Annotated in this window: 102 protein-coding genes; 57 read left to right on the top strand and 45 right to left on the bottom strand. The window is 44.0% G+C overall.

Going from position 1 to position 115,343, the window contains the following annotated elements; all coding sequences use genetic code 11:
- Positions 1-208: 208 nt before the first annotated feature.
- Positions 209-460 (top strand): VF530 family protein, encoded by a 252-nt coding sequence (locus B3O12_RS07060; protein WP_286748245.1) that lies wholly within the window; start codon positions 209-211, stop codon positions 458-460.
- 23 nt (positions 461-483) lie between these two features.
- Here the strand turns inward: B3O12_RS07060 and B3O12_RS07065 are convergent, their stop codons facing one another.
- On the bottom strand, positions 484-1,176 hold the full coding sequence (locus tag B3O12_RS07065; protein ID WP_286755783.1) for a DUF2490 domain-containing protein: 693 nt from the start codon (positions 1,174-1,176) through the stop codon (positions 484-486).
- A 253-nt stretch (positions 1,177-1,429) separates the two neighbouring features.
- On the opposite strand from B3O12_RS07065, the gene B3O12_RS07070 reads away from it, so the two are divergent.
- Both B3O12_RS07070 and B3O12_RS07075 read left to right on the top strand, forming a co-directional pair.
- A complete protein-coding gene (locus tag B3O12_RS07070; RefSeq protein ID WP_189629727.1) occupies positions 1,430-2,125 on the top strand; it encodes a nitroreductase family protein in 696 nt (231 codons plus the stop codon).
- Complete coding sequence (locus B3O12_RS07075; RefSeq protein ID WP_286755784.1) at positions 2,118-3,413, top strand: D-alanyl-D-alanine carboxypeptidase; 1,296 nt, start codon at positions 2,118-2,120, stop codon at positions 3,411-3,413. Before B3O12_RS07070 ends, B3O12_RS07075 begins: the two co-directional genes overlap by 8 nt.
- A 65-nt stretch (positions 3,414-3,478) precedes the next feature.
- On the opposite strand, the gene B3O12_RS07080 is transcribed toward B3O12_RS07075, so the two are convergent.
- Positions 3,479-4,432 (bottom strand): DUF6268 family outer membrane beta-barrel protein, encoded by a 954-nt coding sequence (locus tag B3O12_RS07080; protein ID WP_286755785.1) that lies wholly within the window; start codon positions 4,430-4,432, stop codon positions 3,479-3,481.
- Between the two features lie 146 nt (positions 4,433-4,578).
- Here B3O12_RS07080 and B3O12_RS07085 point away from each other — a divergent pair, with 146 nt between their 5' ends.
- The 4 genes from B3O12_RS07085 (at position 4,579) to B3O12_RS07100 (ending at position 14,045) form a co-directional block, all read left to right on the top strand.
- Positions 4,579-7,680 (top strand): WD40/YVTN/BNR-like repeat-containing protein, encoded by a 3,102-nt coding sequence (locus B3O12_RS07085; RefSeq protein ID WP_286755786.1) that lies wholly within the window; start codon positions 4,579-4,581, stop codon positions 7,678-7,680.
- Between the two features lie 10 nt (positions 7,681-7,690).
- Positions 7,691-9,178 (top strand): S10 family peptidase, encoded by a 1,488-nt coding sequence (locus tag B3O12_RS07090; RefSeq protein ID WP_370299061.1) that lies wholly within the window; start codon positions 7,691-7,693, stop codon positions 9,176-9,178.
- A 445-nt stretch (positions 9,179-9,623) separates the two neighbouring features.
- Positions 9,624-11,927 carry a hypothetical protein gene (locus B3O12_RS07095; RefSeq protein ID WP_286755787.1) on the top strand — a complete coding sequence of 768 codons (2,304 nt, stop codon included), beginning with the start codon at positions 9,624-9,626 and terminating at the stop codon, positions 11,925-11,927.
- A gap of 375 nt (positions 11,928-12,302) precedes the next feature.
- On the top strand, positions 12,303-14,045 hold the full coding sequence (locus B3O12_RS07100; protein ID WP_286755788.1) for an amidohydrolase family protein: 1,743 nt from the start codon (positions 12,303-12,305) through the stop codon (positions 14,043-14,045).
- Between the two features lie 73 nt (positions 14,046-14,118).
- On the opposite strand, the gene B3O12_RS07105 is transcribed toward B3O12_RS07100, so the two are convergent.
- The 10 genes from B3O12_RS07105 to B3O12_RS07150 all read right to left on the bottom strand — a co-directional run bounded on the left by B3O12_RS07105 (position 14,119) and on the right by B3O12_RS07150 (position 22,996).
- Positions 14,119-14,481, bottom strand: coding sequence for an STAS/SEC14 domain-containing protein (locus B3O12_RS07105; RefSeq protein WP_189629721.1), 363 nt, complete (start codon positions 14,479-14,481; stop codon positions 14,119-14,121).
- Positions 14,482-14,738: 257 nt separating this feature from the next.
- Positions 14,739-15,647: a citrulline utilization hydrolase CtlX gene (gene ctlX, locus B3O12_RS07110; RefSeq protein WP_286755789.1), complete on the bottom strand. Its 909-nt coding sequence runs from the start codon at positions 15,645-15,647 to the stop codon at positions 14,739-14,741.
- Between the two features lie 7 nt (positions 15,648-15,654).
- Positions 15,655-16,443 carry a transporter gene (locus B3O12_RS07115; protein ID WP_286755790.1) on the bottom strand — a complete coding sequence of 263 codons (789 nt, stop codon included), beginning with the start codon at positions 16,441-16,443 and terminating at the stop codon, positions 15,655-15,657.
- A gap of 19 nt (positions 16,444-16,462) precedes the next feature.
- Complete coding sequence (locus B3O12_RS07120; RefSeq protein WP_286755791.1) at positions 16,463-16,915, bottom strand: thioredoxin family protein; 453 nt, start codon at positions 16,913-16,915, stop codon at positions 16,463-16,465.
- Complete coding sequence (locus B3O12_RS07125; RefSeq protein ID WP_286755792.1) at positions 16,908-19,256, bottom strand: TonB-dependent receptor; 2,349 nt, start codon at positions 19,254-19,256, stop codon at positions 16,908-16,910. The genes B3O12_RS07120 and B3O12_RS07125 overlap by 8 nt, the downstream gene beginning before the upstream one ends.
- A gap of 134 nt (positions 19,257-19,390) precedes the next feature.
- A complete protein-coding gene (gene hisIE, locus B3O12_RS07130; protein WP_286755793.1) occupies positions 19,391-20,008 on the bottom strand; it encodes a bifunctional phosphoribosyl-AMP cyclohydrolase/phosphoribosyl-ATP diphosphatase HisIE in 618 nt (205 codons plus the stop codon).
- Positions 20,005-20,766, bottom strand: a complete 762-nt coding sequence (gene hisF / locus B3O12_RS07135; RefSeq protein WP_189629717.1) for an imidazole glycerol phosphate synthase subunit HisF — start codon at positions 20,764-20,766, stop codon at positions 20,005-20,007. The genes hisIE and hisF overlap by 4 nt, the downstream gene beginning before the upstream one ends.
- A gap of 53 nt (positions 20,767-20,819) precedes the next feature.
- Entirely contained in the window at positions 20,820-21,539 is a 720-nt protein-coding gene (gene hisA, locus B3O12_RS07140; RefSeq protein WP_286755794.1) for a 1-(5-phosphoribosyl)-5-[(5-phosphoribosylamino)methylideneamino]imidazole-4-carboxamide isomerase, read from the bottom strand.
- A 120-nt stretch (positions 21,540-21,659) separates the two neighbouring features.
- The gene (gene hisH / locus B3O12_RS07145; protein ID WP_286755795.1) at positions 21,660-22,241 is read right to left on the bottom strand and encodes an imidazole glycerol phosphate synthase subunit HisH; all 582 of its coding nucleotides are present in this window, start codon (positions 22,239-22,241) and stop codon (positions 21,660-21,662) included.
- Positions 22,242-22,261: 20 nt separating this feature from the next.
- The gene (locus tag B3O12_RS07150) at positions 22,262-22,996 is read right to left on the bottom strand and encodes a phenylalanine 4-monooxygenase (RefSeq protein ID WP_189629714.1); all 735 of its coding nucleotides are present in this window, start codon (positions 22,994-22,996) and stop codon (positions 22,262-22,264) included.
- A gap of 295 nt (positions 22,997-23,291) precedes the next feature.
- Between B3O12_RS07150 and B3O12_RS07155 the strand changes: the two genes are divergently transcribed.
- Together B3O12_RS07155 and B3O12_RS07160 are read left to right on the top strand one after the other, a co-directional pair.
- Positions 23,292-23,867: a hypothetical protein gene (locus tag B3O12_RS07155; RefSeq protein WP_286755796.1), complete on the top strand. Its 576-nt coding sequence runs from the start codon at positions 23,292-23,294 to the stop codon at positions 23,865-23,867.
- Between the two features lie 58 nt (positions 23,868-23,925).
- A complete protein-coding gene (locus B3O12_RS07160) occupies positions 23,926-24,819 on the top strand; it encodes a DNA-3-methyladenine glycosylase family protein (RefSeq protein WP_286755797.1) in 894 nt (297 codons plus the stop codon).
- Positions 24,820-24,841: 22 nt separating this feature from the next.
- On the opposite strand, the gene B3O12_RS07165 is transcribed toward B3O12_RS07160, so the two are convergent.
- Both B3O12_RS07165 and B3O12_RS07170 read right to left on the bottom strand, forming a co-directional pair.
- Positions 24,842-27,442 carry an ABC transporter permease gene (locus B3O12_RS07165; RefSeq protein WP_286755798.1) on the bottom strand — a complete coding sequence of 867 codons (2,601 nt, stop codon included), beginning with the start codon at positions 27,440-27,442 and terminating at the stop codon, positions 24,842-24,844.
- Entirely contained in the window at positions 27,439-27,783 is a 345-nt protein-coding gene (locus tag B3O12_RS07170) for a PadR family transcriptional regulator (RefSeq protein ID WP_189629710.1), read from the bottom strand. Before B3O12_RS07170 ends, B3O12_RS07165 begins: the two co-directional genes overlap by 4 nt.
- A gap of 158 nt (positions 27,784-27,941) precedes the next feature.
- Between B3O12_RS07170 and B3O12_RS07175 the strand changes: the two genes are divergently transcribed.
- From B3O12_RS07175 to B3O12_RS07185, 3 genes are all read left to right on the top strand, one after another.
- Positions 27,942-29,318, top strand: a complete 1,377-nt coding sequence (locus B3O12_RS07175; protein WP_286755799.1) for an aldehyde dehydrogenase — start codon at positions 27,942-27,944, stop codon at positions 29,316-29,318.
- Between the two features lie 10 nt (positions 29,319-29,328).
- The gene (locus tag B3O12_RS07180; RefSeq protein ID WP_286755800.1) at positions 29,329-30,369 is read left to right on the top strand and encodes an MBL fold metallo-hydrolase; all 1,041 of its coding nucleotides are present in this window, start codon (positions 29,329-29,331) and stop codon (positions 30,367-30,369) included.
- A 224-nt stretch (positions 30,370-30,593) separates the two neighbouring features.
- On the top strand, positions 30,594-31,298 hold the full coding sequence (locus tag B3O12_RS07185; protein ID WP_286755801.1) for a carboxypeptidase-like regulatory domain-containing protein: 705 nt from the start codon (positions 30,594-30,596) through the stop codon (positions 31,296-31,298).
- 75 nt (positions 31,299-31,373) lie between these two features.
- Here B3O12_RS07185 and B3O12_RS07190 read toward each other — a convergent pair whose 3' ends face one another.
- A complete protein-coding gene (locus B3O12_RS07190) occupies positions 31,374-32,744 on the bottom strand; it encodes a M28 family peptidase (RefSeq protein WP_189629706.1) in 1,371 nt (456 codons plus the stop codon).
- Between the two features lie 442 nt (positions 32,745-33,186).
- On the opposite strand from B3O12_RS07190, the gene B3O12_RS07195 reads away from it, so the two are divergent.
- Entirely contained in the window at positions 33,187-33,771 is a 585-nt protein-coding gene (locus tag B3O12_RS07195) for a hypothetical protein (protein ID WP_286748376.1), read from the top strand.
- Here the strand turns inward: B3O12_RS07195 and B3O12_RS07200 are convergent.
- The 8 genes from B3O12_RS07200 to B3O12_RS07235 all read right to left on the bottom strand — a co-directional run bounded on the left by B3O12_RS07200 (position 33,758) and on the right by B3O12_RS07235 (position 42,836).
- Entirely contained in the window at positions 33,758-34,630 is an 873-nt protein-coding gene (locus B3O12_RS07200) for a nucleoside phosphorylase (protein WP_286755802.1), read from the bottom strand. The genes B3O12_RS07195 and B3O12_RS07200 overlap by 14 nt on opposite strands.
- Entirely contained in the window at positions 34,627-35,595 is a 969-nt protein-coding gene (locus tag B3O12_RS07205; protein WP_286755803.1) for a rhodanese-related sulfurtransferase, read from the bottom strand. The genes B3O12_RS07200 and B3O12_RS07205 overlap by 4 nt, the downstream gene beginning before the upstream one ends.
- A 91-nt stretch (positions 35,596-35,686) precedes the next feature.
- Positions 35,687-36,319 (bottom strand): acetyltransferase, encoded by a 633-nt coding sequence (locus B3O12_RS07210; protein ID WP_189629702.1) that lies wholly within the window; start codon positions 36,317-36,319, stop codon positions 35,687-35,689.
- Positions 36,320-36,410: 91 nt separating this feature from the next.
- Entirely contained in the window at positions 36,411-37,685 is a 1,275-nt protein-coding gene (locus B3O12_RS07215) for a DUF2851 family protein (protein ID WP_286755804.1), read from the bottom strand.
- A gap of 24 nt (positions 37,686-37,709) precedes the next feature.
- Positions 37,710-38,525, bottom strand: coding sequence for an orotidine-5'-phosphate decarboxylase (pyrF, locus tag B3O12_RS07220; protein WP_286755805.1), 816 nt, complete (start codon positions 38,523-38,525; stop codon positions 37,710-37,712).
- The gene (locus B3O12_RS07225) at positions 38,525-39,163 is read right to left on the bottom strand and encodes a LolA family protein (RefSeq protein ID WP_189629699.1); all 639 of its coding nucleotides are present in this window, start codon (positions 39,161-39,163) and stop codon (positions 38,525-38,527) included. Before B3O12_RS07225 ends, pyrF begins: the two co-directional genes overlap by 1 nt.
- 21 nt (positions 39,164-39,184) lie before the next feature.
- Positions 39,185-41,722, bottom strand: coding sequence for an FtsK/SpoIIIE family DNA translocase (locus tag B3O12_RS07230; protein ID WP_286755806.1), 2,538 nt, complete (start codon positions 41,720-41,722; stop codon positions 39,185-39,187).
- A gap of 61 nt (positions 41,723-41,783) precedes the next feature.
- Positions 41,784-42,836 carry a quinone-dependent dihydroorotate dehydrogenase gene (locus B3O12_RS07235; protein WP_286748369.1) on the bottom strand — a complete coding sequence of 351 codons (1,053 nt, stop codon included), beginning with the start codon at positions 42,834-42,836 and terminating at the stop codon, positions 41,784-41,786.
- A gap of 132 nt (positions 42,837-42,968) precedes the next feature.
- On the opposite strand from B3O12_RS07235, the gene B3O12_RS07240 reads away from it, so the two are divergent.
- From B3O12_RS07240 to B3O12_RS07255, 4 genes are all read left to right on the top strand, one after another.
- Positions 42,969-43,823 carry a universal stress protein gene (locus tag B3O12_RS07240; protein ID WP_286755807.1) on the top strand — a complete coding sequence of 285 codons (855 nt, stop codon included), beginning with the start codon at positions 42,969-42,971 and terminating at the stop codon, positions 43,821-43,823.
- A complete protein-coding gene (locus B3O12_RS07245) occupies positions 43,823-44,704 on the top strand; it encodes a mechanosensitive ion channel family protein (RefSeq protein WP_189629695.1) in 882 nt (293 codons plus the stop codon). Before B3O12_RS07240 ends, B3O12_RS07245 begins: the two co-directional genes overlap by 1 nt.
- Positions 44,634-45,749, top strand: a complete 1,116-nt coding sequence (gene corA / locus B3O12_RS07250) for a magnesium/cobalt transporter CorA (RefSeq protein ID WP_286755808.1) — start codon at positions 44,634-44,636, stop codon at positions 45,747-45,749. Before B3O12_RS07245 ends, corA begins: the two co-directional genes overlap by 71 nt.
- A 98-nt stretch (positions 45,750-45,847) precedes the next feature.
- The gene (locus B3O12_RS07255) at positions 45,848-46,354 is read left to right on the top strand and encodes a hypothetical protein (RefSeq protein ID WP_286755809.1); all 507 of its coding nucleotides are present in this window, start codon (positions 45,848-45,850) and stop codon (positions 46,352-46,354) included.
- Positions 46,355-46,550: 196 nt separating this feature from the next.
- Here the strand turns inward: B3O12_RS07255 and xerD are convergent, their stop codons facing one another.
- Complete coding sequence (gene xerD, locus B3O12_RS07260; RefSeq protein ID WP_189629692.1) at positions 46,551-47,450, bottom strand: site-specific tyrosine recombinase XerD; 900 nt, start codon at positions 47,448-47,450, stop codon at positions 46,551-46,553.
- Between the two features lie 129 nt (positions 47,451-47,579).
- Here xerD and aroQ point away from each other — a divergent pair, with 129 nt between their 5' ends.
- From aroQ to ppgK, 6 genes are all read left to right on the top strand, one after another.
- The gene (gene aroQ, locus B3O12_RS07265; protein WP_189629691.1) at positions 47,580-47,999 is read left to right on the top strand and encodes a type II 3-dehydroquinate dehydratase; all 420 of its coding nucleotides are present in this window, start codon (positions 47,580-47,582) and stop codon (positions 47,997-47,999) included.
- 87 nt (positions 48,000-48,086) lie between these two features.
- Positions 48,087-48,659: a MarC family protein gene (locus B3O12_RS07270; RefSeq protein WP_189630058.1), complete on the top strand. Its 573-nt coding sequence runs from the start codon at positions 48,087-48,089 to the stop codon at positions 48,657-48,659.
- Positions 48,656-49,114: a ribonuclease HI gene (rnhA, locus tag B3O12_RS07275; protein ID WP_189629690.1), complete on the top strand. Its 459-nt coding sequence runs from the start codon at positions 48,656-48,658 to the stop codon at positions 49,112-49,114. The genes B3O12_RS07270 and rnhA overlap by 4 nt, the downstream gene beginning before the upstream one ends.
- Before the next feature lie 154 nt (positions 49,115-49,268).
- On the top strand, positions 49,269-49,985 hold the full coding sequence (locus B3O12_RS07280; RefSeq protein WP_286755810.1) for a tRNA1(Val) (adenine(37)-N6)-methyltransferase: 717 nt from the start codon (positions 49,269-49,271) through the stop codon (positions 49,983-49,985).
- Complete coding sequence (locus B3O12_RS07285) at positions 49,982-50,473, top strand: VOC family protein (RefSeq protein WP_286755811.1); 492 nt, start codon at positions 49,982-49,984, stop codon at positions 50,471-50,473. Before B3O12_RS07280 ends, B3O12_RS07285 begins: the two co-directional genes overlap by 4 nt.
- Before the next feature lie 61 nt (positions 50,474-50,534).
- Complete coding sequence (gene ppgK / locus B3O12_RS07290; RefSeq protein ID WP_189629687.1) at positions 50,535-51,281, top strand: polyphosphate--glucose phosphotransferase; 747 nt, start codon at positions 50,535-50,537, stop codon at positions 51,279-51,281.
- A 4-nt stretch (positions 51,282-51,285) separates the two neighbouring features.
- On the opposite strand, the gene B3O12_RS07295 is transcribed toward ppgK, so the two are convergent.
- Positions 51,286-51,951: a hypothetical protein gene (locus B3O12_RS07295; RefSeq protein WP_189629686.1), complete on the bottom strand. Its 666-nt coding sequence runs from the start codon at positions 51,949-51,951 to the stop codon at positions 51,286-51,288.
- A gap of 93 nt (positions 51,952-52,044) precedes the next feature.
- Here B3O12_RS07295 and B3O12_RS07300 point away from each other — a divergent pair, with 93 nt between their 5' ends.
- Positions 52,045-54,384 carry a penicillin-binding protein 1A gene (locus B3O12_RS07300; RefSeq protein WP_286755812.1) on the top strand — a complete coding sequence of 780 codons (2,340 nt, stop codon included), beginning with the start codon at positions 52,045-52,047 and terminating at the stop codon, positions 54,382-54,384.
- Positions 54,385-54,427: 43 nt separating this feature from the next.
- Here B3O12_RS07300 and B3O12_RS07305 read toward each other — a convergent pair whose 3' ends face one another.
- Positions 54,428-55,771, bottom strand: a complete 1,344-nt coding sequence (locus B3O12_RS07305; protein ID WP_189629684.1) for a saccharopine dehydrogenase family protein — start codon at positions 55,769-55,771, stop codon at positions 54,428-54,430.
- Between the two features lie 277 nt (positions 55,772-56,048).
- On the opposite strand from B3O12_RS07305, the gene cdd reads away from it, so the two are divergent.
- Together cdd and B3O12_RS07315 are read left to right on the top strand one after the other, a co-directional pair.
- Positions 56,049-56,540: a cytidine deaminase gene (gene cdd, locus B3O12_RS07310; protein ID WP_286755813.1), complete on the top strand. Its 492-nt coding sequence runs from the start codon at positions 56,049-56,051 to the stop codon at positions 56,538-56,540.
- Entirely contained in the window at positions 56,540-57,193 is a 654-nt protein-coding gene (locus tag B3O12_RS07315) for an alpha/beta hydrolase (protein WP_189629682.1), read from the top strand. The genes cdd and B3O12_RS07315 overlap by 1 nt, the downstream gene beginning before the upstream one ends.
- Here B3O12_RS07315 and B3O12_RS07320 read toward each other — a convergent pair.
- The 3 genes from B3O12_RS07320 to B3O12_RS07330 form a co-directional block, all read right to left on the bottom strand.
- Complete coding sequence (locus B3O12_RS07320) at positions 57,181-58,179, bottom strand: beta galactosidase jelly roll domain-containing protein (RefSeq protein ID WP_286748358.1); 999 nt, start codon at positions 58,177-58,179, stop codon at positions 57,181-57,183. The two genes, B3O12_RS07315 and B3O12_RS07320, sit on opposite strands and share 13 nt — an antisense overlap.
- Before the next feature lie 392 nt (positions 58,180-58,571).
- Positions 58,572-59,261: a response regulator transcription factor gene (locus B3O12_RS07325; RefSeq protein ID WP_189629680.1), complete on the bottom strand. Its 690-nt coding sequence runs from the start codon at positions 59,259-59,261 to the stop codon at positions 58,572-58,574.
- Positions 59,262-59,282: 21 nt separating this feature from the next.
- A complete protein-coding gene (locus B3O12_RS07330; protein ID WP_286755814.1) occupies positions 59,283-60,839 on the bottom strand; it encodes a sensor histidine kinase in 1,557 nt (518 codons plus the stop codon).
- Positions 60,840-60,972: 133 nt separating this feature from the next.
- On the opposite strand from B3O12_RS07330, the gene rpsF reads away from it, so the two are divergent.
- From rpsF to B3O12_RS07350, 4 genes are all read left to right on the top strand, one after another.
- On the top strand, positions 60,973-61,335 hold the full coding sequence (gene rpsF / locus B3O12_RS07335; protein ID WP_189629678.1) for a 30S ribosomal protein S6: 363 nt from the start codon (positions 60,973-60,975) through the stop codon (positions 61,333-61,335).
- On the top strand, positions 61,332-61,583 hold the full coding sequence (rpsR, locus tag B3O12_RS07340; protein ID WP_189629677.1) for a 30S ribosomal protein S18: 252 nt from the start codon (positions 61,332-61,334) through the stop codon (positions 61,581-61,583). The genes rpsF and rpsR overlap by 4 nt, the downstream gene beginning before the upstream one ends.
- Positions 61,584-61,605: 22 nt before the next feature.
- Entirely contained in the window at positions 61,606-62,049 is a 444-nt protein-coding gene (rplI, locus tag B3O12_RS07345; RefSeq protein ID WP_189629676.1) for a 50S ribosomal protein L9, read from the top strand.
- Positions 62,050-62,287: 238 nt separating this feature from the next.
- Complete coding sequence (locus tag B3O12_RS07350) at positions 62,288-62,869, top strand: HD domain-containing protein (RefSeq protein ID WP_286755815.1); 582 nt, start codon at positions 62,288-62,290, stop codon at positions 62,867-62,869.
- Positions 62,870-62,872: 3 nt separating this feature from the next.
- Here B3O12_RS07350 and B3O12_RS07355 read toward each other — a convergent pair whose 3' ends face one another.
- From B3O12_RS07355 to B3O12_RS07370, 4 genes are read right to left on the bottom strand one after another with little or no spacing between them, the layout of a single operon-like run.
- Positions 62,873-63,799: a glycosyltransferase family 2 protein gene (locus B3O12_RS07355; protein ID WP_286755816.1), complete on the bottom strand. Its 927-nt coding sequence runs from the start codon at positions 63,797-63,799 to the stop codon at positions 62,873-62,875.
- On the bottom strand, positions 63,796-65,052 hold the full coding sequence (locus tag B3O12_RS07360; protein ID WP_189629673.1) for a hypothetical protein: 1,257 nt from the start codon (positions 65,050-65,052) through the stop codon (positions 63,796-63,798). Before B3O12_RS07360 ends, B3O12_RS07355 begins: the two co-directional genes overlap by 4 nt.
- Before the next feature lie 16 nt (positions 65,053-65,068).
- Entirely contained in the window at positions 65,069-65,992 is a 924-nt protein-coding gene (locus B3O12_RS07365; protein ID WP_286755817.1) for a GNAT family N-acetyltransferase, read from the bottom strand.
- The gene (locus B3O12_RS07370) at positions 65,989-66,378 is read right to left on the bottom strand and encodes a sugar 3,4-ketoisomerase (protein ID WP_286755818.1); all 390 of its coding nucleotides are present in this window, start codon (positions 66,376-66,378) and stop codon (positions 65,989-65,991) included. The genes B3O12_RS07365 and B3O12_RS07370 overlap by 4 nt, the downstream gene beginning before the upstream one ends.
- A 116-nt stretch (positions 66,379-66,494) precedes the next feature.
- Here B3O12_RS07370 and B3O12_RS07375 point away from each other — a divergent pair, with 116 nt between their 5' ends.
- Genes B3O12_RS07375 through B3O12_RS07385 form a run of 3 tightly spaced genes read left to right on the top strand, consistent with a single transcriptional unit; the run spans position 66,495 to position 68,558 of the window.
- Complete coding sequence (locus tag B3O12_RS07375; RefSeq protein ID WP_229838581.1) at positions 66,495-67,418, top strand: hypothetical protein; 924 nt, start codon at positions 66,495-66,497, stop codon at positions 67,416-67,418.
- A gap of 1 nt (position 67,419) precedes the next feature.
- On the top strand, positions 67,420-68,031 hold the full coding sequence (locus B3O12_RS07380) for an IMPACT family protein (RefSeq protein WP_286743605.1): 612 nt from the start codon (positions 67,420-67,422) through the stop codon (positions 68,029-68,031).
- Positions 68,028-68,558 (top strand): GNAT family N-acetyltransferase, encoded by a 531-nt coding sequence (locus B3O12_RS07385; protein WP_286755820.1) that lies wholly within the window; start codon positions 68,028-68,030, stop codon positions 68,556-68,558. The genes B3O12_RS07380 and B3O12_RS07385 overlap by 4 nt, the downstream gene beginning before the upstream one ends.
- Before the next feature lie 4 nt (positions 68,559-68,562).
- On the opposite strand, the gene B3O12_RS07390 is transcribed toward B3O12_RS07385, so the two are convergent.
- Complete coding sequence (locus B3O12_RS07390) at positions 68,563-70,932, bottom strand: ABC transporter permease (protein ID WP_286755821.1); 2,370 nt, start codon at positions 70,930-70,932, stop codon at positions 68,563-68,565.
- Positions 70,933-70,994: 62 nt separating this feature from the next.
- Positions 70,995-71,960 carry a DUF4097 family beta strand repeat-containing protein gene (locus B3O12_RS07395; RefSeq protein ID WP_189629667.1) on the bottom strand — a complete coding sequence of 322 codons (966 nt, stop codon included), beginning with the start codon at positions 71,958-71,960 and terminating at the stop codon, positions 70,995-70,997.
- 44 nt (positions 71,961-72,004) lie between these two features.
- Here B3O12_RS07395 and B3O12_RS07400 point away from each other — a divergent pair, with 44 nt between their 5' ends.
- A complete protein-coding gene (locus B3O12_RS07400; RefSeq protein WP_286755822.1) occupies positions 72,005-72,535 on the top strand; it encodes a DinB family protein in 531 nt (176 codons plus the stop codon).
- Between the two features lies 1 nt (position 72,536).
- Here B3O12_RS07400 and B3O12_RS07405 read toward each other — a convergent pair whose 3' ends face one another.
- From B3O12_RS07405 to B3O12_RS07415, 3 genes are read right to left on the bottom strand one after another with little or no spacing between them, the layout of a single operon-like run.
- A complete protein-coding gene (locus B3O12_RS07405) occupies positions 72,537-73,121 on the bottom strand; it encodes a 3'-5' exonuclease (protein ID WP_189629665.1) in 585 nt (194 codons plus the stop codon).
- Positions 73,122-73,133: 12 nt separating this feature from the next.
- Entirely contained in the window at positions 73,134-74,588 is a 1,455-nt protein-coding gene (gene nhaC / locus B3O12_RS07410; protein WP_286743593.1) for a Na+/H+ antiporter NhaC, read from the bottom strand.
- Between the two features lie 39 nt (positions 74,589-74,627).
- Positions 74,628-75,746 carry an NAD(P)/FAD-dependent oxidoreductase gene (locus B3O12_RS07415; RefSeq protein ID WP_286755823.1) on the bottom strand — a complete coding sequence of 373 codons (1,119 nt, stop codon included), beginning with the start codon at positions 75,744-75,746 and terminating at the stop codon, positions 74,628-74,630.
- A gap of 19 nt (positions 75,747-75,765) precedes the next feature.
- Here B3O12_RS07415 and B3O12_RS07420 point away from each other — a divergent pair, with 19 nt between their 5' ends.
- The 11 genes from B3O12_RS07420 to B3O12_RS07470 all read left to right on the top strand — a co-directional run bounded on the left by B3O12_RS07420 (position 75,766) and on the right by B3O12_RS07470 (position 91,515).
- Complete coding sequence (locus B3O12_RS07420; RefSeq protein ID WP_229838580.1) at positions 75,766-76,305, top strand: DUF4442 domain-containing protein; 540 nt, start codon at positions 75,766-75,768, stop codon at positions 76,303-76,305.
- Between the two features lie 70 nt (positions 76,306-76,375).
- Positions 76,376-77,542, top strand: coding sequence for a DUF2911 domain-containing protein (locus B3O12_RS07425; protein ID WP_189629662.1), 1,167 nt, complete (start codon positions 76,376-76,378; stop codon positions 77,540-77,542).
- A gap of 209 nt (positions 77,543-77,751) precedes the next feature.
- Positions 77,752-78,387, top strand: a complete 636-nt coding sequence (locus B3O12_RS07430; RefSeq protein WP_189629661.1) for a hypothetical protein — start codon at positions 77,752-77,754, stop codon at positions 78,385-78,387.
- A gap of 297 nt (positions 78,388-78,684) precedes the next feature.
- Complete coding sequence (locus B3O12_RS07435; protein ID WP_286755824.1) at positions 78,685-80,628, top strand: alpha-1,4-glucan--maltose-1-phosphate maltosyltransferase; 1,944 nt, start codon at positions 78,685-78,687, stop codon at positions 80,626-80,628.
- Positions 80,629-80,631: 3 nt separating this feature from the next.
- Positions 80,632-82,263, top strand: coding sequence for a hypothetical protein (locus B3O12_RS07440; protein ID WP_286755825.1), 1,632 nt, complete (start codon positions 80,632-80,634; stop codon positions 82,261-82,263).
- Positions 82,260-84,206 (top strand): 1,4-alpha-glucan branching protein GlgB, encoded by a 1,947-nt coding sequence (gene glgB, locus B3O12_RS07445; RefSeq protein ID WP_286755826.1) that lies wholly within the window; start codon positions 82,260-82,262, stop codon positions 84,204-84,206. Before B3O12_RS07440 ends, glgB begins: the two co-directional genes overlap by 4 nt.
- 9 nt (positions 84,207-84,215) lie before the next feature.
- The gene (locus B3O12_RS07450) at positions 84,216-86,636 is read left to right on the top strand and encodes a DUF3536 domain-containing protein (protein ID WP_286755828.1); all 2,421 of its coding nucleotides are present in this window, start codon (positions 84,216-84,218) and stop codon (positions 86,634-86,636) included.
- Positions 86,637-87,172: 536 nt separating this feature from the next.
- Positions 87,173-87,499, top strand: a complete 327-nt coding sequence (locus B3O12_RS07455; protein WP_286755830.1) for a helix-turn-helix domain-containing protein — start codon at positions 87,173-87,175, stop codon at positions 87,497-87,499.
- A gap of 3 nt (positions 87,500-87,502) precedes the next feature.
- Complete coding sequence (locus B3O12_RS07460) at positions 87,503-88,420, top strand: DNA-methyltransferase (RefSeq protein WP_286755831.1); 918 nt, start codon at positions 87,503-87,505, stop codon at positions 88,418-88,420.
- Positions 88,421-88,433: 13 nt separating this feature from the next.
- Positions 88,434-91,199: an N-6 DNA methylase gene (locus tag B3O12_RS07465; RefSeq protein WP_286755832.1), complete on the top strand. Its 2,766-nt coding sequence runs from the start codon at positions 88,434-88,436 to the stop codon at positions 91,197-91,199.
- 10 nt (positions 91,200-91,209) lie between these two features.
- Positions 91,210-91,515: a hypothetical protein gene (locus tag B3O12_RS07470; RefSeq protein ID WP_286755833.1), complete on the top strand. Its 306-nt coding sequence runs from the start codon at positions 91,210-91,212 to the stop codon at positions 91,513-91,515.
- 329 nt (positions 91,516-91,844) lie between these two features.
- On the opposite strand, the gene B3O12_RS07475 is transcribed toward B3O12_RS07470, so the two are convergent.
- Positions 91,845-92,153 (bottom strand): isoamylase early set domain-containing protein, encoded by a 309-nt coding sequence (locus tag B3O12_RS07475; protein ID WP_189629656.1) that lies wholly within the window; start codon positions 92,151-92,153, stop codon positions 91,845-91,847.
- A 238-nt stretch (positions 92,154-92,391) separates the two neighbouring features.
- Here B3O12_RS07475 and B3O12_RS07480 point away from each other — a divergent pair, with 238 nt between their 5' ends.
- The 3 genes from B3O12_RS07480 (at position 92,392) to priA (ending at position 98,022) form a co-directional block, all read left to right on the top strand.
- Positions 92,392-93,363, top strand: coding sequence for a GSCFA domain-containing protein (locus tag B3O12_RS07480; protein ID WP_286755834.1), 972 nt, complete (start codon positions 92,392-92,394; stop codon positions 93,361-93,363).
- On the top strand, positions 93,363-95,402 hold the full coding sequence (locus B3O12_RS07485; RefSeq protein WP_286755835.1) for a thioredoxin domain-containing protein: 2,040 nt from the start codon (positions 93,363-93,365) through the stop codon (positions 95,400-95,402). The genes B3O12_RS07480 and B3O12_RS07485 overlap by 1 nt, the downstream gene beginning before the upstream one ends.
- Positions 95,403-95,505: 103 nt before the next feature.
- A complete protein-coding gene (gene priA / locus B3O12_RS07490) occupies positions 95,506-98,022 on the top strand; it encodes a replication restart helicase PriA (RefSeq protein WP_286755836.1) in 2,517 nt (838 codons plus the stop codon).
- A 2-nt stretch (positions 98,023-98,024) separates the two neighbouring features.
- On the opposite strand, the gene B3O12_RS07495 is transcribed toward priA, so the two are convergent.
- Positions 98,025-99,419, bottom strand: a complete 1,395-nt coding sequence (locus B3O12_RS07495) for a cation:proton antiporter (RefSeq protein WP_189629652.1) — start codon at positions 99,417-99,419, stop codon at positions 98,025-98,027.
- Positions 99,420-99,912: 493 nt separating this feature from the next.
- Here B3O12_RS07495 and folE point away from each other — a divergent pair, with 493 nt between their 5' ends.
- The 3 genes from folE (at position 99,913) to dcd (ending at position 102,744) form a co-directional block, all read left to right on the top strand.
- Entirely contained in the window at positions 99,913-100,605 is a 693-nt protein-coding gene (folE, locus tag B3O12_RS07500; protein ID WP_189629651.1) for a GTP cyclohydrolase I FolE, read from the top strand.
- The gene (gene cysS, locus B3O12_RS07505; protein WP_286755837.1) at positions 100,602-102,113 is read left to right on the top strand and encodes a cysteine--tRNA ligase; all 1,512 of its coding nucleotides are present in this window, start codon (positions 100,602-100,604) and stop codon (positions 102,111-102,113) included. The genes folE and cysS overlap by 4 nt, the downstream gene beginning before the upstream one ends.
- A gap of 106 nt (positions 102,114-102,219) precedes the next feature.
- Positions 102,220-102,744, top strand: coding sequence for a dCTP deaminase (gene dcd, locus B3O12_RS07510; protein WP_286755838.1), 525 nt, complete (start codon positions 102,220-102,222; stop codon positions 102,742-102,744).
- A 138-nt stretch (positions 102,745-102,882) separates the two neighbouring features.
- On the opposite strand, the gene B3O12_RS07515 is transcribed toward dcd, so the two are convergent.
- Positions 102,883-105,996, bottom strand: a complete 3,114-nt coding sequence (locus B3O12_RS07515; protein WP_286755839.1) for a VPS10 domain-containing protein — start codon at positions 105,994-105,996, stop codon at positions 102,883-102,885.
- Between the two features lie 357 nt (positions 105,997-106,353).
- Between B3O12_RS07515 and B3O12_RS07520 the strand changes: the two genes are divergently transcribed.
- The 6 genes from B3O12_RS07520 to B3O12_RS07545 all read left to right on the top strand — a co-directional run bounded on the left by B3O12_RS07520 (position 106,354) and on the right by B3O12_RS07545 (position 110,535).
- Positions 106,354-107,808: a PAS domain-containing sensor histidine kinase gene (locus B3O12_RS07520; RefSeq protein WP_286755840.1), complete on the top strand. Its 1,455-nt coding sequence runs from the start codon at positions 106,354-106,356 to the stop codon at positions 107,806-107,808.
- A gap of 72 nt (positions 107,809-107,880) precedes the next feature.
- Entirely contained in the window at positions 107,881-108,126 is a 246-nt protein-coding gene (gene yidD / locus B3O12_RS07525; RefSeq protein WP_189629646.1) for a membrane protein insertion efficiency factor YidD, read from the top strand.
- A gap of 49 nt (positions 108,127-108,175) precedes the next feature.
- Positions 108,176-108,646 (top strand): SRPBCC family protein, encoded by a 471-nt coding sequence (locus B3O12_RS07530; protein WP_189629645.1) that lies wholly within the window; start codon positions 108,176-108,178, stop codon positions 108,644-108,646.
- A gap of 245 nt (positions 108,647-108,891) precedes the next feature.
- Positions 108,892-109,344 (top strand): GNAT family N-acetyltransferase, encoded by a 453-nt coding sequence (locus B3O12_RS07535; protein ID WP_286747286.1) that lies wholly within the window; start codon positions 108,892-108,894, stop codon positions 109,342-109,344.
- A 95-nt stretch (positions 109,345-109,439) separates the two neighbouring features.
- On the top strand, positions 109,440-109,922 hold the full coding sequence (locus B3O12_RS07540) for a VOC family protein (protein WP_229838579.1): 483 nt from the start codon (positions 109,440-109,442) through the stop codon (positions 109,920-109,922).
- Between the two features lie 4 nt (positions 109,923-109,926).
- Positions 109,927-110,535: an MCP four helix bundle domain-containing protein gene (locus tag B3O12_RS07545; protein WP_286755841.1), complete on the top strand. Its 609-nt coding sequence runs from the start codon at positions 109,927-109,929 to the stop codon at positions 110,533-110,535.
- A 33-nt stretch (positions 110,536-110,568) separates the two neighbouring features.
- On the opposite strand, the gene surE is transcribed toward B3O12_RS07545, so the two are convergent.
- The 4 genes from surE to dnaG all read right to left on the bottom strand — a co-directional run bounded on the left by surE (position 110,569) and on the right by dnaG (position 115,313).
- A complete protein-coding gene (gene surE / locus B3O12_RS07550) occupies positions 110,569-111,345 on the bottom strand; it encodes a 5'/3'-nucleotidase SurE (protein ID WP_286755842.1) in 777 nt (258 codons plus the stop codon).
- Between the two features lie 140 nt (positions 111,346-111,485).
- On the bottom strand, positions 111,486-112,139 hold the full coding sequence (locus tag B3O12_RS07555) for a hypothetical protein (RefSeq protein ID WP_286755843.1): 654 nt from the start codon (positions 112,137-112,139) through the stop codon (positions 111,486-111,488).
- Between the two features lie 62 nt (positions 112,140-112,201).
- Positions 112,202-113,350 (bottom strand): 3,4-dihydroxy-2-butanone-4-phosphate synthase, encoded by a 1,149-nt coding sequence (ribB, locus tag B3O12_RS07560; RefSeq protein WP_286747279.1) that lies wholly within the window; start codon positions 113,348-113,350, stop codon positions 112,202-112,204.
- A 49-nt stretch (positions 113,351-113,399) separates the two neighbouring features.
- Positions 113,400-115,313 carry a DNA primase gene (dnaG, locus tag B3O12_RS07565; protein WP_286755844.1) on the bottom strand — a complete coding sequence of 638 codons (1,914 nt, stop codon included), beginning with the start codon at positions 115,311-115,313 and terminating at the stop codon, positions 113,400-113,402.
- Positions 115,314-115,343: the final 30 nt, after the last annotated feature.

Raw genomic sequence — 115,343 nt, forward strand, 5'->3', positions numbered from 1 at the left:
CACAGCGTCTTTTAACAGCCATTTGTGAAGACACAAATGGAGGCAAGGTTCAGAAATATACTTCTTGCGACTTAAGTAAGTAACCCTATTATTATTTTAAAAAGCATGCAACTCGGCCACCTTTAACGATGAGCAGCCTACAGCAAAAAAGCAAATGCCTTCGCCCAGAACTTCACTACCACTTCACGCAATTCCTTACCTTTGCTTTATGGCAATTGAATATACCCGGAACGAGAAAATTGGGAGCCAGCCCAATAACCCTTTACATGGCGTAAAGTTGGCTCATATACTTGAGCATTTGGTAGCCGACATGGGTTGGGAACGCATGGCCGAGCAGGTCAACATTAATTGCTTTAAAAGCAATCCTAGCATTAATTCCAGCCTTAAGTTTTTGCGAAAAACTCCCTGGGCACGAGAAAAAGTAGAGCGCCTATACCTTAAACAAACAGGGGCGCTCTAAGTATATTTTCAGTAATAGACGCTTTACCAGTTATGATGAAGGCTGATTTGCGCCTGGCCTTTATCCCAGTTATTGGTGGTTTGTTTCATCCATCCCAATTGCATACGCAGTTTGTCATTCAAACCATACCCCATTCCCACATACGTGCGGTTTCGATCGAAGTATTGTACGCTTCTTCCATCGCCAATACCTCTTTGGCCATTAATAAATAACTCATTGTACAGGGCTATATATGTTGTGCCCTTCTTCAGCTCCGTAGCATTGAGCGGAATATTCACAAAAATATTGTACCGGTATCGGGTTCGAAAATTCTGATCGGCTACCCAACGTTGCTCGTATCTAAACCGATGTGTGAGGAGTACTCTGCTGCCCAGGCGGTGAGGAAGCAAAGCCTCCTGATAAATGCGGCTTTCATTGAAAGTATTCGTACCATCTCCAAACTCTCCGGTGGTGATGTGGCCATACCCCAAAGTAAGCAATACGTTCGATTTTTCGGGAGTATAGGTGATACCGGTGCGTAGCAACAACTGCTCAAGGTCGCTTCCGGCATTCCAAAAACGGAACTGATAATCGCCCTGAATACCAAAAGGGCCGTCACCAAACTTCTTGTTAAAGAAGTACATGTACCAGGCGCCCAATTGGTCTCCCGGTACGTTTTGAGCTTTTAACGATGAAAAAGTAAGCAGAACTAGCAGGAAAATTATAACTCTCTTCATTCTTTAAATTTTACAGTGGCCAAAAGTAGCCCACCCTTTTTGAACATTGATGTTGTTTGGGGCCGAAAATAACGGAATTGTGCTATTGCGCACAGCCTTGTTATGCCAATGCCAGTATCCTTATTCAAATTCAGCACAAAAACGTAAGTATCCCACCCCACCTACCACAGTTTTGGCATTAGATTTCAAAAGAAAACGAAATACGCCAAAAGCAATTTTTCCCTAACTTCGAAATTCTAAGAAACGACTATCTATGGAAAAACAGCCAGCGGTTAAAGTAATTGAAGGATATGAGCACATTGAGTACAGCCATGTACACTATGAGCCCGAAGAAATGATTCAGAGAAGTCGCAACTTCTTTGAGTGGATGGATACAAGAAGGTCTGTTCGCGAATTTTCGGATCGGCCGGTGCCCAAAGAAGTTATCGAAAATATTATTAAATCGGCTTCAACAGCCCCTTCAGGCGCACACAAACAACCCTGGACTTTCTGTGTGGTAAGCAATCCGGAACTCAAAAAGCAAATCCGGGAAGCTGCTGAAAAGGAAGAATACGAAAGCTATACCAACCGAATGAGCGATGAGTGGCTCCAAGACCTGAAACCTATGGGAACGGATTGGAGAAAGCCTTTTCTAGAGATAGCTCCATACCTAATCATAGTTTTCAAACGACCATTTGAATACAATGATGATGGGTCTAAACATCAGAATTATTATGTCAACGAATCGGTTGGTCTGGCCGCAGGAATGCTCATAACGGCCATTCACGATGCGGGTTTGGTTACTCTCACCCATACACCAAGTCCCATGAATTTTCTGCAAAAAATCCTGAACCGTCCGGACAATGAAAGACCTTATTTGCTCCTTCCTGTAGGCTATGAAGCCAATGAGGTTTATGTGCCCAACATTAAGAGAAAAAGCCTGGACGAAATGGCCGTGTTCTATGAATAGCAGAATACTCTGCCTGGTTTTGTTACTCTTGTTGGCCTGCCAGAGCATCTGGGGCCAACGGTATTCCAAGCGCAAAATCCGAAAAGACCTGCAAGAATTACCGGGGTTCGAAAACGCCTACATAGGCTTTACATTGGTTGACCCCGAACGATCTAAACCAATTTTTGAGCAGAATGCTCACAAGCACATGACTCCGGCATCTACAAGCAAACTCTTTACGGTGTTTGGAGCCATGCAGCACTTGCCCGACACATTACCGGCTTTGGAATACATAATAAAGGGAGATTCCTTGATTTTTTGGAGCACAGGTTATCCGCTAACCCTTCATCCGGATCATCCCGATTCTACCGTCATACAATTCTTAAAAGCCTCTGACAAACGGCTTTACTACTGGGTTCGGCCTACCAAAGATTCGCGCTTTGGACCGGGTTGGGGCTGGGACGACTATCCTTACTATTACGGAGCTGAGAAGTCTGTATTTCCATTGTATGGCAATAGCGTGAGGTTTATTCTCAACAATCAAAACAAAACCTATAGTCTACAGCCTTACCATCAGGGCTTTAGAGTAACCACCGACTCGCTCAATGCACGGAGAAACAGAGTGGTACGAGATGAATGGTGGAATGAGTTTACGATTGATTTTTCTGATTCGGATGAGCCCGACACTCTTCTTAGGTCTTTCCATTATAATCATGCTCTTTTTACCGATTTACTGGCCAAAGAAGTAGGCCAACCCATTGAACACATTGCCTTAAATAAGCGTCCACAGTACTACCAAACCCTGCCCGGAGTTCCTGCAGACAGTCTTTATAAGTGGACTCTCCAACCTTCTGACAACCTCTTTGCCGAACAGCTTCTGCTAATGATTAGCGGACAAATGAGCGATACTCTAAACACAGAAAAGGGCATTGAGGCAGCAGTGAATAGCTGGAAACAACAAACCAACAATCCGGAAGATTTAGTATGGGTAGATGGTTCGGGGCTTTCGCGCTACAATATGTTTAAACCCTCAGAATTCATTGCCCTGCTGAGTTTATTCCGTGAACAGCGCATCTTACCTTTAATGGCTCAGGGAGGCACTTCAGGAACCCTTCAAAGCCGCTACGGCCCTTACGTGTATGCCAAAACCGGAACCCTGCGACATAATCATTGCCTCGCTGGCTACATTCGCACTGACAAAGGCAAGCTGCTTTACTTTGCACTTATGGTTAACCACTTTACGGCCCCCACCGGCACCATTCGCAGCTCCATGGGAACCATGCTGGAAAAGATAAAAAGCGGCTACTAAAATTAGTTTTAAGCTAAGGTATTTCACATGAATTAATACGCCAGGCCAGGGCCGTACCAATGCCCTTACCTGGCTTTTATGCCACTCCAAAGCTTTTGTGGAGGCACAAGAAACAGGGAAAACTTCAGCTGAGTGCTGTCATCTACCTTAAACTCCTCCACTGCATTGCGCAATCGCTCTCCGGGTTCGGCCACAAAAAAGCTCAGGTTGCTCAGATAGCTTACTTCACCGGCCAGCCAAAGCCAATCGTAGAGCTGCTTCTCAAGCATTAGCCCACCATATATATCGGCTCTTTGCAGCGTAAATTGACCCGACCCGTCTTGCAAAGCGTCTGTTACATTATATCGCCAGTTGTCAAAAGCCAATTTTGCTATAATGTGCGTCTTATTATCTGGGTGGAACCTTAGCTGTGCATTGCCCGGCAGATTGAGTTCAAGCAACCACTTATCCCTCAACTGCCTGTGATACAATAGCGTAGGATATACATTCCAAATACCCAGTGCATAATTAACCACTCCTCCATAGCCCCAGCGAACCCGTTCGTTAGGTTTCCGGGTAAGCATACCCGATATATAGTGTCTACCGGCAAATCGGTTCAAGCTGAATTCGTTGCTGGCCAATTCAGACACTCCAATAAGAATAAGCTGTTTACTGTTTTCCAGCGTTCGTTGATAAAGCAAGTTTATGCCCGTATTGAAGAGTTTGCCCTCATCGAGCTTTTCGTAGAGCGGTTCGTTGGTGCCCGAAAGAGACAAAGTCTGATAGGCCAACTCTGTATGCTTAAGCTGTACACCAAAAAGTGTTTTCTCTCTAAGCACCAGCGGAATGCCAAAGCGATACTGCCAAAGCCTATCGGTTTGGATTCTTGTGGTAAGCCCATCGGGGCCCATGGCACTGTAGTTACCAATAGAAGATACGGTAACCTCCGACACTCTTGGCCTGTAAGTCATCAGTTTCTGCCCAAAAGCAACAAAGCATACACATTTAAGCACCGCTATTAGCAGAATGTACTTCCGCATAGGTTTGTTTGTTAGTAGTTTTTAGCAAGCAAGACTTCAAATAAACGAAATTCCTGCTTAGCGCAGATTAGCTACCACTCTTAAAAAAATGAACTTTGGCAGAAGCGATAATTTTTATCTTGAGGCCTCATTCAACAAAAAACCAAATGAAAAAAACGCTTCTGCTTTTATTCAGCCTATTTTTTACTCTAACCGCCTCACTGCAGGCTCAAATCACTTCTCAAACCTTATCCGGCCTACACATTAGAAACATTGGCCCCGCCACCATGAGTGGTCGTGTGGTAGACCTGGCCGTATATGAAGAAGACCCCTATACCTTCTACATTGCCACAGCTACCGGAGGGGTATGGAAAACCACCAACAACGGAGTAACCATGGAGCCGGTTTTCGAAAACGAAAACACCCACTCCGTTGGAGCCATTGCCCTGCATCAAAAACACCCCAACATAGTATGGGTAGGTACCGGTGAAAGAGCCAACAGACAAAGCTCTTCCTGGGGAGACGGGATTTACAAATCGAGCAATGGAGGAAAGACATGGCAACACATGGGCCTCAAAGACTCTCACCACATTGGCCGAATTGCCTTGCACCCTTCCGACACCAACGTGGCCTATGTGGCTGCAATGGGCCACCTTTGGGGCCCCAACAATATGCGTGGTCTTTATAAAACCACTGATGGTGGAAAAACATGGAACCGAATTATTTATGTGAATGACGACACCGGAGTAGTTGACGTAGCGTTGGACCCGCAGAACCCTGAAATAGTTTATGCCGCCACCTACCAACGTAGAAGAACACCTTTTGGCTTTGATGGCGGGGGACCGGGTTCAGGGCTTCACAAATCTACCGATGGAGGTAAAACCTGGAAAGAACTAAGAAACGGACTACCCGAGGGCGACTATGGAAGAATTGGAATTTCCATCTTCCGTAAAGACCCTAACATTGTCTATGTCTCCGTAGAACAAGGCTATCAATACAATGCCTCCACGGCCTATAATGAAAGAAGAGCAGGCGTTTACAGATCGAAAGACAAAGGCGAGAGCTGGGAGTTTATGAGTGATTGGAACCCTCGTCCAATGTATGCCAGCCAGCCACTGGTTGACCCTAGTGATGCTTCACGCATATACATGATGAACCAGTACAGCTATTCAAGCGATTCTGGCAGAACCTTCCGTCCGGCCCGGCAGTCCCTGCATGGAGATGATCGCATTTTTTGGGTGAACCCAAAAGATTCGCGCCATGTAATGAAAGGCGATGATGGAGGAATTGGCATCTCCTACGACCGTGGCGAAACCTGGCTATTTATTAACAACCTTCCCGTATCTCAATACTATAGAGTTGCAGTAGACATGGCCACTCCTTACAACGTGTATGGCGGCTTGCAAGACAACGGAAGCTGGGTAGGCCCTTCTGAAACCTACCGAAGTGCGGGTATTCTCAACGAAGACTGGAAAAAACTAGGAGGCGGAGACGGCTTTTTGAACCTTCCCCACCTTACCGACCCTGACATTGTTTATACCGAATCGCAGTATCTGGGCTTATCCAGACTTAACATGAAAAACGGTCAGCGACAAAGCATTCGTCCGGGAGACCCCAGAGGACACATAAGTGCCAGACGAAACTGGGATGCTTGGGGGCCCGGTATTCCCGAGCCCGAACTCGGCAACGCCATGGCTCCAGCCAACTGGGACGGCCCGTTCTTCCTGAGTTACCACGACCCCAACACAATATATGCTGGGACCGACCAGCTTTGGAAAAGCACTGACGGAGGAGCTACCTGGAAAAGCCTGGGTAACCTCACCACCCGTGTCAACCGCAGAGAGCTCACCATTATGGGACAAAGAGCGGATACCTCTACCCATTCACTCGATGACGGTATACCCTACTATCCTACCCTGACCGCAATTGCCGAAGACCGGTTTGTTGCCGGGCACCTGTATGCCGGTACTGACGATGGATTACTACAGGTTTCTACAGACGATGGTAACACCTGGACAATTGTAAGCGATAAACTTCCCGGTTTGCCAAAAGACTCATGGATCAACACCATTGAAGTATCTTCGCACCATGCCGGTACAGCCTATGTGGCCATTAACAACTACAGAAACAACGACTTCAACAACTACATCTATAAAACCAGTAATGGTGGAAAGACCTGGGAGTCTGTTGCAGGCGACCTTCCGGCCAACCGGGTGGCCCGGGTACTGCGCGAAGATCCTAAAAACCCTGATTTATTATACCTGGGCACTGAACTTGGCTTATTTGTTAGTTTTAATGGAGGCAAGAATTGGGTGGAGCTTAAAAACAATATGCCTACCCTCCCCTTCAACGATCTGGTAATTCACCCCAGAGATAACGACCTGATTTTGGCCTCGCATGGCAGAGGGGTTTGGATTCTCGATAACCTCTCGGCTTTGCAGGAAATTGGCTCTCAATGGCATCAAAAAATGGCACTCTTTAGCATTGCCGATGCAGAGATGGTTAACCGAAACATTGGTGGAGCACATACAGGTGACATGTATTATCGTGGAGAAAATCCGCGCTACGGAGCAGCCATTGACTATTACTTGCGCGACTCTGTTGATGCCGGAAAGCTCAAACTCACCATTCATGATATGGCCGGCAACGAACTGGCCGAAGTAAACACCTCCGGCAAAGCAGGAATTCACCGGACCTACTGGAATTTCCGTGGACCAGACTTCAAAGCCATGAACTCCGATCCAAACAGTAACCGAAGGGGTCGAGGATTCGGCCTTGGCGGACCGGAGGTAATTCCCGGGCTTTACAAAGCAAGATTATCTTATGACGGTAAGGTAATAGAGCAAACCTTTAGGGTTAAAAACGACCCTCGACTAGACGTGAGCATCAATGTGCAAAAGGAATGGCATGCCTCATTGCTCAAAATAGGAAAACTATACGAAGCCGTGATTGATGGTATGCTACCGGCCCAACAAATGGGCTGGCACCTGAACAAACTGGATAGAGAAAAGGTAAGCTACAATGAAGACGCTGCAAAAGCCATTCACCAGCTCAACGACCGTTATGGTGAACTGCTCAGCAGGGTGCGCTCACTCTATTATGAGTCGAGTGGATGGATTGGCCCCTGGACAGGCGACCAGAAGGCGCAATTTGATTACTACTACTCAATGCTGCCAAAACTGGCCAATGAAACCCAGCAAATCATTAAAAACACTATTCCTCAATTGAACAGAGGCTTAAAACGAGAATTCAGATACACCTTAGATTAATTTCAACACTATGAGAACAATGAAACTATGGACAATAGCTCTTTTGGTACTCTTTAGCCTTGGTCTGAGTGCCCAGGAGTTCGAAAGACATATCCCAATAGAATCGGCCGTTAAAAGCCTGCATGCGGTAACCATTAAAGGTAAAAAAGTTCAGTATGAAGCTACTGCCGGCACACAACCCGTGTGGAACGATGCCGGTAAACCGGTGGCCACCCTCTTCTATACTTATTATGAACGAACAGATGTAACGGACAAAGACCGTAGGCCTCTGGTCATCAGCTTCAATGGTGGACCAGGTTCGGCCTCTGTGTGGATGCACCTGGCCTACACCGGACCTAAAATTCTCAAGATTGATGACGAAGGCTACCCGATTCAACCCTATGGTGTGAAAGACAACCCCCACTCCATTCTGGATGTGGCTGACATTGTGTTTGTAAACCCTGTGAATACGGGCTATTCTCGAATCGTGGACCCGGAAGCCGACAGACGTCAGTTTTTCGGAGTAAATCAAGACATCAGCTACCTGGCTGAGTGGATCAATACCTTTGTGAGCAGAACCAACCGATGGAACTCTCCAAAATACCTGATTGGCGAAAGCTATGGAACCACACGGGTGTCCGGCCTGGCATATCGCCTGCAAAGCAGCCACTGGATGTACCTGAACGGGGTTATATTAGTATCGCCTACCGAATTGGGTATCGACCGTAGTGGCCCTGTAGAAATGGCCAACAGACTTCCGTACTATACCGCTGCAGCCTGGTATCACAAACAGCTACCTTCTGACTTGCAGAGCAAAGACCTGCTGGAAGTACTGGAAATGTCGGAGCAATACACGCAAAACGAATTACTTCCGGTAATTGCCAAAGGTGCCTGGGCCAGTGACAGCGAAAAGAACGAAGCCATTCGCATGTTCGCCCGATACTCCGGTCTCGATGAAGAAGTGGTAAGACAACATAACCTGGATGTACCGGAGAATTTCTTCTGGAAAGATTTGCTCAGGCACGAAGGATTCACTGTAGGACGACTGGATTCCCGATATAAGGGTATCGACCGAATGGACGCAGGGACAAGTCCTGACTTCAATTCGGAGCTCACCAGTTGGTTACACTCTTTTACCCCGGCCATTAACTACTATTTCCCTAATGTGCTCAATTACAAAACCGATATTAAATACAACATGTTCGGTCCGGTAAGCCCTTGGGATAGAAGCGGAGACAATACGGGTGAGAACCTGCGGCAGGCCATGGCCATGAACCCCTACCTGCATGTAATGACCCAGTCGGGCTATTACGATGGAGCTACTACATATTACAATGCCAAATACAACATGTGGCACTTAGACCCAAGTGGTAAATTGAAAGACCGCCTTAGCTTTAAGGGTTACCGAAGTGGACACATGATGTACCTTAGAGCGGAAGATCTGGAGAAAGCCAATGAAGATATTCGTGAGTTTATTCGCAAGAGCATACCTCCTGCCGGTACTCCGGCCAAGTATTAGGAAGCCTTGATTGGGGGTGGTAGAGCTTAGGCTTTCTAAACCATAACTGGGGGCTTAAAGCCTGAAGTCTTCTAGCTCCAATCGCAAAAACTCATAGATAACGAACCTAAAAGAGGGTATTTAAAAAGCTAAGCAAGCATCACCCTGAACGCGCCTACCTGTCTCGGTAGACAAGTTCAGATGATCAGTTTGAAGTTTTTGAAATACCCTCTTTTTTATTTGTAGGTTGAACTTAAGTACCACCAATAACCGACAACTGGTAATTGACAGGTGCAATATTTTACAAGGTTATTTTATTTTAACACCCACCTATTTACTCTCAAAATACAATTCAAGCTCAATTTGGCGAGAATTTGACCCCTGACGGCTGAATATTCACCCATCATTTTCTCTTATTAAAAAACTTATCTCAACACATTAGTGGCTCAATAAACTAACAAACAAAATGAGCACACTAGAAAAAACAGAAGTTCACAAGGCTGAACTAACTGATTACCAAAACACAATTGCCACAGCAGCCGGTAAAATTGCTGAAGCCCTAGTTAAAAAGTACAGCAAAGAAGCGGCAGAAAAGGCATCGATTGAAATATTAGGAATAATGACCGGTGGAATTGCAACCATGGTTGTTGGAGGTTTTTTTGACTATTTCTTCCCTCCTCAAGAGCAAAATGCGATAGACTATACAAAGATTGAAGACATCATGAGGGAAGTAGTCAACGAGCAGGATCTAAAAAACATAACAACTAACATTTATGCAACCTGGACAGAAAACATTAAAGACAACTACCAGACTGCGTTACCAATTCCAAACCCTCAAGTCAATGGAGATGACCAATGGACCGAGCCCGTCTGTCAGAACCTCATTCAAATTCTAAACGAATCACTAAATTCTCTCATTGGAGATAAAGGAGCTTCAGAGCATAACTTGACCAGGCTAGCTCAAGACCATTCCATTGCTGGTATTCCGGTTTACATATTTGGAGTCAACCTAGCTTTAGCTATTCTTCAAGATAAAGCTATGATCTACAAAATGAACAAAATCCCTGATCAGTACTTTCAGTATGAAAACCTCACCAGAACAGGGGAACATCCTGGAACTATTGCCACAACAGCCGAAACCTATGCAAAACAGCTAGACCAGAATTGGCAGAAATCAATAGAAAAAAGAATATCCACACAATACATAGGCTGGACATGTGAAGATCACTACATGCTGAACTATGTAAATATGACTGCCAAAGATGGTGACACAGTCATATTAACCCAGCGTAGTGATTACAACCCCAACAATGGATTTTTTGTAAATGCACACCAAAGTGAGTGTTACCTAGGTGCCTTCGCAAACGATTTTATTCATCATTACTATCACCCTAAAACCATCAATGCTTACTGTGAAACAATGGGTTATCCTGACGCTATTATTGATAAATGGCTAAGTTTAAAAACTTCACCAATGGGTACTCAATCCATTAATAGTTTTTCGGATAATACAGATCTTTTTAAGCCGAACAGGAAAGATTATTTCATTTTAGATGCTGATTCCGGAGTCACAAGCATTGGCAGAAATGATCGTCTTTACTCGGTCAATCGTGTTTTTTATCTAAGTTTCTCAGATGATGGAAACCTTCAAATTATAAGAAGGGCTGATCAAACCGTGTTTTGGTCAACCGATATTAAGGAAAACACTGCGAGCTCCCTCAATTTTGATACGGATGGCCAATTGCAAGTTGTAGATGACCAAGGAAATAGCCTTTGGTCGGCACCTACCAAAGGTGAAAATTATGCAATACTTAGCAATGAGGGCTTTTTGCAAGTTAGGAGCAAAGGTGTATTTGCTCCCTTTGGAGGAAATAGCATTCAATGGGTTTCTGACATGGGTATGTTGCCGGCCTTCATCCAACCAAAAGAACAGGTGGCGGTATCCACATATAAATGTTTAGATGTTAATCTAAATGTTAGTTGCATTGTATACCGGCAAGCCGGTAATGATTTCCCACTGAACCTATTTGTAACTTCCTCACTTGACGGGCTCAGTTGGTACCGAGAACCACATATGTTCCCGAATAGAATGACCACCGACAGCCCACCGGCAGCAATAGGTTATAATAACGCTATTCAGACTGTCTTTAAAGGCAATGGTAATAGTAACCTTTATCTAAACTCAAGCAACCCAGAGCTAGATCAATTTGGTGGGCTTGTAACCTATACATCAGACGCGACCACAGATAAAACGCCCTCATTGTATACAGGTGATGGATCTTTTGATGTGATATATAAAGGGTCGGGAGGTACTACATCTATCTGGCAATTGGAAACAACAATCCCCGAGGCTTCTGGAACCATTACCAATCTACTACCCGAAGCCACAGACACAACACCATGCGTGATTAAATTCAATGGCATTAAAACGATAATTTACAAAAGCATTGGTCAAACCTCCGGGACTGTTATGTGTAAACTTGGAGGGGCTGCACCCCAGGCAGTCCCTAACTGCCAAACTTCAAGTACCCCGGCAGCTGTTGTCTTCAAGAACAAACTATATATAGTATTTCAAGGTAGTGGCAAATCAGAACAGGGCCTATTCGTTACAAGTTTTGATGGCACGAGTTGGTCTCCAAGCCCAACCCAAATAAAGGAAAGGTTGGTTAAGACAGATGCTCCACCCTCAGCCATTGTAATGAATAACCATTTATTGGTTTACTACAAAGGATCCAAAGAAGCACAGTTATATTGTGTTGTACTTGACTAAGACCTAAACCAGGTTTCTTAGAAGTGATCTATTGAAGCAAAACTTCATTCACTAATGAACCTTAATAAAGATTAAAAACGGTTCATTACTGGCTATAACTTGTAACAGGAGTCGCTTTACAATAAACTGACTCCTGTTCTTTTTATCAAAAAAAGCATTAACCATATACTTAGTGGTGAGGTAGCTCTGCATTACAAGACCGGCTTAATTTTACCACCTAGCCATTCACTCCTCTACACCTATTAAGCATTCACCCACCTTGCTTGATAAAGTTATCAAATGGACTTGTGCGTAAATTCTACGATTCAACAGTTTCCTAACCCATTGAACGACAGTTGTTTTTTTGTAATTTCCATTTCCTAACGCACATACCTTATGCCTTCAGCCAAAAAAGAAATCATCAATTGTCATACGCATATTTTCACCCGCGACCATGTGCCTCCCTTTTTAGCCAAATCATTTGTGTTTTGGCCTTTCTATTATCTTATCAATCTACGATGGATCACTTCGGGCATTAAGAAATGGCTTCGCTTCAGCGGTCGGCAGAAATATGCCCCCAACTCGCTTTACAACCGCGTAAAAGACTTTATTCAAGCCATCAACAACCACATACTCTCGGGTATTCTTCTCAAAGTGTTGGCCTTTTGGCTATCTATTAATGCCTTCTTTGTTCTGGTTTCCTGGCTTTCGTCCATAAGCCCGGCAAGTAGCGGGTTCTTAGCGCAAATCGAAAAGCTTCAGGCACGTTTAACCGAATGGTTTGTGGTATTAAAGCACCCCTCTGTGGTCTGGCAAATCAGTCTGGTAGTAATCGTTGTTTTTTTAATTCCTAATTCGCGCAAGATCATTTTTACACTGCTTAAGCTCATTTGGAGGTTCCTTCGGTTTATTCCCGGCAAACGCACTTTCGAATTATTAGAAAGATACTTGTTGCTAGGCCGGTTTGCCTTGTATAAAACGCAGAGCGGAGTGTTTACACGTCTAAAAAATCAATATCCTTCAGGAACCCGATTTGTAGTACTACCCATGGATATGAAATACATGGAAGCTGGAAAATTGCCCGCTCAAGGCGATTTTAAACAACAAATGGCTGAGCTGGTAAAGTTGAAGAAAAGCAGTTCGGGGCAGTGGCTCGAGCCCTTTGTGTTCATAGACCCAAGAAGAATAAGAGAGGAAGGCGACTCATTCTTTAGCTATACCGTAGACAATGGAAAAGTAAACCTGAACGATTGTGCTATTAAAGAATACATAGAAACTCAAGGGTTCAGCGGATTTAAAATTTACCCTGCCTTGGGCTACTATCCTTTCGATGAAGACTTGTTGCCCTTATGGAAATATGCAGCCGACCGTGGGATTCCTATAATGACCCACGCTATAGCAGGCACAATTTTCTACAGAGGTAAAAAGAAAAAAGAATGGAATGAGCATCCGGTTTTTCAGGAGTCTGATGGCAAAGGAAATATGAGACCGCTGAGCCTTCCTGAAAAAAAGAACTACGATTTCAGTATCAATTTCACCCATCCGCTCAACTATCTGTGCCTGCTCAGCGAACCTCTGTTGAGAACATTGGTAGCCAAATCGACCAAACCTGTCCTTAAAGAGCTTTTTGGATATGTAGATGAGCAGACCCCATTGGCTCACCACCTTTCTCACCTAAAGGTATGCCTGGCTCACTTTGGAGGTGAAGAGGAATGGGTAAAGTATTTGGAATCGGACCGGTATTCTTTTTCGCAACAGTTAATTAAGGACAGAAGTAGGGGTATTGATTTTCGTCTCAACCAAAACTCAAGCATCAATTGGAACATCCTTTCGCAGGTATGGCGGTTTGTAGACTGGTATTCCATTATGTGCAGCCTTATGGTGCAATACCCCAATGTATATGCCGACATTAGCTATATACTGAGTAAGCCCAGAATACTTCCTCTTCTTAAGGAGACCATTAACCCTGATATAAATCCACAGTTGAGCCAACGGGTATTATTTGGCACTGATTTTTACGTGGTGCGTAATCACTTTTCTGAAAAAGATTTGCTGGCGCAGTTAAGAGGGGGATTAACGGAGCTTGAATTCGACCGAATAGCGCGGGAAAATCCGGTGCATTATTTAAAAAAGTACTGAAGGCCTAAACTAAAGAAAAAGGGCAAAATAAGGACAAAAAAAAGAGGCTGCCCTACCCGACAGCCTCAAATTTTCACTCAGCTAACCACTCCATAGCCGTTTCATGATCTACGAACAAACGCATATCTCTATGGCCTGCACTTAGATTATGATTCTCCCACTGTTTGTATCCTTTTACATCTTCCCTAACCACAACTGCACGTTTGTAAAAAGATGACACTCCAAGCTGAGCAAGCTCTTGAGAAAGTTCACTCATATCGACTTCATCAGCCTTGAGGCTCGCCTCACGCAAATCAGTTATCACTCTATTCAACCCATTCTGATTTGCAATCTTCCCTACTTGTTCAAAGTACCTCTTGGCGATTTCTTTGGTCAGGTCTCCTTCAATTTTGCCGGAGACCAGCTTTAAACTATCAACCACTTCAACCTTAATCATCTCAAAGACCCTTCTCTCAAAAGCAGGTGCAAAATTAGTAAGAAAGACATCATAATCAAACCTTACCTCTTAAATATCAGATAGTTAACAATAATTTTATGCACCACGTTTTCCGGGAAAATATTCTATAGGAAAAAAGGTATTCCCCCTTCTTAATCAATGGCCATATGGGCCCGGGGGCAAATAAGATAGACCTGCCCCGAGACCAATTCATACCATTACAGCCTGGTTTCTTTGTTTGTACTGTACGCTCTCCTTTACAGTACGCGGCACATCATACAGCGCACACTACCACCACCAAACTTTTCTATTGTAGGAATCTGTACGGTTTGAATTTTAGAATGTGCCGACAGGCACTGTATTTGAGACTCTGTGAGGCTGTCATAGGCCGTTTGCGACATTACCAAAACGGACTCTCCCTGCTGGTTTTCAACCTCCAGCATGTTACCGGCAAATCCGTACATCTGATCCATGGTAATTTCAACCACCTCATGACCGGTTGTTTTAAGCGTTTGCAAGACATCAAAACGCTGGTCTTCTCTAATAGACTCTGCGCAAATAACGGCATACTTACTGGCTATGCACATAACCACATTGGTGTGGTATACTGGAACTCCCTCCTTATTAAAAGACTCAAAAAGGACAGGCTCATAACCGTTGAGCTCACAGAGCTTATTGAGAACGTCTTTATGCGTTCGCGAAGAAAGGCAAGCATAGGCCAGGTCGTTTTCATAATCTATGACCACGCTTCCCGTACTTTCCAAAAACTTATCTTCGGCCTCATATTTCGAAATGTCTATTACCTCCTTCACAGGTACTCCTGCCTCAGCTAACTCATCGAGCAAATCCATTCGTCTTTCCCATCGCCTGTTTTCTGCTAACATGGGATATAGAATTACACGACCATCGTGAAAGGAAACCCAGTTGTTCGGAAACACCGCATTTGGCTTTTTTGGCTCATCGGTATCGTCAATCACCACCACATCGATACCCGCAGCTCTTAGGGTTGCCACCGCACCATTAAATTCTTCTACGGCCTGACGTTGAATTGCATATTGTTGCTCTGCTCCTTCTGTTTGTTGAAATGAATTTGTTTCTGCGGTAGATGGATCGTAACCAAAATGTGCCGGTCGAACCATCATTATCTTAGCAGCCGCTTGCTTCATATATTTTCTATTTTAAAAATCGTTTACTCAAACCAAAGCCCAACAACAAGTTGGAAGCACTGTCTGAAAGCCCAGTACCGCCATAAACATCTATCTGCAAACTGGAGCTGAGCAAATAAGTAAGGCCGGCATCCATGGCATGTTCGCTTTGTCCGACCTTTGGAAATCCTCCATAAGATTCAATAAACACTCCCAATTTATCATTGAGCCCATAGGCAAACATGAGGGTGTAAAAGGTATTTCTGTTTTCAAAACCATTGTTGTGGGTCATTCCCAGGTTGGCCGAAAGAGCCAGCGACTCAGCCAGAGGGGCATCTACTGCCAGCCGTATATCGGTAAGAAGGCCACTTTGGGTTTCTTCAAAAATCCCGCCTCCGGCACTTACAATAAGCCCTATATCCGGTAGGGAAGAATTATCCTTAACCAATCCCACCTTGGCGCCAAACATGGTAGGAGCCACTTGGGCATCGTTCACAAAGAGAATATTACCATCAATTACCTGTCTTCTTTTACCTACTTCCTGGGAAAAGCGCAATTCAAACCGTTCAGAAACACCGTAGCGTAGCAGAGTATTGTTTAGAGAGAAATACTGGTATTTGCTATTGCCATTCGGTTGCATAGTGGCAACCGAATATTCCAACAAATAAAACCCTGTTTCAACCTGAAATACTCCCTTGGGAACAATGGCAGAAGAGGTGGTTTGGGTGGGCCTGTCTGTGTAAATATTCTGTGCTCTGGCCTGTACAACCAGTGCCATAAAACACAGCACACAAATGAATTGACTTACCTGTTTCATAAGCCACAAATGTATAAAATTAATGGGCCTTACGTAGTAGGTTGAGTAGCTCTTTTCTGGAGAGGTAGTTCCTTTTAATTGTCAAAAATTTGAACTCCATATCCAATATAGCTAGGGTTGGTGTAACAGGCACTTCGCCCTCTTCGGCAAAAAGGTAGGCCATTTCATGAAAGCCCTTATTAGAAGCACCGTTAAATACCTTTCCATCAAAAACACACGGGTTTGGGTTTTCGATATCCAGTTTCACCGCATAGAATTTGTCATTCAGTAATTGCTGTATCGCTGTATAGGTAAAAGCCTCTTTCTGCATTTTCTTACAGTAGGCACACCACTCGGCTTCAAGAAAAACCACGGTAGGTTTTGGGGCTTTGGTCAGGGCGCTATCCAACTGTTCAAAATTCATCCAGTTGACCTGAGCCCAAACGGTCGTGCTACAGTACAACAAACACCCGATGAGCCCCGATTTAATCATTGTTGCTCAGTTTAAGACTGACAAAATAGGTTCTGGGACGTCCGGGGCCATAGATGTAGTCAGAATCTCTTGTGGGCCCGGTCTGAAAATCGGCCTGATAGCTATTGAAAAGGTTCTGAATACCCCCACTCAGTTCTATGTGCAGATTCTTACCAATGTGAAAATGATGCGATGCCTTAAGGGTTGTATCCCAAAACCAACCGGAATTACGCAGCACCAGCACACCACTTTCTTGCAGTATTTCAGGCACCACCATGGGGCCTGTAACTACATTGGAAATAAAAAACTGCCAGTCTGTAGTTGTTTCATAAGTCAGGTTCCAAAAGCCGTATGCATTGGGCATACGGGTAAATCGCTGAGTTGTCACCAACTGCCCTTCTCCCGGGTTTTCCGGCTCATAAAGTACTTGCTCTTGTTCATAACGCGTTTTTTGGAGGGTAAAACCCGACTGAGCCACCCATCGGCTCGAAGGGGTATAGTTAAGTTCGAGGTTTAGTCCCTTTACCAAAGCCCCTTCACCATTTCTAACTTCTTCTATGATGGAACCATTGGGCAACTGACTCCCGGTATTTACCAAAACAAAGGGATTGTTGAGTTGGGTATAGAATCCTTGCAAGTTCAGCTCAAACTGCCGCTGCCCTTCTGCCCGGGTATAGCTCAACGAACCGGTGTAGGCATCGGAAGTTTCTTTTTCCAACCCGTTGGAGAGCAAAACGAATACGGGTTCTCCTCCGGCCGAAGCTATGTGCAAATCTTCATTAAACGCCTGAGGAGCTCTGAAGCCGCGAGCATAGCCCCCTCTAAACTGCCAATTGGAACTGAAAGAATAGAGCAGCGTAAATCGTGGGCTAATCACTCCAAAATCATTGTCAATGGTTCGATCAAAATCGCCAACCTGATAGGTGCCTTCTACCAAAGATCTATCGAAACGAGCCCCTGCCAGGGTCTTTAACTTTGAGTTAAGCTGCCACTCCCATTGTCCGTACCAGCCTATATTCTTCACCGACTGGTCCACCACACGGTTATAGCCGGGAATACCATCGTCTGTGGTGTTCTCCTGAAATTCAATACCTGAAGTGAATGAATGAGAGCCATCATTGGAATGAACCCATTGCAAACCTGTAATCCAGCTCATATCATCGGTAATACCATAAGCATTGGCAGCTAAAAGACTATCTTCAGGTGTTCTGGCTCCTCCCAACCCGCCATAATAGCTCCCTCTATCTGTTTGCTGCATGGAGGTATATAGCGAAAGCTTGTTTCTTTCACCAATATACTGATCGATATTAAAAGCTCCCATCACTATTTCATGGTCGAGTTGTTCGGTAATATCAGTATACTCAGGCCTCAAATCCAGCCGGTTTCCTCCTCTTCTAAATTCATTGATGTAGTTAAAATCTACCGAGAGCTTTGTGTTTCGCCCCACCTTATAGAAGCTCTTTAGCCCTAGCGTTTCAGCTTGCAGATTCACCATTTCTGTAAAACCATCGTTATTGGCATCGAAAGATTCGCGACTGCGGCTGGTGGCAAAGCCTGTGATTCCGAAGTTCAAACTATTGGAAACATAGGAGCCGTTGACAGAGTGATTCCAGTCGCTGGCTCGTCCATCAATGGAAGCAAAACTACTTCTGGCCTCCCAGGTATTGAGAACCGGCTCTTTCGTAATAATATTGATTGTACCCGCAATGGCATTCGAACCATATAGTGCCGAACCTCCGCTCTTTACTACCTCTACCCGCTCGATCATATATGCCGGAATCATCTCCAAACCATATACCCCGATTAGCGCGCTGAACACCGGCCGACTGTTGACCAAAATTTGTGTGTAAGGCCCCTCCAATCCGTTCAACCGAACCTGGGTAAATCCGCAGTTCTGGCAATTGGTTTCAACTCTTACTCCCGACTGAAAATTGAGGCCATCGGCCAGCGATTGAGACTGGGTAGCATTGAACAATTTTTGACCGATTACACTCACCGCAACTGGTGCTGATTTTTTGTCTATTTCATAGCGACTGGCACTTACCACCACATCATCTAAACCCAGCACATCCAACTCTAAAACCAGCTCTATCTCCAGGGTCTCACCTTGCTTGAGATTAAGCTTTTTGAGTGTTCTTTTATAGCCCACAAATCGAACTTCCAGTGTGACTTGCAAGGCCTCGGCCACTTCAATCCGGAACCGCCCTTGAGCGTCAGTTACATCAGATATGTTACTCTGTTGAACAAATACAACTGCACCGGCTACAGGGCCATCGCCATCCACTACCTTTCCTTTTATCACAGATTGTGCCTGAATTTGGAAAGCACAAAAGAGTATCAGTACAACGTAAACAGCCTTCATCGCAGCAAAATATTTCGACAAAGTTAAACACTACGAACCATAAGACTAAACAATACTTTACTTTATTCTAATTTTATTTTTAGACTAATCTAAATTCAATTAATTAATTACTTTTAAATCAAACAGTTACCAAACTATTTATCATGTCTTTCTTTAAGCACAGAAACTACCTCATTTAGCGTATATCCTTTGGCCTCAAGGAGCATCATTAGGTGAAAAAGTAAGTCAGCCGACTCGTTTAGAAACAGCTTATCATCATTATCTTTAGCCTCTATCACTACTTCTACCGCCTCTTCTCCTACCTTTTGAGCCACCTTATTTATTCCCTTTGAGAATAGTCTGGCCACGTAAGATTCATCGGTCGGCAGCTGCTTTCTCTCCTTTATAACCTGAGTGAGATAGGAAAGGAATTGGATGTTGTTCACATTGATTTCGTCCCAGCAGGTATCGGATCCTGTATGGCAAGTTGGCCCCTTTGGTTCTACCAAAACCAATAGAGAATCGCTATCACAATCTACGGCCACCGACTTTAGTTGAAGGTAATTTTCAGAGGTCTCACCTTTAGTCCACAGGCGCTGTTTGCTCCTGCTAAAAAATGTAACTTTTCCGGTATGGAGAGTCTTCTCCAAAGCCTCCTTATTCATATAGCCGAGCATCAGTACTTTGGCCGTTTTAAGGTCTTGGATGATGGCCGGCACCAGCCCATTTTCCTTCTCAAAATCTACTTGATTTATGTCTGTTAGCTTCCTCATTGTTCTATTCTTACAGGGATGTTTTTCTCTTTTAAATATGTCTTCAACTCGGGCACTCCAATCTCCTTAAAGTGAAAGATACTAGCGGCCAGAGCAGCGTCTGCCTTGCCCTTCGAAAAGGCCTCAACAAAATGTTCCATAGTTCCTGCTCCACCCGAGGCTATTACGGGCACAGATACCATGGTTGAGATTTGGGCCGTCAGCTCATTCGCAAACCCGGCTTTGGTTCCATCATGATCCATGGAGGTTAACAAAATTTCACCGGCTCCCCTCTCCTCTACTTCTTTTGCCCAGGCAAGAGTCCTCAGTTCTGTGGGGGTTCTGCCACCCCTCACATGAACAATATGCTCTTCATTAAGCCAACGGGTATCTATGGCCACCACTACACATTGGCTACCAAACTCCTGAGCCAGTTCGTTGATCAGCCCCGGTTGTTTAACCGCAGATGAATTGATGCTGATTTTGTCTGCCCCGGCATTAAGCAAAGCCGACACATCTTCTTTTGAGCTAATGCCTCCTCCTACTGTAAATGGAATATTGATTTCTGCCGCCACCCGTTTTACCAGTTCCACCAGGGTTTTTCTCTTTTCTACCGTGGCGGTTATATCCAGAAAAACAAGTTCATCGGCACCTTCTAAGGCATACCTTGCCGCCAGTTCCACCGGGTCTCCGGCATCGCGCAAGCCCACAAAGTTGACTCCTTTTACCGTTCTGCCATCTTTGATATCGAGGCAGGGAATAATTCTTTTTGTTAGCATGATATAGATATACGATCTATGGTTTTCAGTTATAAAAGGCAGTTTTGCCTGTTCTACTTATTAAAGGCGGCTAGTTCATCCAGAGATATTCTCCCCTCATAATAGGCTTTGCCAACTATGGCACCATAAAGACCTGCTTCGCGGAGCTCATATAAATCGTTCAATTCGGCCACACCTCCACTAGCAATAAGTTTTAGCTGGGGAAACTCTTTAATTATCTTCTTATACAACTCGATTGAAGGTCCTTGAAGCATTCCATCTTTGCTCACATCAGTACAAATACAATAAGTTACGCCTTTGGCTAAATACTGCTCTAAAAAGGGGAACAAATCGAGCCCCGAGTCTTCCTGCCAACCACTTATGGCTATTTTTTCATCGATTACATCCGCCCCCAGAATAACCTTTTCTGCACCATAGTGCTTCAGCCACGAGAAAACCATCTCCGGATCTTTGGCTGCAATGCTTCCGGCTGTTACCTGTTGTGCACCGGCTTTGAGTACAGCCTCAAGCGATTCGCTAGACTTTACTCCTCCTCCAAAGTCTACTCTTAACCGGGTTTTGGAAGAAATAACCTCTAAAACCTCCAGATTTTGAGGTTTTTGGGCTTTTGCACCATCCAAATCCACAAGGTGCAAATGAGTAATTCCGGCCTGCTCAAATCTTTGGGCTACCTCTAAGGGGCTATCTGAGTATTCTTTTTTCTGATTATAATCTCCTTTGGTAAGGCGAACGGCCTTGCCGGAGATAACATCTATTGCGGGTATTATTTTCAATGCTGAAATCTTTAGGGTTTATTCGTCAATGATTTTTTAGCCTGGCTGATGCTGCAGACTCCTGAGAAACAAGCTCTTTTTGCCTCTCAATAACTATCGATTTGCGGTTTTTACTATCTCTCACAACTTCAAAAAGTTGCGTAGAATCTGCTCTCCAACTTTTCCACTTTTTTCGGGGTGCGCTTGCAAGGCATAGAAATTTTCTTTTTGCAAAGCGGCAGAAAAGCGGTTTACATAGTTCGTTTCTGCCACCGTATGATCACTCAGTTCGGCATAATAGCTATGTACATAGTACACAAAGGGCTCATCAGGCAAGCCCTTAAACAGGGGCGAATTCATTTGCTCCAAATTGTTCCAACCCATTTGTGGCACCTTCAGCTTTGGGACAAACTTCTTCACCTGCACATCAAAAATACCCAGGCAATCGGTATTATTCTCTTCCGAATGCTTGCACATTAGCTGAAGCCCCAAACAGACTCCAAAAACAGGCTGTTTCAGATTCTTTATAACCACATCGAGCCCTTTCTTTCTCAGAAATTCCATGGCCGTGCTGGCTTCTCCCACCCCCGGAAAAATCACCTTTTCGGCTGACTGAAGCACTTCAGCCTGATCGGTAAGTACAGGCTCTACCCCCAAGCGTTGCAGGGCATAGGTTACTGACTGCACATTACCGGCATTGTAATTCACAATGGCTACACTCATATTCTTGAAATCTTTTAAGCTTAGGATACAACCGGTCTTTCCTTCAATCGTTTTTCAATCTTCTCTTTTATTTCAGGAATCGACTCGTAAAGCTGCTCATAAGAATCGATAATGAAGTAGTTTTCCTGCATTCGGTCTTTTCTGTAACCCGTATCTAAAATATGATCTACATCGTAAGCAAAATGGTTAGGTTCATTGGACAAGGAATATTTGGTTTCTCCTGATGAAGACAAAATACCGGCTCCGTAGATACGCAGACCTTCCGCTTCTCTGATAAGGCCAAACTCAATCGTAAACCAGTAAATTCTAGAAAGCAAGTGAATAGCCCACTCGTCTTCAATCCACTCATGGCCAAATTGGCTGATGGCCTGAAGAAAATCTACAAAGGCTTGATTAGTGAGCAAAGGAATATGAGCAAACACGTCATGAAACATATCTGGCTCTTCCAGGTAGTCCAATTGGCTCATTTTTCTAACCCACGTTGTAGCCGGAAACTTTTTGTTCGACATTAGCTCGAAAAACAAACCGTCTTCCACTATTCCCGGAACGGCATAGATTTCCCAACCGGTAAGTTGCCGCAAAATTTTGTTGGTATCATCAAAATTGGGAATGGCATCGGCTGTAAAGTTTACCTTATCGAGGCCCAACAGAAACTCCTTAGTGGCCGCTTTGGGCAACTCAGGAAATTGCCTGTCGAACAGAATCTTCCATACTTTCTGGTCTTCTGCTGTGTAATTTTCGTAAATCTGTTTCATATGGTTTTCTAAGTTTTAAGCATAAAAAAAACCCGGCTCTTGCGGAACCGGGTTTATCTATTTTCAATGAGTTTAAATCAATCAAAACATAAAACTACCGTTCCGCGCTGGCGTAGCATGGTAATAGTGGTAGTAATATGCGTTTGCGAATAACATGGCTACAAAAGTAGCTTATCCATTTTTAGGCGCAAGTTATTTCTCACTTTTTACATCAAAACATACATAAATAGGACAGCTGGTTGACTTTTGAACCCGCTATAAAAAAGTTCGCTATCTTAGTAACTACAAACTACTCATGAAAAATCACGCCTTTATACTGCTAGTAATCAGCATATTAGGATGCAACCAAAGCATAGACATTGACCCGGACACAGGCTTTGAAGTGTTTACCATTCCTGAAGGGTCTCACAGTTCTATTTTCCGAAACGAACCTTTTTCAGGCAATGGCATATCGGTAACAGCTCTTTTCGATGAAAGCGCCCGATACACTTTAGAAGTTGCTTCCGATCAGGCCGACATTAATAAACTGGTAGGGTTTTCGGATTGTGGTCAGGATCATCAGAGCGAAAGCGCCCGCATTGGTTGGCGCTGGTTTAATGACGAGCTGCAAATACTCGCCTATACTTACCGGGAAGGGCAACTTAACTTTGAAATGATGGGTACGGCAAAAATTAATGAGTCCCTAAGCCTCCGAATAAAGATTGCTACCGACCATTATGAGTATTCTGGAGATGGAATGAATACCATTCGCATGCCGCGCACCGACAACTGTGAAAGTGGTGAGAACTATTGGCTATGGCCTTATTTTGGAGGAAATCAGCCAGCCCCACACGACATTACCATTCGGCTAACCCGAGATGTCATCGATTAATTTTCAAACTCTTTCATTTGTCTTCACATATGGTGACCATATTTTTCTAAGTTGAATTGTGAAAACTCAACTGAGCCTTGCTTGCTCCCCTCCATTCGATTTTAATAAGTGCTTAAACGCCTTGTACAGAAGCACAGATGAAATACTTTATCAGGTTATTGATGGTTCGGTGTTTCGGCTAATTAAACTGGAAAATGAGTACATACCTGTAGCTCTGACTGGCAGGGGCAATGAAATCATCATCGAAACTCCTCAAAGCCTCACTCCCCACCAAACAGAACAACTAAAGCAGTACGTAGGCCGATGGTTCGATGCAGACCGAGACCTGAAACCTTTTTACGCACTAGTGGAAAGCCACCCAAAACTAGCCCATCTGAGCAGTCAACTGCATGGCTTGCGCATAATGGGCATACCCGATTTGTTCGAAGCCTTATGCTGGAGTATTATAGGGCAACAAATCAACCTCTCTTTTGCACATAAACTCAAACGAAGATTGGTTGAGCTTTATGGCGAAAAGTTAACATGGAAGGAAATGGACCTTTACCACTTCCCTAGCCCCGAAAAAATATTGACCATAGATGAGGAATACCTCCACAACCATCAGCAATTTTCGCGAAGCAAACTGAAGTACCTCAAAAACGTGGCTCAAGCTTTTGTTTCGGGCAACATTAGCCATCAACGTTTGCTGACTTTACCCGATTTTGAGAGCCAACAAGCGCTGCTTACTTCAGTAAAGGGTATTGGCGTTTGGTCGGCCAACTATGTCTTAATGAAGTCGTTTGGTGCCCCTAAAGCCATTCCTTTTGGTGACACTGGCCTTACACAGGCGCTCTTTAACCTGGGGCTTATCGATGACCGGAAAAACGAAGACGCTATTAGAGCCTTTTTTAAAACCATGCCCGGTTGGGAGGCGTATACGGTTTTTTACCTGTGGAACAGTCTTTCATCCTAATGCCAGAACAAAAGTTTATGGGCTACTCGATTCTCAAAGTTTCTGCCGGATTCATATTTCTCACTCTTCTTATCTGAAGATTGAAAGTAAAAAGGGTGACTGAAAGCAGAATAAAAACCGCTACTGCCAGAGGTCCCACTCCTATGCCGGGAGCATAGGCATATACATTATCTACCAACGCACCCACCAGCAATACCGCCAAAGGACAACCAACCAATATCGCAAGCAGAAGCACAAAACGGAATTTTAAAACAATGGCTTTAGCCAAGTTGAATGAAGAAGCGCCCAGCACCTTTCGAATACCATAGTCCTTAATCTGACTGGATATGTTGATGCTCACCAAGCCATAGAGCCCCATGGCAGCCAGCAAAATGGCTATACTGGCCGTAAAGATCATAATATTTCCTATTCCTCGGGTTTCGTCATAGAACCCTTCAAACATCAATTCCTGAATGCCTACATACACAGACTTCTCTTCTACCATAGCCTGTAGTTTTTCTTCCAATCGACCTCGGTGTTCAAAGATGTTGCCCTCTCTCATTTCAACAAGGTAGGAAGTGTATAGATTAGCCGGAATTGCGCGCATTGCAGCGCCCCTAATCTCCATTCCGGGATTCCAATAATGGTAGTCTTCCACAACACCAATTATGGAATATTCAACCGAATCCTGAACTACTGTTGTACCATCTGGATCGAAAGTGAGCTGCAGGTCTTCTAAAAATGATTGATTAACAATGAGCATCTTCCGAAAATCGCTCTCCAGGTTCTCATCGAACAGTCTGCCTTCAACCAACTTAAGCCCCAGTACTTCCGGATAATTACGACCTACTTCAAACAGTTCGGCATAGGTTTTTACCTCACCGTTCTTAAACTGAACACCATTCAGAGACTGCCCAATATTAGATCGAGTACCTGCTATTACTTCCACGCTTGGGTCGGCCAATAACACATCACGGAAAGCATCTCTGTAATCACTTTCCGGAATACCAATTACCAACTTGTTGTGCTGGTCGTAACCCCATTCTATGGACTCATTGACTTGGTTGGCATACACAAACATAACGGCCGCAACAATGGTGACCATTGCCAAAATCATCTGGAAAGTAAGAAAAACACTACTGAGAATGCGCCTTCCTCCTCTTTGAGTAGCCTTCCTCAAAATAGAAATGGGCTTATATGACGAAGCCACAACGGCAGGATAAAGACCTGAAGCCAGGCTTATGAACAACAACAGGGCAGCAAGGAAAATTAAAAAGTTCTGGTGCGACAGCAAATTGAGCTGAAAACTAACACCTGCTATTTCATTGAAACCGGGTAAAAACAACCCTTGGGCCAGCAAAAGTCCCACGAACATGGAAAGCAAGCACAGCAACAGGTTTTCGCAAAGAAACTGAATGATAAGTTGTCTTCTGGGGCTACCCACAACCTTTCTTACCCCTATCTCTTTGAGCCTCTTCATTATCATGGCCAGTGAAATATTGACGTAGTTGAGCGTAGAGAGCAGCAACATAAATACAGCAATGGCAGAAAGAGTAAGAATAGGAGCTTTGTTGGGTGCGGAACCAATACTATTACTCATTTCGTAGGCATTGTTGGCCATAGTAGTTATTGGCTCTAACTCAAAATTACTATATGCCCCATCTTCATTGTCTTTGTTGTAAATAGGCAAAAGCTTGTCCATAGACTCCAACAACAACTCCGGTTGGATACCCGCCTGCCGCTGAATAAAGAAATTAGTACTCCAGTCATCCTGCCCTAGTTTAGACAAGTGTTGCTCAAAGTGCTGGTAGTTGACCAGAATACCCAACTGAAGGCTTCCGTTGTGGGGTTTATCTTTGTATACAGCCCCTACCGAAAACACCTTCCACTCTTCTCCAATTTTCAGCTCTATGGACTGATCCAGAGCCGACTGCTCCCCAAAAAGCCGGATGGCCGTACTCTCATCAATCACTACTTGATCGGCCGAATTGAGCGTTTTGGGATTTCCGGCCTGAAGCTCAAAAGTAAACATCTCTAAATAGGCCGGATCTACGAAGTGGGTAAGATTATAAGTGATTTGTTTATTCACCCGTGCTTCTAACTGCAGACGGTTGTAGCGGGTAGAAGCCTTTATGCCAGGAACCGATTCAAGAATTTCTCTTGTCAATTCATTGTTGGTAGCTCCGTTTCTACCCTTATTAGATTCTAGTTCCTCCCAGTGTGTAACCAGAAAGAGATCTTCCTTATTCTTATGAAAATTATCCTTTACATAGCTGAATTCCACAAACTTAAAAGCCACAATGGAACAGCCCACAGCAATGGAAAGACCGATAATATTAATAGCACTAGGCATTCGCTGCTTCCACAGGTTCCGGACACCTATTTTAAAGTAGTTCTTAAACATTCCGATTTGATTTAGTTTTTGACCTTGTTTTCTTGTTCGTCTGATGTTAGACCAGCGGAATAGTCGGATTACATCCCAGATAAATGACCATTTTGCATGAGAATAGCCCTTTTCTTCCACCCGCCAATAGAAGAGTTCGTGTACATCGCCTTGCAACTGCTCGAGTAAATCGGGATTACAAAAGAGGCCGAGAAACCAATCGGCCCAACGTGGCGGACTGTGCTTGAACCGTTTACTCATGCAAAAAATGAATAGGCAAAATCGGTAGGCAGTTGTTTATAGAGCTGGTCTCTCTGATGTTTTACTTCATCGAGCATTGCTTTACCTGCCGCTGTAAGGTGGTAATAGCGTTTTCGCCTCCCACCGCGTTCTTCGGTGGCTCCCCCCATATCTGAATAAAGCCAACCTTTATCTTCCAGCCTGTTAAGCACGGCATGTATAGCACTAATATTCAGCTCTCTACCCGTCTGTTCCTTCATTTCTTTCAAAACCGAAACAGCGTAGGCTTCATCGCGCAAAATACCCACCAAAAGCAGTATAAGCTCTTCCAGTTCTCCGATGTAATTTCCTTTTCCTTTCATTATAAAACATCTACAAACATAGAACAAATATATTATCTCTATACTTGTAGAACAAATATTCGTGCGAATATAATAGCCCGAGATTTTGACCGAATCCCAAGGCACAGAACCATGCCTACCTATATTTTGCTAAATTTCAGGGCAACCACTACCGGCCAATGAATACAGGAGCAAGTACCATAAGCAGAATAGTAGAACAGCAAAGAGTTTATTTCGCCAGCGGCCACACGCGCAGCGTAGAATCGAGACTTGCAAAACTCCGATTGCTCAGAACCACCATTCTAAAGCACGAACCCGATATTCTCGCAGCGCTGCACAAAGACCTTAGCAAATCCTCGCAAGAAGGCCTTATTACAGAAATTGGACTGGTTATTAAGGAAATAGACTATCATATCAAACACCTGCGCAAATGGAGCAAGGCCAGGCGTGTAAGCACCCCTATCTATCTACTCCCCTCTTCCAGCTACACCCGCTACGAACCCATGGGGGTTGTTTTAATCATCGCTCCCTGGAATTATCCTTTTCAGCTCTTAATGACCCCACTTGTTGGTGCCGTTTCTGCCGGCAACTGTGTGGTGCTTAAACCTTCTGAATTCTGTGTGCACACCAACAAGGTTATGAATACTATTACAGACGAGGTATTCGCAAAAGACCATATAGCAATGGTACATGGTGGCAAAGAGACCAATCAGGCTTTGTTGGCCCAGAAATTCGACAAAATATTTTTTACAGGAAGCTCAAGGCTCGGAAAAATCGTAATGCAGGCTGCAGCCAATACTCTAACCCCTGTAGTGCTTGAGTTGGGCGGGAAAAGTCCCTGCGTAGTAGACCATTCGGCCAAAGTAAATCTTGCGGCAAAACGCATTGCCTGGGGCAAAACAGTCAATCTGGGTCAGACTTGTATTGCTCCTGACTACCTGCTCGTGCATGAGAATATTAAAGACGAGTTGGTTGAAGGTATCAGGTATTACTGGAAAAGCTTTTTTGGTGAACAACCGGAAGAAAGCAACTACCTGGCCCGTATGATTACCCCCGAAGCCTTCGATCGTGTAGCCAATTACCTCAATCAGGGGAAAGTTCTGTATGGAGGAAATGTAAATAGGGAAAGCAAATTCATCAGCCCTACACTTTTAGAGGTTGCAGAGGCTGATGCTCCCGTAATGCAGGAAGAAATTTTTGGCCCAATACTTCCTGTAATTACTTATAGTCAGATTCAGGAAGCGATTGACTTTATTAACTCGCGAGACAAACCTTTGGCCGCTTACTACTTTGGCGATTCGGCAACCAACAAGCAATTACTTCGCGAGACCACTTCAGGCGGTGCCTGCCTAAACGACACACTCATTCATATATCTAACCACTCTCTACCTTTTGGAGGTGTTGGAATAAGCGGAATGGGGCACTACCACGGAAAACACAGTTATGAAACTTTTTCCCATGTACGCTCCTTTATGAAGTCACCTACTTGGATAGATTTACCTTTCCGATACCCTCCGTTTCGCTATTTTCGATGGGTGAGGAAACTCTTGACTTAAGTTGCCATATATGTTGAAACAATTTGGAGGCCGGTTGACCACCGAACTAAAAAATCAGTACGCCCAATCGAACCATTGGCTCAATGGCCGATTTCAAAACCTTGAAGAAACCAGTATGAATATTGACTGGCGTACGTTGCCGGTAATCCTCTACAAACAATTTTTTAAAACCAAAGGCAGAGTACCGAAACAGCCTCTCCCTATACCGCCATTCAATAGAGAGATGTTTTTTGCTGAACCTTCAAAAACACAAATGGTGTGGTATGGTCATTCGGCTATTCTGATGCGCATTATGGGTAAGACTATCCTGATTGACCCTATGCTGGGGGCTGATGCTTCACCCATTGCGCCATTCAAAACCAAACGCTTTTCAACAGACACCCTCAAACTGGTCGATGATTTTCCGACCATAGACCTGATGCTACTTAGCCATGATCACTACGACCACTTGGATCTGGCAAGCCTGCAAAAGCTTAAACCTAAAATCAGGCAATATTATGTAGCTCTGGGCTGTGCAAGACATCTGAAACACTGGGGCATTTCTGAGTCGAACATCAAAGAATTCGATTGGTGGCAACATTCGGTTTTTGAGGGTATTGAAATAACCTTTACTCCTTCGCGGCATTTTTCCGGCCGAGGCCTTACCGATCGTTCCCAGTCGCTCTGGGGTGGTTGGGCTATTAAAACGCCTCATGAAAACATTTACTTTAGTGGTGATGGCGGTTATGGAAAGCATTTCAAACAGGTAGGAGATCGTCTTGGCCCCTTCGATTTTGGGTTTATGGAATGTGGCCAATACAACGAAAACTGGCATCAAATACACATGTTTCCGCAAGAAGCGGTGCTAGCGGCAAAGGAGGCAAAGGTTTCTAAAGCCATGCCCGTACACTGGGGTGCTTTTGCCTTGGCACAACACAGCTGGACCGAACCTGCCGAGCAGTTTGTGGCCGCAGGCCGCAAAGACAACCTAATGGTAACCGCACCACCTCCGGGGCAAATTTTCGGTGTAAGAGACACCCATGATGATGCCTGGTGGGCCGATCACGTATAAATCAACACACTGACTATCAATATCTTTTGACTCGCTGCTCATATTTTAATAAATTAAGAGGGTTACTTATTTAGATCACATAAACTAAATAGCTCACTTGAGCTACAAGCTGTGCCTTCACAGCACTTTGTAAAAGCCATTTGTGAAGACACAATTAGTGGCAAAGTGTCAAAACATACGCCATGCGGACTTATATAAGTAACCCTAACTCTATAAATTAAAACATGCAGAAGATAGCTCTATCCATTTGTCTGTTGGTATTGACAGTTATGCTCAGCCTGGCTCAAGAAGGTCAGGTAAGCGGTAAGGTCTTCGCTTTTAAGGACACCCCTGTTGCCAACATTAAAGTCACCGCCAAGAAGTCTAAAAAAACTACCACCACAAATATGAGAGGTGAATTCAGTTTAGAATGCAAAGCAGACGATAAGCTGGTTTTTGAAGGCTCAGGATTTAAAAAACTGGTGAAACGGGTTACTGCCGGAGAACAGCTTAATGTAAAAATGCTCTTTCTGGAAGGTGAACGAAATGCCGAAGTGGCTATTGGTTCGGGACATCTTACCCGAGAGTCACTGACTTACGCCACCAGTAATTTTTTGGAATACAACAATGACTACCACACTTATCCCGACATTTTCACGCTGATCGCTGGTAAATTTCCGGGCGTACGTATTGAAAACGTATTGGGTGAGAAACGCATAATCATCAGAGACATTCAGTACTTCAGCAACGATGGCAACAACACCGCCCTATATCTGGTAGACGGGCAAATATGGCAAGACATTTCGGTGCTACGACCCGAGGAAATTAAGGCCATAAATGTGATGAAAGATGGAGCTCCCATGGGATTTAGAGGCGCCAATGGAGTAGTACTCATTACCACAGTAGATGAATACGGTAAGGTTAAATTTCCTGAAAGGGATAACGATTAAAGGTTCCACCCCAGAATAAAAAAAATCTCCACCGATTAGCTAACCCGTGGAGATTTTACGAACCAGGGCAGGTTGTTACCTTCTTCTAATCTGCTGATAAGGGAATACAACCGTAGACTCATTGCCATCTTTACCCACGGCAGCCACTCCAAAGTAATAGTTGTCTATAACAATACCTTCCAGCGTATGTTCATTGACACCTGTTACATACACAAAATTATCCCATGTTGGGGAAGTGGTCAGTCTCCAGTAAATCTTATATCCGGCTACATCCGAATCGTCCGATGCCTTCCATTGTAAAGTGGTAGAAGGCTGCACTGCACCTCCAATTCTTACTTCTTCAGGGGCGGGAGGCGCCCAGGCCAGACCAGCTAGAGAGATGGCATTTACCGCTGTGAGCTTGGCCGCATAGTCAAAATTTACTCCTTCGATTACATCTCCGTATTTAATTCCGTTTTCTTCACGAATGTTCTGGTGTTGTCGGTTGTAGTTTTCGTGTGCCTCCATAATTCTTACACCGGCATAGCCTAAATCATTGAATGGTCTATGATGACCTCCTCGTCCGAACCTGTCCAACCGATATATCATCATTGGATTCATCTCGGGCATATAGGTCAATACCTGCTTGTGTATGTACCTTGCCAATTGCCTGGAGTTACCATCCACTTCTCCCCCTGTAAATCTGCGAGAGGCACGTTCACGGTCTGTTTCGTTGGCGGGTGTTGGCTCAGAAAATATTCTGAAACTTCGGTTATCAATTACCCCATCCACTCCTTCAATGTTGCCAATCATATCGTTATTAAGCACACCGATTATATTCCAGCCTTTTTCCTGGGCATAGCGAGCTAACCCTGCCCCTCCAAACAATCCTTGTTCTTCACCGGAAAGCCCCACAAAGGCAATACTGTTTTTAAACTTGTACTTAGAGAGCACCCGCGCAGCCTCAAGGGTGCCGGCCATGCCTGATGCATTATCGTTCGCTCCGGGAGCATCTACTTCATAATCCATAGTATTAGACGCTCTGGAGTCGATATCGCCCGACATCATTACGTAGTTGTTTGGATTGTCTGTTCCTCGTAAAACCGCTACCACATTTACTATGTAGGCATCTTTCGGTACTCTGTTTCCCATTTCGGTAGTCACCAGGTCTTTTTGATAAAACACTTCTAAACATCCTCCACAGGCTTGTGATATTTTTTCGAATTCGGCTTTTATCCATCGTCTGGCCGCTCCAATACCACGGGTATCGGAAACCGTATCGGAAAAGGTATTCCGTGTACCAAAACCGGCCAGTTTTCGAATATCTGCTTCAATTCGGTCGGCTGACACAGATGAGATTATGTCATAAATTCGGGTATCAATGGCCGGAGGGGCCTGTTGTGCCTTTAGCGGAGTCATTAGCAAGGCCATACCCAGTGCACATACAAAGGTTAGTAGTTTTTTCATATCCATTTGATTCTCAGGAAGGTCAAAATAAGAAAGAATTCAACCGCCAAAAACGGATAAATGACCAATGGAAAAATTTCTTTAAAAAATGAATCCAACCGGTAGGGGTTTTGCGTTGTATGAGTGTGTTAGAGATGAGACTTTTCTAAGACAAAAGAATAATTTCTGACGACTGTAACAAATTTGGTACAATCATTGTCTTAAAACAGGGAGATCACAAATAAAATGAAAACAAAAACTATTTTACTCACAGCTGCTGTAATTGCCACCGGTCTTGGTATTTATAGTCTTGCGGGCAAGAAAATTGCGTTGCCAAAGAAAAAGGGCACTAGTAAATAAATCTTACACCAAAAGAGTTAAATACTGTTAAGTAGTTAGGCCTCGGGTTTTCCGAGGCTTTTTAGTTTGTAGAGTTTGGTATTTTTGCGGAACATTGTTTCTCATGAAAAAGCTTCTATTCATCTCCTTTTATCTCTGCGTGTTTGGGCTTTCACAAGGAAATGCACAGCAAACCACTGACCCCCGAAGACATATCGATTCGGCCGTCTATTTTATGGACCTTGGCCAGTATAGTAAAGCGGATGATCTCTTTATGACGGCTTTGGAAAAAATTGATGTGCTCTCAGCCGATTTCTGTTTTTTCTTTGGTAAAAACTCTTTCTACCTGAATAAATATGCCCAAAGCATTGATTGGCTCAATAAGTATTTAGAGTTGAAGGGGAGCCGAGGCCAGTACTCTCGCGAAACACTCGATTTGCTAGAAAAGGCCGAAGAGGCTTTTAGAAACAACCGAAGCACGGGGAGTGTCGCCGATGTTAACGCCAAGTTTTTCTATCTGAACACTATTAATTGTGACGAGAAAGATCACATTGTCTGCCCGGTTTGTAAGGGAGATGATGTAATAACCCGAAGAGACCAATTCGGTGAAATACTCTACAAAACCTGCCCCTATTCTACCAATGGTGTACTCACCTGTGTAGAATTCAATCTACTCATTCAGGGTAATTTAAAACCTAAAAAGAACTGAGCTTATCCAGCGTAAGCTCAATGAGCTTCTGAGTAGTTTTTTCTGCCTGAGCAGAAAAGGTGCCTTGGGCTCTATTGGCTATAAGGGCATTCAGACTAATCATTTCATGACCCAGCAATTGTGCCATGGCATAGTAGCCTGCTGTTTCCATTTCAAAATTGGTAAACCTTCCCCAAGGGGTATCGGTTTTAGCCAGAGTTTCTAAAAAGCCGGGAAGCTTAGGTCGCAATCTTATTTCGCGCCCCTGAGGTGCATAAAAACCGGGTGCAGTTACTGTAACGCCCGTATACATTGTACTTTTAAACAAATCGAAAAGCACCTCCGAACCTTCAGCTATGTAAGGTTTAAAAGGAAGTTCCAGCACTCTCTGAATCTTATTTTCCGTGATTTGTTGCTCTTCACTTGTGCTTCGCTCATAGAAACTCATGAGGCTATCCAATCCCAGTGCCGCTCTGGAAACCAAAAGGGTATCTAATGGAATATCAGGCTGCATACAGCCTGATGTTCCAACCCTCACAATTTTTAACTGACGCAGTTCTTTTCTGACCGTTCGAGTTTGAAAGTCTACATTCACCAGAGCATCCAACTCCGTCATGAGCAGCTCAACGTTGTCTGTGCCCATGCCGGAACTTATCACCGACACTCGCTTTCCACCCAGAAACCCTGTATGGGTAACCAGTTCACGGTTGTTGATCTGTAAGTCTATTTTATCAAAATAGCGACTCACTTTAGGCACTCGTTCCGGATCGCCCACAACCACTATGGTATCTGCCACCATATCAGGTTCCAGGTTCAAATGATATATCCTACCTTTTGGGTTGAGAATGAGCTCAGATTCTGGAATTCTGCGTGATGTCATTGAGCAATTTTTGCGGGCTCTCTCTTAACCCCTTTCAAAGGGTTATAGTGGTTGGTATTTTTTTGGTAATAACCGGTGCCATCGTATGGTCTTCTGGCCGGGTTCTTTCGGCACTCCTCAGAGCAACACCCGTCCATTAGCCACCCTGCTTCTTCCGACATGGGTATGTGCGCGTTGCACTCCGGATTGGCACAGTTCACCATTCGATCGGTAGGTTTTCCGGTAATATGGCATCGCGAAACGATGGTCGGGTTGACCTTGTTAACATCGGCCGTAATGCGATTATCAAATACATAGCACTTGCCTTCAAAGTCTTTACCCTCGGCTTCCAGCCCATATTTTATTATACCTCCATGCAGTTGATACACGTTTTCAAACCCTTGTTCTAAAAGGTATGCACTTGCCTTTTCGCATTTAATACCTCCCGTACAGTAGGTTACAATCTTTTTACCCTTTAAGTGTTCCAGCTCTTTCACTTTTTGAGGAAAGTCGCGAAAGTTCTCAATATCGAGCGTAAGAGCATTTTTAAATCGACCTACATTGTGTTCGTAATTGCTTCGTACGTCTAGGATAACGGTATCTTCCGGTTGCTCCTCAAGAATTTTTTTAAACTCAATGGGTTCTACATAAGCCCCGGTTCTTTCTCTGGGGTTAATATGCCGAAGACTGGAGTGTACTATTTCAGGTTTTACGCGTACATGCAATTTGGCAAAAGCCATTTGGTCGTGCGCTTCCACTTTAAATTCTGTATCGGCAAAGCGCGGATCGGACTTTACATAATCCATGTAGCGCTCACAATCTTCCTTTAACCCCGATACCGTTCCGTTCAGGCCTTCAGGAGATATAATGATTCTTCCTCTAAGGTTGTTTTCAATACAAAAGAGGTGATGTTCTTCTCTGTACGCTTCATAATCCTCGATTTGAGCGTAGCAGTAATACAATAATATTGAATACTTCTTTTCCATATGTTCTGCCCTATTGCTTGTAGGGTGAATTTTTAGTTCAAAATTTTATGTTCCACGTTTTAAGTCGACTATGAACTTGAACCTTTGAACACTAAACTGCTTTGGCCGGATTTCCAAATACCGTTAGGCCTTCTTCCACATTGGCCACTACTACCGAACCGGCCCCTATTCGGGCGTTTTTACCTATTTTAATACCCGGTACTATGGTTGCTCCCGAACCAATAAATACGTTTTCGCCTATCTCGGCCTCGCTACCAATAACTGAGCCGGCTCCCACCTGTACCAAATCGCCCAATTTGGCGCTATAATCGATAGTGGCATTGGTATGAATAATGCAATGGTCGCCAATACGGGCATTGGCACCAATTACCACTCCACTATTGATGAACTCTCCATGGCCTACATGAGCCGAGGGAGCAATTTCTGTATTGCTATGAATGGCGTTTACGGGCATCATTTTTCGCCTTGTCTTAATAAGCTCTACCAGCCCTTTTCGCAAAGGCCGATCGTCTACGGCAATAAATGCCTCACACTTTTTACCGATCAACTTTAAAAAGCCATCGTCTTCGGTATGCCCCAAAATGGCCAGCTCTCCAATGGTTTGACCATGCAGCTCCTCCTTGTCGTCCAGAAAGCCATAAACGATGATATCGTTGCTCTCAAATATCTCTACTGCTGCTCTTCCCAGTTCGCTGGCACCAAAAATTATAACAGGATTTTCCATAGCTTTTATTTGCGGGCTGCAAAGTTAGGGCTTTTCATGGCAAAAAGTAAGTTATGGCAAAAGCTTCTTGAGCTACTGAGGCTCAGCACCTTTAAGACCGAATGAGTTCTACTCCAATTTTACACTTGAGGCAATTGTTGTGCTTACAATACTCGTTGTACAACTCAATTAAACCCTGAGTGTCGAAGCCCGAGTTGACATTCCACCCCAATTCATACCAACTACGAATAATATGGTTGTTTTCTACCGGCAAACTCATGAGCACATTCATGGCTTGCTCCAACATATCGGTTTCGTCTTTGTATTCGGAATAGGCTACCAACAACGGAGCTACTGTATTAATCATGAGATTGGAGATGGCAGACTTGGAGAGACGATCGTTGCCTTGCTTGTTTTCAACCCCAAAGTTGAAGTGCTGCTGCCAATATGTACTTTGCTGTACCTGCAAGCGTTTTTGTAGCTCTCGGGTATTGGAAAAGTCTGTGAATAGGGAAAAGAGACTATGGTTTTTATGTACAAGTGCCGCCCATTGGGCTATTCGTACGGTTGGAAAGTTGGTTGGCCGAACCCCCGAGAAATGCCATTGGTTGAAACTTAACTGCGAATTGATAGCGTATTTTCTCTCCAAAAAGGTATACTCTCGCTTTAGCTCATAGGCATAGGATGAGGTGTGACGGGTATTGAGTAACCCGCTGGCCCCAAAAAGCAATGCTTCCCACTGCTTCAAGTCGCTGTGCTTGCGCAATACACGCAACGGAACAGTCTGTGCCAGAGCCAGCATACTTTGAGCATTGGTTTTGAAACCAAAGCCCTGTGCAAGCCACTCATAGACTGATTGCTCCCAGTCTTGCTTATTCCTAACAAGTAACTCCTTAAAAAGTGCTCCTTTGCGTTGCAGCCGTTGAATCAGGGCAGCTTCCAACATGGCTAGCTTGGTAACCGAGCGCACCTTTGGAAAAAGTTCGGCACAGGCAATTGGGTTATTGCTTTTAATAATTTGCTGATATCGGTTGAGTAAGCCGGGCTTTATAAGGCCCTTAAGTTCTACCGTAGGAATGGGTTTACCTTCGTTGTCACAAACCTGATAGTCGTTGAAGTAAACCAGATGCAGTACCACATTGCTGTAGTTCGGGTCGCCTTGATGCTTATGAGCTTTCCAGTCGGAGGATTTGATGTGAATTTCGACTGAGCCAGCCCATTGAATTCCGTTCACATCGACCAATGCCTCCTTAAAGTCAGGACCAGCTAATTGATTTACCACTCCGGGTTTTATAACAGCAACCGGTTCACCGGAGGTTGTCCTAAGTGCTTTGGAGTTAAAATACTGATGTTGCCAAACGAAGTGTAGAAAGTCTTCTTTGATCATCGGTGTGTGCTTACACCGATGAATCTAGCAATATTTTTCCAAATAGTTAGCCATTTCTTGCTGAAGCTCACGGGCTTTGCTACCTGCTACAGATGCAAACGACTCGCTCCCATCGGCATAAATAATGCCCCTAGAAGAGTTGACAAGAAGCCCACACTGGCTATTAAGCCCGTGCCTTGAAACCTCAGACAAGCTCCCCCCCTGCGCTCCTACCCCGGGCACAAGCAAAAAATGATTAGGAACAATCTGGCGAATATTGGTAAGGGCTTCCGCTTTGGTAGCCCCAACTACATACATGAGTTCTTCGTCTGAGCCCCAACCCTGGCTTTTCTTTAACACTCGCTCATAGAGTTGATCACCTTCTGTAAGGGCAAGATTTTGGAAGTCTTTACCCCCTGCATTAGAAGTGAGAGCCAATAGAATGACCCATTTTTCAGGAAAGTCCAGAAAAGGTTTTACTGAGTCTTCTCCCATGTAGGGAGCAACAGTAATGGCGTCACAATTCATTTGCTCAAAAAATGCACGGGCATACATTTTGGAAGTGTTACCAATATCTCCACGCTTGGCATCGGCAATTATAAACACATCATCGGGCAAATAGGCTATGGTTTTCATAAGGCTTTCCCAACCTTTGAGTCCATGCGCTTCATAAAAGGCTATATTGGGCTTATATGCCACAGCATAGTCTATGGTTGCATCTATAATCTGCTTATTAAACTCAAAAAGCGGATCGTCCGCTTTTCGTAGGTGTTCCGGAATTTTATGAATGTCGCTATCAAGACCCACGCACAAATAAGATGCCTTGGCTCTGATTTGATCAAACAGTTGTTTTTTGTTCATTAATTACGAAGGTCTTCTTTGTACTGAACCGGGTTCTTTTCTTCGTCAAACTCGAAAAATCCCTGTGGAAAGGTTTTGTTGGGCGTAAACTTTGAGACTTCAAAAGCGGTCTTGGCTCCATCATAATCAATGAGATCCCACGCCTTTAGGTAAGAGTCTTTCTGACCGATATACATGATCACATTGGTAAAGTCAGATTCCTTATCGGTAGAAATTAGCTCTATAACATGAACAAGCTCACCATTTATAGAGTCTTGCCTTTTATATTTGAAGCTAAAGCCCTGCTTATAAATATCGTACACATTGGAGGGGTTAATGACGGCTTCCTCCGGCTCAAAATTACTAATGGTCAATTCCTGAGACTCTACAAGATAGGTCCATAGCACAGTGCCATTGCAATAGATATGCTGATCTTGAAACTTTATACGAAACTTCTCTTTCGATACCGAAGCCTCACCGGTTAACCGGGCCACAACTTCCGATTCGTTAAGAATTTTTTGCACGAACCCTATTTCAAAGCCTGGCATGGCTTTATAGACCGAACTCATTTTGTCTAAAATGGCTTTCGGATCCTGATTTTGCCCCACAGCTGCCAAGGAGGCAACCATCCAAATCATCACAATTAATACTCTTTTCATTCTTTTATCAATTTCTCGAAATCAGTTATTGCCCAGGTTGTTCAATAACTGTTCCAAACTGTATTCATCGGGAATTAAAACCTCTCTGGCTTTACTTCCTTCAAACGGGCCAACAATTCCGGCTGCCTCCAACTGATCAATCAGTCGGCCAGCCCTGTTGTATCCCAATTTGAGCTTACGCTGTATCAAGCTGGTACTTCCTTGCTGGTGTGCGACAATAAGGCGGGCAGCTTCATCGAACAGAGCATCTCTTTCCGACAGGTCTACATCGGCTCTTCCTCCACCTTCATCTTCGCCCACAAACTCGGGCAGCAGATAGGCTGAGTCATAACCTCTTTGAGAACCAATGAATTCACAAATTTCGTCTACTTCGGGCGTATCTACAAATGCACACTGCAATCTTATAATATCGGAACCCATAGACAGTAGCATATCTCCCTGCCCAATGAGCTGATCGGCCCCTCCAGCGTCCAAAATAGTTCGTGAATCCACTTTAGAGGTTACTCTGAACGAGAGACGTGCGGGGAAGTTGGCCTTGATAATACCGGTAATTACATTGACAGACGGTCGTTGTGTGGCCACTACCAGGTGTATACCAATGGCTCTTGCCAACTGTGCCAGCCTAGCTATGGGGGTTTCCACCTCTTTACCGGCTGTCATCATCAAGTCGGCCAACTCATCGATAACCAACACAATATAAGGCAGGAAGCGATGTCCTTTTTCGGGGTTGAGCTTTCGGTCTACAAACTTCTTGTTGTACTCCTTAATGTTTCGGCAAGCCGCATCTTTTAGCAGATCATAGCGCTGATCCATCTCTATACACAGGGAGTTTAGTGTGTAGATTACTTTTTTGGTGTCGGTAATAATGGGTTCTTCATTGTCGGGCAACTTGGCCAGATAGTGCCGCTCAATCTTATTGAAGAGCGTAAGTTCCACCTTTTTTGGGTCTACCAACACAAATTTGAGCTGAGACGGATGCTTTTTGTAAAGCAGGGAAGTAAGTATAACGTTTAGCCCCACGGACTTTCCCTGACCTGTAGCTCCGGCCATTAGCAGGTGAGGCATTTTGGCCAGGTCGGTTACAAATATTTCGTTGGTAATGGTTTTGCCCAGTGCAATAGGCAACGCCATATCGGAATTCATGAACTTATCGGTTGAAATAACCGAGCGCATGGAGACCATTTCTTTGTTTTTATTGGGCACTTCTATACCAATGGTGCCTTTTCCGGGAATTGGGGCAATAATACGAATACCCAATGCACTTAGGCTCAAGGCAATATCGTCTTCCAGGTTTTTGATCTTCGAAATTTTAACCCCTGCTTCCGGCACTATTTCATAGAGGGTCACGGTGGGGCCAATGGTTGCTTTAATACTGGCTATGCCAATTTTAAAGTTGGTAAGCGTTTCTACAATTTTGTCTTTATTCTGTTGAAGCTCGTCTTTGGTTACCTGTATTTTACCCGTTGAATATTCATTTAGTAGGTCTACATTCGGAAACTGGAATTTAGGTAAGTCCAGTGTTGGGTCGTAGTGTCCTGCCTTTTCCACCAACTTTTCTGAGGCTTCTTTTATTTCTACCTCAAAAGCGGGCTCTTTGTCCTGACTCTTGGGCTGTGGGGTGTTTACCGGAGCAATTTCCAATTCTAGCTCATCGGTCTTCTCTTCCACTTGAGGCTTAGGTGTATTTTGGGCCGGAGTAGTAGAAAGGTTTATGGTTGGAGCCGATTCTTCCTTTTCCGGTTCCGAGTCTGCTTCGTCTTCGTCTTTTACGGTTACCACCCAGTTTTCGAGTGCTTCTTCAGGCTCTTCTTCCATATCTTCTTCGGCTTCTTCTTTCTCACTTTCCGGTTCTGTTACTGTGCTTTTGCTTTCTGGCATTGAGTTGTCTTTCTCAACAGGCCCTACTGCAGCTTTTTTCAGGCTCAACACCTCGGTAATGTTAAAGAAGAAGATAACATACACCAATAGAGTAAAGGCCAGAAAGAGAATGGTGCCATAGCCTAAAAGACCATCGAAGAATAACGAAAGCTCGTATCCCATACCCCCGGAGTAGAAACTCCACTCCGAAACAGAATCGTCTGACCGGATCATTGACCCCATAAGCAGGCTTATCCATACTAAGAAGAACAGGGTTGTAACCAAAGCCCGTGAAATTTTCATGAGTTCTTTGCCCCACACAATCTTATACCCCAGAATGAACAGGAAGGGAGGAATAAGGAAAGCCCCAATTCCGAACCACGAGAAGATGAGTTTATGAGCTGTGAGTGCCCCCAGAAGCTTCATCCAGTTGGCTGCCTCTTGCCCCAAAGATTTTACAGATTCTCCTTTATCGAAAAAGGCTTCTACAACACTCTGATCGGCCTTACCCGTAAACAAATAGCTAAAACAAGAGAGGAAAATGAATACCGAAGCCAACAACAGAAAGAACCCGAGAGAGAGCTGAAACCTTCTATCCTTCAAAAAGGGGATTTTAAGATTTAGCGGTAGCTTCTTTTTAGCCTTAGCCTGTTTTCCCTGGTTACTCTTAAATGTATTGGACTTGTAGGTATTTTGGGCCATTGAAAAATTTTAAACCAGTTTGTACGAAGTTAAAATGAATTTTGGAAACCGCACATTGGCACTAGCCTCTATCGTGCGCTTTTTTCCAACGAAGAATTCCTTTGTTAATTTTCTTCACCATTGCCGGGCCTTCGTAAATAAACCCTGTGTATACCTGAACGAGCGTTGCGCCTGCCTCCAACTTCTCAATGGCATCGCGGGCAGTAGATATACCCCCTACCCCGATGATTGGAAAAGCTCCGGCCGATTTGGTGTGCAAGTAACGAATAACTTCGGTAGACTTTGACCTTACGGAAGCACCGCTTAAACCTCCGGCTCCTATTTGCTCAACTGTTTCTGCCGGAGTGCTTAGCCCCGTGCGGTCTATAGTAGTGTTTGTGGCTATAACACCATCAATGCCCGTTTCCTTTACAATATCAATAATATCGTCTAATTGTGAGGTAGTTAAATCGGGAGCAATCTTAAGCAAAATAGGTTGACTGGCCCCGGCTTGCCGCTTGCGATCTTGCAAGGTATTGAGCAGCGCAGTAAGAGGCTCCTTATCTTGTAGTTCTCTCAGGTTAGGAGTATTGGGCGAACTCACATTTACCACAAAGTAATCTACATAAGGCAGTAAGGCGTTGTAGCAATACACGTAATCTTCTACCGCCTCGTGGTTGGGGGTTACTTTGTTTTTGCCAATGTTTCCTCCAATTAGAACGCGGGTTTTCTTCTTTCTGAGTCGTTCGATAGCAGCCTCCACCCCTTCATTATTAAATCCCATACGATTGATAAGGCTTTTATCATCGGGCAGCCTAAACAACCTGGGTTTGGGGTTACCTTCCTGAGGTCTGGGGGTAAGAGTTCCTATTTCAATAAACCCAAATCCAAATGCCTCTAACTCGTTGAAAAGGCGCGCATCTTTATCGAAACCGGCTGCCAACCCCACAGGGTTTGGAAACTTGAGCCCCATGCACTCTACCTGTAGGTCAGGATGCTCGTATCGAAATAAAGCACGACACATAGCCTGAACACCCGGCCAGCTAAATGTTTTCTTTATCAGGTTGAATGTAGAATAGTGAGCCGGCTCTGGATTCTTGAGAAATAAAAACGGACGAATGAGAAACTTATACAAGGCTGAAGATTTCGGGCAAAAATAAGTGAGTTGAAGCAGAATTGAAATTTTAAGCTACCCTTTCAACTATTTCCAAAAATTGTTTTGGCGATTACTCGAATATGTCTGAATTTGATAAAAATCTTAAGATAGATGTACGAGAAGATACTTGTGCCGGTAGATTTTACGGACAAAACCATAAAAGCTCTGGATGTAGCCAAGTGCATTGCCAAAAAAACCAATGCAGAAATTGCGCTTATTCATGTAGTAAAGGCTGCCTTGGCGGTATATATGGACGAACTGGGTATATACAAGAGTAAGTCTAAAACAGGGCAAAAGTTTCTGGAAGAGATTATAGAGCAGAACGAGCGCAAGATGGAAAAGTACATGGAGAAGCTCGAATCAGAAGGGTTGAAAATCTCATATAAATTAAAAATTGACAGTTCACCCGATAAGATTGCCGAGCTGGTGGCCGAGGAAGGCTATGACCTGACCATAGTGGGCAACTACGAACACCAGAGGTTCGATGAGTTCCTTAAGAAAACCCACCCGGAGCGTATCGCCAAACTGGCTCAAAACCCGGTAATCACGGTAAATCACACCGATGAGACCTTTAGCCCTAACCGAATATTGGTGCCTACGAATTTAGAGGATGACTGCACTCAAAAAATGAATGACCTGCTGGCCTTTGCACAAAAGTTTGAGAGCGAACTACAGTTTGTATTTGTAAACACTCCCGCCAATTTTCATAATACGCCACAAATTAGAAAACGCAGCCGAATCTGGTTCGAAAAACACGGGCTCAGCGGACATCAGCTGCATGTATATAATACCAAGCAGCTTCAGAAAGGATTGCTCAACGCAGCAGACTTCTACGAATCGGACATGATCGCTCTGTTTTCGAAACACTCCGAGTCGCTGCGCGATCTTATTAAGGGAAACATTACGGAGTACCTCATTACCAGGTCAGATATTCCGGTAATGACATTTAACCTTAATCAAGCCTGATGGAGTTACCTTTTGAATTTTTAAACTATACATCATACGGTTGGGTAAACCTAGCCAGCTACGTCATAGGCATATTCTTTATTGCCTACATTCTGTTGCGAATGCTCAGGGCTATTCTCAAAAAATTCATCAATAAGTCGAGCGATGAAATGAGGGTAGACCCCACCAAATACACATTTTTGAGCAATGCCCTGGGGTTTATTATTTACACCATAGCCCTCATTGTTATTTTTCTTACCATCGATGAGCTCAAAACACTAGGTGTAACTCTTTTTGCTGGTGCGGGTATTATAGCCGCCATTATTGGTTTTGCCTCCCAGGCCGCCTTCTCCAATATAGTGAGCGGTATCTTCATTGTTATTTTTCAACCCTTCAGAGTAGGCGATATCGTCAAAATAAGCTCCAGCTACTCCGGGGTGGTAGAAGATATTACCCTAAGGCACACCGTAATCCGCGATTTTGAAAACAAAAGACTTGTTATTCCCAATTCTGTAATAAGTGCCGAAACCATTCATAATTTTAATATTGTAGATGAAAAGGTCTGCAACCATATATTCTATGGTATCAGTTATGACTCTGACATAGACCTGGCCATAAAGATCATTCAACAAGAGGCCATGAAGCATCGCCATTTTATTGACCAGCGCAGCGATGAAGACAAGGCCCGTAAAGTGCCGCCTGTAGTGGTGCGCCTTATCGATTTTGGAGAGTCGAGCATAAACCTTAGGGCTAGTGTATGGACAGAAGACCCTATGAAGGGTTTTGAATTAAAGTGCGATATTAATAAGTCAATCAAAGAAAGATTCGATCGTGAAGGAATTGAAATACCTTTCCCCTACCGAACTATTGTCTATAAGGAGGCGAAGAAAAAAGAAAGCTGAAACCAGTGTAGTTTCTAAAAAGCTCAACCAAATGCCCGGCTCGCTAATTTATACGGGCGAGCAGCATGTAGACAAGGTAAGTCTGGACCTAATAATGTTTAATGCCGACCACCTGGAAGAGCGTAGCCTTAATCTTAGTGAAGTATCTACCGTGAAAGGCAACGGGCATGTAGCCTGGCTCAATGTGGTAGGCCTACACGACACGGAGTATATTAAGACCATTGGCGAAGCTTTTAATATTCATAACCTGGCTATGGAAGACATTCTGAATGTACACCAGCGGCCTACTTTCGATGAATATGACGACCATTTCTTTATTGCTACTAAGATGTTCCGAACCGCTCAGGAGGCCATTATCTCTGAGCAAGTGAGTATGATTGTGGGTGAAGGCTACATCATTACCTTTCAGGAAAAGTCGGGCGATATTTTCGATGGTGTAAGAAACAGGCTTCGTAATGCTAAAGGGCGTATTCGAACCAGACGATCGGACTATTTGGCCTTTGCCTTACTCGATGTAATTGTGGACCACTACCTGGCGATTATTGAAGAGTATGGCGATGAAATCAATGAGCAAGAGGCCCGGCTACTGGGCAACTATAATAAGGGCATTCTCAACGACCTGAACCTGAGTAAAAAAGAAGTTAACTATCTGAGGCGCTTTGCCCGGCCACTGCGCGATACGGTGATTAGCTTCAACAAATCGGATCTTCCGGTCATTGACAAAAAAACACGCCCTTTCTTAAAAGACTTACACGACCATATAACCAATGTTACTGAAACCATTGAGGTATACAGGGAAACCATAAACGACAACCTCAACACCTACCACACGCACATGACCAATAAATTAAATGATGTGCTTAAAGTGCTCACCATTTTTTCTGTGGTGTTTATTCCACTCACCTTTATGGCGGGTATATATGGAATGAACTTCGAGCACATGCCGGAACTAAGTTATAAATACTCTTACCCCATTTTCTGGGGAGCTATTGTTATTGTTGCGGCAGGCATGATCTACTACTTCAAGCGCAAGCGGTGGTTATAGTTTGGGGCTTGTTGGTTCATGGTTTTTAGTATATGGTACAAAGTGGCTGTCTGTATTTTTTTATTAATGCTCGGATTTGGTGATTTTAAATTATTCGAATGTTAAAACGGTATCTTATTTCAAATACAGACACTGAACTTACAATCATTAAGAATCCGGCAAGGGCTAAAGTTAATTTCTACCTTATTCTTCTATTTACCATCATATGGTATGTTACTCTAATCAGAGGTCACAAAAGCACTGCAGATAGTTGGGGGGTTATTTTTTATCTCGTCCCGCTTCTACTTATACCCCAAGCGTTTAAATATTTAACTTCTGGATTCTCTTCCAGCAAAATTACCTTTTCCAAAAACACGCGAACAGCGGACATCTATGGCAAAAAGCGGATCGAATTTGATGACGTAAAAAAAGTACTTGTCGATTATCCTAACAAGTACATTATCGATGAGTGCACGCTACATCTGGTATTGTTTAATGGCGAGAAGATTCAAATAGATCGATCAGATGCCAATTTCAACTCCGAGGTAATTCAAACTGCCAGATCAATTGCCCGGGTTCTGGGAGTAACTATAGAAGATAAACATCCCTATGAAGAGAAGTTATAACCTGTTCAAGGCTCCAAACGTAATATTCCGGGTCGACCACTAAATGAGGAATTACCCCTCCTTACCACTCTCGCTTAAAGGTGGGCTTTATAATGCCTTCCATCACTTTGGATTATAAACCATAAACCAATTTTTCTAATGAGCCCTTGGCTTCATCACTTGCCCAAGCTCATTTTCCCCCACTTTGAACCCTGAACTAACTCCGTGGATGAAATTCCTGAATCACCTGCCTGAGGTAGTCCCTGTCAAGATGGGTATAAATTTCAGTGGTGGTAATAGACTCGTGACCAAGCATCTCCTGTACGGCCCGAAGATCGGCTCCTCCTTCTATCAGGTGGGTAGCAAAAGAGTGCCTGAAGGTATGTGGGCTAATAGCCTTTTTGATGCCGGCCTTTTGCACCAGATTTTTAATCATAATAAAGACCATTTGACGGCTAAGCTGCTTACCATTTCTATTGAGAAACATAAACGTCTCGTGCCCATGCTTTATATCCAGGTGTACGCGTACTTCTTCCATGTACAGACGAATATACTTTAAGGCTTCGCGGCCTACCGGTACAAGTCGCTCCTTACTACCCTTACCTAAAATGCGTAAAAAGCCCACATCGAAATGCACATTAGACAGTCTAAGGCCTGTAAGCTCCGAAACCCTGAGTCCTGAACTATAAAGAGTCTCCAGCATGGCTCTATTACGCATTCCTTCGGGAGTAGAGTGATCGATTGCCGCGAGTATCTGATCTATTTCTTCAACAGAAAGCGTATCGGGTAGCTTTCTTCCCAGCTTAGGAGACTCTAAAAGTTCGGTAGGGTCTGTTTCTAAACCACCTTCATAAACCAAAAACTTGTAAAACGACTTTAGGCCAGAGATAATCCGTGCCTGAGAATAGGCGCTCATTCCCAACTCATTAATGAATTCTACAAAGTTCTGTAGCTCAACCATGGTAACCTGTTGAGCCGTTTTTTCAGAGTTATTCAACTCCAGAAACTGCTTAAACTTCGTTACATCGCGCACATAAGCTTCCACAGAGTTGGGGCTCAACGAACGTTCGAGCTTAAGGTAGTTTTCATATTCCTGAATGTATATATCCCAGGCCATTTTCAAGTTTAATGAATTAGCTCCATCAGAAGCGTCATTCCGTAAATTTTCTTCCAAAATTATAGAGAAAGGAAAATGTCCTGAATCTCTTCAATTCCAAAATGAGGAAAATGTCTTAGTTTTAGCCCTATGAAGATCATCATCATCAACGGTCCGAATCTGAATTTGCTTGGGGTAAGAGAGAAAAGTGTCTACGGAAACAAAAGTTTTGAAGATTACCTTAAGGAATTGAAGCTAAAACACAGCGATCTGGATTTAGAGTATTACCAAAGTAATGTGGAGGGTGAACTGATCAACAAACTACACGAAGTTGGTTTTTCATACGATGGTATAATCCTGAATGCAGGAGCCTATACCCATACTTCTGTAGCCATTTCCGATGCGGTGGCTGCCATTAAAACCCCGGTGGTTGAGGTACACATTTCCAATATCCATGCCCGTGAAGAGTACCGTCACCTAAGCCTGATCACCGCCAATTGTGCCGGTATGATTACCGGTTTTGGGTTGAAGGGTTACGAGATGGCTCTTTACTATCTCAAGGATTGTTAAGATTTGTTCATTTAGGTAACGATTTCGACAGAAAGACTTAACCTAATTCTTTGCCCTATTCCCTAGCTTTGCAAAAACATTTTTGCCATGCTGGACTTTACGCAGATACTATCCGTAACCCTGATTCTTTTTTCAGTAATAGACATTCTTGGCTCTATACCCATTATTATTGACCTAAGAAAAAAAGTAGGTCATGTACAATCCGAAAAAGCCACTATAGTAGCCGGCATCCTCATGATACTCTTCCTGTTTGCCGGAGACAACCTGCTTGCTCTTTTTGGTATCGATGTAGGTTCATTTGCCATTGCCGGTTCCATCATTATGTTCATTATTGGTATGGAAATGATTTTGGGTAGGGCTTTCTTTAAGAATGAACCCACGGCCTCCAACAACACCTCTGTAGTTCCCATAGCTTTCCCCTTAATTGCAGGGGCAGGAACCCTAACCACCCTTATATCCATTAAGGCAGAATACGATGAACTCAACATTCTTGTCGGTATAATTATTAATCTGGGGTTTGTTTATCTGGTTTTAAAATCTACCAACTGGCTGGAGCGCAAAATTGGCGAAGGCGGCATAGGTATTTTGCAGAAGATATTCGGAATAATTCTGCTTTCCATTGCCATTAAGCTCTTCAAAGACAATATTGCGAACCTATGATCACCATCTACACCGATGGCTCCTCCAGAGGCAATCCCGGACCGGGAGGCTATGGGGTTGTCATGAAGTTCAGAGAACACAGAAAGGAAATATCTCAGGGTTACCGAAAAACCACGAACAATCGTATGGAGCTACTGGCCATTATTGTTGGCCTGGAAGCTATAAAAGTACCCAATGCCCCCGTCAAAATCTATTCAGACTCTAAGTATGTCATAGACTCTGTAACTAAAGGCTGGCTCTGGGGCTGGATTAAAAAAGACTTTAAAGGCAAGAAAAACAAAGATTTGTGGCTACGCTTTGTTGAAATATACAACAAGCATAGGGTGAGCTTTCAGTGGGTTAAAGGCCATGCAGGAATTCCTGAAAATGAACGTTGCGACCAACTGGCTGTACAAGCCGCAGAAGGTTCCAACCTGCTGATTGATGAAGGCTTTGAGTCAGGGCTTTATTCTTAGAGCTCAAAGTCGATAGTTCAATGTTCAAAATAGGAGTTTAATCTAATGTGGGCAAAGACAAGCAGTGTATCCAAGTTCCCTTTAGGAGATTTGGGGGAAGTTGGTTCTGGTTTTAATGAGCTTTGAACTTAAATCATCAAACGTAAACCCGACAATGGCAAATACCTTCTTCCGGTTCAAGCAATTTAAAGTAGAACAGGCCCAATGTGCCATGAAGGTAACCACCGAAGCCTGTATTTTTGGAGCACTTTCTGCTCAGCTTTCACAACCACATAACCCAAATCGTATATTAGACATTGGCACTGGCACCGGCCTGCTCGCCCTCATGAAAGCTCAGCATACGCAGTGCGCCATAGATGCTGTAGAAATTAACGATGAGGCTTTTCTACAAGCGCGTGAGAACTTCTACGTCTCGCCATGGAAAAACAGATTGTCACTCTTCCACACAGACATAGACCATTTTGAGCCCAATACGACCTATGACCTTATCATTAGCAATCCTCCGTTTTTCGAAAATCATCTTCAGGGAGAAAATTCTGCCAAAAACCAGGCCCTGCACACCAACACGCTAGGTTATCATCAGTTAGCTGTTTGCATTAATCGCTTGTTGTCTCCCAAGGGCAATGCTCACATACTTCTGCCTCCACAACCAATGCAGGTTTTCGAAGCTCTGGCAAAGGATTTGGGCCTATATACTCAGCAAAAAGTGAGTATCTATAACCGGCCCGGCTCTGCTCTTTTTAGAGAAGTGGTGAGTATTGGACGAACACCAATCAATACAACAAAGCAAAACTTTATCATTCGGGAGGTGGGGAATGAATACTCCAAAGAATTTGTTGGGCTGCTACAACCCTATTATCTGCATTTATGACCCATTATACTATTCCTGCCAACACCAGAATTGGCCATGTGCATTTAAAAGTATCTGACTTAGACCAGTCTATCCACTTTTATTGTCACCTGCTTGGTTTTGAAGTTATACAGCGCATGGGTTCACAGGCAGCCTTTATTTCAGCCGGAGGTTATCATCATCACATTGGCCTCAACACCTGGCAAAGTAAGGGTCAACCTCCAGCGCCCAGTCACCATCCGGGGCTTTTTCATACAGCCATTCTCTACCCAACTAGAAAAGACTTGGCCACTATTTTTCGCAGGCTGTTAGATGAAGGCTACCCTTTTACCGGCTATGCAGACCATGGAGTATCTGAAGCTTTATATCTCAACGATCCGGATGGCAACGGTGTAGAGCTATATTGGGACAAACCCAAAGAACAGTGGCCTATCAACTCTCGAGGAGAAATAGCCATGTATACCCAGCCTCTCAACACCCAAAGCCTGCTTCAGGAATTAGACGATTAGCCACTCTTAAATTGCAGCCCTAGAATATTTGCAATAAATTGTGCGCCTTTAAACTGTTTGTATGGAAATTTTGGGAATAGACGTTGGCGGTAGTGGTATAAAAGGAGCCATTGTAGATACCGAAAAAGGCAAGATTATATCGGACCGAATTAGAATTGCTACCCCAAAACCCTCTACTCCGGGAGCTGTTGCCGATGTGGTGAGGGAAATCAAAGACCAATTAAACTGGAAAGAAAACATAGGCGTGGCCTTCCCCACAGTGGTGGTCAACGGAAAGGCCATGTATAGCAGCAACCTGCACAAAAGCTGGAAGGGCACTCAAATAGACGATCTCTTTTGTGAGTATTCCGGAGAAACAGTAACTGTTATTAACGATGCCGATGCGGCCGGTATAGCCGAAATGCGGTTTGGAGCCGGAAGACACCATCATGCCGGTCTGGTTATAGTGGTAACCATTGGCACTGGTTTGGGTAGCGGAGTTTTTTGGGACGGTCAGATTATCCCCAATTTTGAACTGGGCCGTATGTTCTACAAAAACGGAGAACTTATTGAATACTACGCAGCAGATTCGGCCAGAAAGCGAGAAGACCTGAGCTTCGAAGTGTGGGGCAAGCGGCTTAACAAATTCCTAAAACATGTAGAGCGCATTCTTACTCCGGACTATATTATTTTGGGAGGTGGAGTGAGCAAACACATCCATAAGTTTCGGGATCAAATAGAAATTAATACTCCATTTGTAGTTTCAGAAAAACTCAACAATGCCGGAATCATCGGTGCTGCTGTAAATGCAGCCGATCACCACAAATAATACCTTACAGGTAAAACAAATCGTCCGGGTCTACAACAGCAGGAAGAATAAGTTCCCCCTGGTTAATAAACCGCTGCATACCCAACATTACTTCAAAAGTAGGCTGATGAAGGTGCTTGGGTATTTTGTATAGGCGTTCGTCCTTCTTCTCGAAAGGCGGTTGTATTTTGGCCCCAAATAAATGAGGCAAAAGTATTTTAGAACAGCTAAAAGCTATACGGTCGAACTCGTGCTCCTGAAAATGCCTTGAAACCCTCTCGTTTATATTCTCGAAAAATTCAATTCCACTTGCCAGTCTTATTCGGCTTCCTGCTCTGGACTTCCCCTTGGTCTTTAAGTGCTTTATCTGGCTTTTCCCCTGCTTTTTCCGAACCATATAAGCCGTAAATACTTTGTGCGAAAGGCAGTCTTCTCCATTAAATACACCTACAGAGGCGCTTCCTGTCTGCACCAACAACATCAGGTATTTAACCACCTTTTGCTCTTGCATTTGCCCGTTGGGTTCAAAAAACAGGGTAATAGGCAACCGAAAGGAAAAGGGAAGACCTTCCTGTTCCCATTCCAGCCTGTGTTTCTCAAAATCATAGCTCATTGGCACAGAGGCCTTGTACAGTTCCTGCACTACTTCTACCACCGCATCGCGCTTCAAAAACTTCGATTGCACATCCATCTGACCAGCAAATTATGGTTCACGCTTCACTCTGGAAAACTATTCTTATAATTTTGCAAGAATTACAAGAAACATACGTTTTTCCCAAAGTCCATGGTAAGCCGAAAAAAGAAAAATAGCTGGAAACGCTGGATCAAGTGGATAGGCTTTAGCGCTGTCCTGGGGCTGCTTGCCCTATTTTCTTTTTACCTCTCCGTACGCTGGGAAATTTGGGAGCCTCTCCCCTCTTCTGAACAACTGGCTGACATAAAGCAGAGCCAAGCTACTGAGGTTTATGCCCGGGGAGGAGAACTCATTGGCAAATACTTTATTTTCGATCGCCAACCCGTCACTTTTGAAGAAATTCCCAAGCACCTTATTGAGGCTCTTATTGCTACAGAAGACGCACGCTTTTATGAACACAACGGAGTAGATCGTAGAAGTTTACTCAGGGTTATCTTCAAATCTATACTTATGGGCGATGAGTCGGCCGGTGGTGGCAGCACTCTCTCCCAGCAACTCATTAAAAATTTATACCCCAGAAAAGACCACGGCATATTCTCCATGCCTGTGAGTAAAATAAAGGAAGCTATTTGCGCTACACGATTAGAAAAGCTCTACTCCAAAGAAGAAATCATTACGCTATACCTCAATACCGTGCCTTTTGGCGACAATACTTATGGTGTTGAAAGCGCTGCCGAAAAGTTTTTCGGCAAACGAACAGAAGACCTCACCCTGGAAGAATCGGCAGTAATAGTAGGTATGCTCAAGGCCTCACATAGTTATAACCCCAGGCTTTTTCCGGAACGCTCGGTAAGCAGACGCAACACGGTATTGGCTCAAATGGAACGCTACGGTTACCTGATGAATGAGCAAAGACAAATTGCCAGTAAAAAACCACTCAAACTAAGCTATAAATCCTTCAGCCATGAAGACGGCCTTGCACCATACTTTAGAGCCAGCTTGCAGAAAAAACTGGAAAAATGGCTTAAAGAATACAACAAAGAGAACAATACCGATCTGAATCTTTTTACCAGTGGACTTAAAATATATACCACATTAGACTATAACCTGCAACAGATGGCCGAAGAGGCCTTGGCCGAACACCTGAGCAGTCTTCAGGATGAATTCGAAGATAGTTATGGAAGACGTGCCCCCTGGCTAATGAACAACACCATTATTCAGGACGCAGTACGAAAATCTGACTACTACAAGAAGTTGAAAGCTCAGAAACTCACCGAAAAACAAATTGAGGATTCGTTGAAACTTAAAAGGCCCATGGAACTTTGGGACTGGGACGGTAGCAAAGTGGTTCAAGCGAGTCATCTCGATAGCGTGAAGCACTACCTAAAGTTTTTGCAAGGCTGTGCTCTTTCTGTAGACCCCTTTACCGGAGCGGTTAGAACCTGGGTGGGAGGCATTAACTTTGAACACTTTCAATATGACCATGTGAGTATGGCCAAGAGGCAAGTTGGCTCTACTTTTAAACCCATAGTGTATGCTGCGGCTCTGGAGAAAGGGGCCAAACCCTGCGATTATTATTCCGGACAACAGGTTACATATGCCAACTACGATAACTGGACGGCCACCAACTCAGGAGGTGAATCTTACGACCTGAACTACGCAATGAAAACTGCTTTGAGCAAATCAATAAATACCGTGGCCGTGAAAGTAATGGAAGATGCCGGAATACCCGAAATCATCGATCTGGCCCATCGTATGGGCATAGAGTCCGACATACCCTATGTTCCTTCTATTGCCCTGGGCACAGCAGAAATGAACATGTTGGAGCTTGCCAAAGCCTATACCTCTTTCATTAATTTTGGTAAACCGGCTAAGCCTTATTTCATTCAGAAAATCGAAGACAACAAAGGCAAAGAGTTGGCACAGTTTAAACCGGAAGTGGCCGAGACTCCTGTCTTTTCCGAAGAAAATCGTCAGGCCATGATAGAAATGATGAAGGGCACCGTAGCTGAGGGCACCGCTCAGCGACTACGCTGGAAATACGGCCTATCGAATGATATAGCCGGGAAAACAGGCACTACGCAAGACAACAAAGACGGTTGGTTTGTGGCTCTTACTCCCAGGCTCATTACCATTACCTGGGTTGGCTCAGACGACCATCGCATTGGGTTTAGAACCACGGCCATGGGCCAGGGGGCTAACTCTGCCCTGCCCATATATGCGCTCTTTCAGCAGAAAATGAACCGCTCTACCGATCATCAGTCCATTGCCTATGCCAGGTTTTCTCCGCCCTCTACCCGCGTGCTCAACCTCATGAACTGTGCTCCGGAGAAAGAAGCGGGTTTTCTGCGTAGAATTTTCGTCAACACAGACAAACCCAAAACTACCCGGCTGGAGATTGACAGCACGGCTGTAGAAACTCCTAAAAAAGAAGGGCTATTCAAGAAGATTGGCAACATCTTTAAAAAGAAGAATAAGAAAGACAATTAGTCTTTCATAATAAGAGGTTATCCCGTTTGCCCACTTATTCCAGTTAGTCTAGTATTACTTCTTCCTCAATGAACTGAAACCCTAAAGAATCCAACTCATCCAGTATAGGTGCATAGAACTCTTTGGAAATAGGAACCTGAACCCCTCTCGACTCAATTTTGCCTTCAGAGAATAGGCGTATGGCGATGGCCAAAGGTAAACCTACGGTCTTAGACATAGCTGTTTCGCGAGCATTCTCTCCGGTAGCCACCATGGCCGACCGAATACGTTTGGTCACCCCCTCCTCTTCGTAATCGAACAAATGCCACATGACAATTTGATCTTTCTTATCAGGGCCAATGGTCCATTTTTTCTTGAGAATGTGTTCTAAAATTTGGGCAGGTGTACCCTTCATTAGGCCCACAGGCTCTTCATCGAACATGCCCAGCCACTGAAGTTTGTGCATTTCGGGCCCTTCCAGGTCTAACCCCAGGTAGTGCGCCAACTTAAGCTCTACAGAATCTTTAGGGTTAAAAGAAAGAAAAGAGTTTATGAACTGGCGGTGGGTCATACCCTCTACCCCTTCCATCAGGTAGCTGTCGTCAGTAGCCCCAAGCTGTACAAATACATCCCAAGCCTTGCAAAATCCAGGCCTCCTCAAAGTTCCCCGATAAAGCGTTTTAATGCCTCTTAGGTTGTACACGTCCAAATACATGAGGGAATCTCGGTTGGCATAGCCTTCAAAATAGCCATACCCCGGAATGTGAATCATTTCTATTCGCCTGAAAAGCTTGTGGTAAGGAATGAATTTATAACGTCCTTCCTGAATAAATTTTACGGTTCCCTGACCTGCCAACACCACATTTCTGGGGTTCCAGGTAAACCCGTACTGCCAGGGGTTATCATCGGTAGGGTCTGGTGCCAAAAGTCCGCCTGTAAACGATTCAAATGCCCTTAACTCCAAGCCTTTCTCTTCTCTAATGTGGTCAATTACCTTCATAGCCGACATATGGTCTATACCAGGATCCAATCCACACTCATTTAAAAACAATAGCCCTTTAGACCTGGCTTGGTCATCCATAGCCTTCATGTCGGGCGAAACGTAAGAGGCTGTAAACAGGTGTTTCTCTAATTGCAGACAATCTTCGGCTACCACCGGGTGAAATTTGGCCGGAAGCATTGAAACCACAAAGTCATGTTCTTTTACCAAGCCTTTTCGCTCCTGATCGTTAGTAATGTCTAATGCCACAGCTTTTGCCCGCTCGTGGCCTCTGGCTTTGTCTTCGGCCAGTTGCAGTGCATAGTCGGCAATGGTCAACTGCCAATTGCGTTCTTTGGCATGATCCAGTAAGTAGCTTATCAAAGAATTGGAAGAGCGACCCGCTCCCAGTATCAAAATTTTCTCCATAGGTAGTTCACAAATACGTGTTCAGCGAATTAGGCAAAAATGAGGGCCAAGATCAAATTTGACAGTCACTTAGTTTGGCGATTACCGGGCAAGGCCAAATAGAAAACCATATAACACACTGTTTTTCAGTAGATTCTATAAAAAACAGTTAAAAAAGGCATTATTGAGCGATTCTTTCGCAGACAGGAAGATCTTAAATTGCTACAGCGGGAGTGCGCCCGTTTGTTAACTATCCTCCAAAAGATTTGTATATTCATCGCCCTCTTTAAGAAAGCCTATGATAAAAAGAGAAATTACCAAAAACTCAAAACTCACCGTCTACTCAATAAATGATGCCGATCTGCAAGTGGTTCAATTGCTGGAAGAGGCACAAACAGCAGCCCAAAGGGCCTATTGTCCCTACTCTAATTTTCAGGTGGGTGCGGCTCTCCGGCTTAGCAATGGCCAAATTGTGCAGGGCAACAATCAGGAAAATGCCGCCTACCCCAGTGGATTGTGTGCAGAAAGGGTAGCCTTCTTTGCTGCCAAAAGCCTACACCCTGAGGAAGAAATAGAAATGGTGGCCATAGTGGCTAAACCCAAAACTGCCAAAAGCTTTAAGCTAGCCACTCCCTGTGGTAGTTGCAGACAAGTGATGAGTGAATACGAGAACCAGCAAACAAAACCTATTCGTTTATTTTTGCTCAATGAGAAGAATGAGGTGTATGAATCTGAGTCTATAGACAATATTCTACCCTTTAAATTTTCAGACAAGCATCTAAAGGAATAATGGAAAAGAGAATTGGCTTTGAGTTCAATGCGCGCTATGAACTGCTAGGCACAGCGGGGCCACAGACAGATGAAGTATGGCTGGTTTGCCACGGCCACGGCCAGTTGGCGCGCTACTTCATTCGAAAGTTTAGCTCCATTGCAAATGAAAAAAGATTGATAGTTGCCCCGGAAGGACTCTTCCGTTACTATCTGCAGGGTTACAGCGGAAGAGTAGGTGCTACCTGGATGACCCGCGAAGACCGTGTAAGCGACATTACCAATTACATCAGTTATCTCTCAGCGGTTTACCGGGAGGTGATCATGCCATTGAATAAACCTCTAAAAATTACTTTTCTTGGCTTTTCTCAGGGAGCGGCAACCATATCGCGACTAGCCACTATGACTTCACTTCCTTTCGATAGGCTGGTGCTATGGGCAGGTATTTTCCCTCCTGATTTACCTCCTATCGAAAGTTCTGACAGACTCCGTAACAAAGAATGTTTACTGGTATACGGCTTGGCCGATGAATTTCTTTCGGATGAGAGAATGGCTGAGCAAAATGGAATTGCCCGCCAACTACGGGTAACTCCGGAGGTAATAACTTTTGATGGTCGTCATGAAATTAATGAGGAAGTGGTGCAGCAGATAGCCGCCCGTCCCTATCGCCAATAAGACCAGCGTCTGGCCATCCGCGTGGCCTCGGCTGTGGGCATTATCAATACGGGCCCTTCATAAATACCACCATTGGCTCCTATGTCTTCTACCCGTACAGAAACCACATTCTCACCCTTCTTCAGAACTCCTTTTGGAATGTCGTAAACCCTTAGTTTGGCGTAGCTACCCGAGCGACCAAGAGGCCTTCCATCGTTGGTTTCTCCTACCTTCACCCCATTAATGAATACTTCATCGAAATCGTCTATTTTACCACATACAAGGGTCATTTCATCGAGCTTACCATTGGCAGGAATGGTGAATTTTTTACGATACCAGGCAAAATCATTGAGATCGAATATTCCTATGGTTTTCCAATTGGAGGGCACCATAATATCTTGCCAGCGGGAGTCGTCAAAGTCTGGCCTGGCATATTCCTGCCTGTCGCCCACCTTAAGCTTCCAGAGGCCTTCCAGGTAATAACTGTCTTTAAATTCTTCATCGAGATAGAGAATCCCCACTTCACCACTATAAATACCTCCTTCGCCTCCCTGATCGAAGACCCTCACAGCAATGAGGTTTTCGCCCTGATAGTTAATGAGCTCAGGAGGAATAACATATTGTCTTTCTGCGTTCCATGCCGTATAGTAGTTGGGGTAAAAACTTCCAGAAAAGCCAATTTTCACTCCATTTACATAAACCTCGTCTACATCATCTATATATCCCAACCTGAGCAAGTGTACCTTTTCGCGCTTTAACCCCTTGCCGTCAAATGTTTTTCGATACCAGGCAAAACCATCGTAGCCATTAAACCCCTCTCGCTCCCAGCGTTGAGGCACATATATTTCTTCCCAGTCTGAATCGTTGTATTGCGGAGAGGCCCACTCCTCCCTGTCTCCAATAGAGAATTTCCAATCGCCTCTAAGGTTCATTAGCCGTCTGGCATGCTGACCAAATGCTAGGCTATGAACCCCTATTATCAATACTATTATCAGTGTTTTTTTCATCGGTTAACTTTCAATGAAAGCTGTCTCAAAAATCAACGATAGCAAGCCTGAGCTTGTTGGCTTGGGGCTTCGTTAAGTTCTGAAACAGCTTCTTCATTGGTTCTGTAGTTTTAGTTTTAGTGATGTTCGAGTTATTTGATCTTTGAGCTTATGGTACAATTTTACGCTGTAATTCCAAAGCCGGTGTCATTGGGTAGTAAACGAATGTCATAAGTTGTCATAAGCTAGGTTTTAGATATCGGTTTTTCTTTGATTTCAGACCCATATTTCTCTTTTCAGGTTTTGACTCATTCTAACCGTAGACCTCTAAAAGCACTGTGCTTCAATGGGTTATTCTCGGGCTTTTATGTTATTCCCTTTGTCAGCCGTCTCCCCACTTTGCGCTTCCATCCTCAAGCCCTAAGCAACTTATAGCCTACACCATGCACCGTTAATATATGCCTTGGTTCGTTTGGGTTTTCTTCAATTCGCTGTCTCAACCTTAATATGAAGTTATCTACAGTTCGTGTGGTTGGCTGACTTTCATAACCCCATACTTTATTGAGTAGATCATACCGACTCACTACTTCGTTGGTGTGTTCCATTAAATATTGGAGTATTTCAAACTCTTTGTGCGACATACGCACTTCTCCTTCGTGTGTACGGGCTACAAACTGCCCAAAATCTACCGTAAGATTGCCAATGCTAACCTCTCCTTTCAAGTTTTTATCGGAGCTCCCCTGGCTGCGCCTGAGTATGGCCTTTACCCTGGCTATTAATTCCCTTAAACTGAAGGGCTTTGTGAGGTAATCATCTGCCCCAAGCTCCAGCCCCAGTACTTTGTCAATCTCTTCACTTTTAGCTGTTAGAAAAATTATTGGGGTGAGTACACCGGCCTTTCGCATGGCTTTACATACATCAAAGCCTGACATTTTGGGCATCATCACATCTAATATTATCAAGTCGTACTGGCTCGCTGTGGCCTTCTTTAAGCCTTCGGCTCCATCAATTGCCAACTCCACCTGATACGACTCAAACTCCAGATTGTCTTTCAGCCCTAATCTCATGGCCGGTTCATCTTCTACTATGAGTATTTTAGACATTTCTTTAGTTCTGTTTAACTGTTAATGCTTTTTGGCCAAAGGCAGGAGAATGCTAAAGGTACTTCCCTCTCCCGGCTGGCTATCAATTTTTATTCTTCCTTCATGATCATCGATGATGTGTTTTACGATAGAGAGCCCAAGGCCCGCTCCTTTGGTATCGTGAACATCGCCCGTAGGAACCCGGTAAAACTTCTCGAACAGCTTATCCAATTGGTTTTTGGCAATTCCCAGTCCATTGTCTTTTACCATAATACAGGCAAAGTCATCGGTTTTGGTAGTCCGCACTTCCAGTTGTTTTCTTTCGGGGCTATACTTCATACCGTTGTCTATAAGGTTAACCAATACCTCGGTAATGGCTTCTCTGTCGGCCATCACTTCAAGGGGTTTGGGATGTAGCTGCATGATGTGCTCAAAACCATTGCTTTCTAAGTGGTAAGAGTAAGTACTCATTACATCTTCAACCACTGCTGAGACATCTAACCTACTTTTTTTGTACTCCCGTTTGTTGGCCTCAATTTTAGAGAAGCTCAGAATACGATTGAGCATATTGGTTAGGCGGCTCACTTCTTTGGTTATGATCTCGTAGTATTCTTTCTTCTTGGCTTCCTCTTTAACCCTGTCCAGCAGCAGGGTTTCGGCAAACATATTAATGAGAGCGAGCGGGGTTCGGATTTCATGCGAAACATTGGAAACAAAATCGGCTTTTTTCTGAGCCAGCTCCATCTCCTTTTGCACATTCCTAAACACCAGCCAAACGCCAATAATCATAACCATCATAAGCAAGCCCAGGGCTATGAGGTTTTGGTTTTTTCTACGGTTCACTGCTTGTTCTACCGTGCCACCTTCGCGGGCAATGCCTACTTCAAATCGTGGCAAAAGATCTAGCGGTTCGCTTTCAATATCGCCCACCAACTCACCGGAGGTAGAGTAAATCTGGGTACCATCCGATATTCGGTTGCAGGTAATGATAAAATCGCCCTGAGCCATTTCCTGAAACTTTGGTACCAATGCCTGTTCTATAAACCCAACGGCACTGAAAAAATAGATATTGATAAAGACTTTGTCTCCTGCTTTGGAGGCAAAGAACTGAAAATCGACTTCTTTTTTATTGTGCACCAAAAAGCTTTCAAAAGATTGCACCTTCTGAAAATTTCCTTCGTTGAGATAGCGCACCAGACGGTCTACAATGGGTCGATGAGCCCAAACCAAGCTATCGGCTCTTCTTCTAAATTCAGGAGTGAGCCAGTCAGGCTGCGGAGCGAGCAGAATCTCCTCCTCACCGGCCAATTCTTTGGAATACAAAGCAAAGAAGAATCTATAGTTGCCGAGCCTGTCTAAAGCCTGATCGGGCTGTTGCTTCCACTCTCCCTTTTGTAAGGTTCCAAAAAACTCTTCGCTTTTGTCTTGTGCGGTTTGGTTTACCGAAAATAAAACCGACTCTAACTGCCTTCTGTAAATGGTGGTAAGCTCTCTTTCATCTACAGTAAGCGAGTTGAGCTGAAATACGCCATACGCCACCACCGGCAACACCAGTATAAGCAATATGGCCACAAGAGATTTTTTTGCCGAGCGCGTCAATGAGAAAGAATTTTAATCTCCTGAAATTAAGCATTCAAGAGCTGACTGATTAATTTTGTGACAATCTTTTACAAGGCAAGGTTTTTTAGACTGAATTACCTACCTTTGCAGCCCAAAACTTAATTTAATTCAAATGTTAAAAAACTACGAGACAGTATTCATTTTGAATCCCGTTTTGTCTGAAGATCAGATGAAGGATGCTGTCGGCCAATACGAACAACTCCTCAAAGAAGGTGGAGCTGAAGTAATCAACGTAGAAAAGTGGGGACTTAAGAAATTGGCTTACCCAATTCAACACAAGTCTACCGGTTTCTACAACCTGATGGAGTTCAAAGCCGACCCAAGTTTAATTGCCACTCTTGAAATCGAATTTAAAAGAGATGAGAGAGTAATGAGATTTCTGACCGTTGCCCTAGACAAGCACGCTGTTGAATACAACGAGAAAAGAAGATCTGGCGCATTTAAGAAAAACAAGAAAGAGGAGGTAGCAGCATGACACTTGTAAACGAACCAGTAAACAGAGAGCAGCAGAAAAAGAAGTACTGCCGCTTTAAGAAAAACGGTATCAAATATGTAGACTACAAGAATCCTGATTTCTTGTTGAGCTTCGTGAACGAGCAGGGCAAAATTCTTCCAAGAAGAATTACAGGTACCAGCTTAAAGTACCAGAAAAAAGTTACTCAGGCTGTGAAAAGAGCAAGACACCTTGCCTTGTTGCCATATGTAACTGATGGATTGAAATAATCACCTAAACTGTATAGACGTCATGGAAGTAATATTGAAAACAGATATTAAAGGTTTAGGGTACAAGAACGATACAGTAAGTGTAAAGCCCGGTTATGGTAGAAACTACCTTATTCCTCAGGGTTTTGCCATTATCGCTAATGAGTCTAACAAAAAACTCGTTGAAGAGAACATAAAACAAGCTGCTCACAAAGCAGAAAAAATTAAAGCTGACGCTGAAGCTATTGCTGCTGCAATTGGCGATGACACTTTAGAGATTAAAGCTAAAGTAGGTGAAAGCGGTAAGATTTTCGGAGCGGTTACTACTCTTCAGATCTCTGACGCCCTAAAAGCTAAAGGAATTGAAGTAGACAGAAAGAAAATCTCTTTCAAGAGCGAAGTAAAAATGGTTGGTGAATACGAAGTAGAAATCGACCTTCATAAAGAAGTTAAGAAAGACGTTAAATTCACTGTTGTAGCTGAATAAGTCTTTTTTCAATCACATTGAAACCCGGGCAGTGATGTTCGGGTTTTTTTATTTTAATGCCGGGCTACCTGTTAAATGGTGAAAATTAGGTTTCTATGCTTTAACCCCATTTGTATCTTCGGCAATAACCAATGCAGGATCTGTAAGTATAGTACCCCAGGTATAAATAGTCGAGTACACCTGCAGTATTTGAACAAGTAGACCCATTTTATTTTTTTCGTAAACCCTACTCTAAATTATGTCTTCATCTTCTACCCTCAGTAAGCAAGTGCAGTTCATTCATGAGATTGACAAGCTCAAGTACGTTGAACGAATGACTTGCCTTTTTAACAGTAACCGCCACGAAAACGATGCGGAACACAGCTGGCACCTTTGTATGATGGCCCTGATATTGGCCACTCATTCAGACCAGCCTTTGGATATGCTCAAGGTGCTAAAAATGTTGCTGATTCATGACATAGTAGAAATTGATGCCGGTGACACCTTTCTGTTCGATACGCAGAAGAGCCATGACAACACGGAAGAGGAGTTAAGAGCTGCTCATCGCATATTTGGCCTCTTACCTAAAGATCAGGCCGAAGAATTAATTGAGGTATGGAAGGAGTTTGAAGCGGCAGAAACCAACGAAGCCAAATTTGCCAAAGCCATAGACCGATTGGCTCCAATGATGCAAAATGCTTCGAACAAAGGAGGTACATGGGCGCAGCACAACGTGGCGTACGAAACAGTAATTGCCAAAAAACAAAGAATAAAAGAAGGTTCGGAAAGCCTCTGGCAATACGCTAAAGCATTGGTAGATAAGCACTACAAAAAGGCTTAAGGGCTATATACGGATTTTCTTTCGGTTTACCCGATTTACCCACCGGGCCAAATAAGAAACAGGATTAAATTGAACACCGGCTTCGCGCATCAGTTGCCTGTATTGAGAGGCCAGCATCAGGTGACCGGAGCGAAAGCATTGCCTGTACTCATAGTTAAGGCGTACGGCAAGTGCACCAAAGTCTTCCTTACTTTTACAAAGCTGAAAGGCTTTTTCGCACACTTTGAAAACAGAGTTCATTTGTTCGTTGAGATGATGAGCATAGCGCTGACTGGACATGCTATTGGCTAGTTTGCGTTTTTCGATTAACACCTTATCGACATACCTATACTGCCAGAAGCGACTGGAACGCACCCAAAAGTCAAAATCCTCATAAGCGAGCGTTTCATCGTATCCACCCAGTCTATCGAATACTTCTCTCTTCACTACCATAGTCGGAGTACAAATAAAATATCTGCGCAGTACCCAATGAAACACCTCTCCACTGGGTATATAGGGCATAAGGTGTTTCCTCAAGAGCTCCTCGGTATGGTTGGCTATGAAATTTCCCTGGGCATCAACATAATTTCCATTGGAGAAAACCACTCCCAAATCGCTCTCTCCCTGCTCAAAGGCCTTTATGCTCTCTTCAATAAAGTCCGGCTTCATGCGATCATCGAGCGCAAAGTCAATTATGTACTGCCCGGTGCTCATGGCTAGTCCTTGGTTGAAAGTTTTGGTATAACCCCGGTTGCTCGTATGAAATACAGTCTTAACCGAACGGCCTTCTATGGCGCGTTCAATATTCTCTACACTGTTATCCTTGCTGGCATCGTCTAGCACAATGATCTCCAAAGGAGCATAAGTTTGCTCAAAGAGCGAATGAAGTGCCTCCTGCACATAGGGTGCGTGGTTATAGGCTATACAAATTACAGAGACCAGCGGCTTCATCGGAACAAGAGTCTGCGGTTAAATATGATGAGGACAATAAAGAAACCCAAATAGCGCCATAAATAGCCGAGAGTCAGGGCTTCCAGCTCAAAATGATCGATAAGCAAGCCTACTGTACCCAAGTAAATAATGGCCGAAACAAACTGAGCTCCTATATACTTTACTGTTTCCACTCTGGCACTCAATACATAGGCCAGTAGATATGAGAGTATGGCAAAAAAGTCGCCTATTACCTGGTAGCGAACAAGGTAGGCTGCTCGTTCAAAACCCTGACTGAAAAACAGCTTGAGAAAAAACTCCTTGTTGAGGTAATATACCCCCAGACACAACACCGTAACGAACGCAACAAAACCCATCACCTTGAGTACGTACGACTTCAGTGCTCCCGGCTCATGGATTAGAGAGGCCATTTTAGGATAATAAACCACTCCCACGGTGCCGGTAAACACCAGCAGATAGCTTGTAGACATTTTGGCTACAGACTGCCACAGACCTGTTCTGTCCAAACCATAGAGATCTATCACATAATCCCTAACTGCAAAGTCTAACAATCGGCCGAAAACAATGGCACTAATGGCCATGAGAACGAACTTCCATATACGCTGAAACGATTGCTTATCAGGGCTCCCAAAACCCAGCTTAATGGATCTTCTTTTGGCCAGCAGATAGCCCAGTGCCACAAAAGCCATTAAGCCGTAACCAATGGCAAAACTAAGCAGAGCCATATCTATGGTACCAAACTTTACCCCTCCATAAACCACTGCTACCAGTAGTACAAGGCCCACAATATTGATAATGGCATACGTTTTTACCTTACGCAAGGCCAGAATAACCGAATTGAGGTAGCCCGACATAAGCATGAGAAACACTGACGGAACAAAGATGAGTAGAAACCGGGAGGGGCTCATTTCCTGCATAAACCGATCGAAAAAGTAATCCTGCTTCCAGAAGAAAAGCAACCCCAAAGTAATGGAGAAAAGAAGAGCAGTAACCCAAAAGCCCGTCTTAAAAACCCTTTTCCTCTCCTCTTCGGTCAGGGTCTCATCAGACCAGTACTTCATAATGCTTCGGTTCACCCCTTCGCTGGGCAAAAGAGTAAACAAAGACGTGAGGTTTTGAAAATGTGAGAGTAGTGTAATGCCTGAGGTGCCAAGCATTACCGCGAAAAGCTTATTGATAGTAAAGCCTCCCAAGGCTCTGAATACCACCGCGGTAAAAGACCAAGAAGAACTTTTCAGAAAATTAGATTTCAACCGCAATCTTTTGCTGCTAAGATAGTGTTTTCTGCCAACTCAAAGCCACTGAGGCTTTTGCTCCAAGGCTTTCTTTGAACCGAACAAGGGAAGCTTTTTCAATACCCCGAACATAGGACGACCCCAAATCGAGCATAGTAATTCCCTGTTGCCTGCACCAATCGTACAGCCCGTTTACGAGCCCAACCATAGGGCTCACAGAATGCAATTCCCTATCGCTAGCCGGTAAAAAGTGATACAAAGCATCTTCCCTCACCCGTACAGCTACAGTGGCTGCCGCCAAGCGATTTTTAAGACTGAGACCAAAAGCATGATAATGCTCTTTGCAGGCCTTGGCTTGTTCCAAAACCTGCTCCTTGCCTAAGCTCACCGGCTGGTCTACCGTGTTGCGCCATTGTTCAATCTGCCGGAATACAGTGCTCAGAGCAGACGAGTCGTACCTTTCAAACACGGGTTCCTCCCGCAAGAGCTTCCTGAATCTGCGTAGTTGCATGCCCGACATTTGACTGGTTAGAGGTCTTTCGTTGACCGAAATCACATGAAAATTACGACTGCTTATGAGTTGGTAGCCGCTGGCTGTAAGCACTCGCTCTACCAATGACTGATTGCCGTAGACTGCCGGAGGTTGGTGTAAAGTGACGGTCTTGTAGCCGGCAGACTTCAAGTGCTTTTCTACTTGTTGCAGCCAAGCCAGCACCTCCGAATGAGTACAACTTGGAGCAATGTCTATACCTGAAAAAGGGGCATTCATGAGACTAATCGCTTCATGTTCTCCGGCTGTAAAGCTTACCCGACAACACAAGCCCCCTGGGCTCAGCCCATAGAAACAAAGTGGCTCCTGGCCCGAGCTTGCTTTACCATATGCGGGCAGGCCATACAGCAATTGCTCCGGCTCATTGGTCATGCTCTTATCAGGCAATTCACGGCTCAGTTCAATCATTTAAAGTCAGCTTTTTGCCTAATGTAATCTTCTTCTGAAAACTCGTCTGAAGCTAGCCCCAGCAATATGGCTTTTTCTTTAAACAGCATCTTCCCCCACCACATGGGAGGAATGTACAGCCCCTGATCGGGCGAGCTGAGCGTGCAGGTAAACAGCTCTCCGGCCGTATCTTCCAACACCACCTCTACCAGCCCCTGAATGCACACTATCACCTGTTCTCCTGTTTTGTGAGCATGCCCTCCCCTCACCTGTTGCTCGGGCACTCCTGTGAGCCAATACACTCTTTTTACCTCAAAAGGTACGTCTTTGAGCTCCTCCAGAAAATTGAGCCGTCCTCTTTGGTCCATTCGGATACTAAACTCATAGCATTCAGGTTTTTTGCGCATGGTCAATCTTACAAAAATTATTTGGTGTAGCCGCAAGCCCAATTTGATTGAACCCACTGGTAATTCCAAAATACAGCCCTTAGTTATTCCTCTCCAGAGGGCATGGGGAAACACTGTTGCCACAAAGTTTTTCCGTATTTTCGCAGGCTATGGTGTATTTACTCATCACTATTCTTGCCAATGTGGCCATTTTTATGGCCTTCAGGTCATACAGTAAATTCAATGTCAATACCCTACCGGCCATTGTGGTTAACTATGGGGTATGCGTAGTAACTGGGGTTTCTTTTGTGGGGGCTAATAGTCTAAAGACACATGTTGAACCCTCAGCTCCCTGGTTTCCTTTTGCCCTGGCATTGGGTATTGTTTTCATTTCCTCTTTCTTTCTTATGGCCTACACCACACAGAAAAGAGGGGTATCGGTAGCTACGGTGGCCAGCAAAATGAGCCTTGCCTTTCCCGTAATACTCAGTTTGTTTGTTTTTAAATATGCTGTCAACGAATTAGACTCATGGAACTACCTGGGCATAGCCCTTACTTTTGTTTCCATTGCACTGGTAAGCCGGAAGAAGCGCGATAGTTCAATGCAGCCCATTACGCTCAAGTACTTGTTGTTGCCCATGAGTATTTTTGTGTTGGGCGGACTTATAGACAGCTCTATCAATTATGCCAACCACAACTACATAGAAGAAGCGGTTGAGCCTATATTTCCAATCTTCATTTTCGGGTCGGCCTTCGTTTCAGGCAGTTTGTTCTGCCTTGTTAAACGCGTAAAATTCGGATGGAAAGAATTGGTAGGTGGCATTTGCCTGGGTATTCCCAATTACTTCTCTATCTTCTTTAAACTCAAAGGACTAAGCGCATTTAATAACAATGGAGCCATTGTTTATCCTATTCTCAACATTGGCATAATCATAGTTTCTACACTCCTGGCCATTGTAATCTTCAAAGAGAGACTTTCCAGAATCAATTATATCGGGGTAGGACTGGCATTAGTGGTCATATTCCTTTTGAGCTATCAGGAGATTTTGAAAGCTTTGTAGCATGCAGGATAGCTTTCTAACCATAGGCCAACCAGCCGAAGGATTATACAAGGAAAAAGGCAGCAAATTCATAGGCCTGGCTTTTCCGGTAAAAACAGAAGATGAGGTAAAAGAAAGACTGGAAGAAACTCGCAAAACCTATTATGATGCCCGCCACCATTGCTATGCCTATATTCTGGGCCATGAAGGGACGCAGTTTAGGGCAAATGATGATGGAGAGCCCAATCATTCGGCCGGAGATCCAATACTTGGACAAATACGGTCGAAAGAACTCACCAACACGCTGGTTATTGTAGTTCGCTATTTTGGAGGTACTAAATTGGGGGTGAGCGGACTTATCAATGCCTATAAAACAGCTGCCGCTCTGGCTCTTGATAACACCAGCATTGAAGAAAAACTCATTACCCAAACCATAAAGCTTCAGTTTCCATACGAAGAAATGAACGAGGCCATGAAACTGGTTAATGACTTTGAAATGCAGATTACCCGACAGGAGTTTGAAATGGAATGCAGTCTTGAGGCCGAACTCATTGTGAGTAAAGTAGAAGAGTTTGAAAACAAGGTTATACTTTTACAAAATCTTAGCCACGCCATTCAGTACCAGATACCATGAAACTGCATTCCTATAGCTTTCCAATAGAAACTAAACGTCTTTATTTTCGGCCACTTTCTCATGAAGATGTTCCCGCATGGACCACCTTTTTTATAAACAACCCTAACCTTCACTTTGTAGGAGTTACCGACCAAAAGGCTCCTGAGCTGCAGTCGGAAATATGGATTGACCGGCAAATGAAACGCTATGATGAAACCGGCATAGGTATTTTGGCTGCCTGCGACAGGCAATCTCATCGTTTGGTAGGCAATGCCGGCATCATTTGGCGCGATGATATTTTAGGGAAGCCTGAGTTTGAAATTGGCTATTCGGTGATTCCGGAACTTTGGGGGCAAGGGCTGGCCTCTGAAATGGCCATTGCGCTCAAGCAATATTTTATCCACCAGCAAATTTCCAATCGCGTTGTCTCCATTATTCACATAGACAATGTGGGCTCTCAACAGGTAGCTCTAAAAAATGGAATGAGCCGAGGCCCTCAATTCGAGTTCCTTAGCTCACCCTGCTATCTATATCAATGTGAAGTATAGCTACTCATTCATTTCGTAGCGAACTGGCCGGATTAGCCAACGCAGCTCTTCTGGCCTGATTAACCACCACCACTATGGCGAAGAATAACGCCAGAGCTCCTGTAAGCGCAAAAATCCACCAGTCAAGAGTTGTTCTAATGGTGTAACGCTGCAAATAATTATGTAGCAACCAGTAGGCAAAAGGAGCTGAAATCACAAAAGACAGGAGCACGAGCTTGGCAAAATCTTTAGACATGAGCCCCACCAGGCTAGTGACCGAGGCTCCAAGAACCTTGCGAATACCAATTTCTTTTATGCGCTGTTCGGCCATGTAACTGGCTAAGCCAAACAAGCCCAGGCCGGTTATAAAAATGGTGAGTACAGCAAAGATGGTAGACAGCTTTCTGGTTAGATTAATTGTAGTGTACTTGCGTTGAAAAGCCTCATCTACAAACTGATATTCGAACGGATAAGCAGGGTTATATTGCTCAAAAACCTCCTGCACACCCGCCAAAGTAGACTGCATATTATCTGTTGGCCTCAACCTTAGGGTTGCCGATCCACCCCAATTGTCAATAATCATAAACATAGGCCGAACTTCTTCATAAGGAGAGCCCATAAGTATATTATCGATCACACCTACCAGATTACGCTTATCGCCCCAAAGATCTAGTGAAGTACCAATGGGGTCTCCTTCCAGGCCCATCAAGTCCAGGGCTGCTTTATTGATGATAATGGCCGAAGAATCGCTGGAAAACTCTTTGCTGAAGTCTCTGCCATAGAGCATTTTGGCTCCCATTGTTTCCGCATAATCATATCCCCTCACCACAGTTACAAACATTACTTTTTCCGACTCCGGTTTTCCCGGCCACCCCAAAAAGTTGTTGGAGTTGATATCCGTAATGCGACTGTTAGACCTTGTCATATTCACAATGAGGTTTTTTCGTATCAGCTCATTCTTTATTACCTCATAGTTTTTGGTAATGTCATCGGTCAGCGATACGGTAATAAGGCCTTCCTGACTATAGCCAATGTCGCGGCTTTTGGCCAGGTCTATCTGTTTTAGAATAACAATAGTGCCTACTATTAGTATGATGGCAACACCAAACTGAAGCATGACCAGTATTTTGCGTGGCAAATTGGCATTCTTACCCACCGCTACTTTGCCTTTAAGTGTTTTAATGGGGTTAAATGAGGAAAGATAAAGTGAAGGATAACTTCCGGAAATAATACCAGTGAGCAAAATGATGGCGAGCGAGAACAGCCAGAATTCTGACGACTGAAAGTCTATAGAAAGCCGTTTATCAACCAGATTGTTATAGGCCGGTAAAGAGGCCAACACCAGCAAAATGGAGAACAGGTAAGATATAACCGATATGATCAACGACTCACCATAAAACTGCATAATGAGTTGACCCCTCTTGCTGCCCAGACTCTTTCTGATGCCTACCTCTCGTGCTCTTCTTTCAGAACGGGCTGTAGCCAGGTTCATAAAGTTGATACAGGCAATTAGCAATATGAACATGGCGATTACAGAAAACAGAGTAACATACTCTTGTTGCCCACCGGCTTCCACTCCATTTTCAAAATTACTATGCAGCCTCCAGCGGCTCATCGGGTGCAGGAAGAACTCCCGCGGCACATCGTCCTGCCCTTTTTCAGTAAGAATACCACTTATAGCCTCCTCCACTTCTTTCTCGTCACCTTCTCCGGCAAGTTCTACATATACCTGAAAAGAATAGTTGCCCCAGTTGTCCGTATTGTCCCTCACCCATTGTTGTATAGACTCGCGGTGTTTCCAGGGAATAAGGTAATGAAACTGAAAAGATGAGTTTTGGGGTACGTCTTTAATAATACCCGTTACCTGAAGAGTGCTAGAATCATCGACCTTCACAAACTGACCAATCGGATTTTCTCCTTCCTGAAAAAGAGTTGATGCCAATGTTTCTGAAATCACAATGGAAGAAGGATCGTCCAGTACCAGGCTTCTATCTCCTTCTACCATTGGAAACTCGAACATATCGAGAAACTCGTTGCTCACAAAGTAGCCACGAATATTAATGCGCTTATCCCCGTTGGTTATCAATCGGTTACCTCCCCATCCGGCTACTGCCGAGTTGACTATTTTGGCATGGGCCGATTTCATTTCCATGTATGTGGGCAGAGGCACTGAATTCCAGGAAGAAACTCCTCCGGCAATTGAGGCATTGACCCACACCTGGTGAAGCCTGTCTACTTTTGGAATGAACTTATCGAACGAAGTTTCTTCTTTTACCCACAACAAAATAAGCATACTGCAAGCAATACCTACAGAAAGCCCGGAGATATTGATTACCGAATAGAGCGAGTTTTTCTTAAGGTTGCGCAGCGCAACCACTATAAAGTTTTTGAGCATTTGACCTGAGCGTTATGGTTGTTTTAGAGACTGAATAAATAGCTATTCGTTACAATGACCTGCTATTTTCTTACTACAGCCCTTCCTGAACCCGTACTAATACGAATTCTGATGGTCTTATTCCCAATTTTGGCTTCTTTGATATGCCCCTTGTTTCTCCCCCTCCAGTTAGAACCACGATCGTCTTCATACGACCTGTCGAAACGGAAAGGTGCGCTAATATCATCTTCATCATTAGCCCTCATATAAAATTCCCCCGCTATTTCATGGCCATTAAAGTTGAGCATGGCATTCCCTGAGCCGGTGTTTAAAGACAAGTCGTAGTCCAGTTCTCCTGCCAGAGTTACTTCTACATTGCCAGAACCTGTATTGAGCGAAGAGTTTCCACGAATTTTGGCTTCATCTACTTCAATATTGCCACTGCCGGTGTTAATTCTAAGGCCGCCTTCAATTCCATTGGCTCTCACGTTACCACTGCCAGTATTCAGGTCTGTATTCCCCTTGGCACGATCTATCCTAATGGAGCCTGAACCTGTATTCACGTCCATAGCACCATCAACGGCTCTTAGCGAAATATTTCCCGAACCGGTGTTGGCATGAACATCGCCTCGCACATCATCCAATCGAATATTTCCGGACCCCGTATTTGTACGAAGCTCCACAGTCAGCCCGTTTACTTCAATATTTCCAGACCCTGTCTTAAAATCAAGCTCAAGACCATCCGGAATCTCAAGCGTCCATTCAGAGTAACCGCGAGTCCAACGGCTTCTCCTAAATTCTTCCTTAATAGTCAGGCGGTCGCCATTCTGTTCAAATTCCGGTTCATAGTCCTCTTTATCATAAGTATATTCCACAGTCACTTTCACCTGATTTCCGCTGCCTTTTTTAATGGTGCCATTACCGGAAGCTGTTGTCAGCCGAATGGATTTAATACCTGTAAAAGTCTTTTCTATTCGCTCCTGAGCCTGAGTGAAAGTAATGGTAAAAGTCAGGGCAAGAAGGGTAAGGATCGATTTGAGTTGTTGCATTTTGTTGTAGGTTTTGGTGGAATGACATACTTTGAACAAAAAGGATGCACGAAGCTGAAAAAAACATACAAACCGACTGGCTAATTAACCAGCTCGCTGATAATAAGGAAGTCTTTTTAAGCCTGCTTGAAAAAACTCCGCCCCACATAATCAGCTGGAAGCCGGAACCCGGCCGTTGGAACCTGCTGGAAATTATTTGCCATTTGGCCGATGAGGAAAAACATGATTTTAAGTACAGGATACAGGTAGCTTTAGCCCCTAATCAGTTTCCTTTTCTACCAATCGATCCGGAGGCCTGGGTTACTGAAAAAAGCTACGCCACTCAACATTTCACCCAAAAATTAAATGAATGGGCAAAGGAGAGAGAGCAATCGGTAGAGTGGCTCAGGAAATTAGTACCAACAGACTGGGAGGCACACCTTGTTCATCCTGAGTATGGTCAAATGACAGCCCGAAACATACTGGCGAACTGGGTGGCACATGACTACATACACCTCAGACAAATTATTCAACTGAAAAGAGCTTGTTTGCAGAACATCACGGGAGAGTCTTTAGCCTATACCGGCCGTTGGTAGTTTAAAGATAGCCCCAACCATCGAGCTTCTTATATATTTCAAGGCATATCCAGGCATCGGTGGCAGCATACAGAAGTTGCTTTTTAGTGAGCTGGTCTACCTCCCAGTTAGAGGTTTGAGCCGATTTTGATATTCTAATTTCCAAAATCATTGCGGCCAGGTTTCTGGCTCCTATATTTTCGGCCCCCAACTCTTCGAATGTATCGTTGAGGTCTAAAAAACCGGCTGGCTCAAAAGGCCGCAAACGATCCAGCAAGTTATAATCATCTTTTAGTCCTATGCCTACCTTGAGTATTTCATCATTTTCCAGAAAATGGTGCACACTATCCATTATACCCAATTGATGGGTTCTAAGCAGATATACCTTTTGCTCTGTAGCCACCTGAATAAGACCAATATTTCTTACTTGCCCCTTTTTAAAAGTAGGTTTGGCCTCTGTATCAAACCCCACTACCCCATGTTGGTTAATTTCCCGCATGGCTTCTTCAATCTGTTCTTCTGTAGCGGCTACCACAATTTTCCCCTCATAGTGTCGTAAGGGAAACTGCATCACCTCGTCTTTGCTAATGGATAGTGGAAACATCATATGGAAGCTTATCTATGCCGGTGTTTCTGAAGGTTTAATTTTTCTGATTTTGATGTTAAAGTATGCGTAAATTATAGTCATTATGGGGCTTATAATATTGAAGAAAGCAAACCACAAGTAGGCCCCTGTGGCTACCCCCAACACTTTTGAATGATAAGCACCGCAGGTATTCCATGGAATGAGCACTGAGGTAACCGTACCGGAATCTTCCAACGTTCTACTTAGGTTTTCCGGGGCCAATCCCTTCTTCCGGTAGATATCGGCATACATTCTGCCGGGCACCACAATGGCTAAATATTGATCTGAGGCTGTTCCGTTAAAGAAAATGGTAGTCACGGCCGTAGAAGCCACTAACGAGCCGGTTGATTCTACCTTAGAAATTACCGCTTCGGCAATACGTTTGAGCAGACCACTGGCCTCCATTACACCGCCAAAAATCATGGCCGAAAGAATAAGCCATACAGTTTTAAGCATACCGGCCATACCTCCTGACTTTAAGAGATCATCCACTGTGGCATTGCCTGTTACTATGGCTATTTCACCATAAAGCGACTTCATTATGCCCACAAAGCTCATTTCCACACTGCTGCCTTCCCATCCGGAAACTGTCTTGACCATTTCCGGTTGAAATACAAGCGCAAAAACTGCTCCCAGCAAGGCCCCAATAAGAATGGCCGGAATAGCCGGCATCTTCTTTACAATTAAGATCACTACTACGAGGGGAACCAAAAACAACCAGCCGTTTATATTGAACTGGCTGGAAATGGCCGAGAGTATAGCTTCTGTTTCTCCAATGTCTCCGTTTCCACCGTGGGTGAAACCAAGAATAAGGAACAGTATTAAGGCGATAATAATAGATGGCACAGTGGTGTAAGTCATGTACCGAATGTGTGTAAACAAATCGGTTCCTGCCATGGCCGGAGCCAGGTTGGTAGTGTCGGAAAGTGGAGACATTTTATCGCCAAAATAGGCCCCTGAAAGAACCGCTCCGGCCACCATACCTTCATGCAAACCAAGAGCCTTGCCAATTCCAATCAGGGCTATACCAACCGTAGCGGCCGTTGTCCAGGAACTACCCGTAGCCACAGACACTATAGAACAAACAATGCAAGCCGCAACCAGAAAAAATGTTGGGTTCAGGATTTGAAGACCATAGTAAATCATGGCCGGTACAATGCCCGAAAGTAACCAGGTGCCAGCCAATGAACCTATAAGGAGCAAAATTATAATCGAGGCCATGGCCGAGCTAATGCTCTTGACTATTCCGTTTTGAATGGCCTCCCACTTCATGCCTAGCTTGAGAGCTACAAGAGCAGCCACTCCGGCCGAAAGAATTAAAATAATTTGATTCGATCCGTCCAGAGAAGAATCTCCAAATATGGCCACATTGACTCCCAATACGGCAACCAGAAAAATTATGGGTATAAATGCCTGAAAAAGAGACGGCTTCTGATATTGGTAACTCATACGTCTTATAGGTAAGCGTTGAAGATAGCAAATATTTAATTATTGGCAGACGATTTCCGCAAGCTGCTGGCCAATTTTGCTGCCAATGGCAACCCCCATACCTCCGAGCCGTACTCCCATAGTGATCCTTGGAGATACCCGCTCAACAATGGGCTTCTTATTAGGGCCAAATGCCATTATCCCGGTCCATACCCTATCTATTTCTACGCGGGTATCCGGCAATATAAGTTCTTGTAAATCCGATTTCAGTTGGTTGAGTATACGATCGTTGATGTTAAAATCAGTAGTGTTTTCTGTTTTGAGATCGAGATTTCTTCCTCCTCCAAAAATAACCCGGTTCTCATAGTTTCTAAAATAGTAATAGCCCTCGTCATAATGATAAGTTCCTTTGAGCTTTAACCCCTCAATTGGCTGAGTAACTAACACTACTCCTCTTCCCGGCTCCAGATCGGCATGGGGAAAGAAATATCGGGTAAAAGCATTAGTGCAAAACACCAACTGCCCAGCCCTCAACTTAGGGCCATTGGCCAGTGCTACCTCTACACAACCCGACTGCTCCTCAAAGGCAACTACCTGAGCACCGGTCATCACCTCCACTCCTTTGGAGGTCGCAAGAGCCGTAAGTCGTTTCATCATTCGCCCTGAATGAATCTGAGCTTCAAAAGGGTTGAAAACAAGAGCCTCAACCCGGCTCTTAGGAAAACCAAAAGACTCAATCCGTTCATTGACCAACGAATAGACCGGCTGGCCAAACAGGGGCTTAAGCAGAGTATTTACCCTATCCATTTGTTCCAGTACTCCTACTTCACTGGCACGAAGCAACTCATAGCCTCCATAATTTCTGAAGTCGATAGCCTCATCGGTCAGCCTCTGTCTCAGCAGTTGAAGCCCCTCCCACCGAAGCTGAACCAGTTTCAACACTTCCTCTTCAGAAAGTTTTTCCAAATCAGCCGCAATCTCAGAAAGGCTACCAAAGCAGGCAAACCCTGCATTTTTAGTACTTGCTCCGGTTGGAAAATGCCCCCTCTCAAGCACCAGTACACGGGCATTGGGTAGTTTTTCCCGAATAGAAAGCGCAGTAGACAAACCCACAATACCGGTGCCTACCACTATATGATCATAACTAGTATAGAAATCTGACTCCCAAAAACTCAACATGCGCGGAAATTAAGCAAGAATGTATAAATTAAAACAAACTCTTCTACCCATGTTCGATACGGCTACTCTAATGGCGAAAGCCAAAACCTCTAAAAAACATCTTTCACTACTCAATTTTGGGTTGGCTCGAATGATTCCCTTCAACAAACCTCATGGCTTTCGTATTAAGTCGCTAACCGATTTTGGCGTAGACATTCATATACCGTACAAAAGGGCCAACTTTAATCATATAAAAGGAATCCACGCCTGTGCTCTAGCCACAGCCTCCGAATACTCCACCGGACTGGTACTGCTCAATTGTCTGGGGGCTAAAAAGTATAGAATTATAATGCAAAAGCTGGAAATGGATTATCACTACCAAGCCAAGATGGAAACCACCGTAAGTTTTGCCATTAGCCAGGAATGGCTGCAAAAAGAGGTCATTACCCCCTTAGAAAAAAATGAAGCCGTGGTGGTATGTTGCGAGGTTAAGGCTCATGATAAAGAAGGAAACCACCTGACTACCGGCAGAATTTACTGGCAAATAAAAGAGTGGTCTAAAGTAAAAACTAAGGTTTAACCACTGATATAAAAGAAGTTACAGAAGCACCTCTTGCCAACTAATTTCATGGAAACTGACCATTAACCCCATGAAACAAGTAATTCTATCATTAATGGCTGGCTTGCTAATAATAGCCTGCCAGCCCGGTTCAACAGACAGTAAAGCAAGTAACACTTACTATTTAGTAACTAAACTGGGCAACGACACCTTGGCCATTGAGCGAATTAGTAAGTCTGGCCGCCAGTTAGAGGCCGATGTGGTATTGAGGAGTCCGAGAATCAGCCTCACCAGCTACAGCATAGAGTGGGACGATAGCAACCGCCTCATTGCCATGGAAGCCACCACCTACGAAGATGACTTTTCTAATTCGGAACAAGGCCGTGTTGTTCAGGAAATAAGTGCCAGTGGCGATAGCCTTAAGATAACTGCTCAGGGACGCAACGGTGCGGTTACATATTCTATGGCCAATGACGGCACATACCTGCCATTCATAGACATGGTGCACTGGCCGTACGACATAGCCTTCAATAGAGCCAATAATTCGGCTGCCGATTCCATTCATCAATACCTGCTTACAGGCAGAAGAGCTTCAGACTTTATTATTCACCGTACCCAACCCAACAATTACACACTCAGACACCCCAGCCGCGGAGTGATGTATGTAAAAACCAATGCATCAGGAGACTTGATAGAGCTAGACGCCAAAGAAACAACACGTAAACTGATTGTTGAGCGCGTGGCCGAACTAGATTTTGATGCACTGACCAAGCGATATTTGGCCATAGACGAAAAAGGCTCTCCATTTGGCACTCTATCACCAGCACGCGAAGCCGAATTTAGCTTTGGCGGCTCCGACTTTAAAGTGACCTACGGTTCTCCTCAAAAACGCGGAAGAGAAATTTTTGGAGGCATAGTACCCTATGGCAAAGTATGGAGAACCGGAGCCAATGCCGCCAGCCACTTTTCTACAAGCAAAGACCTATATATAAACGGGCAAAAAATTCCGGCCGGAGAATACACCCTTTTCTCCATTCCTGAAGAAGAAGGTGGCACGCTCATCATTAACCAACAAACCGGACAAAACGGCCAAGCCTACGATCAATCACGAGACCTTATGAGAGTACCCATGCAACGCGAAAATAATGCTGAAACCATTGAAGACTTTACTATCCAGGTGGTAGAAACCAAAGACGGAGGCAGTTTAGAGCTCTTATGGGATAGGACAATTTATTTTGTAAATTTCACTTTTAGATAAGAAGAATAAAAGGGCCAAAAAAAGTAGTATTTTTTATAAATACATTTTTTTGCCGTTGACAACTGTTTTCCATCTGATCCCTTCTAAAAATCGGCTTTTAGTCTTTCTAAAAGCCGATTTTTATGTTGCTACAGATTATTTTTTTCTCGCTAGTTTTTCTAACTTCACCTTGTTCTTAACGAACAAACACCACCTAAACACTAAATGTTATGCGAACTGATAGTTTGCCTTTCTTGTCATTATTTGGCAGCAGGAAAAGGAGAAAGCTCTATTATTTGGGCAAGGAAGACTTCTACCAGTCCAGAAATGCCCTCAATGTTTCATCGGCCTTTAACTTTCATAGCCGAGACACCAACCAAAGCTATTCTACAGAAAAACACATTAGGTTTTATGGAGTAGAATTTGGCAAAACCCAAAAAGAAATAAGAAGGCTGTTTGGCAAGCCAAACTTTGCACAAAAAAAGGGTCTCCCCCTCGATACTCAGATTACCCTCTTCTATAAACTTAATGTGAAGGGCATTAAGTGTATACTTCAAATGCACCTTTACAGAGACCAGCTCTTTTTTGCTCAAATACAGCTTACCGACAGTAATGCTCAAATCAAAAAGGTGTTTCTGGAATTATTCCGAATGAAATACAAAGTGAATGAGCTGGACTGGAACAACAACCTCAAAGACGCGGACGATAACCGCATAGCCTTGCAAGACGATATAGTGCCCAAGGCCTCCTATTTCACCGGAAACAAGGCCCTGTGGCAAGAGATACGAAGCGAGCTTAGCAGCAAAGAAGAGGCAGAGAACTCGTGGGATATAGACATTAAAAAAATTGCTCTCAAGTGGAGCTAAAAACACCCTTACACCTAAACACTTATCACAAAAAAAGCTAGCCTGATGGGCTAGCTTTTTTTTATCCTGCTGTCTCATCACCTAAGGCTCTTTGAATTTCGCCCCAAAAAAAGTCGGCCTCAACCCTGTGCACGAGTAAAAAAGCACAACCAAAAGAGAGCAACCGTTTGCATCAGAATTAGGCTACGGGCGTTTGATAAGCCCATATATTTTTCTTTATTTTCATTAAGGCATAAAGGCCAATACCCTTTGAGTTTTAACTACTTCGCCTCATTTACACCAAAAAACAATCATAAAATGAAATCCGGTCAAAGACGTGTTGTCATCGAAAACGTTTCCCCTGAAATCAATTGTGGGCAACATGCCGCCAAACGAGTGGTAGACCAAGTGTTCGAAGTCTCGGCCGATATTCTGGCCGATGGACACGATGTGCTCAATGCCCATATCAAATACAAACACGAGAAAGCCAAAACATGGAAATACTCCCCCATGCAACATCGCGACAACGACCGATGGGTAGGGGAATTTCAGGTAGACAAACAAGGGCTTTACCTCTATACCGTAGAAGCCTGGGTAGATTATCCGCTCACCTGGCAACACAACATCGAGCGCAAAATAGCCGATAACCAACATGTTGACGTAGAACTTCTGGATGGAATTCAGTATCTGAAAGAGGCCAAAAAGAAAGACAAAAAAAATGCAACCTATCTGGAAGGACTCATTGAAACCTTCCAAAAACCCGAGGCTTACCAGCAGGCCATAGAAGAAGCAAGATCGGAAACACTCCATTCCATTTTCCTCCATAATCCGGTTAAAACCTTTGCTACTACCTACGAAAAGAACTTACCCCTCTACGTAGATCGTAAGAAAGCACTTTTTAGCACATGGTATGAATTTTTTCCACGTTCCACGGCCAAAGAGCCGGGTCAGCACGGCACCTTTCAAGACTGTTTAGACGTGATTCCGTATGTGGCTAAACTGGGGTTCGATGTAATCTATTTCCCACCCATTCACCCTATTGGGTCCAACCACCGAAAAGGTAAAAACAACTCTACCACCGCTCAACCCGATGATGTGGGAGTGCCCTGGGCCATTGGCAATACCACCGGAGGACATAAGGATATTTTACCCGAATTAGGCAGCTTCGATGATTTTAAAAAAGTAATTGAAACGGCCGCCCAACATGGTATTGAAATAGCCATGGATTTTGCACTGCAATGCTCTCCCGACCATCCCTATGTAAAACAACACCCTTCCTGGTTCAAATGGCGTCCTGATGGAACCGTACAGTATGCGGAAAATCCGCCCAAAAAGTATCAGGACATTTACCCCATATACTTCGAATCGGAAGATTGGGAAAACATGTGGGATGAATTTGTAAGCATTGTACTCCACTGGAATGCGTTGGGTATAAAAATCTTCAGGGTAGACAACCCACACACCAAGCCATTTGGATTTTGGGAGTACCTCATTGCGGAAGTAAAGAAGAAAGACCCCGATGTGCTTTTTCTTTCCGAAGCCTTTACCAAACCTAAAACCATGCAACATTTGGCTAAAATTGGCTTCACTCAGGGATACACCTATTATACATGGCGCAATAACAAGCAGGAGCTTATTGAGTACATGACCGAGCTCACCAGGGGGCACATGAAAGACTACTTCAGACCAAACTTTTGGCCCAACACCCCCGACATTAACCCGTGGATTCTTCAAGGAGGCAATGAGAACTTATATATTATTCGCCACATGCTGGCCGCCACACTTAGCTCCAACTTTGGCATGTATGGCCCCGTGTATGAGCAGATTGTGCACCAGGCAGTTATTGGCAAAGAAGAGTATTTGCACTCTGAGAAATATGAGGTGAAGCACTGGGACTGGTCCAAAACCAATAAACTCACCCGACTGATCGCCAGAATAAACCAAATAAGGAAAGACCATAAGGCTTTTCATTATACCAACAACATAGACTTTTGTACCATAGACAATGGCCAGCTTCTGGCCTATTTCAAACAAAGCGAAGACAAGAAAGATCATATACTCTGCGTGGTTAATCTTGACCCCTACAACCGACAAAGCGGTTGGGTGCAGGTACCCAGGCACAAAATGGGTATTGGCGGCACGCACCCCATGCGGGTAACCGATTTGGTTACGGGCAATAGCTATATATGGAACCAGGAATGGAACTATGTGGAGTTGGATCCTTACCAACTCCCCTATCACATATTTACCATCAACTACTAAGCCATGGCCAACACCACCACATCCTTCGATACCGCCTGGACCGAACATTTTCGGAACGATAGCTTTCGGCACAAGCTGAGTAGCGAAATATTACCCTCTTACATGATGGGTACGCGGTGGTACGCGGCCAAAAGTCAAAAGGTAAAAACCTGCCGGATAGAGATGGCCATGCCTTTCTCTATTACCAACCACCAAACAGCCTTCTTCATTACCATTGAGGTCAACTTTGCAGCAGGCTTCACCGAGTACTATTTTATGACTCTGGCTTTTGTAAAAGACCGTTCAGCGGTAGATCATGAAATTGCCATTGTTCATTCCCTTTCAATAGATGCGCATGCAGGAGTTATTGTTGATGCGCTATACTTCGAACCATTTCGAAAAGCCCTGTACCATCAAATCCTCTCCCAGAAAAGTATAACCGATGGCCACACCAAGCTAAGCTTTGAACGCGGCAAAGTATTGCGCAATAGCCCTCCCTATGAATCTTCCAAAGTAATGGGCTTCGACCAAAGCAATACCTCCATAGAATACAACGGCAAATACTTTTTTAAGGCCTACAGAAGACTTTTTCAAGATGCCAATCCCGATCTGGAAATTACCAAGTTTCTATCTGATGAGAGCCATTTTGAAAACAGCCCGAAGTATGGTGGTAGTATAAGCTGGGTTAAAAATCAATATGCCGTACTTTCCATAGGTATAATTCAGGAACGCATTGATAATGTGGGCGAAGCATGGAACCATACCCTCGACATGATGAAGGGGTATTTTGAACGTATTGAAGCCACCTCAATTGCCCCCAAAGACATCGAAGACATTCCCAACTTCGAGCTTAGAGAAACAGAGGCCCTCAGGTCTGACTTTCGTTTGCTCATAGGTGACGATGTATTGCAAAAAGTAGAACGCATGGCCCTTAGAGTGGCACAAATGCACATTGCCCTATTTAGCAACAAAGTAGACACCAAGTTTAACCCTATTCCATTCAATGGCGACTACACCGTATGGCTCAAAAACAGAATCATCTACCAACTCAATGCCCGCTTTATTTTGGTTGAAGAAAACCTGAGTAAACTCAAAGGCCTTGCGCGTCAATATGCCGAACTGTTTGTGGCATCGAGAGAAAAAATTACTACCCAGTTTCTGGCCTTTGAAGAAACACGACTCAACTCCAGCCGCATTCGTATACATGGCGACTTGCATCTGGGGCAGATTCTTATGACCCCGAATGACGACTTCTACATAATTGACTATGAAGGCGAACCGGAAAGCACCATTCGCGATCGCAAGGTTAAGCAAACTCCGCTCAAAGATGTAGCCGGTATGCTTCGTTCGTTTCACTACGGTATTTACGCGGTTATTTTCGATGAAAAATCCAAACATAAGCTGTCTGTTGAAGATCGCTTTTTGGTAGGTGAAAAGTACTACAGGGCTCTCTCGGCAGTTTTTCTCAATAGCTATGTAAAAGAGGCCATGGCCAATAACCTGGACATTGGCTACGAAAGCGAAATCCGATACCTACTGCAATACCATCTGCTGGAAAAAGCAGTATATGAAATAGGCTATGAGTTGAAGGCCAGGCCCGATTGGGTAATAATTCCGCTAACAGGAATAAAGCAGATTTTAGACGAATTATCATGAAAGAACATCAATACGTAAGTGCTCATTCGCTAATGACCGATTTTGATAGCGACCTGTTTAAGTCGGGCAAACACTTTAGACTATACGAAAAGCTGGGATCGCATATCATCGAATATGAAGGCAAAAAAGGGACTCTCTTTGCGGTTTGGGCTCCCAATGCCCGTAAGGTTCAGGTAATTGGTGATTTCAATTTCTGGAACGGTGAAGGCTACGAACTTTACCCTCGCTGGGACGGCACCGGCATTTGGGAAGGTTTTGTAGAGGGCATAGGAAAAGGCACAGTATATAAATACAAGATACACTCCAACCAAGAAGGACAAGTACTGGAAAAAGGCGACCCCTTTGCCCTACATTGGGAAGTTCCGCCCAAAACAGCCTCTCTGGTATGGGAAGCCAATTATAAGTGGAAAGACAAGGCCTGGATGAAAGCCCGCAAAGAACGCAATGCGCTCAACAGGCCCTACGCTGTATACGAAGTGCACTTGGGCTCGTGGAAACGCAAGGCCAATGGCCAATCGCTTACGTATAATGAGCTGGCCAAAGAATTGGTACACTACGTAAAAGAAATGGGCTATACTCATGTTGAGTTTCTGCCCATTATGGAGCACCCTTTCTTTGGATCATGGGGCTACCAGTGTACGGGCTATTTTGCCCCGACCTCTCGCTACGGCACCCCCGAAGAGTTTATGGCCATGATAGATGCCTTCCATGAGGCAGAAATTGGGGTAATTCTAGACTGGGTTCCCTCCCACTTCCCCAACGATGCACACGGCATTTATACGTTCGATGGCACCCACTTATACGAACATGCCGACCCGCGGCAGGGATATCACCCCGACTGGAGTTCATATATCTTCAACTACGGCCGCAACGAGGTGCGTGCTTTTCTCATTAGCAGTGCCGGTTTTTGGTTAGATGTGTGCCATGCAGACGGTCTTCGGGTAGATGCCGTAGCCTCTATGCTCTACCTTGACTATTCACGAAAAGAAGGTGAGTGGATTCCTAACCAGTACGGGGGCCGTGAAAATCTGGAGGCCATCTCTTTTCTTAAAGAACTTAACGAATACGTTTATGCAAACTTTGAAGGCGTACAAACCATTGCCGAAGAGTCTACCGCATGGCCATCAGTTTCGCGCCCAACCTATATTGGAGGCCTGGGTTTTGGCATGAAATGGATGATGGGCTGGATGCACGACACACTCGAATATTTCAAAAAAGACCCTTTTTACAGACAATACCATCAAAACAACATAACCTTTAGCCTGAACTACGCCTTTACGGAAAACTTTATGCTTCCCCTCTCTCACGATGAGGTAGTTCATGGAAAGGGGCCATTAATTGACCGAATGCCGGGCGATGAATGGCAACGTTTTGCCAACTTGCGATTGCTCTATGCCTATATGTATACCCACCCCGGAACCAAACTGGTGTTTATGGGAGGAGAGATAGGTCAAACCACAGAGTGGAAGCACGACTACTCAATAGACTGGCATTTGCTAGACCATGCTCCGCATCGGGGGATTCAGGCACTTACCCAAAGCCTCAACCAATTGTACCGGCAAGAACCGGCCCTTTTTGAGCACAGCTTTTCGGCCGAAGGGTTTGAGTGGATTGAACTGAACGACTACCACAATTCAGTAATTAGTTACCTCAGAAAAGGCCACAAAGAATCTGATAACCTGGCCGTAGTCTGTAACTTTACCCCCGTGGTAAGAACCGGCTACCGCATTGGCATAAATGGCGGCACCTGGCAGGAAATCTTCAACTCCGACAGCAAAGACTACTGGGGTAGCGGAGTTTCCAATGCCGGAGAACTGGTTTCTGAAGCACACCCTCACCATGGAAGACCAAACTCGCTGGAGCTTACCTTACCTCCGCTTTCGGTCATTATTTTAAAGCAAGTGCCCACAAAGGGCACTAAGAAAATCAACAAGAAGAAGTAGGTCTGCTACATGGAAAAATATTTATGTATTCACGGGCATTTCTATCAGCCCCCAAGAGAAAATGCCTGGCTCGAAAAAATTGAAATTCAACCCAGTGCTTTCCCTTACCACGATTGGAACGAGCGCATTACCAGAGAGTGCTACTACCCCAATGCCTTTTCCAGAGTGCTCAATGACGAGGGAAAGATTATAGATATAGTCAACAACTACTCCAAAATCAGTTTCAACTTTGGACCAACATTGCTCTCCTGGATGGAGCAACACGCCCCCGTTACCTACCAGGCCATACTCGATTCCGATAAGCAAAGTCAGAAAAACTTTGGTGGCCATGGTTCGGCCATGGCGCAGGTATACAACCATATGATTATGCCTTTGGCCAACAGGCGCGACAAGGAAACCCAAATTATTTGGGGCATTGCAGACTTTAAAAAACGCTTTGGGAGAAACCCGGAAGGCATGTGGTTGGGCGAAGCCGCTGTTGACACAGAAACATTGAGCATAATGGCTGCCCAGGGCATAAAATTTACTCTTCTCGCACCCAGACAAGCCGCCCGTTTTAGAAAAATTGGAGAAGACAACTGGACAGAAGGCATTGACCCTAACCAACATTATTGGTATAAACTGCCCAACGGTGAGCGCATAGCACTCTATTTTTACGATGGCTCCAGGTCTCAGAATGTAGCTTTCAAGGGAGTTTTAGGCAACGGAAAAGCCTTTGCCCAAGACCTTATGGAAGGCTATAGAGGCCAGAAGCGTGAATTGGTACACATAGCCACCGATGGAGAAAGCTATGGCCACCACCACAAAAATGGAGACATGGCCTTGGCCTACTGTCTTCGATATATCGAAGAAAACCAACTGACTCAGCTGACCAATTATGCCCAATACCTGGCTATGTTTGAGCCCGAACATGAAGTTCAAATTCATGAAAACAGCTCCTGGAGTTGTGTACATGGAGTAGAACGCTGGCGATCTAATTGCGGCTGCCATACCGGTGGCGAAGAACACTGGCATCAGAAGTGGCGAGAACCATTGCGTCAGGCACTGGACAATGCCCGCCAAACCATGATCGCTATTTTCGAAAACGGATTAAGCAATCTGGTTCAAGATCCCTGGGCCATGCGCAATGAGTACATCGAAGTAATTCTCGATAGGTCTAAACCCAACCTAAACAAATTTTTGAAACGGCATGTAGGTCGTAAACTAACCGATGAAGAGCGCACACACACCATGCGCATGTTGGAAATGCAGCGCAATGCCATGCTCATGTATACCAGTTGTGGTTGGTTCTTCAACGATATTTCAGGTATTGAAACCTTGCAGATACTGCAATATGCCTGTCGTGCCATTCAGTTGGGCGAAAGCGAGTCGGAGGTAAGGTTTGAAGATCAACTACTGGAAGACCTTGCCAAAGCCGAAAGCAACGTACCGGGCCAGGGAACGGGAAAAGACATTTACCTGAAACACATAAAACCTTACCAACTCTCCCTTACACAGGTAGGGATGCACTATGCGGTAGCCTCTCTTTTTGCAGACTATCCTCAAAGCCTTACAGTGCTCAATTACGACTGCAACAGCATATTCTTTGAGCGCAAAAGTGCAGGAATGCAAAAACTCGCCTACGGCACCACTCAGGTGAAATCTAAGGTAACCACCTCCAAGAAGGAATTTAGCTTTGTGGTGCTCTACCTGGGGCAACACCACCTCATAGGTGGCACTTCCAGAAGACTCTCTACCGAAGAATTTGTTCCTATCTCCGATGCCCTCAATGCAGCTTTCGAACGCAGCAACGTAGCCTCGGTGGTAGACATTATCAAAGCCAGCTTTAAAACCCACACCTTCTCCTTCTTTGGTATGTTCAAAGACGAGCAAATGAAACTCGTGAATCAATACCTGGCCCAAAGCGAAGAACTGGCCTATGATAGTTATAGAAAAATCTACGATCGCAACTACAACATTCTGAATGTAATGAAGGTAGAAAACCTTCAAATTCCGCCAACCCTCAAACAGAATATTGAAGACGTAATTAATATTGAGTTCAAAGACCTGCTTAGCAACGGCCATTTCAGCATTCAAAAAATGGACGAACTGTGTGACGAAGTGCTCAAGTGGAATATAAAACTGAACGAAGACCTGCTGAATGCCCGGCTCAATGATAAACTCTACGAAATGTTCACCGAGTTTTTGTTCGATCTTTCCAATCAACAAATTCTTAAAGACATTTTGGCCACCATTCGGCTATATAAAAAGGTGAAGCTAAACCCCATTTTGGTAAACCTGCAAAACAGTGTGTTCGAATTGAGCAGATCGATCTACGCAAAAAACAGACCGATTGCCGAGAATGACAATGGCCTGATGGACACGCTGGAAGAAATAGCCCGGGAAATCAACATAGACCTAAGCTACATAAAACAGCAGGTGGCCCGATAAGATTAAAATTTCTGCTGAAAATCAGATAATTCGAGAGCTGAAGCTTGGACTTCCGAAAACCAATCCGCCTTTTTAAAGGAAGGCGGGTTTCATTTAATCGCACCATCCTAAAGTCTGCTTGTAGCAAACAGAAGTAATGGATAAAACCGATCGAGAGAATGAACTAAAGCCTCCTATAGAAGATTTAGTCAGCCTTCTCTTCTTGCAAATCTCCCTTTAATCCACTTTATTCATAGAAGAAAAACACACTCAATCTATTAGAATCTCTGTGCTTTTCAAAAAACTTAAAGGTGCCTTGAGCGCACTATGGGTTGGCTGTCGCTCGCCCCTATGAGCGTTAGGCAACGTTGGCACATACTGAAAAAGCCAAACTAACATACATCGCATTTGGTTTTGCCAACGTTGATAGCCAAAAGAGCTTGAATTGTCCTGGATCACAAATCAATATTCAACCTCAATGAGATTATATGAAAGTATAGTTAAGTGAAAACATTTTGTATTTTTGACAAAATTGTCAAGGCAAAAACTTCAAGGCGATGAAAGAAAAACTCGGAGAATACATTCACAATTTGCGGGTTCAGCACGGTTTGACACTAACAAAACTTGCTGCTGCACTTGATATTGACCAATCAACACTTTCCAAAATTGAGAACCATAAACGCAATGTTCCAGAGGAAATACTCCCAAAACTTGCAAAGGTTTTCAAATTGGACATTAAAAAACTTGAAAAAGAATTTTACAGCGAAAAAATTGCTGAAATGATTTATCGAGTTTCCGACTCAACAGAATTATTGACCATGGCAGAGGAAAAAGCGAAATACTACAGAGTGTCAAAGGTTAAACAAGGAAATTTAAAATTTTAAGAAATGGCTAAATCAATTGAAAAATATTTAAACAAGGTAATCCAAGGTGACTGCTTGGAAGTTATGAAAAACATTCCAAGCAAGTCAATTGATATGATACTTTGTGATTTGCCTTATGGGACAACTCAGAATAAATGGGATTCAGTAATTGACTTAGACCAACTTTGGAGTCATTATGAAAGAATCATCAAAGATGATGGAGCCATTGCCTTAACAGCACAAGGGCTTTTTACAGCGAAATTGATTATGAGTAACGAGAAATTATTCAAATACAAAATCGTATGGATAAAATCTAAATCAACAAACTTCCTAAATGCAAAAAAGCAGCCACTTCGCAAACACGAAGATATTTGTCTTTTCTACAAAAAGCAACCATCATACAATCCTCAAATGACCAATGGTGAAGCATATGACAAAGGATATAGAAAAAATCAACTTACTGGGAGTTATGGAGACTTTAAATCCAACCATGTAAAGAGCAATGGAGAAAGATACCCAACTGACGTTATTGCATATGAAGAACAACCGATAGACGATTTTGTGTATGTGAAGACTGCAGAATCCGAAGGTCCAGTTTTACACCCAACTCAAAAGCCAATTGAATTAGGTAGATACCTAATTAAGACTTTTACCAACCCTGGTGACATAGTTCTTGATAATGCCTGTGGTAGCGGTAGTTTCTTGCTTTCTGCAATATTGGAAAACAGACAATTTATAGGAATTGAAAAAAATGAAGATGTTTTACTCCATAAGGTTAAACCAGTTGATTACATAAAAATTTGCACCGATAGAATTCAGGAAACACTGAAAAGAAAAGAAATTGAAGAATCAACTTTAAGATTGTTTAATGAACCAATCGCAAAATATCATACACTTAATTACAAAAACGGAAAAGCAAAAGCAAGTCCAGTAATTTATTAATTGTATTACCAAAATGGCAAAAGTGACATACAATGAAAGAAGTTGGGCAATTGATATAATAAGTGAAATCAATTTGCATCTTGCAAATAAAAGTTGGCACTTTAAAGGCGCAGGAGGTGAAAGCACTATTAGCAGTGAAAAGTCGAGTCTATTTCCAGATGTATTGATTTTCAAAGACCAAGCTAAAAACATCATTTTACAAGGTTGGGAATTGAAAATGCCCGACACGCCTATTAATGATTCTGAGTTAATTAGCAATGCAATCAAGAAAGCCAATATTCTACAAAGGAACAGCTTTATTCTATGGAATGTAAAGAGTGCCGTTCTTTATTTTAAACAAGGTGAGTCATTTTCAATTTTAAGAACGTGGAATGACATTGACATTAACAATCGAACCGAGGTAAAACCAAAAGAAGCACTTTGGAAATCATTACTACATTCAATACTTACGGACCTAAACGATTATTTTGAAACGGGAGAAATTTCAGATGAAGTTTCAGCCGAAATATTGGCGGTTGATGCGATCATAGATGTAATTCTCGAAAACATACCCTCGACAGCGGAAAACCTAAGAACAAATTTTAGAAGAAATTCAAGACTTGAAGCTCAAATAAATAACTGGTGGTTATCCTCGGCAACTGAATATGGCTACAATCCAACAGCAACAAAAGACGCTTCAAACAAACTACCCACTCTTTCAAAGGTAATTTTAACTGATTGGGTGTTTAAGATTATCTTCGCTAATGTTCTAAAAAGGCATTTTAACGAAGCGAGAGCAATAGAATCAATAAACAATGCAACTTCAATTGAGCAAGCTAAGGAAATAATTGCATCAATATCTGAGCATTGCAATTTCTGGAATATTTTCAGTGATAACCTTGCAATTGAGTTCATTTCAAATTCTGCTTGGAAACAGATTATCCAGTTAAATCAATTCCTTTCATCTATCAATATTGAGGGGATTGAAATCGAAATACTTCATAATTTACTCCAATCTTCAATTGTATCTGCAAAACGAAAGGTTGCAGGACAATTTGCCACACCTAAAAAATTAGCAGATTTATTAGTGAGGCTTACTGTTGAAGACAAGGAAGGAGTTGTAATTGATACTTGTTGCGGAACTGGAACAATTATCAACCAAGCATATTTGCTCAAAGAAGAATATGAATTTAACCAAGACGAAATAATCAACAGCATTTGGGCATCCGACAAGCATTCTTTTCCTATTCAATTATCAACCCTTACTCTAGCTAAGCCAAATAATATTGGCAAAGTTTTAAACATTTTCAGAGCAGACGTGATTGACTTGGAGGTCGGAGAAAACATTACTTTTAAAGACCCAAATAACGGGAATGATATTATTAAACAGCTGCCTTCTATTGACTACGTAGTATCAAATCTTCCGTTTATCAAAAGCAAAGAAATTCAAGTTTTAAACCCGAATATCACTGAAATAAACAATTTCATATACGAACAAGCAGAAACCGCAACAACTCTCAGCGGAAAAAGTGACATTTTCGCATATATCCCATTCTATTTACATAAATTACTTTCTGAAAATGGAAAAATTGGATTGATACTTTCTAATGCCTGGTTGGGAACTGATTACGGAGAAATTTTCTTAGAGCTAATTCAGAATTTCTATGACATTGAAACCGTTGTAATTTCTGGGAAAGGAAAATGGTTTGACAATGCAGACGTAGTAACTACTTTTCTAATTGCGAAAAAGCGAAACCCAAATACGCCAATAGACCAAGACAGAACAATTTCATTTTGCACCCTAAAAGAAAATATCAATGAAATACCTGATACGAAACAATTGAGCGAGAATATTTTGTTAGAAACAGATAATGAATTTGTAGATATTCAGAATTATTCAGTCAATGACATAGCTAATTTTGAAACAATTGGTGTCCCATGGTGCGGTTACTTTGCAAATCTTAATTGGCTTGTGGAAGTTTCAGAAAAATTAATTGACTGTAATCAGTTTTTCAATTTTACTCGTGGTGAAAGAAGAGGTTGGAATGCTTTGTTTTATCCTGCATCTGGTCATGGCATTGAAGCTGAATACATAAAACCAGTTCTGAAAAACCTAAGAGGCACAACTGGACTTTATTGCTCAGCAGAGGCAGAGGCATTTTGTTGCTCAAGAAGTATTGAGGAATTGGAGCAACTTAATCATTCAGGTGCCTTGCAATGGATTAGAAGTTTTGAAAACCAAAATAACAAAGAGGGAATTCCTCTAACAACTTCACTTAGAAGGGCAAATCATTATTGGTATGAGATGAAGAGTGATAATATGGCTGACTATGTAGCCAATGTAAACTATGATAGGTCTTTATTTATTGCTGAATGTACACCTCGTGTATTTATTGACCAGAGAATGATAGGGCTTTCCTTAAAAGAAGCATATCAAGATGAAAATAGAACTTTATTGCTAGCCTTGTTGAATAGCGTTTTAAGTATGTTTTTTATAGAAAGTTTTGGTTTTGGCAGAGGGTTAGGGGCACTTGATTTGAGAGCAACAAAATTTGAACGGGATTTTAAACTTTTGAATTTCCAGCTTTTATCTGACGAGCAAAAACAAAGTATTATCAATGCTTTTCAACCAATTGCCAATAGAAATAGATTGCCTTTAAGACAAGAAATTGAACAAACAGACAGAGTGAATTTTGAAAGAGTTCTTTTGGAAGCATTCGGAATTGATGAACAATTTGAAGCGATAAAATCAACCTTATTGCATCTTTATAAAATCAGATTTGCAGTTAAGGAAATCTAATTATTTGAATATGGAAACAAAAACAAATGACCTGACTGAAATAACATTAAAAATGCTTTTAGACGAAGGAATTATTGAAAAAGGAACAGTTTTATATTCTGATACTAATCCAACAAAAACGGCAAAGATAAATTCGGACGGTTTTATTGACTTAAATATTGACGGAAGTCAGAAACTTTATCCATTCCCGAGTGGTGCAGCAAGGGCATTAGTAAATTTGAGTGTTAACGGGTGGAAATTTTGGAAAGTGAAAATCAGTGATGAGTTAAAGGAAATTTCTGACTTGAGGCAAATTTATAAGGAAAGAAAAAAGTAATGCCAACGCTAAAGAGCCACACATTAACAAGCCCCACGAGCCACCGCTCAATCCAAAGCTCGCCAAAAGTGCGTTTGCCCCAACGTAGGAACTCGCATCCCTGTCGAGCAGACAGCCTTAAGCCATAGACCCACGGTGCATCCTATCTTACAAAGTCCTCTACAGCCTTTAATAGCAATACCATCCAGGGCATACGTAAGGTGTATTGTATTTACCCTTCGGGATACCTTCCTCACTCAAACCGTTAGGCACAAAAAAAGGCGGTATTGTTTCCAATAACCGCCCGTCTCAAACGAGAACTCACCTATGGAAAGTCCTAAATGTCTTTCTTATAGCTCTACTACCGAATTGTCTTCAAAGGTCAATTGATTAGGAACATACTTATCGGCTTCCCAATCATTTTCCCAAACTTCGCCATCGATCAGATAACGAAACTGGTACTCTTTGCCGGTCTCTAGCTTAACAGTAGCCTTAAAGTCTCCTGTTTTAAGCTTTTTCATTTCAGTAGCCGCCTTGTCCCAACCGTTGAATTCGCCCACAAGATTTACCTTGCTGGCGCCCTCAGCAGCTTCTGCTGGCAACTGAAAAGTGACATTAGCCACCGGCTTGGTTTTCAGATACTGCTTTTTAATACTCATCACTAAAAAGTTTACCATACAAATGTTCTTACAATTTGAAGGCACAGCAAAAAAAATCGAAAAAATGAAGTGAAACGATTGCATTCATAACTCACTCAATATCAACACATTTTCAACCCCATATAATTAAAAGAAAAACTAAGCTACAGAGTTGTTGTAGCGGGTAGTCAACCAAAGAAGTCTCTCAAATTGGTCGTTCCAAGGAACCAGTGGCCACGGGAAAGCCTTATCTTTGCACATGTTCAGAACAGAAATTGAAGAACTAAAAAGCCGGCTCAAAATAGGCTATTCGTCACCGCTTCTTACCGTAGGCTCCTGCTTCTCCGATTCCATCGGTCAACGGCTCGAGGCGGCCAAGTTTGAGGTTATGGTCAATCCGCTGGGCACAATTTTTAACCCGCTTTCCATCTTTGAGCTTTTAGAACTGGCTCTGGAACGTACCGAAGTATTGGAACAGGCCACTCTGAAACGCGATGGCGTTTACCTGAACTACAAGTTCCATTCGAGCTTCAGTGCCAAAACCAAAGCTACTCTGCACAAGCGCATGGACGATGCCCTGAATAAAGTCTATGAGCAAATCAATAAGGCCAGTGTGCTGTTTATAACCCTGGGTACAGCCTGGGTTTATGAGCAAAAAAAGACCCGCATGTTGGTGACCAATTGCCATAAAACACCTCAAAAGGAGTTCGAAAAAAAACTACTTAGCTCAGAAGAAATAGTGTCGGCATTTTTTAGCCTAAAAGAACTCATTCACCAATACAACCCCACTATTGAGTTTGTGCTCACGGTCAGTCCGGTGCGGCACACACGAGATACACTCCCCTTCAATTCCGCCAGCAAATCGGTACTCCGTTTAGCTGCGCACTACATTACCGAAATGGCAGATGATGTACACTATTTTCCGGCCTACGAGATCATGATGGACGACCTTCGCGATTATCGGTTCTATGAAAAAGACATGATCCATCCCAATGAACAAGCCATTGACTATATCTGGCAAAAGTTCGTTTCGGCCTACATTCACCCCAAAGACCTGGAGCTAATGGAACAGTGGGAAAAAGTAAGACAAAACCTTAACCACCGGCCATTTAACCCCAAGTCGGCAGGACATCAGAAATTTCTGCACAACACACTCCAACAACTTAAATCATTGAGCCACACCCTTTCGCTTGGTGAGGAAATAGCACAAATCAAAAAACAGATTCAGTAATGGCCAACAGACTTATAGAAGCCTCCTCTCCTTACCTGCTTCAGCATGCCCACAATCCGGTTGATTGGTACCCTTGGGGCGAAGAGGCCCTGGACAAGGCCAAAGCGGAAAACAAGCCAATTATAGTAAGTATTGGCTACTCGGCATGCCACTGGTGCCATGTAATGGAGCGGGAAAGCTTTGAAAACGAAGACATTGCCTCCATAATGAATGAACACTTTGTGTGCATTAAGGTAGACCGGGAAGAACGGCCTGATGTAGACCAGGTATACATGGAGGCCGTGCACGCTATGGGGCTGCAGGGCGGATGGCCACTCAATGTCTTTCTCTTGCCCGACCAGCGACCATTTTACGGAGGCACCTATTTTCCTCCCAAAGGCTGGGCTCAGCTTTGCATACAAATTCACAGGGCCTTTAGCCAACAATATGATGAATTGGCCAAATCGGCCGATGGCTTTATGAACACCCTGGCGCGTAGCGAAGTAGAGAAATACGGACTGATTGGTCAGGGGCAGGCATTTACAAAAACCGCTGTCCACCAGATGTACCAAAAGTTTGCTGAAAATTTCGACCGGCAAAAGGGAGGAAACAACCGGGCTCCTAAATTTCCTATGCCCGTAGTTTACCAGTTTCTGCTCAAAGAGGCTCACGTAAATCAAAACACCGAAGCACTAACCCATGTGGAGCGCACTCTTGACCACATGGCTCGGGGAGGAATTTACGATCAGGTGGGCGGAGGCTTTACCCGCTACTCTACCGACATGGATTGGTTTGTTCCACATTTTGAGAAAATGCTTTACGACAATGGTCAGTTGGTAAGTCTTTATTCACAGGCCTATCAGGCCACTAAAAAAGAACTGTACAAAGAGGTTGTTTTTCAAACCATCGATTGGCTCGAAAGAGAAATGACTTCGGAAGAAGGAGGCTTTTATGCCGCACTGGATGCCGACAGCGAAGGAGAAGAAGGCAAGTTTTACTTATGGACAATCGAAGAGTTCTATGACCTGCTCCAGATGGATGCCGAACTCATGATTGACTACTATAACCTGACTGCTGGCAACTGGGAACCCGGTAAAAACATTCCGTTTCGTGCAACATCTGACGAAGACTTTGCCAAAACCCACGGACTGGATATTGACGAGTTGAAGGATATTGTGCGCATAGCCAACCGAAAACTGCTCAATGCCAGAAACGAACGGGTAAAACCCGGACTGGACGATAAAATTCTCAGCGGTTGGAATGGCCTCATGCTATCGGGGCTTTGCGATGCCTACGCCACCTTTGGTGAAGAAAAGTTTCTATTGCTAGCCCTCAAAAACGCCCAGTTCATTGAGCAAAAAATGATGGACGATGGCAAGCGACTGTTCCGAAATTACAAGAATGGAAAAGCCGGCATAAACGGATATCTGGAAGACTACGCAGCCGTGATTGAAGGCATGGCCAAACTTTATCAGGTAAGCTTTGACGAACACTGGCTCATGCTTGCCAACACCCTTACGAGCATCACCCTCTCAGAATTTTATGATGAGAAAGAAGGGTTGTTTTTTTATACCTCTAACAGGGCCGAAGAGCTTATTGCACGCAAAAAAGAAATATTCGACAATGTAATTCCCTCTTCCAATGCCCTAATGGCCACCAACCTGAAAACACTCGGGCACTTGTTGAGTCATGAAGAATATACTGAAGCTGCTCGCGACATGATAGATCGCATGAATAGGGTGCTAATGTTGGCTCCACAAGATTTGGCTCAGTGGGCCACCTTGTATGCCCTGCACGCTTACCCTACAGCAGAGGTAGTAATGGTGACCAACAACCTAGCCCAGGTGCAAGCCCTGCATCAACAATACGAACCCAATAAGGTGATAGCCGGCAAAAAACCACAAGCCAAATCTGGCCTGGCCCTCCTAAAAGGTAGAGAAATGATTAATTCTGCAACCACTTACTTTGTATGCTACAACAAAACCTGCCAGCTGCCGGTAAACAACGTAGAAGATGTTTTCGCACAAATGCAACAGGCATCAAAGAATGCATCGCAATAGGTGGTTCACACACATTGTCGAGATTTTCCGCCACATTCCGGCCATACGTCATCGCTCACTAGGCTATAATTAATATCTTCAACCCTTGATTTAGAGGAGCCAATTGTCGTCACTTCAACTCAATATCGATGCCCCTGAGGGGGAGACTACCTACTTTGCCGATGTGGCACTGCCCATACCCATTGCCCGGCTTTTCACCTACAGAGTTCCTGTCGAGTTTCAGGAACTGGCGAAGCCCGGAGTGCGGGTAATTGTGCAATTTGGCAGACAAAAGGTAGTAACCGGCATTATAGACTCCATACACCGGAAGGCCCCCGAAGTGTATTCGGCCAAACCTCTGCTCGATATACTCGATGCTGAACCCATAGTTACTCCACAGCAAGTGAGCCTAATGAAGTGGATGAGCAGCTACTACCTCTGCACCTTTGGAGAAGTGCTCAATGCCGCCCTTCCTTCAGGACTAAAACTGAGCAGCGAATCTAAAATACAACTACACCCTCACTACGACTGGAACGACACAGATCTGACTTTAGACGATCGGGAGGTTTTGCTGCTTTCGGCCCTGGAAAATAAAGACTCCTTGAGTTATAGAGAAGCAGCCGATATTCTCGAACTCAAAAGTGCCTACAAGTACATAAAATCACTGGTTCAAAAGGAACTCATCATTATTTATGAAGAAGTAAAAGAGCGCTACAAACCCCGAAAAATTAAGAAAGTACGATTGCATGGCGATTTTCTGGCTCATGAAAATCAATTAGACGAATTGTTTCAGCAGTTGGAAAAGAGCCCCAAACAATCCGATATACTACTCTATTATCTGCGCGAAGTGCCCGTGTTTCAGGAACCAAATAAAAACCAACAGGGCCTACCTAAGTCAGACTTTCAACAAAACGGTCTATCGGCCTCCTCTTTAAAAACATTGATCAAAAACGGGATATTTATAGAGTTTGAACAAATTATTTCTCGTTTCGAAGAAGACCAGGCTTTTGAGCCAAAACCACTGGTTCTAAGCGAAAAGCAAGAAGAAGCACGACACCAAATCATCAGTCAGTTTCAAGAGCATCCCACCGTGTTGCTTCATGGCATTACCGGAAGCGGAAAAACAGAAATATACATAGACCTTATTCAAGGAGCACTGGAAAGCGGCCAGCAGGTATTATACCTCTTGCCGGAAATTGCACTTACTGCGCAAATTGTACAGCGACTTCGAAAGATCTTTGGCGACCGAATGGGCGTGTATCACTCTAAATTCTCTGATAACGAACGGGTAGAAGTTTGGTACGGACTCATGGAGGGCCGCTTTGATTTTATTGTAGGCGTTAGGAGCAGTATTTTCCTTCCTTTCCACAATCTGGGGCTGATTGTAGTAGACGAAGCCCATGAATCGAGCTACAAACAATACGATCCGGCTCCGAGGTATCACGCCAGAGATGCTGCGCTTTTTCTGGCTCACTTGCATGGTGCCAAAACACTGCTTGGCTCGGCTACTCCCTCATTGGAATCCTATACCAATGCCCTGCAAAAAAAATATGGACTGGTAGAACTCTTTGAGCGATACAACGAAGCGAGCTTGCCGCACATAGTAGTGGCCAACCTTACCGAAGAACGTAAGCGAAAAACCAATGTGGGCGACTTTAGCTCCGTACTCATTGAGGCCATTGCCGAAGTGCTTGAAAAAAAAGAACAGGCCATTATTTTTCAGAACAGACGGGGTTACTCTAACTACCTCACCTGCGAAACCTGCGGGTTTATACCGGAGTGTACGCGCTGCGCGGTAAGCCTCACCTACCATCAGTATAAAAACCAGCTCAACTGTCACTATTGCGGCCACAAACAAGCCGTTCCTCTGGTTTGTCCTGCATGTGGCAGTACAAAAATACATACCGTAGGAATTGGTACCGAAAAAATTGAAGAAGAGCTAAAGCTCATTTTTCCTAAAGCCCGTGTGCAGCGAATGGATTTGGAAACTACCCGAGCCAAATATGCCTACCAAAACATTATTCAGGAGTTCGAAAAAGGTGAAATAGATATTCTGGTGGGTACACAAATGGTTTCTAAGGGGCTCGATTTCGACAAGGTCAGCCTTGTGGGCGTATTCGATGTAGACCGCATGATTCACTTCCCTGATTTTCGGTCTTTTGAGCGCACCTTTCAGATGGTCACTCAGGTAAGTGGCCGTGCCGGAAGAAGGGAAACCCAGGGTAAGGTGGTTATTCAGAGTCGCAACCCCGATCAACACATTATCGAACTCATCCAAAAAGGAGACTACCACGCCTTCTATCACGGAGAAATGCGTGAAAGAAAGCAATATCACTACCCTCCTTACACCCGCATGATACACCTATTGCTGAGAAGCAAGGACAAAAAGCTTACTCAGCAGGCTGCCCAAACCCTTAGCAATCTATTAAAAGAAGACCTTGGAGCCGGTAGAGTATTGGGGCCGCAAGAACCGCTCATTAACAAAATCAGAGACAAATTCCTGATGGATATTTTCCTGAAAATTGAGAAGAAGTACAAGATGGAGGCTGTAAAACAGCTTATCCAAAAGGCCCAACTGGAGCTGCTTAAAACCAACGAATTTAAATCGGTAGAAGTAGTAGCTGATGTGGACCCCTATTGATATTACTTTTCGGGCTCTTCCTTATCAGGTTTATGCTCTTCCCCTTCTCCTTTTTCTTCATTGGCCTCCGGCTCCACTTCCGTAGCCTCTACGGCTTCTTCGGCCTGTTCAGTCAGTACAACTTCCTTGGCCGATGCAGGCGAAGAATTGCTCATTCGCTGCAAAAAGTACGACAGACCGGAGTCTTCTAAAGGCGCAGGCTGCCCTTCTTCCAAGCCCTCTTTACCAAACTTAATCAGTCCCCAGGTCATGACAATACTGGTACAAATAATGGTAATCAGAATAATATCGGCATTGAAAGTAAGCGAGGTCAACTCCTCCGGAATGCTAAAAAACAAGAGTACCGTAATTAGCCCCCGAGGGGTAATGAAGAACTCAGGAAATATGGATTTCTTCCACATGAAGGCCTTCAAGAAAACAAAGCGAACCACAAAAAAGAAAACCACAATACCCAATCCCACAGCAAACACCTCCAGGTTGAGCAAGGCCTTGAGGTCTATGGTAGTGCCAAACACCACAAAAAAGAAGGTACGCACCACAAAGGCCGACTCGCGTGTGACCAGATGCAGGTCTTTGAGTATGCTGTTTACCGTGTTTTCATTGATAAACTCCTTGAGCTTACCCACAAAAAACAAGTTGATGTTGTTGAGCAACAGGCCAAATACCAGAATAATAACAAGCGATGAAAGGTGTAGTTGCTTGCCTATGGCGTAGAGCAAGATGAGTACGGCAATGAGCATGAATAATTTTACATCGCCCTCCAAGCGCTGAAACAACATTACCAGGGCATAGCTCACAATCACCGAAATGACTATGGTAATAATGATATTGCCCACAATGCTATAGATAACCTGATTGGTAGACTCTACTCCCACATTTTCTACCAAAAAGTAGAAAAACATAATGCCCAGTATATCGGAAAAGGTGCTCTCATATATCATGAACTCCTTTTTGTCTTTTGCAAGCCGTGTCACGGAAGGAATTACAATAGCACTGCTCATAATGGAAAGCGGCACTGCATATACCAACGAAATAATGGGATCTTCTCTAAAAACCTGATTGATAATGAATGAAATACCAAAAGCACAAACTACCAGCGAAATGAGCGCTACCGTAAAAGATTTCCAGATAATTGGCCATTTTTCACGAGTTAGTTTTAAGTCTATAGCCGCCTCCAATACAATCATTATGAGCCCCACAATACCCAACACCTCAAGAGTGCCGAATATGAGCTTATCTTGATTGAAGTTATAGTAGTCCATGGCGTACTTGCCTGCAATACCCAATAAAATGAGCAGGATTACACTCGGTATATTGGTACGCTTAGAAATGAAATTAAAAACATGCGAAAAAATAATTACGCAGGCTAAAACTATGATCAGGTTATATGCATTCATCTAGGTCAATTAACAGTTAATATGCTTAAAAATTGCCGTTTGCTTTTGGCTGGTCACTTCCTTTTCACCCAAATATACATAGAGGTATTTTAGGTCGAGATAAAAAATGCTACTCGTTCAGTTTCTCAAGTAAGCTTTTTTTCTCGAATTGCCCCCACCCGTCCTTATGAATGGTTGGAGTGTTTTAGCATAGTAAAGCGCTAAAACGGCCCGAATGTTTCATGCCGGCCATCTTACCAAAACCATCCAAAAACCCAGATTCTAAGAGGCCAACTATTCAATACTCAGACCAACAATGACTTAGCCCTTTCAAAGCGGCTATTAAACAAGCAACTATTTATAAATAATTATCTGCTTCAGGGGTAAATAATGAATCATTTATAGCATTGAATAGTTATCTAAGACCAATTTTAATACCATAGGAATTAATCGTACTTTTGCCCAACTTTTTCGCAGTTGGCGAGTAGAAGTGTTAACGCAAGAAATCAATTGAATGGAAAAAAATTCGAACAAGTCGTCTGAGGAGCTTTTGAAGGAAATTGAGGAGCTGGGAAATGACCATGTGATGACATCGATAGCTACCCCCCTGCGGGAAGATGCTTTTGACCTGACAGATGCTGAGAAAATAGAGCTGATTCAGGGCTACTTCGAGAAGATTATGCATACTCTTGGCCTCGACCTAACCGATGACAGCCTGCGAGGTACTCCAAAACGGGTAGCCAAACTTTATGTGAATGAGCTTTTCAAAGGACTGAATGAGAAGCACAAACCTTCCATGTCTACCTTTGAGAACAAATACCAGTACAACCAAATGCTGGTAGAAAAGAATATTACACTCTACAGCAACTGCGAACACCACTTTTTACCTATAGTGGGAAAAGCACATGTGGCCTACATACCCAACGATAAGGTAATTGGTCTTTCTAAGATCAACCGTATTGTAGACTATTATGCCCGAAGACCGCAGGTTCAGGAGCGATTGGCCCTACAGATTCTCAACGAAATGCAACAAAGCCTCGGCACTGAAGACGTAGCCGTGTATATAGATGCCGAACACATGTGTGTGAGCTCTCGTGGAGCCTCTGACCAGTCTTCCAGCACCGTTACGGTAGAGTATGGTGGCAAGTTCAATGAAGAAACAACTAAAAAAGAATTTCTGACTTACATCAACAACCCGTTGAAATGAGCCTATACGAACAGTATCCGGTAAGTATTTACAATTCTCTAAACAAACAAAAGGAAGTTTTCAAACCCATACATGAAGGCCGCGTAGGCATGTATGTGTGCGGCCCTACCGTGTATAGCGATGTACACTTGGGCAATGTGAGAACCTTTGTGTCTTTCGACATCATGTTTAGGTACTTACTTTACCTAGGCTACAAAGTTCGTTATGTAAGAAATATTACCGATGTGGGCCACCTGGTGGGCGATGCAGACGAAGGAGAAGATAAGATTGCCAAAAAAGCGCGACTGGAAGAACTGGAACCCATGGAAATTGTACAGAAGTACACCAACGGGTTTCACGATGTAATGCGCCTATTCAATGCTCTGCCCCCCTCCATTGAGCCAACGGCCACCGGCCATATTGTGGAGCAAATAGAGTTTATTAAGCAAATTATTGCCAACGGCTATGCCTACGAAAAAGATGGTTCGGTCTATTTCGATGTTAGAAAATACAACAAAGACCATCAGTATGGTGAATTGAGTGGCCGCAACATAGACGAAATGCTCTCCAATACCAGAGAGCTCACCGGTCAGGATCAGAAAAACGACCCGCTCGATTTTGCGCTTTGGAAAAAAGCCGAAGGCGGTCACCTTATGCGATGGCCATCGCCCTGGGGAGTTGGCTTTCCCGGTTGGCATCTGGAGTGCTCCGTAATGAGCACCAAATACTTAGGTGAACAATTTGACATTCATGGTGGTGGCATGGATCTGAAATTCCCCCATCATGAAGCCGAAATTGCCCAAAACAAAGGCTGCTGCCACAAGGGGGGCGCCAATTATTGGGTACATGGCAACATGCTGACTGTGAATGGCCGTAAGATGGCCAAATCTGAAGGCAATGGATTTACCCCTGAGCAGCTCCTCACAGGCAACCACAAGCTGCTGGAAAGAGGCTACTCGGCCATGACCGTGCGCTTCTTTATGCTCATGTCGCACTATGCCAGCACACTCGATTTCTCCAATGAAGCTCTACAAGCTGCGGAGAAAGGCTATAAGCGTTTGATGGCCAGCCTTTCGCTCATAGAAAAGCTTCCTTCTGCCGGAACAGGCAGTGTAGATGAGCAGAAATCGAACGAATTAAAACAGCACATTGAGCAGGCCTTTAAAGATCTGAGTGATGACTTTAACACGGCCAAAGCCATTGCCAACCTCTTCGAAGTAAGCACCAAAATAAACACTTACTATCAGCAACCTGCTGAACTGGCAAAAATAGATGCTGACATCTTTAACTGGGTAATTACACACTTCAGAGGCATTATATTCGATGTGTTGGGCCTAAAGAACGAAACAGACCTGGCGCAAAACAACAATGTGTTGGATGGGGCCATGCAGGTATTGATAGAACTAAGAAAGCAAGCTAAATTCAGCAAAAATTACGCACTGTCTGACAAAATTAGAGACGACTTGAAGGCCGCAGGTATTCAGCTCAAAGATGAGAAAGGTGGTGAAATGTCTTACACCATAGACTAACACTGCTTAAAATATACAAGGCCTTAACGATAGAAAAATGCATTAGATCATTGCCGAAGATGGCTGGGCACAATTGGCTAATGAACGTATAGATTTGTGATAACCTATGATTCTTTCAGGAAGAGAAATAAAGCGAGAGATTGGCAAAGGCATTAACATTGAGCCTTTCAATGAGTCGCAGCTAAACCCCAATAGCTACAACCTTAAGCTTCACAATGAGCTTATGGTATATACCAATCCGGTGTTGGACATGAAGACTCCTAACCCGGTGGAACGCCTTACCATTCCTGAAGAAGGTTTGCTCCTGGAAACAGGTAAACTCTATCTGGGGCGCACGGTTGAAAAAACAGAAACTTCCAAGTTTGTTCCAATGCTGGAAGGGAGAAGTTCCATTGGCCGCCTTGGTTTGTTCATTCACGTAACCGCAGGCTTTGGGGACGTTGGTTTTAACGGGTTCTGGACACTGGAAATTTTCTGTGTGCAGCCTATTCGCATTTATGCGGGAGTAGATATTTGCCAGATATTTTACCACACCATTGAAGGCGACTACGACACCTACCAAAACGGCAAATACCAAAACAACAATGGCATTCAGGCCAGTTTGCTTTATAAAGACTTCGAAAAGAAATAAGCTTTATACACAGAAAACGGCTCTGCACTTTTAGTCACTTTAAAGTTCAGAGCCGTTTGACTTAGCTATCTATCTGCTCAGCCACCTCTATTTGTAGCGACCAGGCCGGGTGCTCTGGTTCAACCCAGAAAAACACGTTTATTTTCCGAGACGTATGGCGCCAATGCCTGCATTCCACAATTTCTCATTGAAGCTGGGTATGGTACTATTCATCCACTCCCGGGCCTGGGCTTCATACCTCTTCCATTGAGCATCCAGCTCCGCCTTGCGGTCGCGAACAGCCTGCGTAACTTTAGGAATACTGCTCTCAGCCTGATTAATTAAGAACAAGTACTCTGCCGTAAATTTGTTTGGAAAGTTCTCCACATCGTCATAGGCCTTAGACATACGCTGAACCATATCATTGTCCCAGGCTGTGAGCGCCTCAATTAGTGCCTCGCTTTCCTCCTTCAAGTCTCCTTCCAGGATTTCAGTGATGGTCTTGAGCTGATGACGGACTTTGTAGAGCTGATTAACCGTTCGGTGCATTTGTGTTAGATTAGCCTCCATCTCCGACATTATGGCATCGTAAGCCATGTAGTCGTCATTACTTACATCGTACAACGGATTAGCTACAATGGTGGCTTTGGTTGTGAGTGTTTGGTCAGCCGCCTTCAGCCTAAGCTGATATTCACCGGGAGCCACCTTATGCCCATTATAACTACCCTCAATATACACATGCGTAACTCCGGGCATAATGGGGTGTCGGGTATCCCAAACAAATCGGTTTAACCCCTCATTGGCACTGAGTCTTGGAGCACGTGAAGGCCCACCATCGTACGCTACAAAATCTTTCTGTTCTTTGGAGCTCAGCCTCCGTATCAGGCGCCCATTGGCATCGGCAATCTCCAACTCCACATCGCCCGAAAACCCTTTAGGTAACTCATAGTATATGACCATACCACTGGCCGGATTTACACCGGCAAAATCGCTGGTACCATCAGCACTATTTCCGTTCAGCGGACTGCTCCAACTTCCGTATACAGTTTCGGCCGGTTCATATAGCTTTACCCCCGGCTTATTCTCGTACTGTGCAAGCAGGCTCAAATCATCCAATATCCAAAACGATCGGCCCGAGGTGGCCACAATGAGGTCGTCCTGGTGAACCATAAGGTCATTAATAGGTGTAACGGGCATATTGAGTTGAAAAGGCTCCCATTTTTTACCACCATTCCAGGAGATATAGATACCGGTTTCTGTTCCGGCATAGAGCAAATCTTTTCTCTTCTTATCTCCCCTAACCACCCGTGTGAAGGCTCCATAAGGAATTCCTTCGCTTATATTGGTCCAGCTTTGGCCATAATTGGTGGTTTTGTAAATGGCAGGGGTCTTATCATTGAACTTGTATCGGGTGGTGGCAATATAGGCCGTAGCCGGATCGTGAGGAGACACTTCAATGGCGTTAACCAGGCACTCTTGCAAGCCCTTAGGGGTCACGTTTTGCCAGGTTTTTCCGTTGTCGCGGGTCAGGTGCACCAACCCATCGTCACTGCCCGTCCAGAAAACTCCGGCTTCATGAGGCGACTCCATAAGGTAGGCAATGGTGCCATAGTTTTCTGCTCCAACCGCCTCGTTGGTATATGGTCCTCCACCGTTACCTTGCTTTTCATCGATATTCCTGGTGAGATCGGGCGATATTTCTTCCCAGGTTATTCCTTTATCTCTGGTTCTCAATACTTTTTGGGCAGCATGGTAGAAGGTTCCCGGTTCATGTTTAGACCAAATAATGGGCGCGTTCCAGTTAAAGAGGTACTTCATGTCTCGGGCTGCCTTTCCCAAATACTGAATGGGTGCCTCCATCACATTGGTACTTCCGTTAGACTCCATATCCATTAGTTCTATTGTGCCCAGGTAGCTTCCGCCCATAACGTAACGAGGGTTATCCGGATCGAAAGCCAAAAAGGCGCTTTCTCCACCGGCCGATGGCCACCAGTTTCTCTCTCCAATACTTCCGGATCCCAAAGCCATGCTGGCAATCTTCACAGAGCTGTTATCCTGCTGACCACCATATATGTTATAAGGAAAGAGGTTATCTACGTTAATCCTGTAAAACTGTGCCGTAGGCATATTCGACTGGGTAGACCAGTGCTCACCCCCATCAAAGCTAATGGCTGCACCTCCATCGTTGGCAATAACCATGTTTTTGGAGTTGTTTGGGTTAATCCATAAATCATGATAGTCTCCGTGTGTGCCGGTAATTCTTTGCCAGGTTTTACCACCATCAATAGACTTTAAGGCAGGAGCACTGAGCACATATACCGTATGTTCATCGTTTGGGTCGGTAAACACTTCCGTGTAATACCAAGCCCTTTGCGTAAGCCGGTTGTCGTCACTTACACGGCTCCAACTTTTGCCGGCATTGTTAGACACAAACAAGCCACCAAGATCTTTGTTAGAATCGCTCTCAATGAGTGCATACACCTTATCAGAGTTAGCCCTGCTCACCGCTATGGCCATTTTACCAAGTTCATTGGGCAGGCCTTTTTCTATCTTGAACCAAGACTCACCACCATCCATACTTTTATATACTCCGCTACCTTCTCCTCCGCTGATCACCTTCCATGGTTTCCGTTCGTGTTCCCACATGGTAGCATAAAGCGTATTAGGGGCATTCACATCCAAAGAAAGTTCACTGCAGCCTGTCGATTCATTGACAAAAAGCACCTGCTTCCAGGTCTTTCCACCATCGACCGACTTGTAAATACCTCTTTCCTTATTGGGGCCGTGCAAGGCTCCCTGAGCGGCCACCCAAACTATGTCGGGATTGGAAGGGTGTACCACAATTCTTGCAATATGCTGAGTGGCCTCCAGGCCCATATGTTCCCAGGTTTTGCCAGAATCGGTTGATTTATAAACACCATCGCCATAGCTGGTCATCACCCCTCTTGGAGCATGTTCACCCATGCCCACATAAATAATATTGGGTTGAGCCTCTGAAACGGCTATTGCCCCCACGGAGCCCGTCTTAAAAAAGCCATCGGAAATATTAAACCAGCGCTGACCTGCATCCTCCGTTTTCCAAAGACCACCGCCCGTAGTACCCATATAATAGGTGGTGGGGTTGCCCACAACTCCCATGGCATTAACTGACCTCCCCCCTCTAAAGGGTCCAATGTTTCTATATTTTAAAGGTTGAAAGTATTGATCGGCCGACTGTGCGGCAACCTCCAATACTGAAAAGATAAGTGCAATACAAAAAAATAGCTTATTCATAGGTTTAAGTGGATGTTCTCTGTAAGATAAGGAATTGAATGGATTTAGTGAGTCATGCCTACCCCAACTTGGGTTGAGCATAAAAGGTTCTCCTCCTAAACCATGCTTGTTCACTTATTATTTAAACCTCGGTTATCCCTAGATTCACGAGGCTATTTCCATTGATTTTCGTATATTGTGAGATTAATTTATGGATTAAGCGGCAAGGAATGACTTCCAGTGGTCTGTTTTAAGGCCTCCCAACTTAATCCTCACCCCTCACCCAGAAGCCAAGGCTCAAGCAGCCTCAACAGACATATATTAAGCTATAATTCAACAGCTTAACAATAAACGAAAGGTATGGCTACAGATGATTTCATGAATAAAATTGCCCCATCCGTTGTAGAAGAACTCCCCAATAACTTACTCATAGTAAACACTGAGGGCGAAATTGTATTCGCCAATCACCGAATAGAGTCCACCTTTGGCTATAAGCCCAGTGAGCTTAGGGGTAAGAAAGCAAGCATGCTTGTGCCAGACTACTTCACCAGTATGAATGCTGAAAAAAGAGTGGAGTATTACAAAAAACCTACTCCCTACACAGTGGGCAATGGAGTGCCTGCCGTAGGCTTAAGAAAAAGCGGAGAAGAGTTTCCTATGGAAATTGGTCTCTCTCCCTTTCAAACTGAGCAAGGCACTTTTGTTTCAGTAATTATACTGGATATCACGGAGCGCCATAAAACCGAGGCCGAACTGGTGAAAAAGAATGAACTACTGGGGCTTGCGGAAGAGCTGACTCAGGTTGGTCACTGGCAATGGGATACTGTGACCAATGAGGTTATCTGGTCCGACAATCTTTATACCCTTTTCCATCAAAGTAGAGAAGAAGATCTTACATACGCCACTTACTTTAGCTATGTATATGAGGAAGATAAGGAGTATGTGACTGAACAGGTTGAGCGTATAATCCGGGATAAAAAATTCTATGATTTCTTTCATCGAATAAAAACCGGCCAGGGCCAGATTAAAATTATTCATCTGGTGGGTAAGGTGTTTACCAATGCCAGGGGTGAGGTTATAGAAATGATAGGCACCTGCCAGGATGTGACTAAGCAAAAGGCTGACGAGAAGAAGCTTGCAGAATTTAATCAGCAGTTGCTGGACAAGAATAAGGAACTGGAAAACTTTGCCTATGTGGCCGGCCACGACCTCAAGGAACCCCTCCGCACCATGAGCAGTGTGTGCAACTTACTGCAAAAGAAACATGGCGGCTCCTTCAATGAGGAAGGAGAAACCCTCATAGACCTCATGAACAGCAGCGTAAACCGAATGAGCAAGCTCATTAGTGATCTGCTGGACTATAGCCAAATAGGTATAGACCGCACGCTCGTTACTGCCGACTGCCAAGAATTGGTGGAAGCGGTAACAAACGATCTGTCACTGGCCATTGAAGAAGCACAAGCCAAGATAATTATAGGGAAACTACCCGTGATACAGTGTTACCGAACCGAGCTAAGATTGTTGTTTCAAAACCTCATTTCTAATGCGCTCAAATTTCATAAAGCGGATATTCCCCCAACCATTGAGATTTCTGCTCAGTTGGTTGACACTTTCTGGAAATTTGGGGTCAAAGACAATGGCATTGGTATCGATAAGGAAAGCAAAACCAATATTTTCAAAATCTTTCACAGGCTTCACAGCTACGATGACTACCAGGGAACGGGTATAGGCTTGGCCCATTGCCAGAAGATAGCCGAGCTTCATGGAGGTACCATATGGGTAGAATCTGAACTTGAAAAAGGCAGTACGTTTTTCTTTACAATTCCGCTCTGATTGGCACCAATACTATCGCGTAAACTACTTAGCAATTGTTGCTATATCTAAGCACAGCCCGTATCTTTCAGCGTGCGCAAATTGCTAATCGCTATTTTCATTTTTCCGGTAAAAGTTTACCAGTATGCCATTTCTCCCATGTTGGGAGCCAATTGCCGCTACTCCCCCACCTGCTCCTCTTACACGGTTCAGGCCATTAAAGAATGGGGGCCTCTCAGAGGTTCCTGGATGGGCCTGAGAAGGTTTAGTCGTTGCCACCCCTGGGGAGGCCATGGCTACGACCCGGTGCCCAAAAGAGAGGGACAAAGGTGGTTTTAGGATTAACAGTTGATAGATGCAATGATGACTAATTGCCAACCCATCCGAAATGCCCATAATAACCATTAAGACTTTGGTTAAGGCCCCAATCGAAAGGGTTTTTGACCTTAGCAGAAGCATTGATATACATATTCTTTCAACCCGACATACTAATGAAACAGCAATACGTGGAAGAACCACCGGCCTCATTGAATTAGGCGAAACTGTGACCTGGAGGGCAAGACACCTTGGAATTTACCAAACACTAACCGTTAAAATTACTCACTTAGAAAGACCTCATCAGTTTATCGATGTCATGCAAAAAGGAATCTTTCGGAGTTTCGAGCACCAGCACATTTTTGAACGAATAGAAAATAACACCTTAATGACCGATATCTTTGAGTTCCAGTCACCTTTGGGAGTAATAGGAAAATTAGCCAACATACTCTTTCTCAGAGCTTACATGACCAACTTATTGAAAAAACGGAATCATGTAATAAAACAAATTGCCGAATCGGGTGAATGGAAGTCTTTCATCTAGCCAATGAATAGCACCATACCTTTCGCTAAATAAATGACTCTCTGAACCTGTAAACCTATTGTTCACGGCTGACGGATTATCACTATGCTGCTCTTCTACTTGCCATGCCTGCTCTTGTCCTCTTAGAGGCCGGAACAATGCGTTGGTCGTTCGATATTGACATTCACATGACCATTTCTACTACATCCCTTGTCTGCAGATCATTTTATGTCGTTTGCTTCAGTAACCCACAAAAAACGAATAAGATGAAAACGGTTTTCAGACCTTTCGCGCAGAAAGATTATTCTTCCATATTAGCGATGATAATCAAGCTTTACCGGGAAGACGAAGGGTCTCATTCGGTAACAGCAGAAAAAATTCAAAGAACGTTTTCCATGCTTGCCAGCGAGCCCCAAAGAGGCACCATTATGGTTATGGAGCAAGACGGAAAACTTATAGGTTATGCCATTCTTATAAACTTCTGGAGCAATGAGTTTGGAGGTAATATCCTTGCCATCGATGAGCTGTTTATTGAGTCTCACTACCGCTCACGGGGAATAGCCTCCCGTTTTATTGATTATCTGGTTCAATCACGCTTTGCTCAGGCAGTAGCTCTCCAGCTCGAAGTGACTCCCACCAATACTAGAGCCCTTAAATTGTATAAAAGGCTTGGCTTTGTTGCTCATAAAAACAACACGTATGATCTATTGTTGAAATAGCAAATAGCTACCTGCCGGTCATTTCAATCATACTCTTCCAATCACAGAAGACTTTTATTATTCCTTTTTTTATCTCAACTTAAGTCATACATTTTTTGTCTGGTCTCACTGTGTCAGGAAACCCTTATACCGTAAAGAAAAAACATAGTTCGGCAGCCATGAACGGACCGTATACATGCTTATGGTACAACAACGAAGCCCAACAGGCCGCTGAGTTCTATTGCAGTTTGTTCGAACACTCCGAACACCTCGGAGGCAATGGTTTTATGGCGTTATTCAGGCTCAATGGCCAGCAGTACATGGCCATGAATGGAGGCCCAACCTACCATCTCAACCCTGCTGTTTCGTTGGTAGTGGAGTGTGCCAACCAGCAAGAAATAGATCACTATTGGGCAAAACTAAGCGAAGGGGGCAACCCGGGACGTTGCGGCTGGCTTACAGATAAATTCGGATTATCATGGCAGATTATACCATCCGTTTTGGGGCGGTTAATGACCGATCCAAAAACAGCTCCCCGAACGCAAAAAGCCCTGATGCGAATGACTAAAATAGAAATTGACGACTTATATAAAGACTAAACTTATGAAGTGGACATACGGCATTCAACAAAAGCTAACGGCTGCAGGTATTCTGGCTGCAATTATGGCCCTAATACTTTTTAACAACCTTTCGGAAAGAAGAAGATTCAAAAAACTTGAAGAATCTATTTCTTCTATCTATCAGGACCGGCTGTTGGTTGAAAGCTATATTTTTAAACTCTACAACAACCTACAACAGCAAAACGATTGTCTGTTGGGTAGCAGTGAGCAACTCACCGCCCAGTTGAACGACCTGAAACAAGAAAGACAGCAACTGCTTAGTCTCTATGCCAAAACCTACCTGACTCCGGAAGAGAAAGAACACTTTGAAGCACTAAAAGCTACTTTGGCCCGGTTCGATCAGCATGATGCCAGTCTTGAAAAAACAGCAATGAATCAGGAAGCCATAGAGCACCTCAATGCGCTTTCCACCATTCAGACCGATGAGGGGGCTTCGCTATACGATCAGTCTGAAAGCCTTATTCTGGGCAGTTTAACCTCATCTCAACTGGAAATGGGCATTATTATTTTTCTTGGTATCGTCATTCAGGCCCTGGTATTTTCATCGAAAAGCCTAAAGCCCAAACCTTTTAAGCAGCACCATCTCAACTAAAGCCGCAGTGCAAAACCAGTAACTCTTGATGGTCTAAATATCCCAATCGTCATTGATTTGGGCAATGCTATGATGGGCCGTCATATCGTATTGGCAAGGCACCACCGCCACGTAGTTGTGGTCTACGGCCCACACATCGGTATCTTCCCCTTTGTCATTATTCACAAAGTTTCCGGCCAGCCAGAAGTACGGACGTCCGTATGGGTCTTTTCTATGATCGAACTCTTCTTCCCAGTGGGCCTTGGCCTGTCGGCAAATTTTTATGCCCTGAATACGCTGATTCTGTTTGGGAGGAAAGTTTACATTAAGAGCTACTCCTTTGGCCAGGCCTTTGGAAAGTACCTCTTGGGCTATCTTCTTTACATAGTCTCGTGTGTGCGAAAAATCGGCATTATGGCTAAAATCGGCCAGTGAATAGCCTATGGAAGGGTAGCCTTCTATAGCTCCTTCAATAGCAGCCGACATCGTGCCGGAGTACAATACACTCACAGCCAAATTGCTTCCATGATTGATACCACTAACCACCAGGTCGGGGTTTTTCTCTTTTAGCACATGGTGCTTGGCCAGCTTTACACAATCGGCCGGTGTGCCAGAGCACTTGAAGGCCTTTATTCCCAAGTCATCGAACAAATCGGAAGGAATAAGACGTAGTGGTTCGCCAATCGTAATGGCATGCCCCATACCCGATTGAGGACTATCGGGGGCTACCACAATTACCTCGCCTATTTCTGACATTACTTCAGCCAACACACGAATACCGTTAGACACAATTCCGTCATCGTTGGTTACTAGAATAAGTGGTTTTGACATGCCCTAAAGATATTGGATATAAGATTGAGAAACACAAACTAAGTGCTAGTTTGACAAAGTTTATGGCGACTTCCTATCAGGGAAAATAAAGGTAGAAGGTGCTGACTTCTTTACGGCCAGAAGCATTTAATGGTTTACGGCTAAAGGGTGTCCAAACTATTGTAATAGTCCACCAGACGTTTAAGGTCCAGAAGTTTCTCAACCTTGAGTTTTTCTTTCTTAATGTATTTTCGTAGCTCAGAATGGTGGCTATCGAAAGCCTTGATTACATCGCTTCGGCTATTGCCCAACTCTGTCAATTCTGCGTTTTCATCAATCAACCAAAGCTCATAGGCCAAAAACTGATAGGTCATAAGGCTGGTGGCGGGAACGTAATACGGATCGTAAATGCTTCTTCTGTAGATGGACCGATTGGCACTACTTGACCGGGTAGCAATAAATTCACGGGCTATAAGCGAGACCTTTCCCTGAGCAATCAGTTCAAAAATACGGGGTCTACGGTAGCCTGTTTCATTGAGAACAGGGATGGAGTAGAACGTTCTTACACCGGCATTGGGGCCTGCACTTATCACAAACGATTGGAACTGGCTGGCATTGAGGGTAGAAATGCCATTCTTATCGTTTTGCTTAAGGAGTATTACTTCTGAGTTGAGATCATACTTAATTTGTCCGCTAAGCACACTACCATCGGTGAGCGTTACCTGCCCTCTATGAAATTTCTGACTAGGAAATTCCTGTGCTTGCAAAGCAACGCAAGCCAATAGCCATACCGAAGAAATCAACCATTGTTTCATCACTACATTAAACAACGGATATGGGGTGGAATGTTACAATCCAGCAGAAAAAATAAGCAATTTCAGACCTTTTGTGTCTTCTTCATAGGTACGTACTCAAGAATTTCAAGGCCATAGCCTATCAACCCTACCCTTTTCTGCGGGTTATTAGAAATGAGTCGTATTTTAGAAATGCCCAAATCGCGGAGTATTTGTGCACCCACACCATAATCTTTAGTGTCCATTTTCACTCCAAATTTTCTGCTCAGGGGTTCATCGTTAATGCCCTTCTTCTGAAGCATCTGCATTTCATGAATAAGTCGCTGGCCACGGGAGTTTTGATTCATGTAAAGAACCACCCCCTTGCCTTCTTCTTCAATCATGCGCAGAGCATGTTTGATGGGGTTACCGGAGTCGAACTTGAAACCGAAAATATCGCCAAGTGTACTAGACGAGTGCACTCTTACCAGTACCGGTTCATCTGGCTCCCAATTACCCTTTACCACGGCCAGATGCATCTCGTTGGTGTTAATTTGCTTATAGGCCTGCAAATGAAAATCTCCGTACTCGGTGGGTAAATCAATACCTAAATCGCGCTCAATAAGACTTTCATTCTCAAGCCTGTAAGAGATAAGATCTTCTATGGAAACCAGCTTTAGGTTAAAGCGTTGAGCTACCTTCACCAGATCGGGCAAACGGGCCATGCTACCGTCTTCATTCATTATTTCCACCAGTACTCCGGCAGGGCTCAAGCCGGCCAATCGAGCAAAATCCATCGAAGCTTCTGTATGACCTGCCCTTCGCAACACTCCGCCTCTTTTGGCTCTTAAGGGAAAAATATGTCCGGGTTTACCCAGTTCTTCAGGACGTGTGTCGGGGTTTACCAGAGCCTTAATGGTTTTAGCTCTGTCTGAGGCAGAAATACCCGTGGTGCATCCATGGCCAATCAGATCCACCGACACTGTGAATGGCGTTTCATAGGCGGCCGAATTATTATCTACCATTAGATTGAGTCCCAGTTCGTTGCAGCGATCTTCAATAAGTGCCGCACAAATGAGGCCCCGGCCATGGGTGGCCATAAAATTGATGATCTCGGGGGTTACTTTATCGGCTGCGCAGATAAAATCCCCCTCGTTTTCGCGGCTTTCATCATCTACAACAATAATGATCTCGCCATTCCTAATGGCTTCAATAGCCTCTTCTATGGTGTTGAGCTTAATTTCTTCAGACATACTCTATAAAAAGCGATGCAAAGGTATAAAGTTCGCGGAGCCTAAAAAATTAAGACGATATCACAATACCCAACTCATCGTCAATTTCTTTGAGCATCATTTTCAGGTGTTTATGCATGGTCATCAGCTCTTCTTGTTCTTCCACGCTCTTCGACTTCTTCAGGGTTTCTTCATTTTGTAGTATGAGCGACTCCAGTTTTTTTCGTTTCAACCTTAAAATGGCCGTGTAAGCAGCACTTGGCAGGTCTTCCGATTCGTGCATTGTAGAAATACGGTGCTTCTTCTCCCAACCTTCACTTACAAAATACTTCATTTCCAGCAGGTCTATAACCAACTGACTCATGGTAGGGTTTTCAGGACCGATGAATATGTCGGGTTCAATTTTTTTTCCTTCATCTACTACCTGAGCGGCCAGGTTCAGGGTTTCTTCAATAGACTTATTTTCGAAATTAATTGTCTGAGTCTCGCCAAGAATAAATTCGGCTATGGTCATTTCTTCATCAAAGGGCTCATTGCCATAATTAACCACCAAGCGAAGGCACTCGCGCTCTACAGGATAAGCCAGCGACTGCAGGTCCGGTTTGGGTTGTTTAGCCTCGGTTAGAGGCAAGTCTTCCGGCTCCGGAGGTTCTGGCTGAGCCCTATCCTTTCGCTGCTTCTTAATCAGCAACTTGTTCAGTTCGCTCAGTAACACCTGTTCTTCTACATCGAGCAAGTCAGCGCAAGCAGAGATATAAACCGAACGCTTTATTCCATCGGGAATCAGGGAGATACTCTCAATAATTTCACGAATTACCTGAACCTTCTTAACCGGGTCTGTCTGCTTGCCACCATCCGTTAAGATGTCTGTTTTGAAGGTAATAAAGTCGCGAGCATTGGTTTCCAGATATTCCCTGAAAGCATCTGAAGTCATGCTTCTGGAAAAACTATCGGGATCTTCACCGTTAGGGAAAACCACCGCCCGCACGTTAAGGTCGTGCTCCAGAATCATGTCAATTCCTCTGAAAGAAGCCTTGATCCCGGCACTGTCTCCATCGTATAAAACGGTGATATTCTTGGTGTACCTGCTAATGAGCTGCACCTGTTCTTTGGTGAGGCTGGTACCGCTCGATGCTACAACATTTTGTACACCGGCCTGGTGCATGGAAATCACATCGGTATAGCCTTCTACCAAATAGCAAAGATCTTCGTTGCGAATGGCTTGCCTGGCCTGATGAATACCATAGAGAATTTTACTCTTGTGGTAAACTTCTGTTTCAGGCGAATTGATATACTTGGGCTGTTTCTTATCGCTGCGCAACGTTCGGGCACCAAAGGCTATTACCTTGCCCGCTACATTCTGAATGGGGAACATGACCCTACCCCTAAAGCGGTCGTATATCTTGCTCTCCTGCTTTAAAATGAGACCGGCCTTTTCCAGCAATTCTTCCGAATGCCCCTTCTTTTTGGCTTCTTTGAGCAGCCCGTCCCACACATCGAGCGAGTAGCCCAGCTCGAAAGTCTTAAGCGTTTGCTCGTTGAACCCTCTTTCTTTGAAATAACTCAGACCTATGGATCGACCTTCGTCTGAATCAAAGAGTTGTTTCTTAAAGTATTCGTTGGCAAAATTGAGCACAATAAACAGGCTATCACGCTCATTCTGGGCCTGAATCTGCTCATCGGTCTGCTCTTCTTCCTGCACCTCTATGCCGTACTTTGCGGCCAGGTACTTCAGGGCTTCAATGTAGTTGATACCCTCCACTTCCATCACAAAAGTAATGGCATCGCCCCCTTTGCCGGAGCTAAAGCATTTAAAGATTTCTTTGCTGGGGGAAACGTAAAATGAGGGGGTCTTCTCGTTGGTAAAAGGACTCAGTGCCCTATAGTTGCTCCCCACTTTTTTCAGGCTCACAAAGTCGCTAATGACATCGACAATGTCTATGCGGTTTTTAATTTCCTGAATGGTAGACTCACTAATTGCCATAACGCGCTTCAAATATAGAATGATTGTAGC

Origin of the sequence: Roseivirga sp. UBA838 (assembly GCF_002296035.1) — a bacterium.
Taxonomy (GTDB): domain Bacteria; phylum Bacteroidota; class Bacteroidia; order Cytophagales; family Cyclobacteriaceae; genus Roseivirga; species Roseivirga thermotolerans.

Coding starts and splice junctions, on each gene's coding strand:
- B3O12_RS07415 (WP_286755823.1), bottom strand. CDS start 75,746: ATGTTGAGTTTTTGGGAGTCAGATTTCTATACTAGTTATGATCATATA.
- cysS (WP_286755837.1), top strand. CDS start 100,602: ATGAGCCTATACGAACAGTATCCGGTAAGTATTTACAATTCTCTAAAC.
- B3O12_RS07475 (WP_189629656.1), bottom strand. CDS start 92,153: ATGAGTATTAAAAAGCAGTATCTGAAAACCAAGCCGGTGGCTAATGTC.
- cdd (WP_286755813.1), top strand. CDS start 56,049: ATGATAAAAAGAGAAATTACCAAAAACTCAAAACTCACCGTCTACTCA.
- rpsR (WP_189629677.1), top strand. CDS start 61,332: ATGACACTTGTAAACGAACCAGTAAACAGAGAGCAGCAGAAAAAGAAG.
- B3O12_RS07090 (WP_370299061.1), top strand. CDS start 7,691: ATGAGAACAATGAAACTATGGACAATAGCTCTTTTGGTACTCTTTAGC.
- hisH (WP_286755795.1), bottom strand. CDS start 22,241: ATGAGTGTAGCCATTGTGAATTACAATGCCGGTAATGTGCAGTCAGTA.
- B3O12_RS07060 (WP_286748245.1), top strand. CDS start 209: ATGGCAATTGAATATACCCGGAACGAGAAAATTGGGAGCCAGCCCAAT.
- B3O12_RS07355 (WP_286755816.1), bottom strand. CDS start 63,799: ATGAAGCCGCTGGTCTCTGTAATTTGTATAGCCTATAACCACGCACCC.
- B3O12_RS07195 (WP_286748376.1), top strand. CDS start 33,187: ATGAAAAAGCTTCTATTCATCTCCTTTTATCTCTGCGTGTTTGGGCTT.
- B3O12_RS07305 (WP_189629684.1), bottom strand. CDS start 55,771: ATGGAGAAAATTTTGATACTGGGAGCGGGTCGCTCTTCCAATTCTTTG.
- B3O12_RS07435 (WP_286755824.1), top strand. CDS start 78,685: ATGAAATCCGGTCAAAGACGTGTTGTCATCGAAAACGTTTCCCCTGAA.
- B3O12_RS07520 (WP_286755840.1), top strand. CDS start 106,354: ATGAATAAAATTGCCCCATCCGTTGTAGAAGAACTCCCCAATAACTTA.
- B3O12_RS07190 (WP_189629706.1), bottom strand. CDS start 32,744: ATGAAAAAACTACTAACCTTTGTATGTGCACTGGGTATGGCCTTGCTA.
- pyrF (WP_286755805.1), bottom strand. CDS start 38,525: ATGAACAAAAAACAACTGTTTGATCAAATCAGAGCCAAGGCATCTTAT.
- B3O12_RS07485 (WP_286755835.1), top strand. CDS start 93,363: ATGGCCAACAGACTTATAGAAGCCTCCTCTCCTTACCTGCTTCAGCAT.
- xerD (WP_189629692.1), bottom strand. CDS start 47,450: ATGGCCTGGGATATATACATTCAGGAATATGAAAACTACCTTAAGCTC.
- B3O12_RS07095 (WP_286755787.1), top strand. CDS start 9,624: ATGAGCACACTAGAAAAAACAGAAGTTCACAAGGCTGAACTAACTGAT.
- B3O12_RS07155 (WP_286755796.1), top strand. CDS start 23,292: ATGAAAAATCACGCCTTTATACTGCTAGTAATCAGCATATTAGGATGC.
- ppgK (WP_189629687.1), top strand. CDS start 50,535: ATGGAAATTTTGGGAATAGACGTTGGCGGTAGTGGTATAAAAGGAGCC.
- B3O12_RS07070 (WP_189629727.1), top strand. CDS start 1,430: ATGGAAAAACAGCCAGCGGTTAAAGTAATTGAAGGATATGAGCACATT.
- B3O12_RS07245 (WP_189629695.1), top strand. CDS start 43,823: ATGGAGTTACCTTTTGAATTTTTAAACTATACATCATACGGTTGGGTA.
- B3O12_RS07460 (WP_286755831.1), top strand. CDS start 87,503: ATGGCTAAATCAATTGAAAAATATTTAAACAAGGTAATCCAAGGTGAC.
- B3O12_RS07085 (WP_286755786.1), top strand. CDS start 4,579: ATGAAAAAAACGCTTCTGCTTTTATTCAGCCTATTTTTTACTCTAACC.
- B3O12_RS07065 (WP_286755783.1), bottom strand. CDS start 1,176: ATGAAGAGAGTTATAATTTTCCTGCTAGTTCTGCTTACTTTTTCATCG.
- B3O12_RS07350 (WP_286755815.1), top strand. CDS start 62,288: ATGTCTTCATCTTCTACCCTCAGTAAGCAAGTGCAGTTCATTCATGAG.
- nhaC (WP_286743593.1), bottom strand. CDS start 74,588: ATGAGTTACCAATATCAGAAGCCGTCTCTTTTTCAGGCATTTATACCC.
- B3O12_RS07315 (WP_189629682.1), top strand. CDS start 56,540: ATGGAAAAGAGAATTGGCTTTGAGTTCAATGCGCGCTATGAACTGCTA.
- B3O12_RS07450 (WP_286755828.1), top strand. CDS start 84,216: ATGGAAAAATATTTATGTATTCACGGGCATTTCTATCAGCCCCCAAGA.
- B3O12_RS07240 (WP_286755807.1), top strand. CDS start 42,969: ATGTACGAGAAGATACTTGTGCCGGTAGATTTTACGGACAAAACCATA.
- rplI (WP_189629676.1), top strand. CDS start 61,606: ATGGAAGTAATATTGAAAACAGATATTAAAGGTTTAGGGTACAAGAAC.
- B3O12_RS07295 (WP_189629686.1), bottom strand. CDS start 51,951: ATGGATGTGCAATCGAAGTTTTTGAAGCGCGATGCGGTGGTAGAAGTA.
- B3O12_RS07185 (WP_286755801.1), top strand. CDS start 30,594: ATGCAGAAGATAGCTCTATCCATTTGTCTGTTGGTATTGACAGTTATG.
- folE (WP_189629651.1), top strand. CDS start 99,913: ATGGAAAAAAATTCGAACAAGTCGTCTGAGGAGCTTTTGAAGGAAATT.
- B3O12_RS07175 (WP_286755799.1), top strand. CDS start 27,942: ATGAATACAGGAGCAAGTACCATAAGCAGAATAGTAGAACAGCAAAGA.
- B3O12_RS07165 (WP_286755798.1), bottom strand. CDS start 27,442: ATGAGTAAACGGTTCAAGCACAGTCCGCCACGTTGGGCCGATTGGTTT.
- B3O12_RS07255 (WP_286755809.1), top strand. CDS start 45,848: ATGTTAAAACGGTATCTTATTTCAAATACAGACACTGAACTTACAATC.
- B3O12_RS07150 (WP_189629714.1), bottom strand. CDS start 22,996: ATGAAACAGATTTACGAAAATTACACAGCAGAAGACCAGAAAGTATGG.
- B3O12_RS07075 (WP_286755784.1), top strand. CDS start 2,118: ATGAATAGCAGAATACTCTGCCTGGTTTTGTTACTCTTGTTGGCCTGC.
- B3O12_RS07480 (WP_286755834.1), top strand. CDS start 92,392: ATGTTCAGAACAGAAATTGAAGAACTAAAAAGCCGGCTCAAAATAGGC.
- B3O12_RS07120 (WP_286755791.1), bottom strand. CDS start 16,915: ATGATTAAATCGGGGCTCATCGGGTGTTTGTTGTACTGTAGCACGACC.
- B3O12_RS07125 (WP_286755792.1), bottom strand. CDS start 19,256: ATGAAGGCTGTTTACGTTGTACTGATACTCTTTTGTGCTTTCCAAATT.
- B3O12_RS07380 (WP_286743605.1), top strand. CDS start 67,420: ATGCAGGATAGCTTTCTAACCATAGGCCAACCAGCCGAAGGATTATAC.
- B3O12_RS07280 (WP_286755810.1), top strand. CDS start 49,269: ATGGCAAATACCTTCTTCCGGTTCAAGCAATTTAAAGTAGAACAGGCC.
- dcd (WP_286755838.1), top strand. CDS start 102,220: ATGATTCTTTCAGGAAGAGAAATAAAGCGAGAGATTGGCAAAGGCATT.
- B3O12_RS07425 (WP_189629662.1), top strand. CDS start 76,376: ATGAAACAAGTAATTCTATCATTAATGGCTGGCTTGCTAATAATAGCC.
- surE (WP_286755842.1), bottom strand. CDS start 111,345: ATGTCAAAACCACTTATTCTAGTAACCAACGATGACGGAATTGTGTCT.
- B3O12_RS07470 (WP_286755833.1), top strand. CDS start 91,210: ATGGAAACAAAAACAAATGACCTGACTGAAATAACATTAAAAATGCTT.
- B3O12_RS07365 (WP_286755817.1), bottom strand. CDS start 65,992: ATGATTGAACTGAGCCGTGAATTGCCTGATAAGAGCATGACCAATGAG.
- ribB (WP_286747279.1), bottom strand. CDS start 113,350: ATGTCTGAAGAAATTAAGCTCAACACCATAGAAGAGGCTATTGAAGCC.
- B3O12_RS07555 (WP_286755843.1), bottom strand. CDS start 112,139: ATGAAACAATGGTTGATTTCTTCGGTATGGCTATTGGCTTGCGTTGCT.
- B3O12_RS07270 (WP_189630058.1), top strand. CDS start 48,087: ATGCTGGACTTTACGCAGATACTATCCGTAACCCTGATTCTTTTTTCA.
- B3O12_RS07455 (WP_286755830.1), top strand. CDS start 87,173: ATGAAAGAAAAACTCGGAGAATACATTCACAATTTGCGGGTTCAGCAC.
- B3O12_RS07545 (WP_286755841.1), top strand. CDS start 109,927: ATGAAGTGGACATACGGCATTCAACAAAAGCTAACGGCTGCAGGTATT.
- B3O12_RS07535 (WP_286747286.1), top strand. CDS start 108,892: ATGAAAACGGTTTTCAGACCTTTCGCGCAGAAAGATTATTCTTCCATA.
- B3O12_RS07440 (WP_286755825.1), top strand. CDS start 80,632: ATGGCCAACACCACCACATCCTTCGATACCGCCTGGACCGAACATTTT.
- rpsF (WP_189629678.1), top strand. CDS start 60,973: ATGTTAAAAAACTACGAGACAGTATTCATTTTGAATCCCGTTTTGTCT.
- hisIE (WP_286755793.1), bottom strand. CDS start 20,008: ATGAGGAAGCTAACAGACATAAATCAAGTAGATTTTGAGAAGGAAAAT.
- B3O12_RS07080 (WP_286755785.1), bottom strand. CDS start 4,432: ATGCGGAAGTACATTCTGCTAATAGCGGTGCTTAAATGTGTATGCTTT.
- B3O12_RS07420 (WP_229838580.1), top strand. CDS start 75,766: ATGTATAAATTAAAACAAACTCTTCTACCCATGTTCGATACGGCTACT.
- B3O12_RS07515 (WP_286755839.1), bottom strand. CDS start 105,996: ATGAATAAGCTATTTTTTTGTATTGCACTTATCTTTTCAGTATTGGAG.
- B3O12_RS07400 (WP_286755822.1), top strand. CDS start 72,005: ATGCACGAAGCTGAAAAAAACATACAAACCGACTGGCTAATTAACCAG.
- B3O12_RS07300 (WP_286755812.1), top strand. CDS start 52,045: ATGGTAAGCCGAAAAAAGAAAAATAGCTGGAAACGCTGGATCAAGTGG.
- B3O12_RS07385 (WP_286755820.1), top strand. CDS start 68,028: ATGAAACTGCATTCCTATAGCTTTCCAATAGAAACTAAACGTCTTTAT.
- B3O12_RS07170 (WP_189629710.1), bottom strand. CDS start 27,783: ATGAAAGGAAAAGGAAATTACATCGGAGAACTGGAAGAGCTTATACTG.
- ctlX (WP_286755789.1), bottom strand. CDS start 15,647: ATGAAGCAAGCGGCTGCTAAGATAATGATGGTTCGACCGGCACATTTT.
- dnaG (WP_286755844.1), bottom strand. CDS start 115,313: ATGGCAATTAGTGAGTCTACCATTCAGGAAATTAAAAACCGCATAGAC.
- B3O12_RS07200 (WP_286755802.1), bottom strand. CDS start 34,630: ATGACATCACGCAGAATTCCAGAATCTGAGCTCATTCTCAACCCAAAA.
- B3O12_RS07215 (WP_286755804.1), bottom strand. CDS start 37,685: ATGATCAAAGAAGACTTTCTACACTTCGTTTGGCAACATCAGTATTTT.
- B3O12_RS07180 (WP_286755800.1), top strand. CDS start 29,329: ATGTTGAAACAATTTGGAGGCCGGTTGACCACCGAACTAAAAAATCAG.
- B3O12_RS07285 (WP_286755811.1), top strand. CDS start 49,982: ATGACCCATTATACTATTCCTGCCAACACCAGAATTGGCCATGTGCAT.
- rnhA (WP_189629690.1), top strand. CDS start 48,656: ATGATCACCATCTACACCGATGGCTCCTCCAGAGGCAATCCCGGACCG.
- glgB (WP_286755826.1), top strand. CDS start 82,260: ATGAAAGAACATCAATACGTAAGTGCTCATTCGCTAATGACCGATTTT.
- B3O12_RS07100 (WP_286755788.1), top strand. CDS start 12,303: ATGCCTTCAGCCAAAAAAGAAATCATCAATTGTCATACGCATATTTTC.
- B3O12_RS07390 (WP_286755821.1), bottom strand. CDS start 70,932: ATGCTCAAAAACTTTATAGTGGTTGCGCTGCGCAACCTTAAGAAAAAC.
- aroQ (WP_189629691.1), top strand. CDS start 47,580: ATGAAGATCATCATCATCAACGGTCCGAATCTGAATTTGCTTGGGGTA.
- B3O12_RS07325 (WP_189629680.1), bottom strand. CDS start 59,261: ATGTCTAAAATACTCATAGTAGAAGATGAACCGGCCATGAGATTAGGG.
- B3O12_RS07430 (WP_189629661.1), top strand. CDS start 77,752: ATGCGAACTGATAGTTTGCCTTTCTTGTCATTATTTGGCAGCAGGAAA.
- B3O12_RS07495 (WP_189629652.1), bottom strand. CDS start 99,419: ATGAATGCATATAACCTGATCATAGTTTTAGCCTGCGTAATTATTTTT.
- B3O12_RS07370 (WP_286755818.1), bottom strand. CDS start 66,378: ATGCGCAAAAAACCTGAATGCTATGAGTTTAGTATCCGAATGGACCAA.
- B3O12_RS07115 (WP_286755790.1), bottom strand. CDS start 16,443: ATGAAACAGGTAAGTCAATTCATTTGTGTGCTGTGTTTTATGGCACTG.
- B3O12_RS07210 (WP_189629702.1), bottom strand. CDS start 36,319: ATGGAAAATCCTGTTATAATTTTTGGTGCCAGCGAACTGGGAAGAGCA.
- B3O12_RS07225 (WP_189629699.1), bottom strand. CDS start 39,163: ATGAAAAGAGTATTAATTGTGATGATTTGGATGGTTGCCTCCTTGGCA.
- B3O12_RS07320 (WP_286748358.1), bottom strand. CDS start 58,179: ATGAAAAAAACACTGATAATAGTATTGATAATAGGGGTTCATAGCCTA.
- B3O12_RS07530 (WP_189629645.1), top strand. CDS start 108,176: ATGCCCATAATAACCATTAAGACTTTGGTTAAGGCCCCAATCGAAAGG.
- B3O12_RS07465 (WP_286755832.1), top strand. CDS start 88,434: ATGGCAAAAGTGACATACAATGAAAGAAGTTGGGCAATTGATATAATA.
- B3O12_RS07205 (WP_286755803.1), bottom strand. CDS start 35,595: ATGGAAAAGAAGTATTCAATATTATTGTATTACTGCTACGCTCAAATC.
- B3O12_RS07105 (WP_189629721.1), bottom strand. CDS start 14,481: ATGATTAAGGTTGAAGTGGTTGATAGTTTAAAGCTGGTCTCCGGCAAA.
- hisF (WP_189629717.1), bottom strand. CDS start 20,766: ATGCTAACAAAAAGAATTATTCCCTGCCTCGATATCAAAGATGGCAGA.
- B3O12_RS07230 (WP_286755806.1), bottom strand. CDS start 41,722: ATGGCCCAAAATACCTACAAGTCCAATACATTTAAGAGTAACCAGGGA.
- B3O12_RS07395 (WP_189629667.1), bottom strand. CDS start 71,960: ATGCAACAACTCAAATCGATCCTTACCCTTCTTGCCCTGACTTTTACC.
- B3O12_RS07405 (WP_189629665.1), bottom strand. CDS start 73,121: ATGATGTTTCCACTATCCATTAGCAAAGACGAGGTGATGCAGTTTCCC.